This is a genomic window from Caballeronia sp. dw_19 (assembly GCF_018449515.1).
GTDB lineage: Bacteria > Pseudomonadota > Gammaproteobacteria > Burkholderiales > Burkholderiaceae > Caballeronia.
On record NZ_JAAVUQ010000024.1, the window covers coordinates 1 to 114,089 of the forward strand.

Annotated in this window: 115 protein-coding genes and 3 tRNA genes; 31 read left to right on the forward strand and 87 right to left on the reverse strand. The window is 59.9% G+C overall.

The annotated features are described in order from the left end of the window. The 9 genes from HB376_RS26575 to HB376_RS26615 all read right to left on the reverse strand — a co-directional run. Positions 1-672 (reverse strand): hypothetical protein (locus HB376_RS26575; protein ID WP_213766712.1); only part of this gene is annotated, 672 nt, incomplete at its 3' end. A 565-nt stretch (positions 673-1,237) separates the two neighbouring features. Next, positions 1,238-2,215, reverse strand: a complete 978-nt coding sequence (locus HB376_RS26580; RefSeq protein ID WP_213766713.1) for a DUF1177 domain-containing protein — start codon at positions 2,213-2,215, stop codon at positions 1,238-1,240. Between the two features lie 84 nt (positions 2,216-2,299). Next, positions 2,300-3,445 (reverse strand): porin, encoded by a 1,146-nt coding sequence (locus HB376_RS26585; protein ID WP_213766714.1) that lies wholly within the window; start codon positions 3,443-3,445, stop codon positions 2,300-2,302. 94 nt (positions 3,446-3,539) lie between these two features. Continuing rightward, entirely contained in the window at positions 3,540-4,295 is a 756-nt protein-coding gene (gene pepE, locus HB376_RS26590; protein WP_213766715.1) for a dipeptidase PepE, read from the reverse strand. A 35-nt stretch (positions 4,296-4,330) separates the two neighbouring features. Then, positions 4,331-5,515, reverse strand: a complete 1,185-nt coding sequence (locus tag HB376_RS26595; protein ID WP_213766716.1) for an aminotransferase class V-fold PLP-dependent enzyme — start codon at positions 5,513-5,515, stop codon at positions 4,331-4,333. Between the two features lie 52 nt (positions 5,516-5,567). Beyond that, positions 5,568-7,193, reverse strand: coding sequence for an OPT/YSL family transporter (locus HB376_RS26600; RefSeq protein ID WP_213766717.1), 1,626 nt, complete (start codon positions 7,191-7,193; stop codon positions 5,568-5,570). Positions 7,194-7,260: 67 nt separating this feature from the next. Continuing rightward, positions 7,261-7,989 (reverse strand): IclR family transcriptional regulator, encoded by a 729-nt coding sequence (locus tag HB376_RS26605; RefSeq protein ID WP_213766718.1) that lies wholly within the window; start codon positions 7,987-7,989, stop codon positions 7,261-7,263. Positions 7,990-8,400: 411 nt separating this feature from the next. After that, complete coding sequence (locus HB376_RS26610) at positions 8,401-9,246, reverse strand: hypothetical protein (protein WP_213766719.1); 846 nt, start codon at positions 9,244-9,246, stop codon at positions 8,401-8,403. 333 nt (positions 9,247-9,579) lie between these two features. Then, positions 9,580-10,644: a glycosyltransferase family 4 protein gene (locus HB376_RS26615; RefSeq protein ID WP_213766720.1), complete on the reverse strand. Its 1,065-nt coding sequence runs from the start codon at positions 10,642-10,644 to the stop codon at positions 9,580-9,582. A gap of 919 nt (positions 10,645-11,563) precedes the next feature. Between HB376_RS26615 and HB376_RS26620 the strand changes: the two genes are divergently transcribed. Next, positions 11,564-13,402, forward strand: coding sequence for an ABC transporter ATP-binding protein (locus tag HB376_RS26620; RefSeq protein ID WP_213766721.1), 1,839 nt, complete (start codon positions 11,564-11,566; stop codon positions 13,400-13,402). 81 nt (positions 13,403-13,483) lie between these two features. On the opposite strand, the gene otsA is transcribed toward HB376_RS26620, so the two are convergent. Continuing rightward, complete coding sequence (otsA, locus tag HB376_RS26625) at positions 13,484-14,863, reverse strand: alpha,alpha-trehalose-phosphate synthase (UDP-forming) (protein ID WP_213766722.1); 1,380 nt, start codon at positions 14,861-14,863, stop codon at positions 13,484-13,486. Next, positions 14,860-15,630 carry a trehalose-phosphatase gene (otsB, locus tag HB376_RS26630; protein ID WP_213766723.1) on the reverse strand — a complete coding sequence of 257 codons (771 nt, stop codon included), beginning with the start codon at positions 15,628-15,630 and terminating at the stop codon, positions 14,860-14,862. Before otsB ends, otsA begins: the two co-directional genes overlap by 4 nt. A gap of 334 nt (positions 15,631-15,964) precedes the next feature. Between otsB and HB376_RS26635 the strand changes: the two genes are divergently transcribed. Beyond that, positions 15,965-16,606, forward strand: a complete 642-nt coding sequence (locus HB376_RS26635; RefSeq protein ID WP_213766724.1) for an SCO family protein — start codon at positions 15,965-15,967, stop codon at positions 16,604-16,606. Positions 16,607-16,638: 32 nt separating this feature from the next. Beyond that, the gene (locus tag HB376_RS26640) at positions 16,639-17,490 is read left to right on the forward strand and encodes a cytochrome c oxidase assembly protein (protein ID WP_213766725.1); all 852 of its coding nucleotides are present in this window, start codon (positions 16,639-16,641) and stop codon (positions 17,488-17,490) included. A gap of 13 nt (positions 17,491-17,503) precedes the next feature. Here the strand turns inward: HB376_RS26640 and HB376_RS26645 are convergent, their stop codons facing one another. Further along, a complete protein-coding gene (locus HB376_RS26645) occupies positions 17,504-18,001 on the reverse strand; it encodes a GNAT family N-acetyltransferase (protein ID WP_213766726.1) in 498 nt (165 codons plus the stop codon). 321 nt (positions 18,002-18,322) lie between these two features. On the opposite strand from HB376_RS26645, the gene HB376_RS26650 reads away from it, so the two are divergent. Next, the gene (locus HB376_RS26650; protein ID WP_213766727.1) at positions 18,323-19,342 is read left to right on the forward strand and encodes a hypothetical protein; all 1,020 of its coding nucleotides are present in this window, start codon (positions 18,323-18,325) and stop codon (positions 19,340-19,342) included. Positions 19,343-19,387: 45 nt separating this feature from the next. After that, positions 19,388-20,509, forward strand: a complete 1,122-nt coding sequence (locus HB376_RS26655) for a hypothetical protein (RefSeq protein WP_213766728.1) — start codon at positions 19,388-19,390, stop codon at positions 20,507-20,509. Positions 20,510-20,929: 420 nt separating this feature from the next. Here HB376_RS26655 and HB376_RS26660 read toward each other — a convergent pair whose 3' ends face one another. After that, positions 20,930-22,048, reverse strand: a complete 1,119-nt coding sequence (locus HB376_RS26660; protein WP_213766729.1) for a sensor histidine kinase — start codon at positions 22,046-22,048, stop codon at positions 20,930-20,932. Between the two features lie 131 nt (positions 22,049-22,179). On the opposite strand from HB376_RS26660, the gene HB376_RS26665 reads away from it, so the two are divergent. Both HB376_RS26665 and HB376_RS26670 read left to right on the forward strand, forming a co-directional pair. After that, entirely contained in the window at positions 22,180-22,578 is a 399-nt protein-coding gene (locus tag HB376_RS26665; protein WP_213766730.1) for a response regulator, read from the forward strand. A 1,117-nt stretch (positions 22,579-23,695) separates the two neighbouring features. After that, positions 23,696-24,832 (forward strand): HAMP domain-containing sensor histidine kinase, encoded by a 1,137-nt coding sequence (locus HB376_RS26670; RefSeq protein ID WP_213766731.1) that lies wholly within the window; start codon positions 23,696-23,698, stop codon positions 24,830-24,832. 1,160 nt (positions 24,833-25,992) lie between these two features. Here HB376_RS26670 and HB376_RS26675 read toward each other — a convergent pair. From HB376_RS26675 to HB376_RS26850, 36 genes are all read right to left on the reverse strand, one after another. Continuing rightward, on the reverse strand, positions 25,993-26,784 hold the full coding sequence (locus HB376_RS26675; protein WP_213766732.1) for a DNA adenine methylase: 792 nt from the start codon (positions 26,782-26,784) through the stop codon (positions 25,993-25,995). 145 nt (positions 26,785-26,929) lie between these two features. After that, positions 26,930-27,178: a hypothetical protein gene (locus HB376_RS26680; RefSeq protein ID WP_213766733.1), complete on the reverse strand. Its 249-nt coding sequence runs from the start codon at positions 27,176-27,178 to the stop codon at positions 26,930-26,932. A gap of 31 nt (positions 27,179-27,209) precedes the next feature. After that, entirely contained in the window at positions 27,210-27,632 is a 423-nt protein-coding gene (locus HB376_RS26685) for a hypothetical protein (RefSeq protein WP_213766734.1), read from the reverse strand. Then, positions 27,629-28,027 carry a phage holin family protein gene (locus tag HB376_RS26690; protein WP_213766735.1) on the reverse strand — a complete coding sequence of 133 codons (399 nt, stop codon included), beginning with the start codon at positions 28,025-28,027 and terminating at the stop codon, positions 27,629-27,631. Before HB376_RS26690 ends, HB376_RS26685 begins: the two co-directional genes overlap by 4 nt. Further along, on the reverse strand, positions 28,024-28,428 hold the full coding sequence (locus HB376_RS26695; RefSeq protein ID WP_213766736.1) for a hypothetical protein: 405 nt from the start codon (positions 28,426-28,428) through the stop codon (positions 28,024-28,026). The genes HB376_RS26690 and HB376_RS26695 overlap by 4 nt, the downstream gene beginning before the upstream one ends. Continuing rightward, the gene (locus HB376_RS26700; RefSeq protein WP_213766737.1) at positions 28,425-28,985 is read right to left on the reverse strand and encodes a lysozyme; all 561 of its coding nucleotides are present in this window, start codon (positions 28,983-28,985) and stop codon (positions 28,425-28,427) included. Before HB376_RS26700 ends, HB376_RS26695 begins: the two co-directional genes overlap by 4 nt. Positions 28,986-29,344: 359 nt before the next feature. After that, complete coding sequence (locus tag HB376_RS26705) at positions 29,345-30,397, reverse strand: contractile injection system protein, VgrG/Pvc8 family (RefSeq protein WP_213766738.1); 1,053 nt, start codon at positions 30,395-30,397, stop codon at positions 29,345-29,347. A 4-nt stretch (positions 30,398-30,401) separates the two neighbouring features. Beyond that, complete coding sequence (locus HB376_RS26710; RefSeq protein ID WP_213766739.1) at positions 30,402-30,608, reverse strand: tail protein X; 207 nt, start codon at positions 30,606-30,608, stop codon at positions 30,402-30,404. Next, entirely contained in the window at positions 30,583-31,464 is an 882-nt protein-coding gene (locus HB376_RS26715) for a phage tail protein (protein ID WP_213766740.1), read from the reverse strand. Before HB376_RS26715 ends, HB376_RS26710 begins: the two co-directional genes overlap by 26 nt. A gap of 8 nt (positions 31,465-31,472) precedes the next feature. Then, a complete protein-coding gene (locus HB376_RS26720; protein ID WP_213766741.1) occupies positions 31,473-34,256 on the reverse strand; it encodes a phage tail tape measure protein in 2,784 nt (927 codons plus the stop codon). Positions 34,257-34,373: 117 nt separating this feature from the next. Further along, positions 34,374-34,694, reverse strand: a complete 321-nt coding sequence (locus tag HB376_RS26725; RefSeq protein ID WP_255631588.1) for a phage tail assembly protein — start codon at positions 34,692-34,694, stop codon at positions 34,374-34,376. 137 nt (positions 34,695-34,831) lie between these two features. Next, the gene (locus tag HB376_RS26730) at positions 34,832-35,335 is read right to left on the reverse strand and encodes a phage major tail tube protein (protein ID WP_213766743.1); all 504 of its coding nucleotides are present in this window, start codon (positions 35,333-35,335) and stop codon (positions 34,832-34,834) included. A gap of 10 nt (positions 35,336-35,345) precedes the next feature. After that, positions 35,346-36,515 carry a phage tail sheath family protein gene (locus tag HB376_RS26735; RefSeq protein WP_213766744.1) on the reverse strand — a complete coding sequence of 390 codons (1,170 nt, stop codon included), beginning with the start codon at positions 36,513-36,515 and terminating at the stop codon, positions 35,346-35,348. Positions 36,516-36,627: 112 nt separating this feature from the next. Further along, the gene (locus HB376_RS26740; RefSeq protein ID WP_213766745.1) at positions 36,628-36,960 is read right to left on the reverse strand and encodes a hypothetical protein; all 333 of its coding nucleotides are present in this window, start codon (positions 36,958-36,960) and stop codon (positions 36,628-36,630) included. Positions 36,961-36,986: 26 nt separating this feature from the next. After that, positions 36,987-37,439, reverse strand: a complete 453-nt coding sequence (locus HB376_RS26745; protein WP_213766746.1) for a tail fiber assembly protein — start codon at positions 37,437-37,439, stop codon at positions 36,987-36,989. A 12-nt stretch (positions 37,440-37,451) separates the two neighbouring features. Continuing rightward, complete coding sequence (locus HB376_RS26750) at positions 37,452-41,003, reverse strand: hypothetical protein (RefSeq protein WP_213766747.1); 3,552 nt, start codon at positions 41,001-41,003, stop codon at positions 37,452-37,454. Positions 41,004-41,005: 2 nt separating this feature from the next. After that, a complete protein-coding gene (locus HB376_RS26755; RefSeq protein ID WP_213766748.1) occupies positions 41,006-41,551 on the reverse strand; it encodes a phage tail protein I in 546 nt (181 codons plus the stop codon). Continuing rightward, a complete protein-coding gene (locus tag HB376_RS26760; RefSeq protein ID WP_213766749.1) occupies positions 41,541-42,425 on the reverse strand; it encodes a baseplate J/gp47 family protein in 885 nt (294 codons plus the stop codon). Before HB376_RS26760 ends, HB376_RS26755 begins: the two co-directional genes overlap by 11 nt. Next, positions 42,422-42,766 carry a GPW/gp25 family protein gene (locus tag HB376_RS26765; protein WP_213766750.1) on the reverse strand — a complete coding sequence of 115 codons (345 nt, stop codon included), beginning with the start codon at positions 42,764-42,766 and terminating at the stop codon, positions 42,422-42,424. The genes HB376_RS26760 and HB376_RS26765 overlap by 4 nt, the downstream gene beginning before the upstream one ends. A gap of 2 nt (positions 42,767-42,768) precedes the next feature. Continuing rightward, complete coding sequence (locus HB376_RS26770) at positions 42,769-42,981, reverse strand: hypothetical protein (RefSeq protein WP_213766751.1); 213 nt, start codon at positions 42,979-42,981, stop codon at positions 42,769-42,771. Between the two features lie 74 nt (positions 42,982-43,055). Then, complete coding sequence (locus HB376_RS26775; protein ID WP_213766752.1) at positions 43,056-43,736, reverse strand: phage baseplate assembly protein V; 681 nt, start codon at positions 43,734-43,736, stop codon at positions 43,056-43,058. Then, positions 43,733-44,206 carry a hypothetical protein gene (locus tag HB376_RS26780; RefSeq protein WP_255631590.1) on the reverse strand — a complete coding sequence of 158 codons (474 nt, stop codon included), beginning with the start codon at positions 44,204-44,206 and terminating at the stop codon, positions 43,733-43,735. The genes HB376_RS26775 and HB376_RS26780 overlap by 4 nt, the downstream gene beginning before the upstream one ends. A gap of 109 nt (positions 44,207-44,315) precedes the next feature. Further along, positions 44,316-44,846, reverse strand: coding sequence for a phage tail protein (locus tag HB376_RS26785; RefSeq protein WP_213766753.1), 531 nt, complete (start codon positions 44,844-44,846; stop codon positions 44,316-44,318). A 3-nt stretch (positions 44,847-44,849) separates the two neighbouring features. After that, on the reverse strand, positions 44,850-45,149 hold the full coding sequence (locus tag HB376_RS26790; RefSeq protein WP_213766754.1) for a hypothetical protein: 300 nt from the start codon (positions 45,147-45,149) through the stop codon (positions 44,850-44,852). A 1-nt stretch (position 45,150) separates the two neighbouring features. Continuing rightward, the gene (locus HB376_RS26795) at positions 45,151-46,146 is read right to left on the reverse strand and encodes a major capsid protein (protein WP_213766755.1); all 996 of its coding nucleotides are present in this window, start codon (positions 46,144-46,146) and stop codon (positions 45,151-45,153) included. Positions 46,147-46,230: 84 nt separating this feature from the next. After that, a complete protein-coding gene (locus HB376_RS26800; RefSeq protein WP_213766756.1) occupies positions 46,231-46,581 on the reverse strand; it encodes a head decoration protein in 351 nt (116 codons plus the stop codon). Between the two features lie 62 nt (positions 46,582-46,643). After that, the gene (locus tag HB376_RS26805; protein ID WP_213766757.1) at positions 46,644-47,741 is read right to left on the reverse strand and encodes a head maturation protease, ClpP-related; all 1,098 of its coding nucleotides are present in this window, start codon (positions 47,739-47,741) and stop codon (positions 46,644-46,646) included. A 15-nt stretch (positions 47,742-47,756) separates the two neighbouring features. Next, positions 47,757-49,253, reverse strand: coding sequence for a phage portal protein (locus HB376_RS26810; RefSeq protein WP_213766758.1), 1,497 nt, complete (start codon positions 49,251-49,253; stop codon positions 47,757-47,759). Continuing rightward, a complete protein-coding gene (locus HB376_RS26815) occupies positions 49,250-49,456 on the reverse strand; it encodes a hypothetical protein (RefSeq protein ID WP_213766759.1) in 207 nt (68 codons plus the stop codon). The genes HB376_RS26810 and HB376_RS26815 overlap by 4 nt, the downstream gene beginning before the upstream one ends. A gap of 10 nt (positions 49,457-49,466) precedes the next feature. Beyond that, positions 49,467-51,605, reverse strand: coding sequence for a phage terminase large subunit family protein (locus HB376_RS26820; protein ID WP_213766760.1), 2,139 nt, complete (start codon positions 51,603-51,605; stop codon positions 49,467-49,469). Then, the gene (locus tag HB376_RS26825; RefSeq protein WP_213766761.1) at positions 51,551-52,051 is read right to left on the reverse strand and encodes a hypothetical protein; all 501 of its coding nucleotides are present in this window, start codon (positions 52,049-52,051) and stop codon (positions 51,551-51,553) included. The genes HB376_RS26820 and HB376_RS26825 overlap by 55 nt, the downstream gene beginning before the upstream one ends. A 548-nt stretch (positions 52,052-52,599) precedes the next feature. Continuing rightward, positions 52,600-53,337, reverse strand: coding sequence for a hypothetical protein (locus HB376_RS26830; protein WP_213766762.1), 738 nt, complete (start codon positions 53,335-53,337; stop codon positions 52,600-52,602). Between the two features lie 258 nt (positions 53,338-53,595). Continuing rightward, positions 53,596-56,289, reverse strand: a complete 2,694-nt coding sequence (locus HB376_RS26835) for a VapE domain-containing protein (RefSeq protein ID WP_213766763.1) — start codon at positions 56,287-56,289, stop codon at positions 53,596-53,598. A gap of 142 nt (positions 56,290-56,431) precedes the next feature. Beyond that, positions 56,432-56,734, reverse strand: coding sequence for a hypothetical protein (locus tag HB376_RS26840; protein WP_213766764.1), 303 nt, complete (start codon positions 56,732-56,734; stop codon positions 56,432-56,434). A 96-nt stretch (positions 56,735-56,830) separates the two neighbouring features. Beyond that, positions 56,831-57,361, reverse strand: a complete 531-nt coding sequence (locus HB376_RS26845) for a phage regulatory CII family protein (RefSeq protein WP_213766825.1) — start codon at positions 57,359-57,361, stop codon at positions 56,831-56,833. 209 nt (positions 57,362-57,570) lie between these two features. After that, a complete protein-coding gene (locus HB376_RS26850; protein WP_213766765.1) occupies positions 57,571-57,804 on the reverse strand; it encodes a hypothetical protein in 234 nt (77 codons plus the stop codon). Positions 57,805-57,919: 115 nt separating this feature from the next. Between HB376_RS26850 and HB376_RS26855 the strand changes: the two genes are divergently transcribed. The 12 genes from HB376_RS26855 (at position 57,920) to HB376_RS26910 (ending at position 64,459) form a co-directional block, all read left to right on the forward strand. After that, positions 57,920-58,432 (forward strand): helix-turn-helix transcriptional regulator, encoded by a 513-nt coding sequence (locus HB376_RS26855; RefSeq protein ID WP_213766766.1) that lies wholly within the window; start codon positions 57,920-57,922, stop codon positions 58,430-58,432. Next, positions 58,377-58,853, forward strand: coding sequence for a hypothetical protein (locus tag HB376_RS26860; protein ID WP_213766767.1), 477 nt, complete (start codon positions 58,377-58,379; stop codon positions 58,851-58,853). The genes HB376_RS26855 and HB376_RS26860 overlap by 56 nt, the downstream gene beginning before the upstream one ends. A gap of 151 nt (positions 58,854-59,004) precedes the next feature. After that, on the forward strand, positions 59,005-59,265 hold the full coding sequence (locus HB376_RS26865) for a hypothetical protein (RefSeq protein ID WP_213766768.1): 261 nt from the start codon (positions 59,005-59,007) through the stop codon (positions 59,263-59,265). A gap of 253 nt (positions 59,266-59,518) precedes the next feature. After that, entirely contained in the window at positions 59,519-59,839 is a 321-nt protein-coding gene (locus HB376_RS26870; protein WP_346730593.1) for a beta-hexosaminidase, read from the forward strand. Continuing rightward, complete coding sequence (locus HB376_RS26875) at positions 59,839-60,078, forward strand: hypothetical protein (RefSeq protein WP_213766770.1); 240 nt, start codon at positions 59,839-59,841, stop codon at positions 60,076-60,078. Before HB376_RS26870 ends, HB376_RS26875 begins: the two co-directional genes overlap by 1 nt. Next, complete coding sequence (locus HB376_RS26880) at positions 60,068-60,379, forward strand: hypothetical protein (RefSeq protein WP_213766771.1); 312 nt, start codon at positions 60,068-60,070, stop codon at positions 60,377-60,379. Before HB376_RS26875 ends, HB376_RS26880 begins: the two co-directional genes overlap by 11 nt. Further along, the gene (locus HB376_RS26885; RefSeq protein WP_213766772.1) at positions 60,372-61,655 is read left to right on the forward strand and encodes a transcriptional regulator; all 1,284 of its coding nucleotides are present in this window, start codon (positions 60,372-60,374) and stop codon (positions 61,653-61,655) included. Before HB376_RS26880 ends, HB376_RS26885 begins: the two co-directional genes overlap by 8 nt. After that, positions 61,655-62,173, forward strand: a complete 519-nt coding sequence (locus tag HB376_RS26890; protein WP_255631589.1) for a hypothetical protein — start codon at positions 61,655-61,657, stop codon at positions 62,171-62,173. The genes HB376_RS26885 and HB376_RS26890 overlap by 1 nt, the downstream gene beginning before the upstream one ends. A gap of 10 nt (positions 62,174-62,183) precedes the next feature. Further along, positions 62,184-63,329 carry a hypothetical protein gene (locus tag HB376_RS26895; protein WP_213766773.1) on the forward strand — a complete coding sequence of 382 codons (1,146 nt, stop codon included), beginning with the start codon at positions 62,184-62,186 and terminating at the stop codon, positions 63,327-63,329. After that, positions 63,322-63,609 (forward strand): hypothetical protein, encoded by a 288-nt coding sequence (locus tag HB376_RS26900; protein WP_213766774.1) that lies wholly within the window; start codon positions 63,322-63,324, stop codon positions 63,607-63,609. The genes HB376_RS26895 and HB376_RS26900 overlap by 8 nt, the downstream gene beginning before the upstream one ends. 146 nt (positions 63,610-63,755) lie before the next feature. Next, a complete protein-coding gene (locus HB376_RS26905) occupies positions 63,756-64,130 on the forward strand; it encodes a hypothetical protein (protein ID WP_213766775.1) in 375 nt (124 codons plus the stop codon). Beyond that, on the forward strand, positions 64,127-64,459 hold the full coding sequence (locus tag HB376_RS26910) for a helix-turn-helix domain-containing protein (protein ID WP_213766776.1): 333 nt from the start codon (positions 64,127-64,129) through the stop codon (positions 64,457-64,459). The genes HB376_RS26905 and HB376_RS26910 overlap by 4 nt, the downstream gene beginning before the upstream one ends. Here HB376_RS26910 and HB376_RS26915 read toward each other — a convergent pair. The 9 genes from HB376_RS26915 to uvrC form a co-directional block, all read right to left on the reverse strand. Beyond that, positions 64,443-65,090: a Fic family protein gene (locus tag HB376_RS26915; RefSeq protein ID WP_213766777.1), complete on the reverse strand. Its 648-nt coding sequence runs from the start codon at positions 65,088-65,090 to the stop codon at positions 64,443-64,445. The two genes, HB376_RS26910 and HB376_RS26915, sit on opposite strands and share 17 nt — an antisense overlap. A 95-nt stretch (positions 65,091-65,185) precedes the next feature. Then, positions 65,186-65,713: a hypothetical protein gene (locus HB376_RS26920; protein ID WP_213766778.1), complete on the reverse strand. Its 528-nt coding sequence runs from the start codon at positions 65,711-65,713 to the stop codon at positions 65,186-65,188. Continuing rightward, positions 65,710-66,378: a hypothetical protein gene (locus HB376_RS26925; RefSeq protein ID WP_213766779.1), complete on the reverse strand. Its 669-nt coding sequence runs from the start codon at positions 66,376-66,378 to the stop codon at positions 65,710-65,712. The genes HB376_RS26920 and HB376_RS26925 overlap by 4 nt, the downstream gene beginning before the upstream one ends. Positions 66,379-66,600: 222 nt before the next feature. Continuing rightward, positions 66,601-67,644 carry a site-specific integrase gene (locus tag HB376_RS26930; RefSeq protein ID WP_346730594.1) on the reverse strand — a complete coding sequence of 348 codons (1,044 nt, stop codon included), beginning with the start codon at positions 67,642-67,644 and terminating at the stop codon, positions 66,601-66,603. A 292-nt stretch (positions 67,645-67,936) separates the two neighbouring features. Then, a tRNA-Cys gene (locus HB376_RS26935) sits at positions 67,937-68,010 on the reverse strand. A 107-nt stretch (positions 68,011-68,117) separates the two neighbouring features. After that, positions 68,118-68,193: transfer RNA gene (locus HB376_RS26940), tRNA-Gly, on the reverse strand. A 58-nt stretch (positions 68,194-68,251) separates the two neighbouring features. Then, positions 68,252-68,327 (reverse strand) — tRNA-Gly (locus tag HB376_RS26945). Positions 68,328-68,501: 174 nt separating this feature from the next. Continuing rightward, positions 68,502-69,098, reverse strand: a complete 597-nt coding sequence (gene pgsA, locus HB376_RS26950) for a CDP-diacylglycerol--glycerol-3-phosphate 3-phosphatidyltransferase (RefSeq protein WP_062089334.1) — start codon at positions 69,096-69,098, stop codon at positions 68,502-68,504. Between the two features lie 85 nt (positions 69,099-69,183). Beyond that, on the reverse strand, positions 69,184-71,394 hold the full coding sequence (uvrC, locus tag HB376_RS26955; protein WP_213766781.1) for an excinuclease ABC subunit UvrC: 2,211 nt from the start codon (positions 71,392-71,394) through the stop codon (positions 69,184-69,186). A 237-nt stretch (positions 71,395-71,631) separates the two neighbouring features. Between uvrC and earP the strand changes: the two genes are divergently transcribed. The 4 genes from earP to HB376_RS26975 all read left to right on the forward strand — a co-directional run bounded on the left by earP (position 71,632) and on the right by HB376_RS26975 (position 75,926). Then, positions 71,632-72,834, forward strand: a complete 1,203-nt coding sequence (gene earP / locus HB376_RS26960) for an elongation factor P maturation arginine rhamnosyltransferase EarP (RefSeq protein WP_213766782.1) — start codon at positions 71,632-71,634, stop codon at positions 72,832-72,834. Between the two features lie 226 nt (positions 72,835-73,060). Beyond that, positions 73,061-73,618: an elongation factor P gene (gene efp, locus HB376_RS26965; protein WP_062089336.1), complete on the forward strand. Its 558-nt coding sequence runs from the start codon at positions 73,061-73,063 to the stop codon at positions 73,616-73,618. A 285-nt stretch (positions 73,619-73,903) separates the two neighbouring features. Continuing rightward, complete coding sequence (locus HB376_RS26970; RefSeq protein ID WP_213766783.1) at positions 73,904-74,239, forward strand: BON domain-containing protein; 336 nt, start codon at positions 73,904-73,906, stop codon at positions 74,237-74,239. Between the two features lie 304 nt (positions 74,240-74,543). Further along, entirely contained in the window at positions 74,544-75,926 is a 1,383-nt protein-coding gene (locus HB376_RS26975) for a sigma-54 dependent transcriptional regulator (RefSeq protein WP_213766784.1), read from the forward strand. Positions 75,927-76,032: 106 nt separating this feature from the next. On the opposite strand, the gene nagZ is transcribed toward HB376_RS26975, so the two are convergent. The 22 genes from nagZ to HB376_RS27085 all read right to left on the reverse strand — a co-directional run bounded on the left by nagZ (position 76,033) and on the right by HB376_RS27085 (position 96,559). Further along, positions 76,033-77,037, reverse strand: coding sequence for a beta-N-acetylhexosaminidase (gene nagZ, locus HB376_RS26980; protein ID WP_213766785.1), 1,005 nt, complete (start codon positions 77,035-77,037; stop codon positions 76,033-76,035). Between the two features lie 49 nt (positions 77,038-77,086). Then, complete coding sequence (gene acpS, locus HB376_RS26985; protein WP_213766786.1) at positions 77,087-77,518, reverse strand: holo-ACP synthase; 432 nt, start codon at positions 77,516-77,518, stop codon at positions 77,087-77,089. A gap of 40 nt (positions 77,519-77,558) precedes the next feature. Next, positions 77,559-78,332, reverse strand: coding sequence for a pyridoxine 5'-phosphate synthase (gene pdxJ / locus HB376_RS26990; protein ID WP_213766787.1), 774 nt, complete (start codon positions 78,330-78,332; stop codon positions 77,559-77,561). Next, a complete protein-coding gene (gene recO / locus HB376_RS26995; RefSeq protein ID WP_213766788.1) occupies positions 78,329-79,252 on the reverse strand; it encodes a DNA repair protein RecO in 924 nt (307 codons plus the stop codon). Before recO ends, pdxJ begins: the two co-directional genes overlap by 4 nt. Next, positions 79,239-80,138, reverse strand: a complete 900-nt coding sequence (gene era / locus HB376_RS27000) for a GTPase Era (protein ID WP_089159199.1) — start codon at positions 80,136-80,138, stop codon at positions 79,239-79,241. The genes recO and era overlap by 14 nt, the downstream gene beginning before the upstream one ends. Before the next feature lie 107 nt (positions 80,139-80,245). Next, positions 80,246-81,607 (reverse strand): ribonuclease III, encoded by a 1,362-nt coding sequence (gene rnc / locus HB376_RS27005; RefSeq protein WP_213766789.1) that lies wholly within the window; start codon positions 81,605-81,607, stop codon positions 80,246-80,248. Positions 81,608-81,819: 212 nt separating this feature from the next. Next, a complete protein-coding gene (gene lepB / locus HB376_RS27010; protein WP_213766790.1) occupies positions 81,820-82,713 on the reverse strand; it encodes a signal peptidase I in 894 nt (297 codons plus the stop codon). Between the two features lie 21 nt (positions 82,714-82,734). Next, positions 82,735-84,525: a translation elongation factor 4 gene (gene lepA, locus HB376_RS27015; RefSeq protein ID WP_213766791.1), complete on the reverse strand. Its 1,791-nt coding sequence runs from the start codon at positions 84,523-84,525 to the stop codon at positions 82,735-82,737. A 131-nt stretch (positions 84,526-84,656) separates the two neighbouring features. Further along, complete coding sequence (locus HB376_RS27020) at positions 84,657-84,950, reverse strand: glutaredoxin family protein (RefSeq protein ID WP_213766827.1); 294 nt, start codon at positions 84,948-84,950, stop codon at positions 84,657-84,659. Then, positions 84,947-86,554: a DegQ family serine endoprotease gene (locus HB376_RS27025; protein WP_213766792.1), complete on the reverse strand. Its 1,608-nt coding sequence runs from the start codon at positions 86,552-86,554 to the stop codon at positions 84,947-84,949. Before HB376_RS27025 ends, HB376_RS27020 begins: the two co-directional genes overlap by 4 nt. A gap of 19 nt (positions 86,555-86,573) precedes the next feature. Then, complete coding sequence (locus HB376_RS27030) at positions 86,574-87,617, reverse strand: MucB/RseB C-terminal domain-containing protein (protein WP_213766793.1); 1,044 nt, start codon at positions 87,615-87,617, stop codon at positions 86,574-86,576. A gap of 3 nt (positions 87,618-87,620) precedes the next feature. Next, a complete protein-coding gene (locus tag HB376_RS27035; RefSeq protein WP_213766794.1) occupies positions 87,621-88,250 on the reverse strand; it encodes an RseA family anti-sigma factor in 630 nt (209 codons plus the stop codon). An 80-nt stretch (positions 88,251-88,330) separates the two neighbouring features. Then, positions 88,331-88,930 carry an RNA polymerase sigma factor RpoE gene (gene rpoE / locus HB376_RS27040; RefSeq protein ID WP_031363443.1) on the reverse strand — a complete coding sequence of 200 codons (600 nt, stop codon included), beginning with the start codon at positions 88,928-88,930 and terminating at the stop codon, positions 88,331-88,333. A 95-nt stretch (positions 88,931-89,025) separates the two neighbouring features. Continuing rightward, a complete protein-coding gene (locus HB376_RS27045) occupies positions 89,026-89,505 on the reverse strand; it encodes a hypothetical protein (protein ID WP_213766795.1) in 480 nt (159 codons plus the stop codon). Between the two features lie 34 nt (positions 89,506-89,539). Beyond that, complete coding sequence (gene fabF, locus HB376_RS27050; protein ID WP_213766796.1) at positions 89,540-90,778, reverse strand: beta-ketoacyl-ACP synthase II; 1,239 nt, start codon at positions 90,776-90,778, stop codon at positions 89,540-89,542. A gap of 146 nt (positions 90,779-90,924) precedes the next feature. Further along, positions 90,925-91,164, reverse strand: a complete 240-nt coding sequence (acpP, locus tag HB376_RS27055) for an acyl carrier protein (protein ID WP_004197638.1) — start codon at positions 91,162-91,164, stop codon at positions 90,925-90,927. A gap of 248 nt (positions 91,165-91,412) precedes the next feature. Then, positions 91,413-92,153, reverse strand: coding sequence for a 3-oxoacyl-ACP reductase FabG (gene fabG / locus HB376_RS27060; RefSeq protein WP_213766797.1), 741 nt, complete (start codon positions 92,151-92,153; stop codon positions 91,413-91,415). Between the two features lie 68 nt (positions 92,154-92,221). Continuing rightward, entirely contained in the window at positions 92,222-93,154 is a 933-nt protein-coding gene (gene fabD / locus HB376_RS27065) for an ACP S-malonyltransferase (RefSeq protein ID WP_213766798.1), read from the reverse strand. Between the two features lie 76 nt (positions 93,155-93,230). Continuing rightward, the gene (locus HB376_RS27070) at positions 93,231-94,220 is read right to left on the reverse strand and encodes a beta-ketoacyl-ACP synthase III (RefSeq protein WP_213766799.1); all 990 of its coding nucleotides are present in this window, start codon (positions 94,218-94,220) and stop codon (positions 93,231-93,233) included. After that, positions 94,220-95,392: a phosphate acyltransferase PlsX gene (plsX, locus tag HB376_RS27075; RefSeq protein WP_213766800.1), complete on the reverse strand. Its 1,173-nt coding sequence runs from the start codon at positions 95,390-95,392 to the stop codon at positions 94,220-94,222. Before plsX ends, HB376_RS27070 begins: the two co-directional genes overlap by 1 nt. A 141-nt stretch (positions 95,393-95,533) precedes the next feature. Then, positions 95,534-95,713: a 50S ribosomal protein L32 gene (gene rpmF, locus HB376_RS27080; protein ID WP_056354381.1), complete on the reverse strand. Its 180-nt coding sequence runs from the start codon at positions 95,711-95,713 to the stop codon at positions 95,534-95,536. Between the two features lie 192 nt (positions 95,714-95,905). Continuing rightward, the gene (locus HB376_RS27085) at positions 95,906-96,559 is read right to left on the reverse strand and encodes a DUF177 domain-containing protein (RefSeq protein ID WP_213766801.1); all 654 of its coding nucleotides are present in this window, start codon (positions 96,557-96,559) and stop codon (positions 95,906-95,908) included. A gap of 322 nt (positions 96,560-96,881) precedes the next feature. Here HB376_RS27085 and HB376_RS27090 point away from each other — a divergent pair, with 322 nt between their 5' ends. Beyond that, positions 96,882-97,496: a Maf-like protein gene (locus tag HB376_RS27090; RefSeq protein WP_213766802.1), complete on the forward strand. Its 615-nt coding sequence runs from the start codon at positions 96,882-96,884 to the stop codon at positions 97,494-97,496. Continuing rightward, positions 97,493-98,212: an SAM-dependent methyltransferase gene (locus HB376_RS27095; RefSeq protein WP_213766803.1), complete on the forward strand. Its 720-nt coding sequence runs from the start codon at positions 97,493-97,495 to the stop codon at positions 98,210-98,212. Before HB376_RS27090 ends, HB376_RS27095 begins: the two co-directional genes overlap by 4 nt. A gap of 97 nt (positions 98,213-98,309) precedes the next feature. Here HB376_RS27095 and HB376_RS27100 read toward each other — a convergent pair whose 3' ends face one another. The 4 genes from HB376_RS27100 to HB376_RS27115 form a co-directional block, all read right to left on the reverse strand. Continuing rightward, entirely contained in the window at positions 98,310-99,308 is a 999-nt protein-coding gene (locus HB376_RS27100; protein ID WP_213766804.1) for a S49 family peptidase, read from the reverse strand. Positions 99,309-99,380: 72 nt separating this feature from the next. Further along, a complete protein-coding gene (locus HB376_RS27105; RefSeq protein ID WP_213766805.1) occupies positions 99,381-99,791 on the reverse strand; it encodes a Rieske 2Fe-2S domain-containing protein in 411 nt (136 codons plus the stop codon). Further along, positions 99,788-100,447 (reverse strand): HAD-IIIA family hydrolase, encoded by a 660-nt coding sequence (locus HB376_RS27110; RefSeq protein ID WP_213766806.1) that lies wholly within the window; start codon positions 100,445-100,447, stop codon positions 99,788-99,790. Before HB376_RS27110 ends, HB376_RS27105 begins: the two co-directional genes overlap by 4 nt. After that, entirely contained in the window at positions 100,448-101,452 is a 1,005-nt protein-coding gene (locus HB376_RS27115) for an RluA family pseudouridine synthase (RefSeq protein ID WP_213766807.1), read from the reverse strand. Between the two features lie 924 nt (positions 101,453-102,376). Between HB376_RS27115 and HB376_RS27120 the strand changes: the two genes are divergently transcribed. The 6 genes from HB376_RS27120 to HB376_RS27145 all read left to right on the forward strand — a co-directional run bounded on the left by HB376_RS27120 (position 102,377) and on the right by HB376_RS27145 (position 110,072). After that, positions 102,377-105,757 carry an Rne/Rng family ribonuclease gene (locus tag HB376_RS27120; protein ID WP_213766808.1) on the forward strand — a complete coding sequence of 1,127 codons (3,381 nt, stop codon included), beginning with the start codon at positions 102,377-102,379 and terminating at the stop codon, positions 105,755-105,757. A 185-nt stretch (positions 105,758-105,942) separates the two neighbouring features. Beyond that, positions 105,943-107,064, forward strand: a complete 1,122-nt coding sequence (gene moaA, locus HB376_RS27125) for a GTP 3',8-cyclase MoaA (RefSeq protein ID WP_213766809.1) — start codon at positions 105,943-105,945, stop codon at positions 107,062-107,064. A 1-nt stretch (position 107,065) separates the two neighbouring features. Then, positions 107,066-107,713 (forward strand): molybdenum cofactor guanylyltransferase MobA, encoded by a 648-nt coding sequence (gene mobA / locus HB376_RS27130; protein WP_213766810.1) that lies wholly within the window; start codon positions 107,066-107,068, stop codon positions 107,711-107,713. A 166-nt stretch (positions 107,714-107,879) separates the two neighbouring features. Next, positions 107,880-109,187: a gephyrin-like molybdotransferase Glp gene (glp, locus tag HB376_RS27135; RefSeq protein WP_213766811.1), complete on the forward strand. Its 1,308-nt coding sequence runs from the start codon at positions 107,880-107,882 to the stop codon at positions 109,185-109,187. Positions 109,188-109,308: 121 nt separating this feature from the next. Further along, complete coding sequence (locus HB376_RS27140) at positions 109,309-109,584, forward strand: hypothetical protein (RefSeq protein ID WP_031363462.1); 276 nt, start codon at positions 109,309-109,311, stop codon at positions 109,582-109,584. Continuing rightward, positions 109,584-110,072 carry a GNAT family N-acetyltransferase gene (locus tag HB376_RS27145; protein ID WP_213766828.1) on the forward strand — a complete coding sequence of 163 codons (489 nt, stop codon included), beginning with the start codon at positions 109,584-109,586 and terminating at the stop codon, positions 110,070-110,072. Before HB376_RS27140 ends, HB376_RS27145 begins: the two co-directional genes overlap by 1 nt. On the opposite strand, the gene rmuC is transcribed toward HB376_RS27145, so the two are convergent. From rmuC to HB376_RS27160, 3 genes are read right to left on the reverse strand one after another with little or no spacing between them, the layout of a single operon-like run. Beyond that, positions 110,069-111,568, reverse strand: coding sequence for a DNA recombination protein RmuC (gene rmuC, locus HB376_RS27150; RefSeq protein WP_213766812.1), 1,500 nt, complete (start codon positions 111,566-111,568; stop codon positions 110,069-110,071). The two genes, HB376_RS27145 and rmuC, sit on opposite strands and share 4 nt — an antisense overlap. Then, entirely contained in the window at positions 111,565-112,545 is a 981-nt protein-coding gene (locus tag HB376_RS27155) for a D-glycerate dehydrogenase (RefSeq protein WP_213766813.1), read from the reverse strand. Before HB376_RS27155 ends, rmuC begins: the two co-directional genes overlap by 4 nt. 10 nt (positions 112,546-112,555) lie before the next feature. Further along, entirely contained in the window at positions 112,556-113,947 is a 1,392-nt protein-coding gene (locus HB376_RS27160; RefSeq protein ID WP_213766829.1) for a sodium:proton antiporter, read from the reverse strand. Between the last annotated feature and the right edge of the window lie 142 nt (positions 113,948-114,089).

Consider the following 114,089-nt stretch of genomic DNA (forward strand, 5'->3'; position numbering starts at 1 on the left):
TGCATCGTCATCGACCGGATTGGAACTGTACTCACTCAACACACAACAGCGATTGGCGAGCAGGTAGGAAATACGCACCATCTCCAATACTTTCGCGTCGTAGTGGTGGACGTTCAGAACCAGCCGCGCACGACCGATCAGCGCGTCGCGCTCTTGCCCGTAGACGCCGAATACGGCTTCGACCTTGAGCCCCACTCTCCGCATCTGGTCGATCACCGCTTGTCGTCGCGGCCCCATTGAGCCGAAAAATAGAACGTCGATGTCCGGTTCGGCCGCGCGGACGATGCGGGTGAGTTCGCTGGCATAGCCGATAGGCACAAGCCGTGATACGTGTACGCCTAACTCGGCAAGTCTGGTTACGTTCTGCTCGCTGTAGTCCCAAACAACATGCCGGCGAAAGAGTTCAATAAGCGCAGGCGAAATCCAGGACGAGCCGTGTTGTACCTGTTCGAGGTTGTACAGGATCGCATCGGGGGCGAAAGGCTGGGGGAACGTGGGGAGAAGGTTCGAGCCCAGCACGATATGTTGCCGCCCGGCCAACTGGCTTTCAGCAGTCAAGACGCAGTCGTGGCCCAGCGACCGCAAACCATAATAAAACGTTTCCGCAATTTCGTGGAACGCTGCGGAGTGGATATACCCGGGGGGCGAGATCACCGTAACGGCGAATTTCATACGATCACTCCGGTTTGTGAACGTTGCGTATACCGCACCGAAGGTAATCGCCTCGTGCTAGCCGCAATAGGAAAGCGGCGCGGCTGCCTGGGTATTCTGATATTCATTCTTGCGCTCATGAAGTGCCCTGATCTGCTGCCACCGCTAACGTGTTCTGTCTCATCTCGGTTAAACGGCTTGCCAGCCTGAAACGTTGACCTTTTCGGCGTTGCCTTCGGCGAAGAACCGTGCCGCACTCGCGTAGCCAACGCCGCACAGAACGCTTTTCCTCCGGCGCATCGTTATCGACCTGCTGAAACGCCATACAACATACAAAGTATGACTGAAGAATCGATGTCTGAAAGTATGCTCTGACGATCGCGATCTCGCGCAACTCTCGGGCGGTCATGGCGCACAACAATTTAACCCTTTAGTGCAATCGCCCTCAGGGAGCGCCCACTCATTTCAGGACGAACCATCTTGTTGAAAATTCCCTTAAGCAATTGCTTGAGGGAATTTTCTTTCGTGGACGGCGGAAAACTTTGCCGCGCCTCGAATGTGTCGAGGCACGTCGAAACCCTTTCAATCAACGCGCGATCGGGTTCCCCGATGTCTGAAACACCGACAAATCCGGGTACATCCCACGAATCGTTGACCACTCCGCCACGTTGTAGAACTCGCACGGGTTATCCGTCGATGCAACCGTGAACCGCTTGGCCACTTCAACACAAAAGCGCACGACCTCCGCTATATCGGTTTCATGATTGGCGCTTGAGTCGCTACCGCCCACCACTGACTGCGCGGTCACCGCAACCCCGACAACCGGCGCTTCAGTCGCAATATGCGGTTGCATGATGCTGTTGAAGTGATAAAGCCCGTTGTCGTAAGGCGTGATGTCCTGCTGGCTGATCGGCAGCGTGACAGCCGCCCTGCCCGTCGTGGATTCCATGACCTTGACCAGATCCGGCGACATCCGCAGGATGTAGCCCTGCATGGCCGTCGGTGTGAGCGCGAAGCCGCGCTGCTTGATGATGCTGTTTCCCTTGGACGCATCGATTGAAAGGATCGCGTCCATCGCGCTCGACACCTCGTAGGTATTCATTGTCTCCGACGACACCGGCATGCCCATGAAGGCGACGCCATCGTTGAAGCTCATCGATACATCGGTTGCAATATGCGTGGTGATAATCACGTCGCCGGGAAGGTCGTCGCCCGCGCGTTTCATTTGCGCGAGCTTGAGCGCTGTCGCGATCGCACCGATCGGACCATCCGCGTCCGACACCATGCCGATCCGCACCGGCCTGGCGCCAATAGCGCCGTTACGGCCGATCACGCCCAACGTCCTCGAAGTCCCGCCGATGGATTTGCCATCCGTCCCCGGAATCAGGACCGACACGAAATCCACGGTTTTGGTGATGTCTTCCGGCGGCTCGTCATTGACGGTCGTCACCTTCACAGTGACATTAAACTCGGAAAACGGCGCAAACATCTTGACGATGCTCGCCCCATTGACGGTTGCGCTATCGAGCGCTTCATACGCAACAAGCGTGGTCTGCAATGACATTGCTGGAATGCTCCCTGATGCAAAAAACAACAATAAAATTTCGCTCTGCAGTGCCAAGCGAACATGAAAAGCGAAAATGAAAATTCAAAACGCGTGCCGCAGTCCCAGCATTGCCGTGGTCTGGTTGTTGCGGCCGTTCAGCGGCTTGTCGCTCCCACCCGTGTAACTGGTCGTGCTATTGCCAAAGAGACCTGACCAGTCGCCATGTACCCAGTCGTACGCGAGGGCGACGTACACATCGGTGCGTTTGCTGAAGGCGTAATCGGCTACGCCATAGGTGGTTGCGCGGGTGCCGTTGAACCCATCCGCACGCGTGCGGTCGAGCATCGCGCTGGCGGTGAGCGTAAATGCGGGCGTCGCGAGGTAACTGGCGCCGACGGTAAAGAAATCGTCGCGGCGAGTCGAGGAGAAAACCGAGCCGATCGCAGCGGAATTCAGCGGCGTGGCAGCCGTCGTCATGCTGGTGATCGACGCGGTATCGGTGCCGCCCTTCGAGGAATCGAAACCGGCATCGCGGCGACTGTAGATGTAGTTCGCGAACAGCTTGGCCGGACCCACGGACGCCTTCACGCCCGCGATATAAATACGCGCCGCGCGGACGGCGCTGTCGTGAGTGGTTTGCGCATCGCCGATCAACGTGATCGCGCCGCTCGAATATTTCAGGCCAAGCGAGGTGGAGGACATCGACTGAGTGCTGCCGGGCGTACCGCCAAGCGCGTATTGCGCAATCGCCATGACGGGTCCGAAGCTGCCGGTGTAGCTGACCGACTTGTCGTATCGCTGGCCGGTAAGGAACACCATCCAGGAGTTCGACGGCGCGGCGCCAACGCCGAGCGGATCGACGTAATACAACATCGTGTTCGCCGTCGTATATTGACGCCCCAACGCCAGGTCCCCGTACTGGTTGCCTATCGTCACAAACGCCTGGCGCCCGAACAACTGGCCTTGCTGGTCGAGACGGCCGCTGTTGGCCAGAAAGCCGTTTTCAAGCGTGAAGCCCGCTTTGGCCCCACCGCCCAGATCCTCGCTGCCTCGCAGGCCGAACCGGCTGCCGGAGATGAAACCCTCATTGCCTTGTTGAAGACCGACAACACTGTTCCCTGCGGAATTCGCGTGCGTCTGATAGGTCAGCGCGGCATCGATAATGCCGTACAGCGTGACGCTGGATTGCGCCCACGCGACGCATGGGAGAGTAAGTGCCAATGCTGGCAGCCAGCGATAAGACGTCATGATTCAGCGGGTCTCAGGAAACGTGGGACGAGCGCCGCCTCCGCCTGCACGCGAGCGCGCAGGCGTGATGAGGTGGCGGACGGAACTTAGCGGATTAGCGGATGAATTCGGGCCAATTGTTTATATCGGCGGGACCTGTGATGCGGGACAACGCGAAGGTCTCGTTTTCACGCAAGGTTTCAACGCGGCCATCGCCGAGAAAATGCAATGCGTGACGCTCGCCAAGGACGGTGCCGTGCGTACCGTCCGAATACAACGCGGAGCCTTCGGGCAACGCGAAGACCTGTTCCGGCGCATTGATTGCGAGAAACTCCGCAAGCCGCTCTTCCCGGCTTTCGCCGTTATGGCCAGCGGGTTTCCCGCTGATAAAGTGCGGATTGACCTGGAATGGAACGAGTCCGATCGCGCGCAGCGTCGGCGGCTGGACAACGGGCATGTCGTTAGTGGTACGGATCGTCGGGCACGCTACATTGCTGCCCGCGCTCCATCCCACATAGGGCGTACCGGCCAAAACTTTCGCGCGAATTGCTTCAACAATGCCGGCGTCGTACATTCGCTTGAGCAGCGCGAACGTATTGCCGCCGCCAATGGCTATGACGTCCGCCTGCTCGATGGCCGCAAGCGGATTGTCGCTTCGATGAATCGATTCGAGCGGATACCCAAGGCGATCGAACACCGGTTTGACCAGATCTTCGTAGCTATCGAAACTGAACGTGACGGCAGCGAATGGCACGAACAACACCTTGCGTGGTTCGTGTTTCAACAGCGCGTGAATCTGTTCGCCTGCGTGTTCAAGATAACCGAGCTGATCCTTGCGCGAACTGCTCATCAAAAGAATGCGTTGTGTCATGGCATAACCCTCTTGGTAGTCGAATAAGGCTGGAGTCAGACCACCGTCGTGCGAATGATGCGCGCGACGCGATCGATCTCTTCGTGAGTATTGAAATAATGCAGGGACACGCGCGCCATCGTGCTCACGCCGTATCGCGCGAGAATGGCATCCGCCATGAAACTGCCCGCCTCGATAATGCACTGTTGCGCCTCAAGCACCGAGACGAGCATGGCAGGATCGACGCCGCGCAGATTGAACGGCACGATACCGATACGCTGCGTGATGTCTCGTGGCCCATACAACTCGAACCCGGGCAGCGAAGAAAATTGCTCGACCGCGTACCGGGTTAGCTCGCGTACCCGTTCGGCAATCGCGTCGATTCCGATCTCTTCTGCATAACTAATCGCTGCGCCGAGAGCAAGAATGGCCGGAACAATAGGGCAACCTGCCTCGAAGCGGCGCGCGCCAGGAACGAACGACAGCGCGCCGGTAGCGCGATCGAACACACCGTTCCACCAACCGGCAAGCACGGGTTCGAGTGAATCGATATGCGTTTCGCGCACATACAAAAAGCCCGACCCTTCGGTCGCCCGCAGCGCCTTGCGGCCACATCCAGCCAGAAAATCGCAGTCGAGTTCCGCCACGTCCACCCGCAACATGCCGACACTCTGCGCCGCATTAACCAGGGACAAGACCCCGCGCTCGCGCGCCACCTTGCAGATCCGCGCGGCGGGCTGAACTGCGCCGGTTGAATTGGGCACGTGCGAAAACGTCGCGAGCCGCGTACGCGCGGTGATGGCGGCGGCGAACGCGTCGGGAGAAAGAACACCGGCTGAGTCCGCCGCGATCATTTTCACGACGACCTTATGGGTCTGCTCAAGCCTGCGCCACGGCAACAAATTGCTGAGCATTTCCGTATCGGCGACGAGGATTTCATCGCCGGGCTTCCAGTCGATACCGCGCGCAACCAGCGAGATCGCTTCCGTGCCGTTCTTCGTAAACGCAATCTCGTGCGTGTGGGCGCCGAGGAAGGCGGCGAGCTGTGCACGCACGCCTTCAACACGCGCGTACGTCTCCTTGCGGAACGACGGCAAATAGATGCCGATATGGCCGGTATCGAGAAGATAGCGCCGCGCTTCCTCCAATACGACATCAGGCGGAATCGACGCGGCGGCCGTGTCCATATAGACAGTTGTCGCGGTCAGCGGGGTGGCTGCGCGGATGGCTTGCATATCCATGGTTACGTCTCTAATCGGGTAAGCGGGTAATTGGGTAGGCGGCAAAAGTCAGTCACTTATGCAGACGCGTGATCGAGTGGGTGAAGCTGAACAGCGCGTCGCCGGCGATCACGCCGCCCGCGAAGGCGCTCATTTCGGCGGTGTGGCGATCCCCGCGCAACTTTGTCACGACAAAGCGGATAGCCAGTCCCGCAAGCACGGCCCACCCAGCGAGTGGCGACGCGATCAGCATGCCGGTTGAAAGCAGGATGCCGAGCTGGCGTTTCGACCCGCCGAACCATTGAAGCAGCGCGCCGGGAATGGCCCAGATCGCGAGGTTGCGGGTAATTTCCATCGATGACCCCGCCTTGATCGATGCGGCATAAACGCGGTCCACCGGCGGCAACATGCCGCGCGAGAAGAAGTGATCGTGGAAAATAATGACGACGATCGCCGCGACCACGAAACCGGCCATCCCCGCGAACAGTTGCTGTCGACGACCGGCCAGTTCGGCCTCCATGTCGCGGCCCTCGCCTCGCAGCAGATAACCGGTCTTCAGGTCGTAACCCATGTCCGCGAAGGCGGGCCCGGTGGCGGCTGAGAAACCCGCGAGCACCGCCAGCGCGGACGGCGGGAACCCGATCACGATACCGATCGTCAAGGTGATGAGCGCGACAGCAAACGCCGGGAACCAGCCTGAGTGCATGGCCGCGATACCGACGATCAACTCGTGGGCGTAGGCCGCGAACGCGGCATAGAGGACAAAACCGATCAGCATAGCCGGCGACAGTTCGGTGATATGGCCGGCCAGCACCGAGATCAGCAGCGCGACGAGCATGTAGGCGACGAAGCCGCCCGATAACACCCGCCTGGCCCGAGCGCTTGTCATCTCGAGATTGCGGGGATCGGTGGCGACGCTGGCTCGTGAGCGATGGATCTCGCGAGCAACCTGGAACAGCGCAACGATTCCGGCGCCGATCATCAACCCATGCGGGATATAAGCGGCGGCAATATCGACGTGCAATACCGGAATCGAATAACCGCGGACCAGCAAGCCGATGCCAAACATGGTCAACGCCGCCAGGTTGCCGAGAAAGGCCGCGCCGAACGCCGACATCGGCACGCCCATCAGCGCCCCGGCAATGCCCGCCGCCACGCCCAACCCGAGAAATGCCGCTTTACGGCCACCGCGATCACCTGCCCAAATGGCCTCCGCCGTGGCGACACCCGCCGGCCACGAGCCGGTAGCCGGGAATATCCGGCTACCGAAAAGGTTGTAGAGCATCGCGCCGTCGACCAGCATCGCGGCGATGGCGCCAATCAACATCGGCGTGACGAGCTCGGGCATGCCCATCGCGAAGGGCACGCCGAGCGGGATCATGAGCGAGTTGGCCGCCCCGAATGTTGCCGATGAAATCGCCGTCTGCATGAGATTCTGGCGCTCGAGAACGCGAAAACGCCGCGTCACGGCCAACGGAATCCGCGAGAACACGATCGCCATCAGCGCACCGATGATCGACGTATTGGCGGAGATGCCGAGCGTCACGATCAATTGCATGCCAATGATCGCGCCGAGCACCGACAGGCAAATGGATACCAGCAGGAGTACGGGCTCGAAAAAGGAGACACGCGGACGAGGGGTGGCTTCCTGAGCCAGAAGTACTGCCTGGGCGTCAGGCGCGTCGATCGATACTTTCATGAGGTCGGGTCTCTGCCGGCTTTGCGAGGCGCGGCTAGTTTTTGTGAGTGGACGGCGCTCGTGGCGTTCAGCGGAGGAGGCCGACAACGGGTTCGATCGTTTCGCGGGTTTTCTTCAATGCGTCGATGAGCCGTGGCACCGCTTCACCATCCAGTCGCTGGACCGGCCCTGCAATCGATAACGATCCGATCACGCGACGGCGATCACGCGACCACAGCGGAACGGCCAGGCCGGCAACCGTGGCGGCCGCTTCCTCGCGGGTGTGGCTCCAGCCGTCGGCGCGGATTTGATCGAGACGGGCATCGATCGCCGCACCGTCGGCGAGATGGGCTTCCTCGTAGACTCCCGCGCGGAATTCGTCTGGCTGGAATGCAAGGATGGCCTTTGCATGGGCGCCGGCGATGAGCCGGAAGCGCTGCCCCACTTCGATCGAAAAGCGCAATTGCTGCTGGCTCTGGGCTATATCCGTACACACGCCCTGCATGCCGTCGAGCAACGACAAAAAGACGGTTTCGCCGCTGTCATGCGCAAGGGCATCCAGAGCGGGCTGTACGATCTCCGATGGCGCGAACGTCCGGTGCGCGATCTGGCCGAGTTCAAAAAGCCGCAGGCCGAGCGAATAACGCCCGGCGCTGTCCTGAGTCAGAAAACCATTAGCCGCGAACGTCGCCAGCACGCGATGAACGATCGAGTGGTGAACGTTGGTTTCTTTCGCCAGTTCGCGCACGCCCCATGTCGGTTCTTCGAGCGTGAATCGAGTCAGCAGCGCCAACGCGCTATCCAGTGTCTTTAGCATGTCGTGTCTTTTGTTTGTGTCTCTATATGAGAGACAGTGTCTCTGCCTGAAAACCAGAATAAACGGAGGCCGGCCGTGTCAACGAAGGGTAAATACCCATTAGCCGTGCGGGAGCCGAATATAATCAGGAATACAAATTAAATAGAACGGGGACACGAACGGAAAATACTGGCGGCAGAATGCGCCGAACGCGAGATCGAAACGCATAAAAAAGCCCTCAGGCAACTACCTGAAGGCCTTTATTGCGCGTACCTACGTGTGCGGGCTGCCCTGCCCAAATCCCCGAACCACTCCCTTTGCGGCGATCGCAGTTATACAAGGAAAGTTCGACGATCCCGTCCGGTTGTCGCCCGAAGTGGGCATGACTACTTGGCCCAACTCGAACCCGACGCCCTTAACGCCAGTCCGGGTTCAAGTGCCGACATTTAAACTCTGACGCAACGACGCGTCCAGCGCTCGCGCCGTCTTACGGTCGCCCTCGCTTGCCAGCGCGGCGCGGAAGACAGTTTTGCGATTGTGTCCGGCGGCGGCGGGTGAATCCCACAGCAGTTCCATTTTGGCACGCGCATCCCGGCCGAACAAACCGCGCTTCTTCGGCACGACAGCGGTTACGGTGGCAGCGCTTTCCAAGCCAGCGGACCCATCATCGGGAGCCGTGGCTCCACCCATTCCTTCAGGCCATTTCACCGATAACTCCCGCGCATCGTACTGACCGAGTTTGCGGCTTTCGGCCCAGACGACGGCCGTGCGTGTGGTGGTATCGATGGAAATGGCATAACGCCCGATAGCAAACCGGCGCGCGGCAATATTCGTGCGCCACAGCGCACGCGGCCGGCAAATCCACAGCACCACGCCATAAAGCGCGGGCGCAACGAGCAGCCAACCATTGGTTTCGCCCAGTGCGTGCACGGCGTTTTTCCAGCCGGCGGTCCACGTAAAGAACCCGACCGACCAGACCGCAAACAGGAAACTCAGCAACGCAAGCAGCCGCAAGGCTTGCCGCAACCACTGCGGCAACGGATGCAACGGCCGTTCCGCACGCGCCCGGGCGCCGGGAAGAAAAAGCAGCAGGAACAAGAGCACAAGCGTGACGCAGGCCCACGGCGACGAAGTCATCGCGCGCATTGAAGAGAGGTAGCCCATCTGTGACATCGAGAGCAACCAGCGCGCGGCCAGCACGAGTCCGATCGCCCGCAGCGCGAACACGGTGCCAGCACCGGGTGCCGGGCTCGCGCTACTCTGCTTCGTTCTCGCCAAAACTTCGCTCCTGTTCACGACTGTCCTTATTAGCCCGGTAAGCGCGGTAAGTTCCTCCCATCGCGCGATGCGATTTTCAAGAGACTCCACACCCATCCACACGTTCACGCCGATGCTGCACTGCATTTCACGAAGCCCGCACATTATAGGGAGAATGTCGAAAACGGCATCGGCCCGGCATGCTCAACCCGACGATAACCCGTGAAGCTTGCCCCCGCAGTGTGTCAAAACAACAACGCCTCGCGCGCCTGACGGCGCACGAGGCGTTGTTTTCGCTCACTCGGCCAACCAACGATCATGCAGCGTCCGCAAGATCACTATCGACCGTAAAAATCAGCCCGCGTTGACTTCGCGCAGAATGGTACGGCGCTTGGTACGCAGCAGTTCTTCATACGTATGAACATAGCGCGCAGCCATGACTTTCGACGAAAACCGCGTTTCGAACGCCTGACGCACCTTGGCGCGCGGCAGCGTGTCGAGGCGCTTCACTGCGGCGATCGCGCTCAGTTCGTCTTCCACGACAAAACCCGACACGCCGTTTTCGATCACTTCCGGCACCGAACCGCGATTAAACGCGATCACCGGCGTACCGCAAGCCATGGCTTCGATCATCACCAGGCCGAACGGCTCCGGCCAGTCGATCGGGAACAGCAGCGCGTGCGCGTTGCCAAGGAATTCGGTCTTCTGCGACTCACTGATTTCACCGATGTATTCAACGTGCGGCAGCGCGAACAACGGCTTGATCTGCTCTTCGTAATATGCGCGATCGGCGTTATCGATTTTTGCAGCGATCTTGATCTTCATGCCCGCTGCACCGGCAATACGGATTGCCCGGTCGACACGCTTTTCCGGCGAAATACGGCCGAGGAACGCGAGGTAGCCCGGTTCGACGTTCGGGATCGGCGTAAGCAGGTTTTCCGGCAGGCCGTGATAAACGGTCGCGAGCCAGTTGGCTTGCGGCAACGGCTGACGCTGGTTGTCGGAGATCGACACGACCGGCGCTTCGTTGAACGTGCTGAAGATCGGCTGCAGTTCCGGCAGGTCGAGACGGCCGTGCATGGTCGTCAGGAACGGCACCGGCTGGCGCGAGAACAGCGAGAACGGGTAGTAGTCGATGTGAAAATGCAGCACGTCGAATTCATCAGCGCGGCGGCGGACTTCTTCCAGCAACAGCATGTGGGGCGCCATCGTGTCGCGGATGGTCGGGTCGAGGCGCAAGGCCTGCGGCCAGAAGGCTTCGAGCTTCGCCGACGTTTGCGAATCACCGCTCGCGAACAAAGTGACGTCATGACCGGCCTCAACCAGCGCTTCGGTCAGATAGGACACCACGCGCTCCGTGCCGCCGTAGAACTTGGGGGGGACGGCTTCGTGAAGAGGCGCGATTTGAGCGATTCGCATGTCGGAAACTCCTAATAATGTCAGGCAAAATTGATGCGCTTGGCATCGGTCGTTAAATCAAGCGAATCGCCCTACCCGGATTCGGCACGGTGCTGGTGTCTCCAGCGTAATGGCCGATAGCACGAGAAAAAATCGCGATGCTTCGCTGTTTGCTTGGGTGTTGCTGCTGCTATGGGTGTAGGGCGTCTGTTCAGAGCGTGATCGGAAACAGCAAGATCGATTCCATCTCGAAATGCAACGCACCCAGCCATAAACGCACAACCTGCGGAGCCGTTGACCGGAACCTACAATAACCTGTCAAAACGCCTAAGGGGAAACCCGGAGCCAAGTATCGCGGTTTTTGCAAGGTTTCCAATCTTACATTTCAACTTATTTAGGTTGTTACACCGTCGATACACTTTGCAAGCCCTTGTTTATCAAGGCTGTTCTACGCTGATCGACATGGACCGAACCGGTCGCAGCCACGCTCCAGAAGCCCCACGCGCTGCGACATCCTCCAAATCCGGCCACGGCATGATGTATCGGCCAGTGCAGGATTTGCCCATTAGCGCCGCCACGCGGGTAGCGGGACCGCGACGTGCTTTCACCCTGCCAAGGGCAGGGCGACCAGTTGACGCCAGTTCACGTCGAGGTACCGCGAACACAGCACCGGGCGGACCGTCGGAGGTGCGAGACACGTCCCCAGCGAGCATTGATTGCCCGGTTCAGACGACGCACTTTTGCTGAAAATCAGCCCTGGCTGATGAATATGCACCACGGAAAGCATTATGCGAGACGATTTGGCTCGCTACACTCGCTACAATTCAGCAATCGGTGCCGCACGCCATTGGCACGCCATTGCCTCGCTGGCCGGACACGCCGCGTTTGCGGCAACGGCGAAGCATCGCGCTCAACCGCTCTACTCGATCGAAAACGACCATTGGACCAACTCACCGTCTCTCAGCGTAACGTGCACAACGCGAAGCTAGCGAGCTATGCAAATCGCCCGCTGGCCTTCCTGTTCCGTTACATCCGCCGGCATCCTGTCGCGCACGCCATCGTGCTTTCCAGCGTGCTGGCCGCGGTCGGCTGCGCGCTCGCCTCGCAGTATGCAATCAAGCATCTGATCGACGTGCTTGGCCAAGGCCGCGGCCATCCCGGTCCGCTCTGGTCCGCCTTCATGATCCTGGTCGGCCTGATCGCCGCCGACAACATGCTGTGGCGAGTCGGCGGCTGGGTGGGCGCGCATGCGTTCGTCGTGGTGACGGGCGACCTGCGGCGCGACCTGTTCTCCTACCTCAGCGGCCATTCGCCCACGTACTTCTCCGAGAAACAGCCTGGCATGCTGGCGAGCCGGATCACGGCGACATCGAATGCGATCTATACCGCCGAGAACACCATGGCGTGGAACGTGTTGCCGCCGTGCATCGCCGTGGTCGGCGCAATCGTGATGATCGTCGCGGTCAATCCGCTGATGGCCGGCTGTCTGATGCTCGCGTCGGCCATTCTTGCGCTGGTGCTGTACCGGCTCGCCGGGCGTGGTTCCGCGCGGCATCACACGTTTGCCACGAAAGCTGCATCGGTTGACGGCGAGCTGGTCGACGTGATCGGCAACATGGCGCTCGTGCGTGCATTCGGTATGACGTTTCGCGAGCAAAAGCGCTTCGGCTCGACGGTCAAGGCCGAAATGGTCGCGCGCCAGCAAAGCTTGCTGTATCTCGAGAAGCTGCGGCTGTTCCATGCGGTCGTGACCGCGATCCTTTCGGCTGGGTTACTCGGCTGGGCGTTGTGGCTGTGGTCGAAGGGGCGGGCAACATCCGGCGATATCGTGCTGGTCAGCTCACTCGGCTTCACCATTCTCCACGGCACCCGCGATCTGGCTGTTGCCCTCGTGGATGTGACGCAGCACGTCGCGCGGCTGGCGGAAGCCGTGCAGACGCTGCTGGAGCCGCACGGCATGCCCGATCGGTCCGACGCAACGGAACTCGTACCGCAAGGCGGGCGGGTGGACTTCGAGGAAGTCACGTTCGCTTATCCGCGCCGCCGGCCGATTCTCGATAAATTCAACCTGCACATCGAGCCGGGTCAGCGTGTTGGGCTGATCGGCAAGTCGGGCGCCGGGAAATCCACGGTGCTCGCGCTGTTACAACGCTTCTACGAACCGCAGGGCGGCGCCATCAAGGTCGACGGGCAGGATATCTCGCTGATCACGCAGGACAGCCTGCGGATGTCGATTGCGCTCGTTCCCCAGGACATTTCGCTGTTCCACCGGACCGTGTACGAGAACATTGCGTATGGCCGCCCGGACGCATCGCGCGAAGAAGTGCTCGCGGCCGCCCGCGAGGCGCGCTGCTCGGACTTCATCGACGCAATGCCGGAAGGGTTCGACACAATCGTGGGCGACCGCGGCGTTAAGTTGTCGGGCGGACAGCGTCAGCGCATTGCCATCGCGCGCGCGATCCTCAAAAACGCGCCAATCCTGCTACTCGACGAAGCCACGTCAGCGCTGGATAGTTCGTCGGAAGAAGCGATCCAGCAGGCGCTCGACCGGCTGATGGTCGGCCGTACCGTGATTGCGATTGCGCACCGGTTGTCGACGCTGCAAGGCTTCGACCGGATTATCGTGATGAGCGCCGGCAAGGTGATCGACGACGGTTCGCCGGATCAGTTGCGCAACCGGCCGGGGTTGTATCGGGAACTGCTGTCCAAGCAGCATGGCAAGTTGCCACCGGCGACCATGCCCTCGCAACAACTTGCGGCAAAGGCTGAATCGACCTGATTTTTCTTCCGCCACAAGACCAGCAATAAAAAAGCCGCTTCGGATTCATCAGACCGAAGCGGCTTTTTTACGCCTGCAAATTTACGCCTGCAGATCGCGCATGAAGTTGTCTCGCCAGACGGAAACGTTGTTCTCGCGAAGCTGGGCGAACATGTCCGTATACCGGGCCTGCCGCTCTTTCAATGGCATCGCGAGAGCCGTGGCCAGGGCGTCCGCCATGCCGGCGATATCGAGCGGATTCACGATCAGCGCGCCGTTCAATTCCTGCGCCGCGCCCGCGAATTGCGACAGGACCAGCACGCCGGGATCGTCGGGATCTTGCGCCGCCACGTATTCCTTGGCGACGAGGTTCATACCGTCGCGCAACGGCGTGACGAACCCCACATGCGACGCGCGAAACAGCGCGGCAAGCACAGACCGCTCATATTGCCGATGGATATAGCGGATCGGCGTCCAGTCGAGTTCCGCGTAGCGCCCGTTGATGCGTCCCGACTCCGCTTCAAGCTGCAGCCGGATGTCGCGATACGTGTCCATATCGGCGCGTGTAGGCGGCGCGATCTGCACGAACGACACGTTGTTACGCTGCCCCGGCTGATGTTCCAGCAGCTTTTCGAACGCACGAAAACGCTCGACCAAGCCCTTCGAATAATCGAGCCGGTCGACGCTCATGATCAGCTTGCGCTCACGCAGCGTCGTCTTGACGGTCTGCACTTCGCGCCCGCTTTCGCCGTCTTTGGCGAGCGAAGCGATTTCATCGGGATAAACGCCGATCGGATACGCCGCCGCCCGCAAGGTCTTGCCGAAGGCGCTCACGGCATTCGGCTCGCCGGCGATGCGTACAACCGAGCCGTTCGCCTCCGTCTCGATGTAATCGCAAAACGCGCGCAAATCAGGCGCTGTCTGGAAACCGAGCAGATCATAGGAACACAGCGCCTCGACCAGCACGCGATGGCGCGGCACGCTGAGCAGAACCTGCGTCGCTGGAAAAGGAATGTGCAAGAAAAAGCCGATGCGATTCGTCACGCCCTCATCGCGCAACGCCTGCGCGAACGGGATCAGGTGATAGTCGTGGACCCAGATGACGTCGTCGGCTTTCAGCAGCGGCGCGAGTTGCTTCGCGAGCCAGCGGTTGACGCGGCAATAGCCATCGAATTCATCGCGATCAAACTGGATCAGATCCGGCCGATAGTGAAACGCCGGCCACAACGTAGCGTTCGAAAAGCCGCGGTAATACTGGTCATAGTCACGTTGCGCCAGGCCGATGGTCGCGAACGTCACCCGCCCGCGCTCCTCCAGCGTGATGCCCTCCGGTGGCTCCGCGACCACGTCGCCACTCCAGCCGAACCACATGCCGCCGGTTTCCTTGAGCGCGTCGTACACACCGACCGCCAGACCGCCCGCCGCCGGACCGCCCTCGGAGATCGGCGCGACCCGGTTCGAAACAATGATCAGCCTGCTCACGAACGCGTCCCTTTAGAACCTTCAATATCTTCAATTCCGGCAATGCGCTGCAGCCAGTCGAGCAGCGCGCCGACCGATTCCACGCGCGAATGCGCAAGCGTGTCGCCCGCGCCGACCTTGATCGACAGCCCGTTGCGCTCATTCACTACCGCGAAGCCTTTTTCGTCCGTCAGGTCGTCGCCGATAAACACCGGCCGGCGCCCCGCGAACGGCGGCTCATTCAGGAAAGCCACCACCGCGCGGCCTTTATCGACGTCCTTCGGCTTGATTTCATAGACCATCTTGCCGGGCTGCAGCACGTACGCATCGGCGTACTGGGCAACCAGCTTCTCGGTCGCCTCGCGCGCCGCCACGCCGCGCTCGGGCGCATTGCGGTAATGCAGCGCGAGCGCGGCGCCCTTGATCTCCAGCAGCATGCCGGGGTTGGCCGTCACCACGCCTTCAAGCACGTGTTCCATGCGCAGCAGGCGCTCGTCGTTGAAACCGACACGATGGACATCCGCATTCGAATCGCGCCGCTCGGCGCCGTGCAAGCCCGCGACGGGCAGATCGGGCATTGAAAGAAACGAGTCGATGCTGTCAATCCCTCGTCCCGACACGATCGCCACCGCGCCGTTGGTCGCGCGACGCAATGCACTGAGGATGGCGGGTACGACCGGCTGCACGCTCACGCCGTCCGGCGTGGGCGCGAGTTCAACGAGCGTGCCGTCGAAATCGAAGAAAAAAGCGGTCGTGGCGAGCGGAAATTGGTCTGGGAGGTTTTGCATCTATATCTGCCTTTCAGCCGGAGAAGGACCGGAAAAGTGTGCGCATGTTACCGCGCTTTGTAACCCCGTCTGGGAAAGCGGCGTTGGACACTCATGCGGCAAGCCAACACCCTGTGCCACATATCAAGCCGCTTTCAACCCTGCTTCGATTAACTTTCATCCTTATCTGGCGGTCCTGCGGCATAACGCCTCGGCCACGCGCCGGCGCGGCTGCACGCCCGGCGTAAGCTTCTATTCTGAGATAGAGTCGGCACCCGGATGGCTTCACGGACGGTTTTTTGATGATCCGTCCGCGTTGCTGCCTTGATGCACCCTACCCTCATCCGAGTTGCAAATGTCTTCCTGGTTCAGTTTTCAACCCAAGGGCTGGTTCGCCGCCGTACTCGCCCCGCTATTCGCCGCCCTGATCCTGAGCGCCGGCCTCGCTGCGTGCTCGCGTCCTGATACAACACCCTGGAAGCTGACCGATGTCAGCGGCCATCTGCCCGACCTGGACTTCAAGCTCACCGACGATACCGGCAAACCCGTCACCGGTCAGTCATTCCTGGGCCAGACAACGCTGGTGTACTTCGGCTACACCCACTGCCCGGACGTGTGTCCGGAGACCATGGCACGGCTGATGCAAGTCATGCAGCAACTTGGCCCCGATGCCAAGAACACGCGCATTGTGTTTATCACCGTCGATCCCGCTCGCGATACCGCGGCTGCGCTGCATGACTACGTGCGCGCGTTCGACGCCCAGCACGCGGTTGGACTGACCGGCACGGACGGGGCGATCGAAAGCATTGCCAAGCGGTATCGGGTGGCTTACCAGATGGAGAAACGCGATCCATCCGGCGCGTACGACGTCACGCATAGTTCGGCCGTCTATATCTTCGATACCCACGGCCACGCGCGCCTGCTCGCCACCGAGAGCGATTCCATCGACACGATCACGCACGATTTGCGCCGCGTGATCGACTCGACCGCTTCCTGAATTCACTACCAAGCTTGGGCGCTACGGTCAACATGTCCTCGATTCTTTACTGGCTCGATCCGTGGGAGCCTTCGCCCACCGTCGTGATCGCCGTGCTGACCGCGGCCGTGTTGTTCGCTCGCGGCGCGAAAAAAGCACACGTGTCGCTCGCGCGGCACGTGTCGTTCTGGTTCGGCCTGACTGCGCTCTACGTCGCGCTGCATACGCGGCTCGACTACTTCTTCGAGCATGAATTCTTCATGCATCGGCTGCAACATCTGGTGCTGCATCATCTCGGGCCGTTTTTCATCGCGCTCTCGTATCCTGGCGCGGCGCTGCGGGCCGGCATTCCGTTCACCTGGCGGCAGCGCTGGCTCAGGCCTGCGCTCAATACGGCCCCGGCGCGCATCCTGTTCAAGGTGATTTTCAATCCGGTCGTCGCGGTGGTGCTGTTTGTCGGGCTGATCTACTTCTGGCTGCTTTCGCCGATCCACTTCAAGGCGATGCTCGACTGGCGCCTATACCGCGTCATGAACTGGAGCATGGTGATCGACGGCCTGCTGTTCTGGTGGCTCGTGCTCGATTCGCGCCCGGCTCCCCCCGCGCGGCTCGCGCCCGGGCGCCGCATCCTGATCGTGATAGCCGCCATTCCGCCGCAGATCATGCTCGGCGCATACATTTTCTTCACGCCGCACGAGCTTTATCCCATCTACTCCATCTGCGGGCGCGCATTCACGTGGATCAGCCCGATGCGCGATCAGCAGATCGGCGGCTTGCTGCTGTGGATTCCCGGTTCGATGATGAGCGTGATCGGCGCGTTGATCGCAATGCGCCACTGGCTCCGGTTGTCGACTCGGCAACGGCTGGTCCAGCAGCGTGCGCAAGCGGAACCGGTGACGGTTTAGCCGCACGGTCCTTCTATAAGCGGCGCATCCAGATGTGCGGAATGTCGTCTTCCACGTGGACATCGGAGATTGGCTCGAAACCAAAGCCCGCATAAAAGCGCTGTAATCGCGCTTGTGCGTGGAGGCGTATCGGCTGGCCGGGCCATTGTTCGCGGATGAAACCCAGCGTGCGTTCGAGCATCGCCTGGCCTAATCCGATACCGCGAAAGCCCGCTGTGGTCAGCACGCGGCCGATACGGATATCGGTGTCTTCTGTTTCTTTCGTGCCGTCGGCCAGGTTCGGCAGCAGGACTCGCAAATAACCGGCGAGCGCAGGCCGACCATCCGCCGAACGCCGATACACGAGCAGATGCCAGGCATCGGCATCCTGTCCATCGACGTCCCCGTACACACACTGCTGCTCCACCACGAACACTTCGCTGCGCGCGGCGAGCATGGTGTAGACGTCGAGTGCGCTAAGGTCGTCGAATGGTTTCCAGCGCCAGTGGAATTCGGAAAATGGCTCGGTCATGGGATCTTTTTCGGTGGGATGCTTCTACGCCGCACGTCGTGGGAATCGTGCGAAATGACAACGCGGCAGGTCTGAACCTGCAATTATGCCGCGCGAGGCGAGCAGCGCGTGCGCTCACTGGCCGCGGCTACTGGAAGAGCGGTGGTATCCGCTCGCCCAATTATCCGAGCCTTATTAAGTTAAACGAATCTTAATGATCTGGTAACAAGGTGTAACTGTTGTGGGGCTGACTGTAACGCGGAGGGAGTAACGTTTAATTAGACTAGTCGTCACCCAGTCGGGCGCTTCATTTCCCGTCGCATTTCTGGAGTGATGCGCTCTATGATTTCGGTAGATCAGGTAAGGCCATCGCAATCCGTTGCAAGCGAGATGTCGATAGTGCACGAATATGCTTGGCCCAAGCCGGCGCAACGCCTGTCCAGCACGTTTTTCAAACTTGTTTATCGTTGGTCCCACTCCAGTGCGTTTCGGCATAACGAACGCTTGTGGCACGGCGTGTCCATTGAGCGGGATTCGCGCGGGTTTCTGAAACGGATGTCGATTGAAGGCCATGAATTGCTGGTCGAGAATCCGGACGACCTGCTTGCATCCCAGACGGGTGATTGCCATCTGATTGCCACGGGCCCCTCGGTCAATGACATTGATTACGGTGCGCTTGATCTCCATAACGTCATGGGAGTAAACGGCGCAATCGCTTTACAAGATAAACATCCGGTTCGGTTTGAATATTATTGCATCGTGGATGCCGGGTTTGTACGAAAGCGCCCTGATCTGGTCGCACGCGTGGTTCAGCAAAAGCTGACGTTATTCGCGACCCCATTAGTTTTATGGTACATCGCGCAATACTTCCCGTTATCGCAGTTCCGTTGCCGGGTATTTCTGATTGAAGATATCCAATACCCCGCTTGCCAGCGCGCATTGCTCAAACACGAACTCCTTTCTACGCATGCAAGCACGGATCTCACGCTGTTTGACGAAGACGCCGCCTTGGGTTTCAGCTTCAATATCAGGCGGGGCATATTCGATGGCCGTACCGTGGCCTACACGGGTTTGCAAGTGCTCACCTCCCTCGGGTTCAAAACAATCTTTATGCATGGGCTCGATTTGCTGAACGCGACGCAAACACCGCGCTTCTACGAAACCAAAGAGAATATGCAGCCGAGCGCGCTGGACGGAGATTTTAATTCCTTCATAGAACCGTCGTTTCGCCATGCTGCCCCGCTGTTAACCCGTCGCGGCATACGCGTGGTGAACCTCTCGGCGCAAAGTGCGCTTGGGAGCGACATTATCGAAAAGGACGACTGGCACTCGCTGGCTCATGCATCCCTTGAACAGGAATAGTCCGCGGCTGAAGCGGTATGCGCGTACCTGGCGCGGTATCGCGCAATGAAGGTCGTTCATATTTCCAATACGCCGGTGGCGGGTAGTCCCGGTAACATTGTTTCAGCACTCAATCGGCTCACCGATGTCCAGGCGCGGCATATCGTCTTCAATAGCAGTGCGTATCGCAGCCGAACTTTCGCTGTCGATATCGACTGGAAGACTCAGCAGCAGCAGGCGCTCGACGTCATAGTGGACGCGGACGTCATTCACGTCCATCAGTTCTTCTCGCTCGATGAGACTTTCGGTCCGAATTTCCATCAGCGATTCGGCGATAAAAAAATCATCAAGCAATACCATTCGGCCCCGGATCTCTGGGCCAAGGGCGACGCCGGAGTGGTCCAGCGGATTGTGTACGAGGACGTGCCGCAACTCGTTATTGCGCAGGGTCCCGAGCGCTATTACCCGTTCGCCAGGGTGGTTCCCAATGTGATCCCGTTGAACGATCCTCGCTACTTGCCCGGTCCGGAGAGCAATACCGATGCGCACGGCATACCGCTCGTCACGTTTTCGCCGAGCGGCCGGTCATCTGCGTGGAAAACGCGCTGGGAAACCAAGGGCGTTCCGCAAACCCTCAAGCTGCTGCGCAAACTGGAGCGCAAGGGCTTATGCACGCTTCAATTGATTGTCGATACGCCGCATGACGCGTGTTTGCGGGCCAAGCAACAAGCGGCGATTGCCATCGACGAATGCGTGACCGGGAATTATCACTTGAGCGGGCTGGAGGCGTTGTCGCAAGGGAAACCCACTTTGGGTCATCTCGACAATCGCGTTCAGTCACAGTTGAGGGCCATGACGGGCGCCCTTGAACTGCCCTGGATCGATGTACGGCTGGAGGAGGCCGAAGGTCCGCTTCGTGAACTGCTTTGGGATCGGGCGCTACGCACGGAGCTGGGTGCGGCCTCGCGGCAGTGGATGGAGACCTACTATCAGGAAGCGGCGATGGTTGAGCATTATCGACGCGCGTATCTTGATCTCTTTGAGGCGCCGTATCGATTCCAAGTTCGGCGCTTCGTCGGGCATAGTGAGCCCTGGCTTGCCGTGGCATTGCCAAATCACCGCTGGGCCGCGCGCAAGCGAGCCAACAGCCCGTGGAGAACACTCGTTGAGACGGTACGCGGACGCTGAGGCACGGACTGAGCCGGAGTGGTTTCTCGATACGCCGCACACAAAGAAAAAGCCCTGAATAATCAGGGCTTTTTCTTTGAATCTCTGGAGGCGCGAGCCGGAGTCGAACCGGCCTAAACGGCTTTGCAGGCCGTCACCATTCCTCTTAATTCAATTACTTACCGAGATTAACCACTCATATTAACCACTCCACATACGTGGCCAACGCCGCTCGTTGCCTTCGAAAGACCGTAGACCCGAAGCAGCCAAATGCGTTTAGCGAAAGCGAACATCCCGGAACTTGTCTAGCCACGCGATTGCTGTCAGTGAAGCAAAAGGCGGGGATCCGCAAAGACTTCGCTGCGTAGTCCCGAACCCTAGTTCCATCTGTGCGCGTATTCAAAGCACGCCGACCGGCGATCGATGCGTATCTCGCGAACGCTATTGACGATGGGGTAGACGTACAACGAACACGGTTTCCGTCTCGTCGGAGCGCGCTTCGATGCCGCCCCCATGGGCCTTGGCAATCTCTCGCGCGATATACAGCCCCAGCCCCAGACTGCTGTCGTTATTTCTGTCCTGATAGTTCGGGCCACGTTGCAGCGGATCAAAGATCCGGTCGAGGGTTGAACGTTCAATGGCGGTTCCGCTGTTTTTCACCTCCAGAAGGACTTCCGCTCCCTCCCCCGTCAGTGTCACACGCACCGGCGCGTCGGGCGATCCGTATTTGATCGCATTCAGAACGAGATTACCAAGTAACTGCTGCAGGCGCCGGCCGTCCCAAACGCCTTGGCAGTCGCCAACGATGTCAAGCTCAAGCTTCCGGTCCGGGTGTACTGCCCGCAACAGGTCCAATTCATCGGCAAATTGTTTTGCCAGGTCTCCCTCGGTTGGCGCGATATTGACGCCCAAACCCAGCCTGGTTCGGTTGAAATCAAGCATGTCGTCCAGCAGCGCCTGCATACGCCCGCCACTTCTGATTAGTCGGGAAGCAGCTACCGACACTTTCTCACCGGCATTCAACGCTGCGAGGTACGAAGCCGTCGTCTGGATAGTCTGGAGCGGACTGCGCATGTCGTGGCCCAGCATTCCAAGCAACAGGTTACGAGCCTGGTCTACCTGCGCACTGAAAAGGGCAATCGATTCGGCGATTGCCTGGTCGATGGCCTCATTGAAGCGGATGATGTCCTCCGGATGGGCGGCGTCGGGCCGATATTCATCCATCCATAGGCGGAGCACGCTGGCGCGCAGAGCTCGGTACTCGGCAGCCAGTTGGTTAATGTCAAACCCACCTCGCGCGCGCAGGAGGGCATGCGATTGAGCGGCGGTTTCCTGTGCCCCGGCCGGCTTGAGCGCCTGCCCGATCGATTTTTCGAACTGGGCCTCGCTTGTCTGGGAGGTCGACAAGTCTTTTGCCACGGCCTCCAGAATCTGTTGCGCATGGTCGCGCAAGGCCAGTGACTGCATATTGGCTGCTGCCGGCAATAACGTACTGGCGAACGCCTCCCACTGCACCAGAATGGTTTCCATGTCGCGCAGGATGAAGTCAGCCAGTCGCATACGTGCCCCGAAGTCCGAAACGAGTCAATCTAATTCATTTTTGCGGAATCCGTCGCCACACGCAAACTAATTGCGCCGTCCCAATCGGGCCTGGCAATTGCTGTTCGAAGAGTTCGCGATTGGAGGATCCGATGCCTGCTGAAAACGCAATGCGCATGCTTATCGCGGACGACGACCCGAACCTGCTAGACGCATATGCATTATTCTTCAATGCGCAAGGCTACGACATTCAAACGGCCGGAGACGGCGTCGAAGCGCTCGACGCATATCGCGCGTGGCAGCCCGGTGTCGTTGTTCTTGATATCCAGATGCCTCGCATGGATGGACGCGCGGTGGCACGGGAGATCCGGCGCTTGCAATTCACACCTTTCCCGCTACTGGTAGCTGCCACCGCGCTGGCATCTTCCTTTGAGCGGGCTGAATCAATCAGGTCGGGGTTCGATCACCACCTCGTAAAACCTATCAAACTGCCCCTCCTTTTGAGCACTATAGCGACGGGCCTTCAGTCCGGTACAGACTCATCCCCCTAGGCTGGTGGCGTGCAGCCAATGCCCATTGCGTCTGGTCGTTACGGCACAGCGCAAAATCTGCACGGCGATAACGGCGGTCCCCACATATTTCGGATGGCATTGCGGTGGCTATGGTTGCAAATTGTTGACGATTGAACTGCCGTCGTCGACCGGCGGCTCATGGCCGCTATGCGCCGGCCCGGTAAGAACCAGCCTCCAGCGCATCGCTGCACCTTTGCCAGATGTGCCCAACCAGTGGGCTTTGATAGTTCAGCGTCAACTCGTTCGTGAACAGCGTAAGCGCATCCGATTGACGTACTGTGTGGGAAGCGGTCAGGTACTCGCGGGACAACTTTAGCGCCATTTGCCCTAGCATCAATCGGTCAAGCCAACTCGCCCACATCATGTTTCTAGCCAGCCAGATGCGTGCCGATTCAACCACGTGCTCGACACGCCATGTTTTCGTCAAAGCGTGCGATGCGAGCGCACTCGCCACTAAATAGCAAAGTAGGTGGATTCGTGCTGCTGGGCTAATCAACTGTTTTGAGTGTGGCATGTTTGTTGGTCCAGACTCCAGCGAAGGTGACCCGATACGGCAGATACATGTTGATCGGTACTCCCGCGCGCGATCCACGAGGACATACGCAAGAATGACGACCAATCACTGAATTTACCAGCGCTTCCCGACATTTTCCGTTCCTGGGCTTTCTCACAAAAATGCTGAGACTGCAGTCGCTCCAGAGATGAAGGGTACAGACAAGACTATAAGCGACTGCTCGTGCGCCACCTCCTGCCATTGGCCGACGCACGCTATCGCGCACAGACCAAAGCGACTTTGCGGGCTGCTCACTTTCTTTTAAATTCATGAATTAAAAGCATTAGCCGCCCAGATTAACCGCTCATCAAGCTAGTGCCGTGCGCCACCTGCTAACTTCGAAGGACCGCTCCGCGGCTCTGCAGATCTTCGATTTTCCCTACTGCAGACGTCCAGACTGCCGCACGACCGCGGCAAACTTCGAGGCTTCTCAGGAAGGGTATACAGTAAACTATGAGCTAAGTTCACATCGCTCAAACGAACCGCTCATCGGGACCCGCAGGCGGTCTGCCCATTGCAGTCGACCAAAGGAGGTAATGCGCCATGATGCATGAATTCCTTTCAAATAATCGTGATGATCTTATCGAGCGGTGTCGAATAAAAGTTGCGCACAGGCCCGCCAGAGGGGCAACCGCGCAGCAACTGCAGAACGGCGTGCCGCTTTTTCTTGATCAACTTATTCTGACGCTTCGTGTTGAACAGACGGCGGAGCCCATGGATAGTCGTAAAATCTCGGGGCCGGCAGGCGGCGAGTCCTCATTTTCGGCGATTGGAAACTCCGCTTCTCAACACGGACGACAACTCCTGGAACTCGGATTTTCGGTTGACCAGGTTGTCCACGACTATGGAGACCTTTGTCAGGCAATTACCGATCTTGCGTATGAACGTGACGCGCCCTTCCAAATAGACGAGTTTCGAACACTCAACCGCTGCCTGGACAATGCAATAGCGGACGCAGTGACGGAGTTCAGTTATCAGCGCGATTCAGTTGCGGCGGACAACTACGCCACGCAGATGAATGAACGATTAGGATTTTTCGCTCACGAATTACGCAACTTTCTCCAAACCGCAACGCTCGCTTTTGGTGCGGCGAAGGCTGGGAATCTAAACTTGTCCGGAGCGACGGGATCAGTGTTGGAGCGCAGTATGGATGGCATGCGTGATCTGATAGACGATTCACTAACAGACGTGCGGTTGACAGCCGGGAGCGCAACACCGCCGCAGACGTTCTCGCTGGCTGACTTCATCCAAGAGATCAAACAGGCTGCGGGCCTCGGGGCTCAGGCTCGCGGGTGTGCGTTCGCGGTTTCAGACGTCGACGCACGATTGGCCGTATGTGCGAACCGGGATCTGCTGTTCTCGGCGCTTGGAAACCTGCTGCAAAACGCGTTCAAGTTCACTCATCCCGACACCGAAGTAACCCTTGACGCGTACGCAGTTGCCGACCGCATCCTGATCGACGTGAAAGACCATTGCGGCGGTTTGTCCACCGGCGATGTAGAAAGCATGTTCGAGCCGTTCAGGCAAAACGGCGTTGATAGAACCGGCCTCGGATTGGGGCTTTCGATCGCCCGCCGAAGCGTTGAAGCAAGCGACGGCGTTCTCAGCGTTCGCGATATCCCCGACACGGGGTGCGTTTTTACTATCAGCCTTCCGCGACACACGATGGTCGAACACTGACACGACCACTGCCGCCCCTCCGCTCGCGGCCGATCAGTGACGATCGCGATTGGCTGCACTTGGCCGCTTCTCAAAGGCAACAGGATGCCGACAGGTGCACGTAACCCACGAGCGACATCACTCTGTAGCCAAACCTTTCCAGCTAAACTTGTTGCGAGACGTTCTCAAAGTACTTTCAAATGCGGCTCGAATAACCAACTGTGCAACACGGTATACCGCTGATCGAACGGGTCGAACTGAGACGGTCAAAGTTAGTTTGACCAATGCGTGAACAACCGTGCTGCGAAATGCTGTGTTTCAGTCGCAGGGCTATGCCGCGAATTCAACAATGGATAGTATGCATTGTCCTTTGCAGCGGCTCACCTCTCGCCCAATGCAGCTCCCGCCTCGCGGGAGTTTTTCGCGGGAATAGCGGTCGCTGATCCCGAGTACTCGGTCAAGCTCCCCTCAGAATAAGGATCGCTCGGATCTTCACAAGTGCTAGCTCGGGATGCCCCATTGAAAGAAGTATCTGCGCGATCGCCAACGAACTAAGCACCTCGCTATCGTTTTCGCATACTTGCCTAAGGTCTGCGAGCATTGCCCCTACGTCCGCGCACAAGCTTGCAAAATCTTCGGGAACAAACGCTTTCGCGCGCTCCTGTAACGGCCACAGCGTCACGAAAAAACTCTGAATCGCAAGCTTATTGGCGCTGGACGTCACGCTTCCTCCGTCGTTCCGGATGGCCCTAGCAATTCTAATGCCCCAAAACCTCTAGCGCCCCTCGCAGCACGAGAAGGCTCTTCACCTCCTGTAATGCAGTAGCTCGACGACCCATGCGCAAAAGAGACCTTGCAGCATCAAGTGTGCTAATTGAGAAGAAATCCTCGCCGTATAGCTGCGCTGCGAACCATATGACTGTCTCTATCTCCGCACTCAACTTAATAGGATCATTAAAAGAATCGTGCTGGGCTTGATTGAGCAACGTCTCAACGAGCACGTAAAGATCACGACTTTCAATAGCGGACGGACCGTTTCTCATGTTTCCTCCCATGGGCACCGCAATTCTACCCAAACCGACGCCGACACCTCCCGTCGCGCTTCCGCTACGGTCTCCGTGAAATGCATCCGTGTAACGCACAAAACGAGCCCGGCAAAGCAGGCTCTCCATGCTGATCGACTAGAAAAGTCCGGCCGGTTCCGCTGCGTCATTCCAACTAAAAATAATCACCTCCTTCCGAGCCGCCTCCCGACCCCCTCCGCCCACGGTGTACTTGATATCGACCGTTTCGATGTGGAAACCATCAAATGCCCGCCGGATGTCCGGATGATCATTGAGACTGACGATCGCTCTGCCCTTCAGCGTCCGGAGCCGGGCCGCCATGGCAACATATTCGGCGTGCTCAAATGGCACGCCGTACCCTTCTGTCTCCCAATACGGCGGATCCAGATAGAACAGCGTATGTGGGCGGTCGTACCGATCGATACATGCCTTCCAGTCGAGTCGCTCGATGAACGTGGCAGCAAGTCGCAGGTGCGCGGCCGAGAGCGTTTCTTCGAGGCGCAGCAGATTCAGGCCAGGCGGTGTTGTCGTCGCTGTACCGAATGACTGACTCTCCAACTTCGCGCCAAAGCAATTTTGCTGCAGGTAATAGAAGCGAGCGGCGCGCTGAATGTCAGTCAGCGTCTCCGGCCGCGTGTCCTGCAACCACTTGAACACCTGCCGGCTAGTGAGTGCCCACTTGAACTGGCGCACAAACTCCTCGAGGTGATGCTGCACGACGCGATACAAATTGATCAACTCGCCGTTGATATCGTTGATCACTTCGACGGCCGCCGGCGGACGCAGAAAGTAAAGCGCAGCGCCGCCCGCGAACACCTCAACGTAGCACTCGTGCTTCGGAAAACGCGGAATAAGATGGTCCGCAAGACGGCGCTTGCCGCCGATCCAGGGAATGATGGGAGTTGCCATTGTGATTGCCTTATCTGGAAATACGCTAGAATTCGGCCCGCCCACCGGTGGGTGGCAGGGCCTTGGCTAATTCACTGGCCTATACAGTGGAAAGGCGACGACGGGAATGCTCCAACATTCCCGCCGTCGCCCTGTCTTTTCTTCTCTACTTCGTCACACCGCCCGTCGCGCATGCGATCAGTTGTGCGGTCAAGACCCCCTCCCATTGCTTGCGCTGCAAGTGGTCCCGCCAGATCCGGTCGACGGTCGAGCCGTTCGGGCCGGCCAACAGATCCGCGTCGGACAAAAACGGAGGCGACGCCGGTACTGCATCGATGCACGGCACCGGCACGGCTACATGTGTCTCGACCACCTTCGTGTGCGTGACCGCCGAGACAGGGTGCTCGACTGGCACGGACCCGCATCCGGGCACAAAAAGAAGGACGTTACAAAGTGTTGCGCAAACCATCAAGTGCCGCATCGCATGTCTCCGGTTGATTGGTCGGATGATCGATACGCTCGGTGAGCACATCGATTTGTTTCTGATAGCCGGCCGACTGCTGAACAGCCCTCGCTTTCGCCTCTCCCGCGGCCGCCTGCGCAGCACTGACCTGCGACGCGAAGAGGACGACCGACGCAGACGATTTGCCAGCCGCGTCGGTCATCACAGCCAGGTCCGCTTGCGAGGCGGCCAGCTGCGACTTGAGCACGCCGTTGCTCTCCGTTTTGGTGGCGAGCTGCCGCTCGGTATCGGTGTGCTCCGTTTGCAGCGCACGCAACTCGACGTAGAACCACACACTAAGCGCGGCAAATGCGATCGCGGCAATGCCGGCCGCGATCGCCGCGAGGCGACCCGTTATTTCCGTCATGCCCCCTCTCCTTGGATTTTTCGCACCCACGCGTCGAGCGCCTGGTCGAGCACGCGCTTACCGCCCCAGCTCGACAACGTAATCACGAGCGCGGTGAGCGGCGCTGGCCACTCGCGCCACATGCAAAAGAAAAACGCAGCCAGCCCCGCCACAACCGAAGCCGTGATGACGCTACCGACCTCGACCGCGATCGAGCGCACCAGCGGGTCGCTGGATGCGAGACGCTGAAACGTGCTCGCGGTCCCGCCGATCAAGGCCAGCATCACCGCAAGTCCCAACGAGGCCACCGGAATGCTCTCCAGCTCGACCACGACCGCGTCGCTTGCCGACCGGCTCATCGCATACGCGGCGGCCGCCCAGAGCAGCGCCGTTACTCCCCACACCCAGACGATCATTCGGCGCACGTAACCCCCCGTTTTGCTCGCGCCTCTCGATAGCCCAGAACAAGCCCGAAAGACGCCATGCCGATGTAAAAAATGAGCTGTGCAGCATTGACGAAATACGCACTCGCCGCGAAGAGCGGCGTGATGTATGCGCCGGCCGTGATCGCATACAGCCGGTGCCGTTGAGCTTTCGCCCAATGAAAGCCATACTTCTGCGGCAACCAGTCGTTGATCGCGACGTCGACCGCAATGACAGCCGCCAGCGCACCCGTACCACACGTCACGGCGTATCCCCAGAAACCATCGCGCACGAGCATCAGCGACGTTGCCGAGCACGGCGCAGCGAAGGATGACACCGCGATATAGACGGCCATGTACGCGTAGATCAGTCGGACAAGAGCATCGTTTTTCATGCGGCCCTCCGCAGGTGATTCGCGCCGAGCAGGAACAACACGCGCTCGGCTTCACGGCGCTTCACGAGCCCCGCCAGTACCACACCGCCGGCCTTGTTCCACCGCGCGAATTCGGCGATCGCGCCTTCCGTGTCACCGGCGTTGAGCTTGCGCAATAGCGTCGACGTGTCGAAGTTGCCGCTGCCGATGTTGAACACCAGGTCGACGAGTGCGTCGTACTCTTCCTGAGTGAGCTCGACACGCACCAGACGCTTGACCGTTGCCTCCGCGCTCGCAACGTCCTGATGCAGCCACGCCACCGCCTGCTCGCGCGAGAGGGTCATGCCGTAGCGCATCTCGGGACCTGTATGGCCCCATCCACCCGTCCACGGCGCACCGGTCAGTGCGAGCAAGTTGGCCGCGATCGGCTGCCCGCGTAACGTCATCTGCCATAAACCACGGCGCTGCAATTCCTTCCCTAAAGGCGAGGCGGGATCCGGGTAGGAGAAGAGGTAAAGCGTCTCGGAGTCCTGCGTGAGCGAGAAGCCTTGCTCGGAATACTTGAGGTTTTCGTTCAAAAGCAGCCTCCATAAAAAATGGCCGCGCCGATGAACGATCGGAGTGGCCATAAAAAAGCCACCTCTCAGGGCGGCCAGTGATCTAGGGAATACCCTCACTACGTGAGGACACTGTTCTTGCTTATGTCATTTAAGGAAGCCGACAAACGCTTCCTTTGATCACTCCGGGGTGCGAAATGATTATCAAAGTGATCTTCATAATTGCCGTTATTCTCGGAATTTCTTTCTTGCTTGCGTTATATCGGCCAAGGAATAACGGTAATACCGAGGAAGATGATTGGGACGACGCTGAGTTTGTGCGGACATGGCGAGACTTGAACCATCGGCATGAGCGCGACTGACCGTCCGGCACAACGTCTCTAATTACCGGCCGATGGAACAATTAGATTGATTTTCTTGGCCGGCTTTTTGCCGTGACCGACCTTCGCCTTGCCCTTGTTGCCCGCGTTGAGCTCGACCTCTGTTTCCCAACTGCGGCCCGAGTAGGTGTGCGTGACCGAATCGATCAGGAAATCGCCATCTGCCTCCTTTTTGAAGCCCTGAAGAGCGACCGTTTTTTCCGCCGAGAAGTCAGCACGCCCCTGCATCACCATCGTGCTCTTCGCGGTATGTTGATTGAGCTTCTGCAGGCGGGCATTACCCGCTGCTTTGGCAGCTTCGGGGCTGGCGAATGCGTGCCGCTCGGTGTGGACCGCTGAGGCCCCGGCCGGCGCGTCCGGGTTCGGAATAACCAAGTCAATCTTCTTGCCGGTCTTGACGTCGTGCACCTTCGTCCGAACCGCAACGAAGTTCGCGCGATCTGGGAAGGTGATCGTGTAGTCGAGCAACTGGCTTGGCGTGAGCGTGATCGTTGCAAGCGGCAAGCCGCTCGCGCTCTTGCCTGCGCCACGCGCGGCGACGATCAACTTTCCCGCCTTGATCGTGGCCGTCGCCCCGTACTGCCGAGAAAGGCGCGTAATGAAATGCAGGTCACTCTCGCCAAACTGGTCGGCACGTGGCACCACTACGTCGATGCCACACGCCGGTGTCCACTTATTGCGCCGGGCTACGTCTCCGACGATGTCCGCCAGCTTGGCGTTCTCCCAACTGCCGTAGCGATGGGTTTTGGAAGTCGCGCGCAGGTTGGCGGGCCTACCTCGGATGATCACCGATGCGGGCGGTCCCTTGAGCGCGATTTCGTCAATGGCATATTCGCCGAGGAAGGCCAAGCCCTCACCCTGCCAACCAAGCGATATCCGCAGCGTTGCGCCCTTCGGAGGAAACTGGATCTTCCCATCCCGGTCATCGAGTTCAATCTCGCAGGAGTCGGATTCAAGGCCCGGTTTGTCAACCGTGCGAATCCGCAAGATACGGTCTTGAATCGTCTTGGTGATGTCGTCGCCATTGGCGATCACTTGAAAAATTGCTTGCATCGACCTAACTCCAAAGCTGCACGGATTCGTCGCGCGGTGCGGCGACGTCGGGCAGCGTAATAGCGATGCCCGACGCAAACGGCTGATCGTGCGCCGCGAGCCCCGGATTCGCCGAATAAACCGCCTCGACCATGCCGGGCAACGTCCCGTAATAGGCGTAACAGATCTCGTCCAGAATATCGCCGTCAGAGGTTCTTATAGTCTTCGCCATAGCGGCCGAACTCCAGGCTGAAGGTTTGTTTGCGTGGTGCGCCATCCGACATCAGCGCCTCCTGTTCTTCATCGACGCCCTGCAGATACCAGCGGCCGAGCACCTCGCCGTATCCGGTCGTGAGCTGCAGCGGCACCATCTTGCCGCCGATTGATCGCAGCGCGTCGAGCTGTTTAGCGCCCGGCCCAAGGGCCGCAAAGACAACGCCCGACAGCGTGATGGTTTCGCCGCCCTGACTCACCGCCTGCAGCGCTTCCTGACGATTCAACCGCTCTTGCGAGGCGACCTTGTATTTCGTCGTGCGCCGCAATTTGTCGAATGCAGCGGTCGAGAGGTTGAAGTGGAACGTATCGCCACTGTCCGAGCTCAGCGTCATCAGGTGCGGCGTCGAGGACGACGCGCCGCTAACCAATCCAGAGAACATCTGGCCCGAGCTCGTCGACTTCGCCAGCGCGGCCGGAGCCGGCGTATCTTTGATACCGGCCAGCGCATTGAACTTGGATTTAACATCTCCGAGTGCCGTGTTCACCGAATCAGCCATCGACTTGACCAACGGATGGGTCGATGAGTTTGCCATCGACAAGACGCTGTTCATCGACGACTGCACGGCATTGAAGCTGCGGGTGGCCGCACCGATCTTAGGACTCAGATCACCCGCGACCAACAATGCACTACTCGCACCCGAGAGTAACTCGCCGGCGTTTTGCAGATTCCCTGTCGCAAGTTTCTGCAGGACATCGACAGTGTTTTTACTCGCAGGTCGATTGCGCTCCTCGACCCGCACCATCTGCCGCACACGCTCCGTTCCGATACTCGACTGCGTGGCCGCCTGCGTGAGTTGTGTCATGAAATCCACGCTTCCCCCTAGTTGTGCGCCGAGTCAAACATCGACGAGCGGTTATTTTTCGCGGCCTGATCGGCCATCATCCGTTGAAGCCGTGGCGAGACCTGATCAAGAAATCGGTCGGCAGCTTCGCGGCTTGGCTCGCCGTTCACCTGGACGTGGAACACCGGCGCGAAAGTGTTTGTCTGATCGATCTTCATGACCGGCTTGTCGGCACCAAGCGGCTTGACCGGTGCCGCCGATTTCGCCAGCGCACTAACCAACGCTGCCTGCGAAACCTCGCTGGTCTGCGTTACTGACGCGGCCGGATCTTTCAGCGCAGGCTTTTCTGCAAACACCCATTTCGACACGGCACCAAGCGCTTTCTCACCCGCGTACGCTCCCACAACGCCACCGGCGAGGCCACCGATCGCCACACCGATCGGGCCACCCAACGCACCGATTGCGGCTCCCACCTTGGCACCCAACACGCCACCAGCCAGACTGCCAGCTATCCCGCCAAAGCCTTTCGCCTTCTCCGCACGACCCTCATCGCTGGTAGCGACGCCATATGCGTTCGTCGCCACCATACCGAGCTTAAGCACAGTGCCCGCCATCGCCAGCTTGCCGGCGTACGGCATAACCCGGCCGACCAGTCCACGAGCGGCCGTGCTTAGCCGCGCAAACCGTCCACCCTGCGTCGCTGCGTTCGCTGCACCATTTGCCGCGCTGTCGACAGCGCCGGCACCGGCTGTGCCCACTGCGGTCCGGGCCGCTAACCGTGCATTATTTGCTGCCCGCCCCGCAGCGGCCGCCCCACCAGCCGAACCGTTCGCTGCGCGTCCCGCTCCGGTCGTACTGCCTTGTGCAGCCCCACCCACCTCAGGCCTCGCCGGTATCCGTGCGTTGTTCGCGGCACGCCGCGCTGCGGCTAAACCGCCACCGGCAGCAGTTGCACCCGCAGTACCCGCCGCATTAGCTGCTGACCTTGCCGCCGTCCCTGCGCCGCTCGCTGCACGGCCCGCTGCCCTTGCGCCACCGCCACGAACACCACGAGCGCCCCGATCAGCGGCGGTCGCGCCAACAGCGCTGTCCAAGCCCCCGCTGCCGAAGTTCACAACGAACACCCGCTGAACGCCGCCGGCGACGGCACCACCCATCGCTTGCGCTACTCGGCTGACCACACCGCCGCCACCCGCGCCTGCAGTACCGCGCCGACCGACAAGGGCAACACCCCGCGCAACGTCGATCGCACCTCGGCCGATCTGGAAAAGTGACTTTGCACCGCGATAAGCGATAAAGGATGCCGCGACGCCTGCAACAGCGAGTGTCGCTTGCGGTGCTGAATCGGTGATCTTGGCAAGACCCTCGCCCGTCGCTTTTGCGGCCTGCCCCGCAAGATCGGTTACAGGGCGCAACGCGTCGCCGATGCTACGCATGGCGTCGTTCCACTGCTGCGTCACTTCGCTCCAGACCTGCTTCGACGCATCGCGACGATCCGCCAAGTCCTTCGCGATCTCGCCACTGGCCTGCGCCGAGTCCTTCTTAAGCTGCTGATACATATCCGCGTTCTGCAAATAAGCGGTCAAGGCCGCTTTAACCTGCATATCGTTGAAGAGATCACCCGTTTTCATGGTGTCCTCGAACGCCGCGATTTGCGTTTTACGCTTCGCCGGATCCGCCTCGCCGTTTATGCTCTGCGCGGCGTTAGCGAGCTGCTTTGCTTTCGCTGGATCGGTGCGCTCAATATACGCACGGGCCAGAACAAAGGAAGCCTCAAGGGTCGACCAACCCTTGTTGATGGCTTCCTGCATTTTTGCGTCATAGTCGACGCCGGCTTTCTTATAGTTCGCGGCTGTTTCATTGGATCCGATCTTCGAAAACCAGTTTTTGAGGTTGTTCGCCGCTTCGTCTGCGTTGCCGGCCGTCTTCATTTGAACCTGCAGCATCGCGCCGAGCTGCGTGACCGAGTCCTCACCGGTGATCCCGATCTTCTGCATTTCCGCAAGCAGTACCGGAAACCATCGCGCCATGTCCGCCGACTCGAAAGAACCCGCCTTGCCGAGGAACGCAATCGCTTCGAGCGCCTTGCTCATCGTGGCCAGATCCACAATCTTCGCGTTCTGCTGCAACGACTGAATCATCTTCGCCGTCTCGACGCTGGTCGCACCCTGACCCACTGAGAACTTCGCCACGAGTGGCGCGAAGTCGAGCGCTCGATCCACGTCCATGCCACCCGCGACCATTTGATTGACGGCCTCGGCAAGCTCGTTACGGTTGATGCCGTTCGCCGTCGCATCGCGCCGGATTCGAATGCCCATCGAAGCCTCCTGCTCAGTACGAGCGATGCCCGCCTTGAGCGCGATGTCGCGGATGATCGCCTGATAGTTCGCCGAGATCGTCGCCGGCACCGCCACGGCTGCGCCGAATTTCACGGTATCGCCAACAGCGCCACGAAGCCCTTCACGGCCCGACGCGATGCGCTCTCGCCCGGCTGCCTGCAGATCCAACCCTCGCGCCGTACGCCCGAGCCGCTGGTAAGAACGATCAAGCCTGTCTACTTCGACACCTGCCTCGCGTAGTGAGCGCAGGTTGGTGTCGATCTTCCGGCGAATCCCCTCTGCCGCATTGTCGCCCGCTGCGTGTAACCGGCGAAACTCATCCTGAAGCTTGACCGTGTCGCCGATGGTGCGTTGCCATAGGCGCGTGGTGTCAGCGGTCTTGCGTAGCCCGACAATGCGCGAGCTGGTCTCGGTGACCGCCTTGCCGAACGTCGCTGAAACAGCGCCGCCGATGACGATCCCGAGTGCAATGTCATTTGCCATCTCTTGCCCCAATAGTCCGACCGCGTTCGCGGCCGGTGCTTCGATCCTCAGCATTGCAGCTGAGCGCATTAGTCCGTCAGCCAGTAAATGACGTCCTCCATCGTCAGCTCGTCGATGTCAGTCGGCGACATCCGCAGTTCCATCAGCAGCCGCCGAAGGAGCTTTTTGAGCGTTGCTGGATGCGTTTTTGATAGTGGGTCGAAAGCGAAAGTAGGCGTCTTGCAGACGGTTATAGTCGGCGAGATCCATGTCCTCCAGGTCGTTCGGCGCGACCTCCGCCAGCGCCGCGAAAAGCGCGAGCTCCTGACCATCGTCATCACCCGGCGAGACCTTCGCCGCCGCGCGCATATCGCGGACCTTCGGCCGACGCAACGTCAGGCTATCGCGCGCAATCCCGTCAAACTTCGTGGGAAAGTCGAGCGGCACAGTGACGGTCATGACCGGCCTTCCGGCCGCGGTATCTTTTTGAAGCGGGGTATCCATACAGCACCTCAACGAAAAACGGCGAGCCCTCGGCCCACCGTCGTGTTTAGAAAGTTACTTTGCGACCGACGCTGCGCCGGATCGCACGCGAGCTACATGCCGATCGCCTTGCGAATATCGGCGAGCTGGTCGACGCCACTGATGATCCGGATCATCCCGAGAGGATCGATCTCATGAATCACCGCGCCGTCGATTTCGAACTTGTAATAGGTGAGCGAAACGGTAAATTTCGCATCGACCTTCTCGCCCGACTTCCAGTCGCCCGGATCCATCTCGGACAACATGCCGCGAAAGGTTGCGGCGGCCGACTTAACCTTGCCTTGCACATCGCGAAATGCACCGCGAAAAACGCCGTTAAATGCTGTGGCGTCGGCTAGGCCGAAGAACTTCAGCACATCGACGGACATCGTCGACATCTGGAATGCCGCTTCCATGGCCTCCATGCCGAGGTCGACCTTGACCGGCGCGTCCATGCCGCCCGCGCGGTGATCGTCGGTTTTGATTTTCAGCTTGGGCAGCGTGCACTGCGTCGCCTGTCCGGCAAAGCCCTTGCCGTCCGTGTACACGTTGAAGTTATTAAGTGTTTCGGGGATCACGCATCACCTCTCAGGAGTTGGTATCGAGCACTTCGGTCAGCCACTGATTCGTGACCTCGAAGCGGAAGATGGGGTTTTCGGCTGGGATTACGTCAGAGAAGCGGATGTTCCAATACACCTTTCCCTCCTCTATCTGCGAGGCCGTGTTGAGGTCCGGATCGGCATAGACCTCAAAGTTGATAAGCGCACCCTGTCGCTTGAGGTCACGCATGAACCCGCGAACACTCTCAGTCACATCCTCAACGAAGGTTGCCGCAATACCGCGATCGACCGCCCATTTGGTGCCCATGAGCACCGCATCCATGACCATGTCGAGCGTGCGCACGCGTGTGACGAAAGACCATTTCGGATCAGCCGACAAAGTGCGGTTGCCCCACAAGCGGTATCCGCCATCGCGAATGATGGTCGAGATGAACGCGTTATTGAGCAGGTTCGCGCGGCACGTTTCATCCCCGTCAAGAAACTCGATCGGACGCTTCGTGCCGGTGATGTCCACTATCTCTTTGTTCGACGGCGACGCCCAGAACCCGATAGCAGAGTCGGTCTGCGCAAAGAGTCCTGCCGCGAATGGCGAGGCCGGCACCGCCACGTCGGAATTCGCGGTTGTGTCGTACTGCAGCGCACCGGGATCGACCATATACAGGCGCTTGCTTCCGAAGTTGGCGGCATAGCTGACCACAGCCTCATCGTCCGTGTCCGGACCGTCAATGATTCCGATGCCACGAAGCTTGGCCGCAAGAGCATCCATTGCGGTCGCCACTGCCTGCGTGCCGGAAAAGCCAGGAGCGAGGATCAAGCGCGGTTGCACATTGAACTTCGACTTCGCGTCGAGCAGCGCCTGAAGACCCGTGCGCTGCCCACCAGCGCTCACGCCACCGATGATGGAGGATGTCAGCGCCGCCGGCTCAGCCACGGCCGACACTCCCACCCCGACGATCACAGCCTTGCTCTGCGCGTAAATGGCGCGCGCGGCCTTCGCAACCGCGCTACCTTCTCCAAACGCAGCCACCGCCTCACGGTAGCTCGTGAGCTGGACCGGGACATTGGGCGCTGCACGATCTGCGCCCGGCGTGTACGTGTTCGCCATGCCGATAATCGACGACGACGGCACGGCAATCGAACGAGGCCCGGAGTCGACAAGCGACACGGTCACGCCGTGAAAAAACGATGTTGCAGCCATATACCTTTCCCCTACAAAAAATGAAAGCCGCTCCAGACGTTGTCCGGGCGGCCAGCAAGGCTGTTTATATGGTCGAGCGAGCCAATCAGCTCGACCAGAAAAGCGCGAAGGTCTATGCGACGATCTCGGCACCGGCGAACGCGTAGCGCGACAAACCGCCCTGGTAATAAGCGGGCGCGTTGTCGGTGCTTTCGTCGACCGGCTTTTCTTTCACCAGCTCCAATTCGGCAAACTCGAACGCGTCAACGCCCTTTCCGGGAAGGCCCTTAATGGTGATGGTCGAAACGGCGATGTATTGCAGCTTGTCGTCCAACGCTTTCTTGTCGAAATAGCTCTGCACGCTCACGGTCGTTTGTGCTGCGGACTTGTTCAGTTGAACGCCGTCGATGACGTGGATTTCAGCCGGCACGCCGTTCGATGCGATCGTTACGATTTTCTTCAGCATGGTTGTTGCTCCTGGTAAAGGACGGCTTACGCCTTGGGTTGAGTCGGCCACTCGATCGAGCGAGGAAAGCCGGGTTGATCGGAAATTTCGCGAAGTGCCTGGCGATATGGCGCCCATGCCTCGCTCAAAGCCGGCGGTACGTCGCGGCCTTGCGTCCAGTCGGATTCGCGCAAGAGCTGGTCGCGCTCTGTTCGCGCTTGCTCGGCGATCGCTGCATCGTCGGGCGCAACGTAAGCCGCGACCGGCCCGAATTCGCCCGACCGCAAGCGATAGAAAAGCGCGCGGCTATGGATTTCGGAGTCTTGCGCATCGGCCGTGAAGGGCATCGGTTGTGTTAGGCCCATTGGATGATTGGGAAACGTGACCGTGCATGAAATCATGGTCGATTCGGCATTAGCCCAACGTGGGCCGGTTACGTCGCCCACTTGAAACGCAGCATTGCCGGCTTGCGAATCATGGAGAACTGGAATCGTTGACATAGGTTCGTTTCCTTATGCAATGCGCACGTACAAAATATCTTTTCCGTTTGCGCCGAACGCGCCGCTCATAACGCGCCACGTGCCGCCCATACCCGGCAGGTTCACAAGCGTGTTGACGCCGGGGTTGCCGCCGGTATTCATGTACGTGTACGAGCCAACGCCGCCGTATTCCATGACAGAGCGTGGCGCTATCCAGTTGCCGAAGTTGTTGGTTGTAACCAGCGCGCCTTGATATTGATTGTCAACGTAGGCGTCGAGATTAGTTCCCCAATTGATGGAAATCGAGTTGCCCGTGTCGCTGGCAACGTAGCCATAGTTAGCCCCACCGTTGCGTCTCGGTGCCTGCTGGTTGATGTTGTTTTGTAAGCTGTTGACCGTGCCGTTGAGCCAATTGCTCAGATAGCCGCCCCACACACCGCCGTAAATGTTGCCATCCGCTGCCAACCGACCGCCACCATTTCCCGCCCACACCTCGCCGCTTGCCTGGACAACGTTGCGCGCATACAGATTCGCCATCCAGAAAGAGCCAGCATCGTCCGTATTGGCGATCACAGCGGTGTAGGCACTGTTGATCCACTCCATACCACCGCCGCCAGTCCGACCGCGCATGAATTGGAAGCTGCCATCGTTCGAGCGCAAGCCGAGTTCGCCAGCGGCCCCATTGTTGATGAGTTGCAGGCGGCCCGTGATCGTCGGGGTAATCGTGTTCAGCTTCGAATTCGGGTCGAAGTTGCCCGTGTCCCAAGGAATCACCCCGGCCCAATTTGGCCGCGCACGAGGAAAGCTCACTACCCCGTCTTCGCCCACGGACGCGTTGACAGCGCTATTAGCAGCGTTGATGAACTCAATGGTTCGCGCTGCGCTGTTGGAGCGGATATAAGGCTCATACCCATTCGCATTGAGCATCAACTGACCGCTATATTGGTTTCCTTGTCCGCCATAAATCCGCACGTTGCCCGTGACCAACCCGCCCGACAACGGTAGATAGCTTGCCGGGTTGAAGTTCCACGAACCCCAGACAGTGCCACCGGCGCCCCGCGTTATATCGGCGCCCCTAAATGACCATGCGTTGCTCTGCCCGCCCAAGTGCATGACGATCGACGGATCGGACGTAGTTGTGCCGCCCTCATACGCGTCGATCGCGGCGAAGTGCCGACCACCCCAACGCGTCCAACGCATACCCATATATGCAGCCGTGGCGTTGGGCGCATCGATCTGCAATGCTGGCCCGCGACCCGCAGTGATGTTCCAGTTGGCGAACGTGCCACCGATGTCTGCCAACGCGCGAAATACGCCGTAGTTGTCGGTCGCGTTCGCATTGGATTGGACCGGCTTCTGGAACGTCGTGGTGGCGCCGAACCGCACCGTTTCTATGCCGTTGTTCGTGATACCGAATACACCATCGGCAATGTGCCAAAGGCCGGTATCAGGGGTTCCGTCATTGTCGAATGTCAGGCTGGGACGCAATTGCGTTCCCTCGGCCAATGCGAATTGACCGGCCATCGTGCCGCCGCCTTTGTCGATCGGATTCAGGTTTCCGGTGTGCCATGCAACCTTACCGTCGATCTTGAATTCCTTCGTCGTACCGAAATACTGGAACGAGCCGATTGTGGGCGAATACCATCCGGCGCTGTTTTGGTTCGCATAGAAGTAGCCATCATTCTGTCCGAGCATGATGTGGCCTTCACCCCCAAACCGATTAATGGCAAAGTCCCCGCCCAACTGAAATCGACTCGAACCGTCGTCCGCAGTGTTGATCAACCAGCGGCCCGCGCTGGTGATTTGTCCACGCTGCGAGCCTGACGTTTCGTCGCCGAAGATCAGCGAACCCAGGTTGTTCGAATAGACGCTGTATTTGCGTCCCGTCGATGCCGTCGAGTTATTGAGGATGACGCCAGCGGCGAAGCCCTGCGGCCCGGTCAGCATCAATCCGGCATTGCCATTCGCGAGGTTTGAAACGGTGATCGGACCGCCGAACGTGGTGCCTGCGCCATTCTGGTCGATGGTCACAGCACCGGTTGACAGGTTCCACGCGAACGGGCGATAGCTGTTAAACGTTCCGTACTGGTCGCCGCTGGCGGTCTGCATCAGGTAGACGTTGCTGCCGTCGTTGCGGATAAACATGCCATAGTTGCCCGCGACAGCGCGGAACTGGCCGCCCGCGTCCACTGCGGAACTTTGCACACTTCCTGAAAAGCGCCCATTGCCTGCTACATACAACAGGCTCGAACCGTCGTCGTTGACCGTCCCGATGAGAACGCGACCAGACGGCAAAATCCTCAGTTTCGGCGAATTGCCCGCCAGCAGATCGAGGAAGCCGGTCGCGCTCTCTGACCCAACCGAGGCGTTCCCTGCGGTGCGGAAATAGCCGTTGTTCGTGTCGGCAGTCATCCATGCCCTGACGGTTCCTGAATCGCCTGCAACCTGCGTGCCGTAGGTCCGTGCGTTGCCATTGACTTGCTGTGCGTTTGAGCCGTCGTCGTATGTGGTGCCGACCAGGACGCGGCCGCCATAAGGTGCCAGCGCGACAGGCTTTTTTGCGGTGTTCTGGCTGTTCATGGCTTCGATCGTGAGGCCGTCGAAATTGCCCGTCGAAAGCGATCCGGTTCGGTCGCCCTTGATCGTGATGCCGTACAGGACGGACGCGGCACCGTTGACTTGTAGCGACGTTGTATCGTCGTCGGCCGCACCATTGAGCACCAGGCGCGGAATGTATCTAAGCGACGCGGTACCGCCTACCAAGTCATATTCGCCGCCGGTGCGAGCCAAGAAAATGGCGTATTCGCCGCGCGTCAGCTCGATCGACGCGCGCGAGGCCATCGTCCAAATGAAATCGCCGGTGCCGACCAGGCCGACCGTCAGGCGGCCAGCGCCCTGGTTGTAAATGTAGAAAGCACTACCGGCTTTGAGCGAAACACTCGGCGGCAAGCGAAGCAAGCCACCGTCCGCGCCATACCATTGAATCGCCTTGCCAACGTGTTTTTTGGTCAAGTCGGTGTTGGTGTTGCTCATGAAGCTCGTGCCGAACTGAAACCCGAATTGACGTACGCCGGAAGGCGTAACAGCCCTAACGGCGTCCTCACCGTCTTGTGATTCGTCGTCGGTGGCCAATTCAACGACGCCTTGCCGCTCAGTAGTTGCCGGCGGATTGGTGAACGTCGCGTCGCCAAAGTAGAGTTGTGCTGCGTCGATCGTGGTGAATTGCATGTCGGCGGCAAGCAGAAGCATTGCCGCGGGCGACTTCTCCATGATCGGCGTGGTCTGACTGTAGACCGCGAACAGAATGCCGTTCTCCAGATACAGACCGAAGCCATACAGTGAGTATTGATCGGCCGTGTCGTCCTTGAGCGTCACGTGAATGGTGTCCGCCGCGACGTTCTCGCCGGAAATGGTCGAGATCCGCTTGCGCTCACCGGGTAGTATGGTCAGCGTCTCGTCGGTGTCATCAAACGCACCCGTACTCACGCCGATGGTGGTGACCTTGTGAGCAGCCGTGCCGGCATTGCCTAGGGCAACCAGCGCTGCCCGACCGGCCTTGGTGACATGAATGAGGGTTCCGGTCATAACTAGGTATCCGTAAATGTGAGGCGGCGAAAGAGGGCCGGCCGCACGGCAGCCGCAATGGATTGCGCCCCCTGCATCGAAAAGCCCTGCGTAAATGTGTAGTGCGCGCTCGCGCGCTTGGTGCGATCGATCTCCGCGATGATGTCGGCCACGAACGCGGCGGTGGGTGGCTGGCCTTCCCGGCCGCTGACCGTCATCACGATATCGAACGTGCCCGGCTTGCCTGGCGGGTCAATCTCAAACCACTCGCGCAGAGCAACGTTGCCGCCGAACGAGGCGACAACTTCACGCACGGCGGCCGCCGTACCTCGCTTGCGTGCAATGGGAATCGCAGCCTTTACGCGCGCACGCTTGACCTGCTCCGGCCAATACTCTTTCCATGTGTCAACACCGAGGTGCCACGCAAGCCACGGAAGCAGCGCGAGCGGTATCGCATCGGGGTTCATGAGGGTTGCCAGCGGAACCGGCACCTCATGCGTGCGCGCATTTGTTGCCGCGAGCGCACGTTCGAGCGACGTCGCGTTCGCGGGAAGCAAACTATTCGTCATACACGCCCCCATCGATCAGCTCGATATGCGTGCAATACGTCGCTTGCTGTTTGGTGACCGGGATCCCACCAAGCGGCGTTTCGAGGATCACCTTCTGCACGCCAGCGACACGTATCGCGGCATACAGTCCATCGTCCGTAACCTCCATGCCAAGCGCATGCATGTCGTCCGCGTATTGCTGCGCACGCTTATTCGCCTCTGAAAGTGCGACCACGCGATCGGGACCCGAGAAAAACCTGAGCGTGGCGCGAATGGCATAGCGCAGAATCTGCGCTCCCTGCACAGTCACTTTGTCGGTAAGCGGCCGCACGTCGTCGGAGCTCAGCGCCGTGGTAACGATCTTGATCAGATCTTCATCAGCACTGCCGTCGTCAATGCGCGACAGGATCGTGACAACGATCTCGCACGGCGCGGGGCTCACCACCGAAGCCGAGAGCACGCGGCCATCGGCATTGCGCGACTTCGATACGTACGCGACCTCGGGACCTGCAACGGAATAGCCTTGAGGAGCCAACTGCGTGCGTGCCCGCAAATCATCGTCGCGCTCCTTCACGGCATCAATACCGTTGTCCGGATCGGCCGGGGAAATAGTCAGCCGCTGAACGTCAAAAAGAGCTGCGAGATGCTCCAGGTCTGCGCCCGTCGCAAAGGCGAGCATCACCGCGCGTGCAGCATCGTTCACCCGAGCACGGAAGCGCACCTCGCGGTACGCCGAGAGCTCCAGCAGTTTGACCACCGGGTCCGATTCGAGCGCTGCGCTCCAATCCCTATAGGTGCCCTTGAAGTCCGTGATCAGATCCTGATAGATGTCCTCGAAGTCCAGCGTATCGACCAGATCCGGCGGGTCGATCGCGGTCAAATCAATGGTTGTCACGTCGTCACCTCGAACACAATGTCATCACCCTCGTAGGTGCCTTGAATGCGAAATGTCACCGCCCCGGCTAGGATCGATTCGACCGATACACGAGACAGCTTGATACGCGGCTCCCACCTCCCGATGGCACGAGCGGCTTCCGCCTGCACGGTGGAAATCCATCCGCGCGTGACGGGCAAATCGACCATCTTCGGGATATCAGAGCCGTACTCTGGCCGCTGCCGACGCGTGCCCTTTCGCGTGGACAGGATGTCGCCGATGCTCTGGCGTAGATGGTCCAGGCCGGTTATCGGTGCGCCTGTCGTGCGGCTCATTCCAACCAACACCGTGCCGGCCGCCATGCTCAGGCTCCGGAACCGGTGCGTTCGAAGTCACCGAGCTGGGTTAGGTGCTCGACACGTTCAGACGTCGAGACGGTGATCAGGCTGCCGACGACGGTTGCGGTGCTCCCATCAGCGAAGACAATCGTGCGCGATTTGAACGCTTTGTCTCGGAACGTCACGGTTTGCTGCAACCCGGCCTTGGCAGGGGCAGCGGTCTTGATTTCTTGTGGCATATCGCCTTCCCAATAAAAAAGGCCCCGACGAATGCGGGGCCAAAGTCACTTTGCGATCGGCGTATCGACCGCGTCTATTTGATCGGCGGGCTTACCGGCTTGCCATCGCCTTCTTCCATGTGGATGTGATCCGGGAGCGAGACACCTTCCGAGGTCACCTTGCCGGTAAAGCTCGCGTCGCCATCGATTTCCGAGGCAGGACCGCCGTTGCTGTTGCTGCCGGTCATGCCGCCCATGAATGCAAGCCGCTTCTCAGTGGTGCTGTTGCCGGTGAAAATCGAGTCAGGCGCATCCACCAGCAGCTTGGGTGTCGTCTGCGTGATGCCAGCCGCCGTCATCTCAAACTGCGTATTGCCGACGCGAAATAGGATTCGGCCGTTCGCTGGCACCGAAAACACGTACTCGCTGGCATCGTGGTCGTAGTGCTCATGTCCGCCATCTGGGTAGTCGGTGGCGGTCATGTTTTCGGTATTGCCATTCGCTCCGCCGTGCGTGTCCGTGTAGAAGCCGGCCAACACGAATCCCGACGCGAGCGTGCCGGACGGCGCAAACACGAGCGCTTGCTCACCGACCGATGGAGGGCACCACTTGCGCACCCTGCCCGCCGCAGCGGTACGCCACGGCAGCAAGGCGCTCACCCATTCTCCGTTTCGCACACGGCATCGAGGCGGGTCGTATTGCACCAAGTCGACGACGCCGGCCTGCACGATGCTGGATAGAAGGCGATCGAATTCGCCGATGTCGTAATCGCTCATCTGGATGCTCCAAAGCCATCTGGCGGGTCAGAAGCCGGATCCCAATAGTCCGATTCGTGACCGGGGCCGGTATCCGGCACGATGCCCCAAACGAGCGTTCCACCCGGCGGCAAAGGTGGCACTGCGTCACCCAGGTCAAACTCATGCGTCCACTCGACGAGCCACACTAGATAGGTATCAAGGTGCGGCTTGAACGGGTCTTCCGCGACCATCACCAGCTTGGCCGGCGTCACCGGCAACTGCCACGTTTGAAAATGGATGGCCTTGGCAACACGCGCGGCCAACTCGCGCACGGCAAGTTCTGCAGCGGCAATAAGCGGATCCACGATCACTCGAGCCTGAAAGCGGCCGATCAACGGGGTGCGCCCGGTACCGGGCGCATGCCCCGGCTCCATCTCGGACATTTCGATCACGATACACGGTGTTGCGATCTTTCGACCGATACGGGGGTACGTCTCGACTGACACCATGTCAGGAAATTTCGTGCGCAGCCCGGCCTCGATGGCCGCATGCAACGTACCGAGGTTTTCGAGTCCAATCGACGCTGCGAATTCTTCCAGCACCCATGGCGCATCAAGGTTATTTTGCACGGCCTATCGCCTTTTGAATTTCGTAGTTCACTTCCTGTTTCAGGATCACCAGCAGCCGCGCTTCGCAAAGCTTCGCCGCGCGGCGAAAGGCCGGATCGCCGGAATCAGACCAGTCGACGGTGACCTTTTCGAACGGGCTGTGAGCTTTGCCCGTGCGCCGGTAGAGCGGTCCCTCCGGATTGCGTTTCGACTGGCGCCACGCCCCTTCAAACGTGAGACGACCAGCGCGCATGCCCTTGCTGGTTTTGCTGACGGTGCCGATGCGGTGAGCTTCTACGGGATTCAAACCGAGCCAGACTTTTCCGGTGTCTGCCGAGCGCAGAAAAAAATACAAACGGTTCTTGATGACCTTCTGCGGGATTCTGGTGGCACGCGACACTTCCTTGGCCGTTTGGCTCTTGATCCATGCTGCGGTCTTGCGAAGGGTGCGCCGCCATGCTGCTTGCATGACGGCGGCTGGAAGACCTTGCAAGGTCGCAGTCACTTGACCAACATCGATCTCGACCTTGAGTCTGTCCATCTCTTACCCCTGTAATAGCAATACCGTCCAGCCCGTGCCGTCCGGTTGCAGTTCAAGCACGCGGTAACGATCGTCGCCAACTTCAACGACGCTGCCGGCGCGAATTTCGAGAGCGACGACGGCGGCATCGAGCACACTTACTTGCGGATGGTCGAGCTGCGTTCGCTGCGTCCCGAGATCCGGACCCAGCCATGGAGCGGCGAACATACCGGGCACTGACCGACCGTCGACCTTGATGTCGTCGTCGGCCAGGTCCCTGACCACTGCAGCATCGAGATCCACGATCAAGTCGCGGAACGCCATCTCACGCCGTCAGCTTGATGACGGCCTTGGGACGCGTGCAGAGGTGGATTGGATTGGACTGCGCCTCAATATCGACGCCCTTATCGAAATCCATCAATTGCTGCTTGGCGTAATACGGCAAGCCGGTCGTATTGACCGCTTCCAGATAGTCGGCGGGAGCAAAGCGCGAGATGAACAACTCGGGCACCCCTTCCGGCACCGCATACGCTTCGTTGTCGGCGATGTAGCCAACTCCCGAGACTCGCCCGCGATACCGTTCGAAGGTGCAACCGCCGAAATCGAACGCATCGCGCGCATCGCCGCGCAATTGCGCCGCCAACGTGGAATTGAGGTAAGTCTCTTTCACCGTTTTCAGAACGATGAGCAGATTCCAAAAATTTCGGCCGCAGAGCACGCGCACACCCGTGAACGCAATGTTTCCGAGCGCGTCCTCGATCGCATCCAGGACCGCAGCGCATTTGACACGAATCTCGGTGTTTGCGACGTCGAGCTCGAAATCGATGACGGTCTGTTCGATGTCGAAGACGCGGAGCAAGTCGGCGATTACCGACTTGCCATCCGCGTCCAGAATTTGCCCCTTGATGGCACCGATTCGATGAAATTCATGGGTCGCGTCGAGTTGGCGGCGCATTTTGGTCAGACGGCGATTGACAACCGTTTGTATGGCTTCCAACTCCGTTTCTGAGCCGAACGCGCGAAGATTCTGAATCTCGTCGGCACCGATCGACGCGCGCTGCGGGAGATGCACCGTATTGAATGGGATAAGGCTACGGCGATCACCGACCACAACCTTGCCCGATGTACCACGCACGCCTGCCGGCACGAGGGATAGCGAATCGCCTTCGCGTTCGATCTGAACGGTCGTGGTCGTAATGCCCTGCTCTTCGAACAGGCCAAGTGCCGCCAGTCGGCCCGGCACGAATAGCGCTTCATTGATAGCTGCACTGAGGGACGACAGCGAAAACGCGTCGTCGTTAAAGAGGGCGATATCCGCCATAAAAACTCTCCTGAGAATGTGACACGGAATGTGGTACTAGCTCGCCAGACGGCGAGCAGCGTTGAACTATGTGTGGGAGCAGGGTTACTGGCGGACGATGACGAACTTGGATGCAAGATCGGTACGGGCGTCCGTATCGAGGCCAGTGATCAGCGCTTCCGCTACCTCGGCAAGCCGAACGATCGCGACACCTTGGCGGTCATCGGTCGACGCTGGCAACGCGGCATAGAGCACTGCGCTTGCGATCTGAGCGCCGGTGTCCGCAGCGTTGTCGTACGGTACGTATTTGCCGGTGGCATTCAACGCACCAAGAAGCTGACCGGCGGACAACGCATCGCCAGACGTGACAACAATCTTTTCGCGTGAGATTCGACCTTCGCCTTCAGACAGGAGAAACTCGCCGGTCAGCGCGCCTTGCGTTTTGATAGTGGACATACGGGTGTTCCTCTAAGGGTTGAGCAAACTAGGGGACTAGCGAACTTGTGGCTCGGCCAAAGTTACTTTCCGCCGCCCTTTCGAGCGGCGTAGATTGAAGTGGCCTTCGGACCCTCAGCGCGCACGTTGGCTGCATGCGGGGCTGGTTGCTGCCGGCTGTTGACGGGTTGCTGCGAAGCGGTCACAGTTTCGAACAAACGGGCACGGACCTGATCGACCGTAAGCCCATCTCGAACAAACCCCTCGGCACGCTCGGGCAAATGCGCGGCAACACACACGCCTGCGATATCCCTCGCGCTCTGGATCGCAGCGTCCACCGTCGCACGATCCCGCAGACCGGACGCGGTCACGATGCTTTCCGCCAAACTCGAAAGATTTGCATCACGGCACGCGTTGAACACCAGCGTCGCCAGCTCTCCCGCGCTGTTCTGAGGAGCCGGTGGCACCGCGACGGGCGGCGGATCATTTGATGGCAGTGGATCGATCGGAAGCGTCGGATCATTGGTTGGCGGCGAATCATCCGACGCAGCGACCAACGCCTTGACGGGCTCGGGCGGGTTCTTGAAACGGGCAAGCAACTCGATCGCTTTCGTCGACGCCGCGAGCTTTACCGGGTTTTCGATTACGTCACAGAAACCGAGCGCCTGCGCTTCGAGCGCTGTGAGCCACGTCTCGGTGTCCATCATTGCGGTAATGTCTTCGTCACTCTGTCCGCTCTTGCGACGGTATGCGGCGAGGATGCCGTCGCGGGCCTTGTCCATCATGTCCGCCGTGGACCGAAGATCAGCTGCCGAGCCAAGCGCGATCGTCCACGGGTTGTGAATCATGAGCATGGCGTTCTCAGGCATCACCACCTGGTCGCCGGCCATCACCACCAGTCCGGCCGCCGATGCGGCGACACCGTCCACTCGCGCGGTCACCTTACCGGCATAGCGCCGCAGCGCGTTGTAGATGGCGAACGCATCGAACACATCACCGCCCGGCGAATTCACCGCGACGATCACCTCCGCAGCGTTCGCGGCAGCTTCGTCGAGCTGCGCGATGAATGTCTTGGCGTCGGTGCCCCAAAATCCGATCTCGTCATAGATCCGGATCTCGGCAACCGTCGCGCCCTGTGCGTTAGTCAACGCCTTGATGTCCCACCATTTGCGATTTTTCATCGAGGTTTCCTGCCCTTATGTTGGTATGTCGCCCACTACATCGCGTGCGCGCGGGTCCGAGTCGTATTGCAGACCAAGCGCATCGGCACGAACGTTGTCAGCGGCGTTCTCCTGATCGACCTGCTCCGGATCCTCGCCCTGCTTGAGAACCGATGCAGAGCGACTGGTGAGGCCCGCACGAATCGCGAGCTTCTGCGCGTTCACGTCCTGCACCGGATTGATATACGGCCAACCCTGCGGCACCCAGCGAACACGTAGATACTCACGACGCGTACGGTGAAAGTCAGGCATCGGGATAGCGCCAGACAACGCACACGCATCAATCCACCACGCCCAGATACGGTTGCAGTACTGGTGAATAAAGATGTTCCACTGCAACTGCTCGATCGCCCGCCGGAATTCGTTGAGCAGCACCCGCAGCACACGGTCACCGACCTCACGCAGATCACCCGTCAACACCTCGTATGGCATCCCGACCGAGGCGGCGGCCGCCATCAACTGCTGACGCATGAATGGCGCATAGTCATTACCGGCACCCGGTGGCGTTGCGAATTCGACCTCCTCGCCGGGCGCAAGCTCTTGCATGGATCCCGGCTCCAGAGAAACGATTGGCGAGAAGCCGTCGGCATCAAAAACCACCGGTTGCCCGGTCATTGGATCTATGTCAGCGCCAGGACCACTTGGCACTGTCGAGGGCTTCGTAACAAAGCCTGCAAACAGGTTGCTGACCTCCTGACGGAACAGCACTGCGTCGTCGAAGTTATCGAGCGAGTGAAGCCGGAGCAACACGGTCGCCAGCTCGGGCACGCCCCGGATCTGCCCCGGCCTCAATGGTTGAAAGACGTGCGCAACGTCTTCCGCCGGCACGGGCACCGTCGACATGCCGCCCACCATGTTCGAGCGTGTGTATTCGCCGGGGTGACGTCGGTACAGGTGGTATGCCACCCGCTTGCCGTTCGCATCGAACTCGACGCCGTGCAGAATTTCACCCCCGCCCGGTCGCAACTCATTCTTTTCAACAGGCAACAGATCGGCTTCGAGCACTTGCACCTGCATGGGCACTGATAAGCCCTCCGCCGGACTCACATAGCGGCGACGCAGGATCGTTTCGCCGTCACTGAAAAACGCGCGCGCGGCCAATGTCTGCTGCCCGTATACGTCTAGCAGGCCATCGTGGTCGGCCTCCTTCACCCAATCGTCCCAAAGTTGCTTTAAAAGCCTTTGAGTGCCCTTGTCAGGGTGTTGCGGATGCGGCTGGATGCCCGTGCCGATGGTGTTGGACACGAGCCGTGCGATCGCCGTCTTCGCCCACGGATCGTTGCGAATGGCGTCGCGTGCGCGGCTTCGCATGAGCGGCAGGTTTTCCACCGCCGCCGCACTTGGCCCCGCGCCAGAGGTCCGCCACGTGCGCCCTCGCGCTCCAGCTGAGCTCGCGGACTCGTATGCGGCGGCTTTGATTCGACCCGGCACGACAAAGCCGCGCTGCGCGAGTGCCGGGAAAGAGCCCTTCATCGAACCCCCTTGCCGACATTGCGCATGCGATAGATCCGCGAGCGCGGGCGCTGCTGATCCAACGACCGCACAATCTCCGTCTGCGCCTCGCGCAACTCGGAGATTGACCGATACTTGACCTTGCGATCGTGGTATTGAACTTCGAGCTCGCCCTTGGCAATCGCTTTTTGAATGCCATCGAGGTCCGCTTGTGTATAGGCCATAAGGTCACTCCTACCGCCGGCGTTTCAGATAAGACGAACTTCCCATTCGCCGCGCTGGTGGGCGAGCGACGGGGTGCTGCGTCGGTGTGGTCACATGTGCGACAGGCTGCGGCGCTGGTGTTGAGACCGCCTCTACGGCTGCCTGCGAGACCGGGCTGGTGGCCGCTACCGGTACCTCGATCTGCTCGACTGGCGGCGTCTCGCGCCCCTCAACAGCTGCCGGAACAACGACCTCGACTGGCCGGAACAGATCGTCTCGCTCCAGGTTCTTTTGCAGGGTCTCCCACTGGAACGACCGATACCTCGGCAAGCCGATGAACCACGCGGCGGCCATGTTGTAGACCATGATGTCGAGCACCTCATTGCGCGCGGCCTTCGGTTTCCACCACTCCCGCTTGGCCTTGCCGCCGATCCACTTCGTCACCAACCGCTCGACGGTGAGCTGCCCGAAAAAATCGGCAGTCAGATCAGGTGAAAAGTGCACACGGTGCGAGCCCTTCCCTTCCAGCTTGAGCCAACCCGTGAGTTGCTCCTTCGCAGCGAAGGTGCCGAACGGATAGATGTGCGCACCGTTGTCGACCTTGACGCCCATCCAGTTGAAGTCTTGCGCGCTGCGCTTGCCGAGCACCGGCCGCTTCTCCTCGCCAAAGCCCTTCACGCCGAAGAATCCCTCGTGCTCGTGATTGCGCAGCCACGCATAGCAGCGCTGCGCGTTGTAGCCGGTATCGATCGCACAGGCCCGCACGTATAGATCACGGCCCCAAGCGTTCCGTATTGGCATGCGCATGATGTCGCGCATCTCGTTCCACGGCTCCTCCTCGTTCGTGTCGCCGTACACGACCCGGTAGTCCACGATCCAAGCCTCCTCGCCCACGCCCCACGCGACGATCAGCCCTTCGAGACGATCCGGCTGCACATCGACCGCACCCGTGAGAACGAGGCCGCCGGGGGGCACCGTGCCAAGACGGTAGGTCTCGGCCTTCGCCCGCTCCAGCAATGCATGCGACTTCACGCGGTCCCCAGGTTGCTCCCACGTCAGGGCAAGCCGCGTGTTCCAGAATTTTTTCAGCTTGGCAAAGTCCCCGGCGTCCGCGGCCTTCTGCGCCTCGATGAATTCCCGCACAAGCGCCGGCCAGCGCACCCAAGGCGAATAGAGCGAGTTGATCCAGAAGCCAGCTGCCTTATTCGGTCCCGGTGCCTCCGCAACCCACCGACCGTCAGCCAACAGATCAGGCTTGTGGCGTTCCTCGATCAAGCCCGAACACTCCGCATCCGCGCAGATGTACATGGCCGTATCTGGATCGTCATCGGTCCAGCGCAGCCGGCGACGACCATCGGCATCCGCCCATACAAGCGGTTGCTCAGTGCCGCAGTGTGGGCACTTGACGTAGTAGCGTCGGCGGTCGCTATTGAGATAGCGAAACTCAATCTCCGAGGCTTCTTTCTCGGTCGGCGTCGACGTGTAAAGTCGCTTTGCTCGCGCACCAAACGTGTCCTGGCGGTTCGAAGCCAGCCCGATCGGATCGCCTTCACCATCGACGTCATTGGGATAGCCGTCCACTTCGTCGAAGTGGATATTGCGCGCCGGCATCGAGCGCAGCCCGACCGCGCTATTCGCACCGGTCACGACCACCATCGAGCCGCCCTCGAATTCCTTTTCGAGGATCGTGTTCGCACTGTCGCGCGAGCGCTTGTCCGATGACTTCGCCTTGATGGCTGGCGTGTTTTCAACCATCTCCGACAGACGCTGACGGCTCCAGCGCTTGGCGAGATTGAGCGTCGGCAACACGACGAGAAACGGACTCGGCACGCGGTCGATCGAGTACCCGAGCCAGTTCATCCCGGTCTCGCTCTTACCGACCTGCGTGCCCGCCACGAACACAACGTCCTGAACGGGGCTGGTCACCGACAAGCAGTCCATCACCTCGCGCAGATAAGGCGTGCGCGCGGTGCGCCACTCCCCGGCCTCAGCGGCCACCTTGCGGGACAGTTGCCGATTGTCGTCCGCCCACTCCGACACCTGTACGATCGGGTCAAGCGCAAGCCCCGCTCGCCACGCGTCTGCAGCGAGCGTCCAAGCGTCTACGGCACCCATTAGTGGATTGACCGTGCCGGCACGATGACCGTGGTCGAGATCTGTTTCAGGCAATCACGCATTTCGTTCTCCAGCATCTGCAGCACCTTCAACGGATCGGACTCGAAAGCGACCTGCAGATGAACCCGTTCGGGCAGCGCCAGCAGTCGATCGCGCACCTGCCGTGCCAGTTGCTCAGTCGCAAGACGCATGTCGTTAGCGTCGACCAGTTCGTTATCGAGTTTCCTGCGTTCACGCTCCGCCACGAGCGCCAGCTCCATCTCACGTTTTTCACGCCAGTAGTGATAGCGACCTCCCGATATGCCGGGAGACGAGTCAGCAAGCTCGTCGCGGGGCTCATTGGCCCTCGCTTTGGCGGGATCCAGTTCGACGCCGACATCGCGGTCGCGGCGGTGGTCCGCCCACCGATCCTGCACGCCCTTTTTGCTCGGGTCGGACGTGACGCCAAGCAACGCGTCGGTCGCAGCCCAATCCACAAGGGTGCCGTCCGGTGAGAGCACGAGACGCTCCTCTTTCAACAACTTCGCGACATACGATCGGTTCCACCCCCGCATGCGGGCGTACTCAGCCTTTCGCACAAATTGATCGGGGGCTTTGTCCATAAAGGGCAGTCGGTAAACGCGGTAAACAGCGGTAAACGCAAAAAGGTGAACAAACTTCGTTCACCTGTTCACTAACTTCAAAGTACCTTGGCTAGCGCAAATGCGCGGGTCCCTAGCCCCGCTTGCCTAAAGGATGGGCAGGGGCCCCCGGACCTTTCTGACCGTGCATTTATTTCAAAATCGCTCGCGTCTCACGAAAACCGCGCACTTTCTACAAGGGGTGGCTGGGTTTCGTCTGTGTTCGGGCTCAGAATGCCGAAAGCCCCGAGGCTTGACGCACTCGGGGCTTTCGGGAAATTCAGGACGCACGACTCCAACGTGCTCAACAGGCTCCATTTATCTTTCTTCTGTCCCGTTGAGGTTGCACGACTAACGCGCGGTGCCAGCGAAGTGTTTGTTCACCAAACGCCGCCGAGTTTATTCGTGCGTTCACCGAAATGCAAGCGTCACCGTGCACGCAACCCTCGCTCGAACTCCTGCTCGGTCGCCGCATCGATCTGTAGGAGAACTGACGCGAGCCAATCGAACCGGTCAGCCCATCGCCGATGGTACTGATCGAGCGGCACGCCAATCGCTAACGCACGCTTGGACGGACTGACCGGTTCTTTGCCAGATCCATTGCAATGCCCGCACAAGTGCGGCACCTCTGGAAACGGATGCTCCTCGTAAAACCCCTTGCCGTAACACACCGGGCATGGCGATCCATCGGCGATAGGCCAGCGGCTAAAGCGCAGTCGATCATTGATCGCGCCGCGAACAGGCAAACACGCCTTGCAATCAACGCGCTTTGTGATTCGCCCGCCACCGCCGAGCATTCCCCGCCCGCCGCACACCTGACACTGGTCGGCGATCCACTCAACGATCGCCCTTTCGGCAAAGCGCACAAGCAAAGACGCTCGGTCTGCGCCCGAATCGCCTTGCTTTTTTTCATCAGCAGCTTTTGCAACGGCTGACTTACCGCGACGATAACGACCACCGAGTGTGATCCGAGACGCGAGCAACAACGATGCTCGATGCAACGCCCGCTGCTTCAGATCCTGCCCGTACTTCATGTGCCACAGCATGTTACCCAATTCATCGACCAGCGCCAGTGCACCCAAAGTTACTTGGCGGTCCGGAGCAACATCCGCGAGCTGCACCCGCACGTTCATTGCAATTCCGGCCCTTTCCTTTAGGACGCTCATCGACTCACTCCTTTATGTCCCAATGTCTTAATGTCCCAAGGGATAAGGGTCGTAGGTGTGCGCACACGCGCGCGACATGCGCCATCCGTGCACGTCGCGCACGTCGCAGGCACTCGCGCATCACGCGAGGCAACGCCTGGGACGTCGGGACACGGGACCACATGCAGCGCGCCAAGGCTGGCGCTAAAGCGCGCCGAAACAGCAACGCTGGCGCGCTGTGACGGGGTATCGAGGTGTGCATCGGCGATCATGGGGCGATCAAAGTGGACTGTCATCGTCGCCGCCATCGGCCAACGCTGGCGCTTCGACAGCGCTCATGACGGGATCCGGGGCCTTGGTGTAGTACCAATCGCGTGTCCCGGTCGTATGCCGCTTGCGAACCCATCCGAGTGACTTCATAGCCTTGCCGATGCGTCGCTGCTCGGGCAACGTCCATTTCGACGTGTCCAGCTTCAGGACGTCCGCGAGGATCTCTTCCATCGTGACGGTGGCGACGAGGTCCAGATGGCGCGCGATCTTGCTCTCGTAGACGTCCCCTTCGTATCGCTCAGCCTGCTCCACTTCGAATAGATGCTTCTCAGCGTCACTCACATGCCACCGCGTGCCCTGCTTGTACAGGCGTACGGCCTCCGCCCACAACTGATCACGATCGCGCGCAAGGGCCGCCTGATCGACCGGTCCCTGCACGCGGATCGGCCAGTAACGGCGGTTGCCGGATTCGTCTTTCAGGTACGTGTCAAAGTTGACCGAACCAGCGAACACGCACTGCCGGTGAACGTCCGTCGCACGCTTGCCGTAGAAGTTACGAAAGCGGTCTGTCTCCGTAGCGAAGAAGCCCTTGGCCGTTGACGAGTCCGCCTTGTTGAACGAGTCTAGCTCGCTCAGTTCAATGATCCATTTGCCGGACATGATGGCGTAGGTATCTTTCTCGCCGAGCCGGATCTGCGCGTCGGTGAACCACTGCTTACCGGCGAGTATCTGCAGCGCCGAGGACTTGCCCCAACCCTGCCCGCCTTCGAGGATCACCACGTTGTCGACCTTGCAGCCGGGCTTCATGACACGCGCCACGGCCGCCACCAGCCACTTCATGCCGGCCAACCGCACGTACTCGCTATCGGTGGCATGCAGGTAGGTGACAGGCCAAAGCTGGACGCGCGGTACGCCGTCGTGCACCAGCCCTTCGAGGTACTCGCGTACATCGTGATAGTGGTGCTTATCGGCCTCAAGCAAAACTGCGCGCATGACGATGTCCGGACGGACAGATAAGCCGAATTTTTGCGACATCCAGAGCTCGCACCGGAGGTCGTCCATGTCCGTCCATTCGCCGACCTCGCCATCCGGAAACGGGGGTGCCCGGCGCTTCATAACGCGGCCAGCAAAGTCGTCCTGCGCGATCACACCCTTCCATTGGTGATGGTTCGAAAGGATCGTGAATACGTTCCCGAGCGTGGGCAGCAGCTTGCCCTTATCGGAGCGAGCCAACTCATCAAACCAACTTTGCTGTTCGTCCGGCTCTTGGGCCTCGCGGCCCTCTTTCGCAGCGGCAGCGGACATCGCGTCAATCGAGACACCGGTATCGAGCAACGAGCGCACGCCATTCGGCGACTCGGCCGAGACGATGCCAGCCTTCTCCATCGCGTCAACGAGGCGGGCAGCCCGATTGAACCCAATCCGAAACTTTCGCTGGACGGATGAAACCGACACGCGGCCTTCCTTGCGCACCAGCTCGACGGCGCGGTCATAGAGAGGATCGTCGCCCATATCAGCAGCATGCAGATGCGGAAACGGCAGAACGTCAGCAGAGGCCGGCGCAAGAGCGGCCAAGAGGCCGGCCTCTATCTGAGTCTTGACCGCTGGCAAGCCCTCTGCGCAATGAAGGTCGTTGAAGTCGGTGAGCTTACGGTCTTCGCGGTTCGCGAACGTGGGATAGACAATGCTGGCATTACCCACCTCCGCTGCCGCCTCGTAGGCACGCTTCAGACCAGCGTTTTCGAAAAGACGCTTGCGCTCGGGCATCACGTCATTGCCAATCGACAACTCCAGGTATGCGATGCCTTGCTCATCCTGTCTCGCCTGCACGCGAACCATGTACCACGTGTTCTTAGCGTCAATGCGCACGGCGTCGCCGTCGATTATCAGTTCGCCTTCGAAGCCGTAGTTCTCGGAAAGATGCTCGCGAAGGCGCTGCTCGATCTTCCAATCGTCGTCGGCGCAGATAAGGAGATGGAGATCCGGATGCGCCGCGCGCAGGTAACGCGCTGTCGGCATAATCCCGCCCGCATCGAAGCACACGGCCAGCGGAATCCTGTCGCCCGTCGCCATGCGAATCGAACGCCCGGTCGCATAGCCTTCGGCGAGCATGGCTACCTTGTCATCCTCGCCTATATCACCGAACTGAAGCGACGTGCCCTTCTTCTCCATGCCCTTATTGAACCGCTTCGCACCTGCAGGAGTGATCTTCTGCAGGCCAGCGAGACGAATGCCGCCGTCATACATAAACATGGGCACGAGCAGATCGCCAGTGTCGTCAAACCGAACTGCTTCTGGCGTGATCTGCTTGCGATCGAGGTAATCCGATGTGCCCCGATCACTCGCCTTCTGCCATTGATCCGCAGCGCGGTTCGCCGCCATCTTGGCAGCGCGCGCCGACTTCTCAGCCTCCTCTCGATCGATGGCCTCCTGCCGCTTGCGGGTCTCCGCGAGATCCTCAGCGGTGAGAGTTGCCCCGTCCCACTGGAACCGCTCAGTGCCGGCGTCATCGCCTGAGAAATGCCCGAAGGTGCCCGTGTATCCGATCAGCTTGCCGGCCTTGAAGACTTCGCGCAGTTGATACCACCATTTCTTCTGACGACCATACCGATGATGCTTGCCATCGGCGACCGGGTGGCCCGGCGGTAACTCGGGGTGGCCCGCCGCTTTCAGTTGATTGATGACCTGGTCTAACGAAGACATGCGGCGATTCTCCTTGTGATTTGAGCTTTGGAAAGGCGACCGCGCCAAGTAGCGCGACCAGCAACGAAGGTATGTACGCCGACCGGGAACCGGTCAGGCTGAGGATGGCGGCGCCGCAGCGCCGTGCAGGTTGTCTTCAAAGTCACTTTGGTCCCGGGGCGCGACGACCGCGCATTAGGTGCCACTCGGCGTCATGGCGTGCGAAAAGAGCGTCGTATTCCTCGACGCTGAGATACCAACTGATGTATTCGAAAAAAGTACGCCGCTCGTCTTTGGTCGGACGAGCGGCGCAGAATCGGGCGGCTCCAACAGTCCACTCACTCACGACGCCGAGAGAGCGACAGGCGGCCAGGAGCACGTCCGCGGGGAAGGGACCGAAGAGCGGCGCGAGGAATCGCTCCACCTCGTGCGGCGCTTCGGTCTTGACGATCAACAGCTTGTGCATGGCGCATGCAAACCGAGCATCGGCATCGCAGGCAACGCCGATACGCACACGATTCGGGTTACAGCAGATTCGTTCTATTGGAAACGCCTGCATGACTTACTTGCGGCGCAGCTTCGAAAGTCGCAGCGTCGTGCGGATCAGCCGCTCGAATAAGCGCTGACCCTTGCGGCTTACGACCGTCAGAGCCTCCGCTTCCTGCAGGTCAATGCGCTTGTCCTGCACGGCGCGAATCACCTCCGTGGCAACTTCGCCCACATGCGCTTGCAGATCCAGCGTCGCGGTCGTGAGAGTCGTGATGTCGTGCGGATACTCATCGTCAGCCGCTTGATCGACATGCATGGGCGCGGCAATCAGACCGAAGCGCTCATTCAATGCATGCAACGCATCAAGGGCGAACGGCTCGCTCTCGCGCTTCTCCTGCATCCATTCAAGGAGAAGCTCGAACATTTCCATCGAAAGCCGGTTTTCGCCCTCACCTCGCAACCGGAGGCGCAGCGTCTCGGACGTGATGCTCTTACCGCGACGGAGCGCAAGGAAGTTGGCGGCATCAGCCACGCCACCTGGTGAGTTACGGACAGACGTGTAAAGGACATCAAGCCACTCTGTTCCGCTGTATCTGCAAGTCATACGGCCCCGGTTCTTTGGAAAACGTTTTTTCATACTTTTTGCCGTTGGTTGCCGTCTGTACGATTCGGACATGAACGCACCAATGACAAATCCATCACGCGAAGAAGAGAGCAAGCGCTGCGATGCTGGAGAGACGCACCGGTCTGGTCGATGGAGCGTCACAGCACGTCGCTCCATCGGCGGAGGCCCGCGCGATGCTTAAGAAATCCCTAGTGCGAAACGTGAGCGCGATTGGTCAACGTCGGCTGCTCAGGCAAACCCGCGAAGTAATCGTGCAGCGCTTGAACCGTGGAGACGCGAGGGTCACCCACAGCTCCGCTCGTGAGCTTGGTGAGCGTTGGGTATGGCACGCCGGATTGTTTTGCAACGGTGCGCAGATTGCCCTTTTCAAGCCCGAGTCGAGCCAAGGTCGAGGCGAGAAACGTTGCATATTGGTTGTCCATCCAAACTCCCTTGAGCAATGAGTACCAACATAATAGCCATTAGTGGTTATTTAGGCAACCAACCGAGTCCTTCAAGCGACCGCAACTGGCTAGCCATCAATGGCACGCTTTAGCCATGACACGTCTAAACACCAAACAGATCCTCGCGGCCAACATGCGCCGACTAATGGACACCTCCGCATCCCTAAACACGCAGGTGAAACTGGCTGCTCGTGCCGGAATTGCGCAAAGCACAGTGGGGCGACTGCTTCGTGGCGAGGTTTACGCTCAGCTAGCCCAGGTCGAAGCCATCGCCGACGCCTTCCACATCACCGTGGGCGAGCTGCTTACCGACCACTCCCTCACGAGCGAGTCAGCGCCGACCTACGATAAGATTGCGTTCGCAAAATTACCCGCCACCGAAAAGGCACAGATATCTGCATTCATTGATTTCGTCATCCAACGTCAGGACGAGTCAAAAATGAGCGACCCACTTTCGCTCAGCAAAAAGACGGACCTCCCACCGGACCTCAAAGACCGCCTCATGGAAGCAATTCAGCGTGAACTTAACGACGATACGCTGACACTAGGCCATGAAAGCAAAACTGAGCGCAGAACAAAAGGACGCCGAAAACGTTCTTCATCTTAATGATTACCGGGACATTGAGAGCCAGCCGCTAGCAGCTGCTCTGCAAGCAAAGCAGGACCGCATCCAATCAATCCACGACCACATCAACCACCATTTGAATGACCCTGATGCGCCAGTAGTCGCGGCCGCAATGGTGTACCTCGATGCCCACGGACGCATTGGCGTTGCCGCAGCGGGCATAGACCCGGAATTGGCACCACGCATCGCGCAGGAATTACGTGATGTCGCGCGCATCGTGGATCTGCACCAATTTGTCCGGCGCAAGAAACCCAATACCCAAGGCAGCGCGTCGCTCTTGCTGCTAAGCGCGATTGGTTTCATTGCAGCCACATATGTGAACGAGATCGCTTGGCTCGACTCGGTCCTCAACTGCGCCGCACAGATTACGGCCCTTGTGCTCGCGCGCCGGGCTCGAAATTAGCCACAGGGCCACCGAAAGCCCCCTCTAATAACCGAGAAAAAACCATTCTCAGCATATTGATCTTCCAAATTAACCATTAATGGCTTGTATAAATGACCATCAATGGCTATTCTTGCTCCCAATGCGCAATCCCGCGCAACCGGAGATTCACATGAAAAACCTCTTCGACCACCATACGGCGCACCGAATCGCCGCCCTGCGCAAGATGCAGGGCCTGCCGTTCGATATCCCGCCCGGCCACACCGTTTATCGCCAAAGTGACTTTGAGAAATCCAAGGTCTGGCGGTATGTAATCCGCTGTGGACTTGTTGTCATCATCGCCGTGCTCTTCGAACCCGCTCCGGGTTCCCCGCAGAACGCTTCGCCAGCGGCCGGCCACGCCGCACGGCTTCCCGTTCACGCCAGCGTTTAGGTACCGCGATGGCAGATCGGGTCCCCGTCACCAACGCCGAAATTGCGAAGGAATCCCGTGACCGACACGTACGCGGATCTGCCGTCGACGCCATCACTAATCCAGCAATTCGAATTTGCCTGATCGTGTGCGCCGAGTTGCGCAAGAAACATCCAGAACCAACGCCGTCCGAGCCGGACCTTAAGCGCCTTGCGGCCGGCGATACCGACTGAAGAGACCCATGCCACGAATTAACGAACTACCGCACCGCGACGTGCAGCGCACCGACACGCTCGGTCTTTGCACCTTTGTGAAATATGACCCTATGGCACCGCGTGCCAAGACCCCGGTAATGGTCGGCCGATATGTTGTGCATCGAAAGCCGCTCCATGGCAGCGTGCACACGCTCTACATGATCATGGATGGTGCCGACATCGCCCGAACGCAGATCTCATATCCGAGTGAAGGCGACTGCGCGAGTGCTCTGAGCGCCCGTCAGAACGTTCGCCGCATTGCAGGTGCCGCAATTGGCAAGGCAAAGCGCGCAAAGAAAGGATGGCAAGCCAATCCGATGAGCATCAAGGAGGCAGCGTAATGTTCTCCGCCATCGTTGCCATCACCCTTTGCGCCGCCGTCTGGCTGCTGCTCCAAAGCGGACGCCGCAAGGTCTACGGCGCTGTTCTCGGCTTGTTCAATTCGATGCTTTGGATCTTCGCAGGTCTGACTGCCGGGACTCACTTCGTCGCACTCATTGCCGCCGTTTGCGGTCTGAACTTCCTGGTCTTTCTTGCAGCAGCAGCCAGCACCTCGACGCGGAGGTCGCATGCGCACTGACCTGTCGGACATCGCGAAGCATCTGATCGGGATGCTCAGTCAGTCCGTCTACCTCACCACGACCAACATCACAGAAGCCCTGCCACATGCCGACGCTGAATCGGTCGGCGTGGAAATGGACATGCTGATACGCAGCGGTGTAGTGACGCGAGGGTTTGTTCGCCATTCGGAACCTCTCGATGTCGCCTATTGGCTCGAACATAAGCCTCGCCCTCCCGGCGTTGTAGGACCGGGAATCGTCACGATGGAAGACTTCACGAGCGTAGCTCGATCAAGTGCGTTGGAGGTTAGCAATGGTTAAGTCAAAGACCCTGCAGCTCAACCAGCCGATCGTTACTGGCAACACCAAGGCCGCTGTGAAAGCGGCCGGCGGCGGATCATCCGACCTCTGGACGGTACCCCCGGCCGCGCTTCACTTTGACCCGCGCGACAACGTACGGCCGCTTGACCCAGCCCGCGTGCGCCACATCGCGGATCTGATCAAGGCGAACAGTTACGACCGAAAGAAACCGCTTGGTTGCATCGTTAAGAAGATCAACGGTGAGGATCGTATTTACGTATACGAAGGCCAGCATCGCTATCACGGAGCCCTCCTCGCAATATCGGAGGGATTCGAGATCGATCGCCTGCCCATCGTGATCGATGAGGCAAAGTCAGTCAGTCGCGTGAACATGATCTATGCCGGCGTAACGAACAACGACGCCGAGAAGTTGACGCCGCTGCAACTCGCGGAGCAGGTCATCGAGCTACAGACTCTCGGCGAGTTTAATGCAACGATCTGCCGCCGCTTGAACATCACCGATCAGACGATGCGCGACGTGCTGCTTCTCGCGCACGCGCCAGCAGCGATTCACGAGCTCGTACGTGCAAAGGTCGTTTCATCGACGCTCGCAATCGACGAGATCCGCACGCATGGCGGTGACAAGGCCATGTTCCGACTGACGGAGGCCGCCGCGAGAACAAAGGCGAGCGGCAAAACCAAGATCACCAAAAAGGTGCTACCCAAGGCTGCGGCAAAAAACATCACTGGCGAGCAGGCAAAGCAACTTTTGCAAGCGCTGCAAGCTGTGCTGCATGACCCCCTCTTTGGCAAGCTGTCACCGGGCACCATCGCGGGGGTCGACACGGCGCTAAGCCCGCTGTCGGATCTGCTTGATGACGCCCCGAAGAAGCTGAAGCATCCGGTTCACGTCGCGAACAGTATCGGCGTGTACGACGACTGCGAAAAACTGCACGCGCCAAGGTCGAAACGTACCGGCCAAGTCCCAGCCAGCATCTTCATCGCGCAACCTGAAGAAGGCGCATGGGTCTTCACGTTCAGGATGGATATCGCCCCGACTTATGGATTCGCTCATGCTTATCCATCCATTGAAGAGGTGTCGATTATTCATCGGACGCGCGTTCAAGCGATCCGCGCGGCAGTGTCGGAGCTGACTCGCCTCATGAACCATAGCGATCGCGCCAAGGCGAAGGAAGCACCGATCGTTAATGCATGGCTCGACAAGCTGTACACCATGCCCGATCCGGATTGGACCGATGACATGGTCCCGGAGTCCACCGACGAGGAGGATTCCTGATGCGCTCGGCTATTTCTACCCCACATCCGCTGGCGCAGGAGCGACAACACGCGAGCAAACGCGGGACGCTCGGAAAACTCCGCTCCGTCCCGTCGCACACCTCGAACCGTGACGGCAACAGCAACGGGCTGTCGCCCGCCCAAGCGATCCAGGCGATGGAAGTCGAACCGCTGGCGCGGCCCGACCAAAGCAACGGGCTGACGCCCGCCAAGGCCATCCAGAAAGACGATGCGCCGCTCGCGCGGCGAACAGCTATCCAGAAGAACGAGGGCGAGTCAGAAACCCGACTCGCCATGTTTGCGCGGATCGAAGCCCTTCGCATCGAAATCCGCAAGCTGACTGAGGACGTCGCACTCGCGGCCGACATCGAGCTGCTCGACCTCATGCGCGATGAAGTCGGCAGCTATAGCCGGCATAAAGCCGCACAGGAAGCGCGCACTTGGGCCGGCACCGCTGGCATTCAACTTGAGACCGGATTGATGATGCTCGACCGCGCGTTGCGGCCGGCATCGCTGTGAGGAGCCGACCATGAATATCCAAACCGAGAAGTTCGTCCAGACCGCCATGCATCTTTATTCCGACAAGACCGGGAAGCCGCTGGTTAGCGTGCACGGTGACGGATCCGTTGAGGTCAATTCGGAAGTGACGCTCGACGAGGCCGCGACTGCTTTCTGGAATGCGGTCCGCACAGTCTTTGATCAGCACCGTACGCCGCCGGCTGAGATGGAGCTGCGCGCTATTCACGCAACCGCGGTTACCGCCGTGCTCACGACCGACAAGATGCTCACGCCCGACGTCGACGCGTGGTGGCCGCCCTACCTGCGATCAGTGCTCACGCAATCGTCGCGCCCTTGGTTCACGTCGACGTCCAAGGACGACGCAACGACTGACGATCAGCCGGCGCACTGGCAATACCTGTTCACCTATCCTTTTGACGGCTCACCCGTATGGCGTGACGACTCGCGCGAGTGGAACGGCCAGCGCCCGAAGGCCGCTCGCGGACTCTTCACCAGGCCGACGCCCAAAGAGCTGCAAGAGAAGCTCCGCGACGCACAGTTCGCGCTCGGTGCCTTGGACGTCGTCCGCAACGCGCTCGGTCTACCTTCTGGCGCCAACCTCACAACCGACGTTGTGCAGGCAGCTTTAGACCTGCAAATTGAGCAGGCCGGGAAAGCCAACATGGTGATCAACGACCTGGTCGACCAGGTGCGCGCAGTTGCCGGCCGCCATCGAATCACGGCGAGCGCCGAGCCCGAGCTGCACGCCGTGATCGACGCGGCCGATGCGTTCGTATTTTCACGCGAACCGGCGATGACGCCGCCGGCAATGTCACAGGCCGCGCGAGACGTGGTGGCCGAGCGCAAACGCCAGATCGACGTCGAAGGTATGTCGACAGACAAAGACGATCAGAACAACGGCGGCGATCTCGCGGCCGCTGCTTCAGCATTCGCACTGAACGCCGCTTGCCAGCTCAATCCCTACTCGCGGCAACCGCTCCAAGAATTTCCGATCATGTGGCCGTCCGATTGGGCAGCGAAGTGGTGGAAGCCCAAGACGCCGCGCGAGGATCTAGTTCGTGCCGGCGCGTTGATCATCGCCGAGATCGAGCGCATCGACCGGGATCCGGGCGATGAGTCCGGTCATCACCATTCACAAGGGGGCGACCATGCATAGCCTCACTGTGATTCCCGCAATGACGGACCCGCTTGGTCGCTACTGGACCCCGCCAAGTCGCAATGAGCTTGCCGTCGACGATACGCATGCAGTCATGAGCCGCCGATCATTCGATCTCCTCCTTGAATACTCGCGATCGAAGCCGACCGGCGTCTACCCCGGAAAGATGTGGAAAGCGATCATGCGCGACGGTACGCCTCACCTGTGTTGGTACGGGATCGTTGAAGGACGCGATGACTTGTGCTCGAACAACAACCGACAGATTCTTGTCTGCGATTGACGGAGAAACGAAATGATCCTAGCCCTCGAAATACTGTCGATCTGGTCTTGTGTCGGCATGGCCATCGCGCTCAAGCTCGGTCAGTTCATTCAAAAAAACCGCCCCGCTGATTGGCACGCAGAGTGGGCTCGTTCGGGAGACTCAGCATGAGATGGGCAATTGACAATCCGACGCGCCTGACGCGCATCGTCGACGCGCGCGGTCACACACAGGTCGCGCGCGACAAAACAACTTTGCGGGACGAGATCATCGCGATCTTAGAAGTCGGACACCAACCGAAGACCGTGCTGGTGCGCGCCCTGCACACCAGCATGACGCTAGTAGACACAGCGCTTTCGGAGCTTGAACGACAAGGTCGGGTTGAAAAGTTTCGGATGATGAGTGAGCGGAAAAGGCTGGATATCTTCTGGTGTGTTTCTGGCGCTGTGCCGACCCCTATCGCGGCGAACAGTGGTTTCAGTGCAGCAGAGACGTTGGCTGCGTTTCAGGAAATCGCTATGCAACGAGCACGTAAACAATGAAAACATACGACTTACTTGAATGCGCCGACCTGCTAAAGGTTGATCGCAACACCGTTTTGAAGATCGCCGGAACCGGCGAACTGGCCGGCGCAAAGATTGGCCGCGCTTGGGTATTTTTAGAGGATGACGTATTGGCGTTTCTGCGTAAGAAGGTGCAGGAACAGTCGAACGCGCGACTGCAGGGAGCGCACGAGCCAGAGACGGACGAAAAGCTTGCGAAGGCTGTCGCACGTCAATTCACTACACCCGACCGCCGGCGACCGGGCCGACCTGCGCGCCCGCTACCGGCACTCCCCGATTCAGACAGACAGTCTATTCATCACCAATGATTTGCTCGATTACAAACTGCCTCAGTTCGTTAGGGAAGCCTTCCCGGAACCGGGCAATGAAGAAGTCGTAAGGTTCCGGTGGTCTCTCGTCAAGAGGCCAGTCCTCAACAGCCAAGCCCATCAGTGAGAGAAAACAAAACAAGAGGAAGCGGCCCACATGGCCGTTTCCGTTTGCATATGGATGGATGATCATTAGATTGACCATGTGCTCCAACGCAATGTCTAAATTCTTGATGAACGTGTCCTCGTCCACGTCACCATCCGCAATGCCACCGCCTGCCTCAACGTCACCCTCAGCTGGTTTGCTTACGTCAGCTTCGACGGCGGCCACCTCCTCGGAGGACTGTTCGCTAAAGTAACTTTTAATATCTGCTGAAATTTCGGCGTGCAGTGCATCCATCTCAACTGCAACGTTGGATGCAGCGGTGGTTCCGATTACTTCCCCTCTCCGATCAAACCCGATAGTGACGTCGTAATCAATAAGACAATCACGCGAGCCTCGGTAATTCCCAGCAAAGTATCCGCAGCCTTTTGCTGTCATCCCTTCAAATAAAGCTTTGTGTACCGGACGAGTATCCTTGAGGTAAATTCGTTCGGGAACTTCTCCGCTGCGCAAACGGGCCAGCAGCATCTTCGACCGGAACTTCGCCTTCGTGTGCTTCTTGTCGTCGAACTTCCTATAGTCCCAATCTCGGCATGCGCACCGCGCAGAATGTTCAGGGCACATCATTCACCATAAATGCGATTAGTGATCCTCTCAGCCCACTGACCCGGATCTTCAGCCCGCTTTGCGCGGCTGGCTTTCAATGCCAGCGCCCGTCGAGCAAGACTTCGTACCGCATCACTCATCTGCGCTGGAGCGTCGCTCTCTCTACGAGCGCGCGCTGTTCCAAAGACGTGTGTCGGCGTTTCGGTTTCGGCAGCGACTAACTCCAACACAGCTTGGTCTAAGGTAACGCTCACGTTCTCTTCGACCAACGAAACGACCTTAACCTCGGAAAAAAGATACGCATAGAACGCACGCCATTTGGTCCTCTTGTTGGCCTTCCAAACTCGCACGTTATAGTCAGGATTCCCGATCAAACAATTGGAGGTGAACTCAACGGATGAGTCGTCAATTACGATGTCGACCAAGGCAGACGTGTGTTTGTCATATGCACGCTTAGCGAACATTTCAGCGACACTTGACGCGGTACCAGCGACGTCATAGGCCGGCATGTTCCGGTCAGTGTACGTAACGGCTGCAGGAATCATGATGCCCTCGCCAGAGTTGTCTCAAATTTTGTAATTAGTTGGGCCGATCGCTCTATCAACTGCGGGACTCGATCCAACATACTTTTTAATTCTTCTAATTTGTTGGTGGGAGCCTCTTGGCTAGTATTGAACACCAAGAGTTCTTGGTTATCACATAGCACCTTGCCCCCGCGTGAAGCTCGGCCCGAACGAATTTCTACCTGAAGGTGACCGCCAAATTCGTCCGGCGTACGAAGCATAACTCCTGCTGTCGCACCCCGTCCGTTAAAGTCTTCCAACAAGGGATTGCCGTTGAGGAAAATTTCCCTTGAACGCTCCAAGTAGGGACCCGGAACATTGCCATCGTGGAGAGCGTAGAGAACGTTGACGCCACCGAGCTTGAAGGACAACCGCGCGGCATCTAGAAAACGATTGATCCTCACTTGAACATCATCGACCAAGGCATGGTCGGCACTGTCGAACGAGAACTGCACCCTATCGGGCAGAATCACTACGCGAAGCGGGGACGCCTGAAGGTTAACCATGACTGGCAAAAACATTGACCCCGGCAAGAACTCATCTTTGCCGACAACGCCTGCCTCTAGGAACCATAACTGACTGTAAACGGACACATCGATCTGCTGCGTACTCAGCAGAACAATGTTTACCGCAAGTAATGTTGACATATAGTTGTATTCGTTTTGATGCGGGTTTGCTGGACCAAGCTTTTTGTTCCTGCACGGCGCGCCATGCACGGATCATAACACCACTATTAATCCACACAATTTTGCCACCGCATGCCGGCCAGCGCTCACTTGCAGAAGCTTTTCGTCGTGAAACGCCCTTCATTGGTTATCGGCTAGACAGCGCTTTTCTGAAGCCGGCCTGCTTCTCAATCGTTCCCCCGGCTACCATAGCTGCAGCGCAAGTTCGCTGCCACGTAGGTTGGCGTAGCGCATCAAGAGCTTCGTACTGGAATGTCCGGTGATTTTTGCAATCTGGACATCAGACAGAGAAGTTTTCTCATAGAGGCGTGACGTTGCCTCATGACGCAGATCATGAAACGTCACCTCTCCACACCCCGCCGCATCAAATATCCGACCAAACTGCGCGGACAACCGAACGGTGACCGTCGCCAGTGCCTTTGGCTCCCGATCTCCGTCCCACCATGGGAACAAGCGGTCGGTGTCGAATGTGAATCCTTCCATCTCAGCGTCGCCGGCCTCGACCAGCCCGACATACCTTTTGTACGCCGCGATCGCCACTGTCGTGAGCGGTACCTGGCGCTTGCTCCCGTTTTTCGTTTTGTCTAGAAAGATAGTCCGCTGCTCGATATCAACTTGCGCCGGCGAGAGCGTGTACATCTCTCGCAACCGCATTGCCGACTCGATAGCTAGCTCGAACAGGAACACAAGTGCCGGACGGTACTGGAGCTCAAACGGTCGCTGGCGGTTCTCCGGTTTGACCTTATCGAGCACTGCACGAACGGCCTTCTCGGGGTCGCCATGCAGCCGCTGGTCGCGCTCGATGTCTTCCTTGGGATCCTTGCCTTGCGTTCGAACGGCGGCCGAATCCTCGTCGGTGTATGTGGCATAGCGCTTGGGAAGAAGTCGCAAGGGATTGATCGGCAGCGAAGGATTACCGCTCTTGACCGTCCAATCGAAACACCGCGCGAGCGCACCGACATAGTGACGAATAGTCGACGGAGCCATCACGTCCCGGCGCTTCATTGCTGTTACCCATCGCTCGGTCCATTCATAGCTCACAGAGGTAAGCGCCTGCCCCTTCCAACGGTCGAGCAACGTATTGAGCAGCGAAATGTCCGAGGCCGGCATCGACACCTTTCCGAGGTAGGCGCGGATCGCATCGTCGACCGTGACCACGCTGCCCCGTCGAGCGACCAGCTCCTCTGGAAGAATGCCGGCATCGAGCAGCTGCTCGATGCGACGCACGTAGGCGTCCCCTTCGTCCTCACTTTCGAATGTGAGCGAAAGTGGCTTTGGGAGTAGGCCCTTGCGCCGGACGGTGTATTCCCACGTCCCTGAAGGACGCATTCTCTTTGTCGACATAGCCCCGCTGCAAAACTCGCATCAACGGCCAATGAGCCGATCTACGCGTGGTTTTGCGTGTTTTTGGAGTGGTTAGAGAGGGCTTTGTACCACTTTAGAGGGCGCATTTCCATATATGGAAATGTATTAGATAAAGACAAAGCCCTGAATAATCAGGGCTTTGTCTTTGATTCTTTGGAGGCGCGAGCCGGAGTCGAACCGGCCTAAACGGCTTTGCAGGCCGCTGCATAACCGCTTTGCTATCGCGCCGGAAGCGGGGACTACATGAAGCATTCCGTATCTGGCAAAACCAACCCAACGTCACCGTATTGAACTGGTCCACCAAACAAAAAGGGAAGCTTGGCTTCCCCTTTTTTTGGAGCGGGAGACGAGGCTCGAACTCGCGACCTCAACCTTGGCAAGGTTGCGCTCTACCAGCTGAGCTACTCCCGCATGGTCCTGCACTTTACTGCCAGCCACTGGCTTACCATTGCCAATGACCTTCTTAATTTGGAGCGGGAGACGAGGCTCGAACTCGCGACCTCAACCTTGGCAAGGTTGCGCTCTACCAACTGAGCTACTCCCGCATCTTGCTGACTTCTTCTGCCAATTTGCTGCTTTCGACCTTCATCAGGCTTCGCGGTTTTTTGCGTTCACCCGACAGAAACGAGATTATGGAGAAGGCCAACTTTAGTGTCAAGCGCTTTGTATGTACCCCATCACTTTTAAACGCTCTCCAACTTGAATCACAGCATGCCGAATCACAACATGCCACCGCGCTCGCGAATCTGCGGCCATGCGAGCTTCATGTAATAGAGCATGGACCACACCGTGAGGAACGCAGCAACGTAGATCAGCCAGAGTCCCCACACGCGGGTATCGATAACGAGCGGCGTACCGGCAATCCTCAACGGCCCGTAGAACAGCAGCATGGGGATAGCAACCATCTGGCAGACGGTCTTGAATTTGCCGAGCGAATTCACCGCCACGCTCTTCGATGCCCCGATCTGCGCCATCCATTCCCGCAATGCCGAAATCGTGATCTCACGCCCCACGATAACCAGCGCAATCACTGCGTTCAGCCGCATCAGTTGCACGAGCACGAGCAGCGCCGCAGTGACCATGAGTTTGTCTGCAACGGGATCGAGAAATGCGCCGAATGCCGATGTCTGATTGAGCTTGCGTGCGAGGTAGCCGTCGAACCAGTCGGTCAGCGCAGCCAGCACGAAGATGACCATTGCAAGCAGGTTGCGATGGTCCGGGCTCATCATCACGTCCGGCAAATAGAAGACGCCCACGACGAGCGGAATCAGCACGATTCGAAGCCACGTCAGGAAAATCGGAAAATTAAACGGCATGGGCGTGACTCTTATAGAGAGGTGCCATTGTGCCGCGTCGCCCTATATGTCACAAGACGACGGGCTGAACGGCCGGACGTTGCGCTCAATGCAACTGCCGGTAGATCTGCTCGGCGAGCGCCTGCGAAATGCCTTCGACGCTCGCCAGATCCTCCACGCTCGCCGCCTGCACCCCGCGCAAACCACCGAAGCGCGACAGCAACCGCTGGCGCCGTTTCGCACCGATACCCTCCAGTTCCTCTAGCCGCGATGTCTGCCGCGTCTTCGCCCGTTTCGCGCGCATGCCGGTAATTGCAAAGCGGTGCGCCTCGTCGCGAATTTGCGCGACCAGCATCAGCGCCGCGCTCTCTTTTCCGAGTTCGAGCGCTGCGCGGCCATCGGCGAAAATCAGGGTTTCGAGACCCACCTTGCGCCCTTCCCCCTTCGCCACGCCGACCAGCATGCTGCGATCGAGGCCCAGTTCAGCGAACACTTGCCGCGCGATCTCGACCTGCCCCTTGCCGCCATCGATCAACACGATATTCGGCAAGCGCCCGCCCGACGGCACGGGTTCGGCGACATCGGCTTCGGCTGGGCTGGTTGGCTCCACTTGCGCGGCGGCCTCCAACACCACCTCTTCCACCCGCTCCACCGCTTCCTGCGCCGGCTCATCAACGGCTCGCGCGGCGGCCTGCGCCAGCATCTTCTCGTAGCGGCGCGTGAGGACCTGGCGCATGGCGGCGTAATCGTCACCCGGCGTGATGCCGGTGATGTTGTAGCGCCGATACTCGGCCGACTGCATCTTGTGATGGTGATACACCACGCACGATGCCTGGGTCGCCTCGCCCATCGTATGGCTGATGTCGAAACATTCGATCCGCAACTGCGCGAGATCGTCCATTTCAAAGCTCAGCGTGTCGGCAAGAGAACGCGTGCGAGCCTGCTGCGAACCCTGTTCGGACAACAGCCGCGCGAGCGCGAGCTTCGCATTCGATTCTGCCATCGACAGCCACGCGCGCTTTTGTCCCTGCGGCTGACGCAGCACCACGACCTTGTGCCCGGCCTGTTCGATCAGCAGATCGACCAGTTCGCGGTTCGTCGGCGCGTGGCTCACCACCAGCACCGGCGGCACGCGATTGCCAATGTAATGCTGCGCGATAAACGCCTCCAGCACCTCGGCCTCAAGCGCGCCCTGACGTTCCGATTCCGTCGCGTCATCCAGCGGCGCGTCGCCGGTTTCGGCAATCTCCTCCTGCATTTCACCCGTCGTGGCGTGCGCCTCGAACGCCTGTTCGCGCGCCGCGAGCGTGCCCGCGGGAAGTGCGATTTCGTCGGTAAGCGCATCGACATCCGCATCGACCTGTTCGATGACGATATTCGCCACGCCGTCCACGAAGTCGTCGCCGGCAAGCTCTTCCGGCATCGCGTCTTCTATCGCCAACGCCGCCTCTACGTGCGTCGGGAAATAGGCTTTATCGCCGAGATGCCGGCCGCCGCGCACCATCGCGAGATTCACGCACACCTTGCCGCCCAGCGCGACGACCGCGAGAATATCGACGTCGTTATCGCCGCCTACCTCGATGGCCTGCTGATGCAGCACGGTAGACAGCGAGCTCATCTGGTTACGCACGGCCGCGGCCTGTTCGAACTTGAGTTCGGCGGCGAATGCGTGCATCTTCTGCTCGAGTTCCTTCATCACTTCGCCCTGGCGTCCGAGCAGGAAACGCGATGCGTTCGACACATCGCGTGCGTAATCCTCCTCGTTGATCAGGCCGACGCACGGACCGGTACAGCGTCCGATCTGATGCAGCAGGCATGGCCGCGTGCGGTTGGTGAAGACGGAATCCTCGCAGGTGCGCAACTGGAAAACGCGTTGCAGGATCTGGATGCTTTCGCGCACGGCCCAGGCGCTCGGGAACGGGCCGAAGTACTGGTTCTTCTTGTCAACGCCGCCACGGTAATACGCCATGCGCGGAAATTTGTGGCCAGTGAGCTTCAGATACGGGTACGACTTGTCGTCGCGAAACAGGATGTTGTAGCGCGGCGCGAGCGCCTTGATCAGATTATTTTCGAGCAGCAGCGCTTCGGCTTCGGACCGTGTGACCGTGGTTTCAATTTTGCGGATGCGCGTGACCATCATCGCGATGCGCGGAGAAAGCAGCGTCTTCGTAAAATAGCTCGACACGCGTTTTCTCAGGTCGCGCGCCTTGCCGACGTACAGCACATTGCCCTGCTCGTCGTAATAGCGGTACACGCCCGGCAAATGCGGTAACTGAGTCAGGCTTTTTTTGGGGTCGAAAACGTCGGAGTCTGTCATGCAGGGATGATGGCGGGAAACGCGCAGCTTGAGGTCGGCAAAATGATTTATTGGTTTCGAGCGGAGCATGGGCGAAGTACGAAGGACGCTCGCCCAACCAAACCCCTAACTCGATCGTAACGCAACCGTAACGCAGCGCGCCGCGCGAATCGTTATCCTTAAAAGCGCCAGTTTAGTTCAAACCGCTGTCCACCATTCTTCACCATTCATTAGCGGTTCATCGCCGCTCTATTGCCCATGCCGTCTTCATCGGAACAATTGCCGGTTGTTACCGGCCACGTCGGCGTCGACACCAGCGCGCAAGCCAGCAGCATCGCGTGCGATATCTTCTGCGCGGTCATCGACAATTTCGGCGATATCGGCGTCTGCTGGCGGCTCGCGCGCCAACTGGCCAGCGAACACGGCTGGCAAGTGCGGCTGTTCGTCGATGACCTCAAGGCCTTTCATGCGCTCTGCCCCGCCGTCAATCCCGCGCTCGACCGCCAAAGTGCGTCAGGCGTGATGATCGAGCACTGGCATGCGCCGTCGCATGCCGGCGACACGCTGCAGATCGCCGATGTCGTGATCGAGGCGTTCGGCTGCGAATTGCCGGCGGTGTACGTGAGCGCAATGGCACGCCGCGAGAAGAAGCCCGTGTGGATGAATCTCGAATATCTGAGCGCGGAGGACTGGGTCGCGGATTTTCATCTGCGGCCGTCGCCGCATCCGCGCTACGCGCTCGACAAGACGTTTTTTTTCCCCGGCCTGGGCCCGGGCACGGGTGGCGTGCTGAAAGAGCGTGCGCTGGATGCCGAGCGCGAGGCGTTTGATCGCGATGCCTGGTGGCACGCCCGTGTTGGCATCGCGCCGCCGCCGTCCGGCACGACCGTCATTTCAATGTTCGCGTACGAGAATCCAGCCATCGATACGCTGCTTGAACAATGGCGCGATTGCGCCACGCCAATCGCGTTGCTCGTGCCGGAAGGACGCATTTCCGGCGCGGTTGCCCGGTTTTTTGGCCTGCCGGCCTTTCCGGCGGGGGCGAAGGCGACAAGCGGATCGCTCTCGGCCTACGCGCTGGGTTTTGTCGAACAGCCGCTTTTCGACGCCCTGCTCTGGGCTTCCGATCTGAATTTCGTGCGCGGCGAGGATTCCTTCGTACGGGCGCAATGGGCGCAGAAGCCGTTTGTCTGGCACATCTACCCGCAAGGCGACGACGCCCATCTGCCGAAACTCGACGCGGCGCTTGCCCACTACGCGAACGGCTTGCCGGACGGGGCGCGGGCCTCGCTCGAACGCTTCTGGCACGCGTGGAACGGCGCGGGCACGCCGGATTGGGACGATTTCTGGCAAAACCGCGCGCTGCTGGAACGGCGCGCAGCCGATTGGGCGACGGAACTGGCGAGCGTCGGCGATCTGGCTGGAAATCTGGCGGAATTCGCGAAAACTCAGTTAAAATAAGCGGTTATCCAACGGCTTACAGTTCGGAACACTATCCGTTCCGAACGAATTCCACAGGGGAATGAGCACGCTGGGGGAATAGTCAAAGTCAATGAATAGTCAGTGAGGCGGCTACAGCGCCCGGGTTTGCGATTTAATTTCGGTTAAAGCAAGCGACCCTGCCACGAGCCGGCCGTCGACATTGCAGCGATCAGGCTCACATTTTCGTACAGGACAGTTTTTTAATATGAAGACCGCACAAGAACTCCGCGTCGGCAACGTCGTGATGATCGGCAGCGATGCCATGGTCGTGCTGAAGGCCGAGTACAACAAATCCGGCCGCAATTCCGCGGTCGTGAAGATGAAGTTCCGTAACCTGCTGTCCACCGGCAACATGGAATCGGTGTACAAGGCGGACGACAAGTTCGACGTCGTCCAGCTCGACCGCAAGGAAGTGACGTACTCGTACTTCGCCGACCCCATGTATGTGTTCATGGACGCCGACTACAACCAGTTTGAAGTCGAAGCCGACATGATGGGCGACGCCCTGCACTACCTCGCAGACGGCATGCCGTGCGAAGTGGTGTTCTACAACGAGAAAGCCATCTCGGTGGAACTGCCGACCACGCTGGTTCGCGAGATCATCTACACGGAACCGGCGGTGAAGGGTGACACGTCGTCGGGCAAGGTCCTGAAGACGGCGAAGCTCGCGACCGGTTTCGAACTGCAAGTGCCGCTGTTCTGCGGTATTGGCGACAAGATCGAAATCGATACCCGTACCAACGAGTACCGCAGCCGCGCTTGAGGCTTCGGCCGGCCGGCTGCCAAAGCCGGCTGCGCGCTCCAGGTAAAAAGAGAATTAAGAAAAGCGCCCTTCGGGGCGCTTTTTCTTTTTGCTGAACATTATTTCCAATTCAGGCAAACTTTACCGGACTGTTTCCCGAAATTTCCGGGTATTCCCGGCCATAGGATGCGATGTTAAGTGCTAAAAGCCTTGATTTTTCTTAAAGGTGAGGATGGCATGAAACCTGCTGTGCTAGTTGTGACTGCGCTATGACGGCGTCGAATTTTCCAACAACAACACATGACCATGCCAATTACAAAAACCGCTCTCGCCCGTCTTGTTCTTGCTGTTTCATGTGCCGTACCGGTAATCGCGATCACGGCCGCATGTTCGTCGACGCCATCGCATGAATCGGCTGGCGAATACACCGCCGACTCCGCACTCACCGCGAAGGTGAAAGCAGCTCTACTCGCCGATCCGGGCCTGAAGTCGCTGGCGGTGAGTGTGACGACGTATCGGAGTGAAGTGCTGTTGTCGGGCTTTGTGAATTCGCCGGACCAGATTCAAAAAGCGGTAGCGGTCGCGCGTGGCGTGGAAGGCGTGCAGTCGGTCAAGAACGAACTGAACGTGAAGCCGCAATAGCAGGCCACTAGCATGCCGACGGGCTGAGCGATTGCGTCGGGAGCAAGTCGTGCTTGGACATCGTGTTCAGACATAACCGGCGTTTCAGGAACACGCTTCAGGAATACATCAGGAAGCGCAGGACAAAGACCCCGCCGCGTCGGGAGAGGGCTGGAACCTTGGGCGGAAACTTGACACCGTGACGTCATCGCGCCAACAGCTCACACCGACGTAGCTCGGCATCGAGGCGTCCGCCGCTGGATCTCGCCATTGGAGGCGACCGGCGCGGAACGAATTTCAGACCATTTAATACGTTGTGTCCGCCATGCCACACGCTTTGATTGTCGAAGACGATCCCAATAGCCTTTCCGGCCTGTCCGCCATCCTTGCGGCCGACGGTTTTTCCGTCGATACCGCGACCACGCTCGCCGAAGCGCGCTCGGCGCTGACGCGCTTCATCCCGGACGTCGTGCTGGTCGACCTGAACCTGCCCGACGGCAGCGGTCTCGACCTGCTCCACAACCTGCCGGCGCAACCGCCCGGCGGCGCATTGCCTGTGATTGTGATGACGGGAAACGCGACGGTGGAAAGCGCGATCGAAGGCTTGCGGCAAGGGATCTGGGATTACCTGCTGAAGCCGGTCAACATTCCGCGCCTGCGCAGCCTGCTCGCCCGTATTCCGCGCCCTTACGAGCTGACGGAAGAAGTACGGGCGTTACGCTCGACGCTGCGCGAACTCGGCTATTTCGGGGGATTGCTCGGGCGCAGCGGTGCGATCCAGCATGTCTACGATCTGATTGAACACACCGCGCCTACGGAAGCCGCCGTGTTGATCTGCGGCGAAAGCGGCACGGGCAAGAAAGTCGCCGCTCGCACGCTGCACGAGATGAGCCGGCGCCGCAAAGGTCCGTTCGTTTCGTTCAATTGCGCTGCGGCCAACGAGACCAGCAATCGTTCGATGGAAAGCCTGATGTTCGGCCACGAACGCGGTGCGTTTGCCGGCGCGGAGAACCGCGAACCCGGCTTGCTTGAGCAAGCTGGAGGCGGAACGCTGTTCCTCGACCAGATCGATGCATTGCCGATCCCGCAGCAGGAAGCGCTTCTGCGCGCGCTCGATTCGCAGACCTTCATGCGGGTCGGCGGCAGCAACAAGATCGTGACGGACTTCCGCCTGCTCGCCGCGACGCGTACGCCGGTAAAAGACGCCGTCGCCGATGGGAAATTGCGCGAGGATCTGTTCCTGCGCCTGAATGCGTCGTCGATTGCGTTGCCGCCCTTGCGCGACCGGGGCGACGACATCGCCTTGCTGGCCGAGCATTTCGTCGATGAACTAAATCGCGAGAACCATGTGAGCGGCATTACGAGCGGCGCGCCCAAACGCGTGAGCCCGGATTTCATTCGCGAGTGCCTGACAACCGAATGGCCCGGCAATGTGCGCGAACTACGCGAACGGGTACGCCGCGCGTATCACGCATCCGGCGATGTCATCGAAACCTTGCGCGCCGATGAGCAAGGCGGTGCGGGCGGGCGTGGACTGAACGGCAGCAGCGTGCAGGTGACGGTGGGCACGGCACTCGCCGATGTCGAGGACATGCTGATTCGTGCGACGCTTGAGGCGGTGGGCGGCACGCGGCATCGCGCGGCGACGCTGCTTGGGATCAGCCCGAAGACGCTTTACAACAAGCTCCAGCGCATGAAGCTGGAGTGATTGGGTCCTTGATTGAAAAAGCCGCTCGTTCTTTCGAACCAGCGGCTTTTTTGTGCGGTTGTGCTCGTCCGCACTCGCCTACGTTCAACCTGCGTTAGCAGGCGCTTCAGCCTAACGCGCTCGCCACCAGCGCTCGCGCCTGCTGATATTCCACTTGCTCCACCAGCTTGCCCCAGCTCCACGCGCGGCCTCGTGGCCGCATCCGCCGCAAGCGGGTCTGCGATGCCTTCGTCTGCACGAACGTAAGCCGCTCCAGCACCTTCTCCGCTTCGTCCGGCTGATTGCAGATCAGCACCATGTCGCAGCCTGCGGTCAACGCCGCCGTGGCCGCTTCGGTCAGCGTTCCACCGGCGCGGGCGGCTTCCATCGACAGGTCGTCGCTGAAAATCGCGCCGTTGAAACCGAGCTTGCCGCGCAAGATGTCTTGCAGCCAGACTCGCGAAAAGCCTGCGGGTTTTTCATCGACCTGGGGGTAAATCACGTGCGCCGGGATCACCGATGCCAAGGACATGCCCAACCAGTCGTACGGTTTGATATCGGCGGCGAGAATGTCCTCGAGCGAACGGTCGTCCACAGGCATGGCCACATGCGAATCCGCCGATGCAAACCCGTGCCCCGGAAAATGCTTGCCGCAATTGGCCATGCCAGCGAGCGCGAGACCGTGGTTCAGGCTCTTGGCGAGCAAGGTCACCACGCGCGGGTCGCTGTGCAACGCACGATCGCCGATCACCTTCGATTGCCCGTAATCGAGGTCGAGCACGGGCGTAAAACTCATGTCGATGCCACACGCCCGCAATTCCGCCGCGAGCACATAACCGAACGCGGTCGCGGTTTTTGCTGCCAGCAACACGTCGCGGTCCCACAGCTCGCCGAGCTTGCCCGGCGCGGGCAGGACGGTGAAGCCATCGGTACGGAAACGCTGCACGCGGCCGCCTTCGTGATCGACGGCAATCAGGATGTCGTCACGAACCGCGCGAATCGCGTCAGTCAGCGCGACGAGCTGCGCGCGATCCTGGAAATGCCGCGCGAAGAGGATGATGCCGCCGGTCATCGGATGGTCGATACGGCGAATGTCGGCGTCGGAGAGGGTTGTACCGGCCACGTCGAGCATGACTGGCCCGGGAGTGCGTTTTAACGAGTTCAAATTGGGAGCGAGAAAGTCAGGGGGTTTTTGTTGCTGTGTGTGCTTCCGGGCTCGCGCCGGTTTCCGCGATCACGAACGACACCGCGTAATCGCGTTCATCGGTGATCGTGACCTGGGCGGTAATGCCGCGCACCGCCATCCAGTCGGCGAGTTCTCCCGACGCGACAATCTTCGGCTTACCGCTCGGCTCGTTGAGCGTTTGCAGCGCGCGCCATGTCATCGGCCAGTGCATGCCCAGTCCGATCGCTTTCGAAAACGCTTCTTTCGCGGAGAAACGCGTCGCGAGGAAGGCAAGACCGCGGAGTTCGGAGCGCGCGTTACGCGCGTGGTAAATGCGAAGTTCGTCGGCCCCGAGCACCTTCTCGGCGAAACGCCCTTTCGTGCGCTCCATCACGCCCGCTACACGGCTTACCTGAACGAGATCCGTCCCTATTCCGTAGATCGCCATCGTTGGGCCTGAGTTGGGGTTGTCAGTGTTTATCTCGCGTTTATCGCGATGCGGTCGCAGCGAGGCGCGACGCCACCATGATCGCCTTCATCTCGCGCACCGCATTGTCCCAGCCGGCGAAGATGGCGTGCGCAACGATCGCATGGCCGATATTCAATTCCACGATGCCTTCCAACGCCGCGATCGGCTGGACATTGGTGTAATGCAGACCGTGCCCGGCGTTCACCTTGAGCCCAAGCGAATTGCCGAAATCTACGCTACGCGCGACGCGCTCAAACTCTTTCTGACGGGTCGCTTCGTCGTGGGCTTCGGCATAACACCCGGTATGCAATTCGATCACCGGTGCACCGGCTTCATGCGCGGCGCGGATCTGCGTTTCATCGGCATCGATAAACAGCGACACCCGCGCACCCGCCTGACGTAACTGCTCGCACGCGGCCTTCACGGCGTTGAACTGGCCCGCGACATCGAGCCCGCCTTCGGTCGTCAGTTCCTGGCGCTTTTCCGGCACGAGACACACGTCGTGCGGACGAACGCCACACGCGATGTCCAGCATTTCCTGCGTCACCGCGCACTCAAGGTTCATGCGCGTTTTGAGCAACGGACGCAACGCGTGAACGTCGGCATCGACAATATGCCGGCGATCTTCCCGCAAGTGCAGCGTGATGGCGTCGGCGCCCGCTTCTTCGGCTTGCAGCGCGGCGCGGATGGGGTCGGGGTACTGCGTGCCGCGCGCGTTGCGCAGCGTGGCGACGTGATCGATGTTGACACCCAGATCGATCACGTTCGCGGGCGACGAGAGAAAGAAGCTCATAGATTTTGCAGGTCGATCAGGATTTGACGGGTGGCGAGCGGCGTGCCGCCAAGATACACGTTCAGCAGAAAGCGCATCAGCGTCTTGCTTTGCGCGGCCGTCTGCGGGCGGCTGTAGTCGTCCTTCTCGATGTCGAGAAGGGTTTGCCCGGCGATCACCGGCCATTGCGACGGTACATCATCCGATGCGTCGCGCACACCGCGTTCGGGATCGAAGACGTATTTCTGATCGGCGAGAACCGGTTGGCGTGTGATGGTTTTATTCAACGCCATCGCGTAGCCGGTTTCGCGCAACAGCACGCGCTCGAAAGAGCGCAGCGCATGCAACGCGGGCTCACCGTGCGCGAGACGCGACAACGTCAGCACATAGTGATTGAACAACGCCGGATGCGCGTCTTCACGGGCGCAAAACTTGACGAGCAATTCGTTGACGTAAAAGCCGCATAACAACGCGTCGCCGGCAAGAGGCAACATGCCGCCGACCCATTCGGCTTGCGTCAAGGTGCGGACTTCGCCCTTCCCCGTCCACGATAACCCCAGCGGCTGGAACGTTTGCAACACGCCGCGCAATGCGGAATGCGGCCGCTTGGCGCCCTTGGCGACCAGCGCGACGCGGCCGTGATCGCGGGAAAATACGTCGAGCACGAGACTGGTCTCGCGATACGGATAGCTGTGCAGCACGAACGACGGCTGCTCCGCGATACGAAAGTCCGAGCGTGGCGCGGCGCGCGGCGGTCTTGGCGCTTTGGGTTCTTTGGGTTCTTTGGGTTCTTTCGGTGCAGCGGCTTTTGCAGACGCAGACGCCGTCCGGCGCCTTTTCGGCGCGGGCGTTGAAGGCTCGTCGGCGCTGAAGTTATCGTCGGCGAGCGGATCGGATTCTGCGTCGGAGGACTGGGTCATCCACGCGTCATTCGTACCCATAGGCGCGCAGTCCCGCTTCGTTGTCAGCCCACCCGCTCTTCACCTTGATGAAGGTTTCAAGGTACACGGGGCCATCGAACAGCCGTTCCATGTCTTGGCGCGCTTCGGTGCTGATCTGCTTCAGCTTTGCACCCTTCTGGCCGATGATCATCGCCTTATGCGTGTCGCGTTCCACCAGAATGGTCGCGAAAATGCGGCGCAAACGGCCTTCGGTTTCCCATTTATCGATCATCACCGTGCTCGTGTACGGCAATTCGTCGCCGGTCCAGCGGAACACTTTCTCGCGCAGGATCTCGGCGGCGAGAAAACGCTCGCTGCGATCGGTGAGATCGTCTTCACCGTAGATAGGCGAGCCTTCCGGCAAATACGGCTTCACGACCGTCATCAAGCGCGTGATGTCATCAGCATGCTTCGCGGTCATCGGCACGATTTCCTTGAAGTCGTGCAGCGCGCTCATCTTCTGCATGAACGGGAATAACGTCGCTTTGTCGTTGACGTGATCCAGCTTGTTCGCGATCAACAGGCACGGCGTGTCGTTCGGAATCAGGTCGAGCACCTTCTGGTCGTCGGGACCGAAACGGCCCGCTTCAATCACGAACAGAATGGCATCGACGGACGTCAGCGTCGACGTCACCGCGCGGTTCAGCGAGCGGTTCAGCGCACCGCTATGCTTGGTCTGGAAACCGGGGGTATCGACGAAAATGTACTGCGCGTCGTCCAGCGTATGAATGCCGGTGATACGGTGACGCGTGGTCTGTGCCTTGCGCGACGTGATGCTGACTTTCTGCCCGACGAGCGCGTTCATCAAGGTCGATTTGCCGACGTTCGGCCGACCGACGATCGCGACCATGCCGCAGCGGAAACCAGAGGGAGTGGGTGCGTTCATAATGTGTGCGACTGCAGATTCGGTGAATTCGTGGGGACGCGTGGCGTCGGGATTATGCTTTTGATCGGTAGCGTGCGAGCTTTAGCGGCAGGCCTTCAAGGCTTACGTCAATGGCCGGTATCGGCGGCGCGTACGACGGTTTCATCGACGCTTTCTTCAAGGTGCGCTTCTACCTTCGCTTCAACGTTCTCTGCGCCCTTTGAGGTCGTAGCAGAATGCGCGGCGGGCACGTCTTCACGCTGACGCGCGGGGGCTGCGGGCTTCTCTACCGGGGACGCGTCGGCACTTTTTGCAGCAGGCTTGTCGGCCTGTTTGTCGGCTTGCTTCGTGACCGCCTTTTCACCTGCACTATCTGCCTTCGCGACGCTTTTTTCCACCGGGTTATGCACAGCTTTATCCACTGCTGGCTCGACGTGCGCAACCGATGGCTTGTCCGTCCCCTCGCTTCCGACCGCCGGCACCTCGGCCGCTACTTTCTCGGCCTTCTCCGACTTCTCCGCCCGATGAATCGTCGCCCGCTCGGTTTTCTCGGCGCCGGCAAATGCACCCGCCGACGGTTCCACATGCGATGCGCGAATCACCGCGAAGGGCGCAGTGGCCGGACGCTCGGGATCGTTATGCGTATTGCTGCCATGGCCAGCGCCATTGCTATTACTAGCGGCACGCGCACGCTCACGACGGTCCGGTGCACGCAAGTCGAGCGCCGCCTGCACGCCCGTCACGCCCGGCACGATTTCCAGTTCCGCCAGCTTGGCCGCGCGCGATCCCTTGCGCTTCGGCTTCGCCGTCATGGCCGGCGCGGCGGAAGCCAACTCATCGAGCGCCTTCTTCGCCGCTGCCTGTTCGGCCGCGCGCCGGCTCGCACCGGAACCCGATACCTTCACATCGAGCTTCGGCACCGTGCATTCCACTTCGAATTGCTGGTTATGCGCCGCGCCGTGCGTGGCCACGACCGTATAGGTCGGCAATGCAATCTTGTGGCCCTGCAGATATTCCTGCAGCAGCGTCTTCGCGTCTTTACCGATCGTGCGTGGATCGATGTGATCGAGGATTGGCGTGTAGAGCCGCTTGATGACCTGAAGCGCGGCATCAAAACCACCGTCCAGAAACACCGCCCCGAAGATCGCTTCGAGCGTGTCAGCCAATATGGACGGGCGCCGGAAGCCGCCGCTGCGCAACTCGCCCTCGCCCAGCCGCAACGCCTCCGAGACGTCGAGTGCCTGTGCAATCTCATAAAGCGACTGCTGCTTGACGAGATTTGCCCGGACGCGAGACAGGTCGCCCTCGTCGAGTTTTGCGAATCGTTGGAACAAAAGCGCAGCCACCACGCAATTTAGAACGGAATCTCCGAGAAATTCGAGTCGTTCATTGTGCGTGGCACTGTGACTGCGGTGGGTCATCGCCTGGCGCAGCAATTCCGCATTGCGAAATTCGTACTGGAGCCGGCTTTCCAACGGGGTTGAGGGCATGGGCAGAGTATAACGCGGGCGCCGGGAGGGGCGAATCCGGCTGAAAGGCCGGAAAACCGCAAGGAAAATGACACGACAAGCACACGTTAGCCGCGATTCTTCGTGCTGTTTCTAGGCGGCTCAACGATGACTTGCAATAACAACTACGCCGCGATGACGCGGCGTAGTGGTCGAACGAAATTACTGCTGGTGATGCTGATCAAAACCGCGCTTCAATGGAACACCCCAACGCGCTTCAAACTGCTGAAGTTCATCCAGATAAAGAATGCGCGCCCGACAATATTCGCATCAGGCACGAAGCCCCAATAACGGCTGTCTGCGCTGTTATCGCGATTGTCGCCCATCATGAAATAGTTGCCCGCCGGCACTTTGCAAATGACACCTTGAGCGTTGTAATTGCAGTTGTCGCGGAACGGGAAGTCGTCGGCGCCAATCACGAACGGCGGCACTTGCGCGTTATTCAGGATCGCATTCTTGCGGCCGTCGAGATCTTCTTCGAACTGCTTTGCATAACCAATGCGTTCGTCGTCGAAGAAATCAGGCAATGACGTTTCCGGAACCGGCTTGCCATTGATGGTCAGCTTCTTGTCCTGGTACGCAACGGTGTCGCCGGGAAGGCCGATCACGCGCTTGATGTAATCCACCGACTCGTCTTTCGGATAACGGAACACAACCACGTCACCGCGCTTGAGCGGCGTGCCGCTGGTCAGCTTGGTATTGCTGATCGGCAAACGCAGGCCATATTCGAATTTATTGACGAGGATGAAATCGCCGACCAGCAACGTAGGCACCATGGATCCCGACGGAATCTTGAATGGTTCGACTACGAACGAGCGCACCACGAACACCACCAGGATCACCGGAAAGAAGCTCGCGGAATATTCGAGGTACCACGGCTGGCGGAGCTTTTCATCGCGCAGGCGAGCGCGTGTTTGCGGCGCGTTTTCGTCGGCGAAACGGGGTTCAAGGCGTGCCTGCTGCTGATCGAATTCCACTACCGCTGCGTCTGCTGCGCGACGCCGTTTCGGCTCGAACACCAGTTTGTCGAACACCCACGCAATCCCCGTCACGATGACGAGCACCAAAAGAATCAACGCAAAATTCATCAATCGTTTCCGGTTGTTTTATTAATCTTCGACGCGAAGAATCGCAAGGAAAGCTTCTTGCGGAATCTCGACCGAACCGACTTGCTTCATGCGCTTCTTGCCGGCCTTCTGCTTTTCCAGAAGCTTTTTCTTTCGCGAGATATCGCCGCCGTAGCACTTTGCCAGAACGTTCTTACGCAATGCTTTAATGTTTTCGCGCGCGATAATGTTCGCGCCAATAGTTGCCTGGATTGCCACGTCGTACATTTGCCGCGGAATCAGTTCGCGCATCTTCGACGCCACTTCACGCCCACGATGCTGGCTTTGCGACCGGTGCACGATCACCGACAACGCGTCGACTTTATCGCCGTTGATCAGCATGTCGACCTTCACCACATCCGACGCGCGATATTCCTTGAACTCATAGTCCATGGACGCATAACCACGCGACGTGGACTTCAGCCGGTCGAAGAAATCCAGCACGATTTCCGCCATCGGGATTTCGTAGGTGAGTTGAACCTGACGCCCGTGATACAGCATGTTGATCTGCGAACCGCGCTTGTTCGTGCAAAGCGTGATCACCGCGCCCACGTATTCCTGCGGCATGTACAGGTTCACGGTCACGATCGGCTCGCGCACTTCTTCAATGTACGAAGGCTCCGGCATCTTGGCCGGGTTCTCGACCTGAATCAGCGTGCCATCGCGCTTCACGACTTCGTACACCACGGTCGGGGCCGTGGTGATGAGGTCCATGTCGAACTCGCGTTCCAGCCGTTCCTGCACGATCTCCATGTGCAGTAGACCGAGAAAGCCGCATCGGAAACCGAAACCCAGTGCTTGCGACACTTCGGGCTCGTATTGCAGCGAGGAGTCGTTCAGCTTCAGTTTTTCCAGCGATTCACGCAGTGCGTCGTACTGATTCGCTTCGATCGGATACAAACCCGCGAACACTTGCGGCTTCACTTCCTTGAAACCTGGCAGCGGCGTTTCGGCCGGGCGCGCGACGGTAGTCACCGTGTCGCCGACTTTCGCCGCCTGCAATTCCTTGATGCCCGCGATGATGAAGCCCACCTGCCCCGCCGACAGCGACGCGAGATTCGTGGCTTTCGGCGCGAACACGCCGAGACTTTCGACCGGATAAACCGCGCCGGACGCCATCATCTTGATCTTTTCCTTCGGGCGCAGCGTGCCGTTCTTGATGCGCACGAGCATGACCACGCCGACGTAATTATCGAACCATGAATCAATAATCAGCGCCTGCAACGGTGCGTCCGGATCGCCCTTCGGCGGCGGCACTTTGGCAATCAGCGCCTCGAGCACGTCGGTCACGCCGAGGCCGGTCTTCGCGCTGCAACGCGCGGCATCGGTTGCATCAATGCCGATCACATCTTCGATTTCTGAAATTGCGTTCTCGGGGTCTGCCGCGGGCAGGTCGATCTTGTTCAGGACCGGCACGACTTCCACGCCCAGTTCGATCGCCATGTAGCAATTGGCGACCGTCTGCGCTTCCACGCCCTGGCTGGCGTCGACCACGAGCAGCGCGCCTTCGCAAGCGGACAGCGAGCGGCTGACCTCGTACGAGAAGTCGACGTGGCCCGGGGTGTCGATGAGATTCAGGTTGTAGACCTGACCGTCGAGCGCTTTGTAGCTCAGTGCCGCAGTTTGCGCCTTGATGGTGATGCCGCGTTCACGCTCGAGATCCATGGAGTCGAGCACCTGCGCGTCCATCTCGCGGTCGGACAAGCCGCCGCACAACTGGATGATGCGATCGGCCAGCGTCGACTTGCCGTGGTCGATGTGCGCAATGATCGAGAAGTTACGAATATGATTCATTCAGTGCCGATCAAGCAAAAAGGCGCGCCCAGACAAACGCGGAGCACGCCTTGAAAATGGGGGTGAAAAACTTGTCTATTTTAGCCGAAAAGGCGGGCCGACGGCGGATTTTACGGGAAAGGTCCGATTGCTCAGGGACTTAGGCGCGTGCCAGGCGCGGTTGAAAGCGTGCTTTGGTGCGTGCTTTGAAGGGCATCCCGCACTCGGGTTTCGTCCAGCCGGTAATGGCATAACTCCACGCCATCCAGCACCAGCACGGGAACGAGTTCGTCGTATAACGCTTCGAGCTCAGGATCGGCGTCGATATCGATCCACTCGATAGCGACGCCGAACTCAGCCGCAATCGGCTCAAGCCCGGCGCGCAAGTCTTCGCACAAGTGGCACCACGCGCGCCCATAAAGCTTAAGCGCGCTCATCGTGCTTATTTCTGCGCCGGCGCACGCGGGCGCAACGGCACGAACTGCGTGTTGTCCCCACGACGCACCAGCACCGCGACCATCTTGCTCGGGTCGACGTTTTGCGCGACAGCGTCGAATTGCTTCGCGCTCGTGATATCCGTATCGCCGATCCGCAGGATGATGTCGCCCTTCTGGAAGCCGGCACGCGCCGCCGGACCCTCCACCGCGTCCACCGTCACACCGTTCGTGAGTTTCAGCGCCTTCTTCTGGTCAGCCGGAATGTCGCTCACTGCAATGCCGAGCGTGTTGCTCGCGCTCGCCTTCGGCGGCGGCGTCTTCTTGGTCTCGGCCTTCGCGACCTTGTCCGGCTGCATTTCCGCAATGGTGATCGGCAGATCGCGCGACTCGCCCTTGCGCCATACGGTGATCGTCGCCTTCGTGCCCGGCTTCGTGTCACCGACCATGCGCGGCAGATCCGTCGCCGTGGCCACGTCGTGGCCGTTGTACTTCAGGATAATGTCGCCTGGCTGGATACCCGCCTTGTCGGCCGGGCCGCCCGCTTCCACACTGCTCACCAGCGCGCCCTGCGCCTTCGGAAGCCCAAGCGAATCCGCCACTTCCTTCGTGACCTCGCCGATCGCCACGGCAATGCGGCCGCGCGTGACCTTGCCCGTCGTCTTCAGTTGATCGGCGACGCGCATGGCTTCATCAATAGGAATCGCGAACGAAATTCCCATGAAGCCGCCCGTACGGCTGTAGATCTGCGAGTTGATGCCGATCACCTCGCCCGCCATGTTGATCAGCGGACCACCCGAATTGCCCGGATTCACCGCGACATCGGTCTGGATAAACGGCAGATAGTCACCCGTGTCACGCCCCTTCGCGCTGACGATACCCGCCGTCACCGTGTTGTCGAGCCCGAACGGCGAACCGATTGCCAACACCCATTCGCCGACACGTACCTTGTTCGAATCGCCGATGGTAATGGCCGGCAGGCTCGTCGCCTGGATCTTGACGACCGCCACGTCCGTGCGCTCATCGACACCGATCAGCTTCGCCTTGAATTCACGCTTGTCCGTGAGCGTGACGTAGATGGTGTCCGCGTCGTCGACCACGTGGGCATTGGTCATCACGTAACCATCGGCCGACATGATGAAACCCGAGCCCACGCCGCTGCTCTGCTCCGAATTGTCCTGATTGTCAGGGCTGTCCTGCGGTGCACTGCGATTACCCTGGCTGCCGCCGCTGTCGCCACCCTGGTCGCCGCCGCTACCACCACCGTTGCCGCCACCGCTTCCACCGCCGCCGCGCGGCGTGCCGGGCATCGGAATGCCGAAGAAACGGCGAAAGAACTCCGACATGTCGCCGTCGTCCATGCCGGGCGGCAAGCCATGCAGATCGCTGCTACTGCTGCTGACGCGGGTTGTCGTACGAATATTGACGACCGACGGACCCACTTTATCGACGAGTGTGGTGAAGTCGGGCAAATTCACTCCCGGCACCGCGACCGGTGTGGCGGCCGGCGCCGGCGTCGACGCGGGCGCCGCTGCTGTGGCCGCGAAAGTCGCGAGCGGCAGGCATGCGGCAAGCGCCGCGGCCGCGAAATAGGTGCGCAGCGAGAGATTGCTCATATCGTGGTGGACCGAGGAATTACTTGGAAGGCTTGTATTCTATGGCAGAAGCAAATTGCTGCAACGTGGCCTGGGGCACTTCGCCAAGCAAGGTAATCCAGAAATCCCCGCGGCGCTTGACCAACACGTGTGTAGCACCGCTGTCTCCAGCCCCTTCCTTGCGCGAATTTTTTTCCACGGGCTCGACAAAAATCGAGATTGCCGCGAGTCCGTCAGAGAAAACAGCCTGATCGACGGGAATGGGCGGCTGGCCCTGTTCACGCGACGCCATCGGCCGGCGCAACTCCCGAATCTCGCGGAAACCCGCCACGGCAGGCGTTATTTTCCAGCCCTGCGCTTCCATATCGACAGGCTCAACCGGCGGACGCACGACCGTCCATCCGGCTATGTTCTTGATCCCGTTCGCAATGGCAGCGCGGTCCACGGAACCGCCAATCTGCACTTGCGAGAATGAAAGCTGTTCAAGCACCTGGCCGTCGGGCCCAAGCGTCTGCGCGCGCAGCAGAAGACCGGTTTTCGAATCGGCCCAGAGCTTGTAGGCAAAGCGCAAGGCATCTTTCGGATCGAGCTCGATCACCTGGCTGTCGATCCCGGCTACACGGTCCGGACCCAGCATTTTGGGCTCATACACCGTCAGGACCTGCTCGCTGCTGGTCGTCAGCAACGACGGAAACGCGTCCTTGTTCAGACGTTTTTCGACGATTACCAAATGCCGTTCGGGTACGAACGTGTACATGTCGTCGTCGTGGCGAAGCATCTTGCGAGGCGCGCCGTCCAGACTTTCCAGCGACTCGAACTCACCGTCGCTGCGCGCCGCCGAATGGGTAATCCGCGACGATTGCACCGTTGTCCCACGCTGGTAGACGAAGGTGCCCTCGTAGTTCTGCTGCTGTGCGGCGTCGTGAATCCGGTTGAGCAGTTCCGCAGCGGACTTGCGCGCGGCGGCAGAATCGTCGCCTTGCGCAAAAGCACTCGATGCCGCGGATAACAACGCGGCTGCGCAGAACATCAACGCCGGCAACCGCCCCCAATGAGTCGTTTTCTTCAACCGCACACGTTGCATCAGTTATTGGCCTTGGCTGGTAGCCGCAGTGCGAATCAAAGGCATCGAGCCCGGCATGACGGGCTGTTGGGAGAATTGCTGATGCGCTTCGAGATACTGGTCCAGGCTCGCGTCGCGAATGATATTCGCTTCGACAACCGGTGAACGCATGCTGGCAGCAGGCATGGAAGCCATGGCCACGCGCTGCACATGATCCGACGACAAGGACGCCGTCTGCGCGCCGTTGTGGCCGTCCACGCCCTGCAATTGCGGCACGACGATCCACGTCAGCGTGGCTGCAGCAGCCGCGACGGCGAAAGCCGGTACTACGCGGCGGCGGAACAGCCGCGAACGCAGGCGTTCCGTAGAGACCGCCGGAATGGCCGCGGGCGCGAATACATGCGCTTCCGCCTCGAAGCGCGCCGAGAACGCGTTCATGAACGCGCTGCTGGCTGCAGGACTCGCCGCGAGATCGTCGGAACGCAGGGCGTCGCCGATCAAGTGGAAATCCGACCACGACGCGCGATCCTTCTGCGTAAACCCGGAAAGAAACTGACTGATGTCGCCCGAACCGTCGAACGATTCTCCGTCGACAAAAGCGGACAGACGCTCGCCTCGCGAGCTAGCTTGCGATTGCACCGAAACCGACCCCATGATGCTCCCCATCTTGACTGCACCCCGTAGTGACACTACCTGACTCAGATACCGCGTCCCTGCCCCGCGCAACCTCGCTGTTACCAGCGCTTGCCTTCGGGAGTGTCCAGCAACGGACGCAATTTTGCCGCAATGGCTTCGCGAGCACGAAAAATTCTTGATCTGACGGTCCCAATTGGACAATTCATCATCTCGGCAATTTCCTCGTAGCTCAGACCTTCAATCTCACGAAGAGTAATGGCGGTGCGCAACTCTTCCGGTAAAACCGCCATTGCAGCATTGACCGTCTGTGCGATCTGCTTGCTCATCAACATCGACTCAGGCGTGTTGATATCCCTTAGTTGGTCTGCATCGGAGAAAGTTTCCGCTTCTTCTGCATCAGCTTCGGTAGAAGTTGGAGCACGACGGCTCTGAGTGGCAAGGTAGTTCTTCGCGGTGTTGACCGCAATCCGGTAAAGCCAAGTATAAAACGCCGATTCTCCGCGAAATTGCGGCAACGCGCGATAAGCCTTGATAAAGGCGTCCTGCGCGACGTCCTCAACCTCGGCGGGATCCCGCACGAGACGGGAGATAAGCCGGATGATTTTGCGCTGATATTTGGCGACCAGTAGCTCGAACGCTGCTTTATCGCCCTTTTGCACGCGTTCGACCAGTACCTGATCGATTTCTTTTTCGCTCACCTGGGAAATCCGTTAACTTTGGGGGTGCTACGCGGAGGGCTATTGTAGCGTTACGCCGCCGGAACACGCCGGATGCTGACCGGCGGTTACACGCGTTACAGATGTTCCTGGGCGCAACGCCGGGCGCGCACGGCCAGTTCGCGGAACGCGGAGGCATTGGCGAGCGCGTCGGCGGCCACCAGAAACGATGCTGGGTGGCCTTTCGCCGGGACCAGGATGAGGGCAAGCAAGCGGTCGCTCCACTGGGCGCAACCTGTAATACGCCGGTATTGCGCGTTCCCCGCGCGATCCCATGTGGTCAAACCATCTTGTCCGATTTCGAACGCGACGGGGCGGCGCCGCTCGCCGCCCAAGGCCGCAGTGGCCAGCGCGGCAATCACGGTCAACGCCGCTACGCACCCGCTGAACAGTCCGGCGTAAGCCGCCATGCAATGGAATACCGATGCCGCCCCTACCGCCACGAACGCCGCGGTAGCGCCCCACAGGAACAGTGAGGGACGGAGTGTGTGCCGGCGCGGGGAATCGGCGAGCAAGTCCGCGGACGTCTCCGGCAAAAGAATCTGCGCGCTTGTCATTCGCCCATTTCCCCGACGATCAGGCGCGCGCCGCTCAATGCCGCTTGAAAACGAGCGTGCCGTTCGTACCGCCGAAACCGAACGAGTTCTTCAGCGCCACGTCAATCTTCATGTTCCGCGCTTCGTTCGCGCAGTAGTCCAGGTCGCATTGCGGATCCTGGTTGAAGATGTTCATGGTGGGCGGCGAGAGCTGGTGATGCAGCGCCAGCACGGTGAAGACCGATTCCAGTCCACCGGCGCCGCCGAGCAGATGGCCCGTCATCGATTTGGTGGAATTCACCACGATCTTCTTCGCGTGGTCGCCGAAGGCATTCTTGATACCGATGGTCTCGGCCAGATCACCGAGCTGCGTGGATGTGCCATGAGCGTTCAGGTAGTGCACCTCGTCCGCATTGACCTGGGCGTTTTTCAACGCATTGCGCATGCTGCGGCGGGCGCCGTCGCCGTCTTCCGGCGGTGCGGTCATGTGATACGCGTCGCCGCTCATGCCGTAGCCGCTGACTTCCGCGTAAATCTTCGCGCCGCGCGCCTTCGCGTGCTCATACTCTTCGAGCACCATCACGCCGGCGCCTTCGCCCAGTACAAAACCGTCCCGATCCTTGTCCCACGGACGGCTGGCGGTAGCCGGGTCGTCGTTGCGCTGCGACAACGCGCGCGCAGCCGCGAAGCCGCCGACACCCAATGGCGATACGGTCGCTTCCGAACCGCCGCAAATCATCACGTCGGCGTCGCCGTATTCGATCAGCCGCGAGCCTTCGCCGATGCAATGCAGCCCCGTCGTACAGGCAGTCACGATGGCAAGATTCGGTCCTTTCAAACCGAAGCGGATGGAGAGATGGCCGGAGATCATGTTGATGATCGACGCCGGTACAAAAAACGGCGAAATCCGGCGCGGGCCGCGATTCAGCAATTCCGTTTGCGTGATTTCGATCATCGGCAAGCCGCCGATGCCCGAACCGACCACGACACCCACGCGCTCCGAGTTTTCCTCGGTAATTTCCAGTCCGCTGTCCTGCATGGCTTGCACACCGGCAGCAATGCCGTAATGGATAAAGGTATCCATGTGGCGCGCTTCCTTGGCCGGCATATAGTCTTCGACATTGAAGCCTTTGACTTCGCCGGCAAAGCGCGTGGAGAAGTTCGTGGCATCGAACTTCGTGATCTCGGCAATGCCCGACTTGCCAGCGACCAGATTGGCCCAGCCGTCGGCAACGGTATTGCCGACAGGCGAAATCAGCCCAAGGCCTGTAACAACAACACGACGACGGCTCACAGTAACCCCTTATCCATAAATGACAAAAAGCAAAAGCCACAAGATCCACAGGAAATTGCCCTGTGAGCCCTGTGGCTGTTAAATCGGTTCGAATCGCGACAGAGCGTCAACCCCGAATAGTGTAGAAGCAGCTTGCGCGTCGGGCTTTAGGCCTTGACGTTGGCGCGAGCGTAGTCGATCGCTTGCTGAACCGTCGTGATCTTCTCGGCTTCTTCGTCAGGGATTTCCATGCCGAATTCGTCTTCGAGAGCCATCACGAGTTCGACGGTGTCGAGCGAGTCAGCGCCCAGATCGTTGACGAACGAAGCTTCGTTCTTGATTTCAGCTTCGGCGACGCCCAGTTGTTCGGCGACGATCTTCTTCACGCGCTGTTCGATATTGTCCATGCAGCCCTCCGAGGGAAATGTAGTTCAAAAACACAAGTGCGCGCATTTTATCAGGTTTGTACCCGTAAATACCCACGCACGAAATCAGCTTTGTTTGGCGCGTGACATGCCTTTGATGCCTGTCACGTCCTTTCCTGCGCCCTTTCCTGCTTAACACTTCTGACAGCAAATTTCGCATCCCGCGCACCGTGCTTTAAATCAGCACTTTGCGCACCCGCCACAAGGCGCGGATATTAACGAAATGCCTGTCACATGTACATGCCGCCGTTCACGTGGAGCGTCGTACCCGTGATGTACCCCGCGTACGGCGAAGCAAGGAAAGCCACAGCATGAGCGATATCTTCCGGACTGCCCAGTCGGCCGAGTGGTATCTGTGCTGTGAGCGCCGCACGCTGCGCTTCCGGCAGGACCTTGGTCATGTCGGTGTCGATAAAACCCGGCGCAATGCAATTCACCGTGATCCCGCGGCTGCCGATTTCACGGGCCAGCGCCCGCGTCATGCCTGCCACGCCGGCCTTCGCGGCCGCGTAGTTGGCCTGCCCCGGGTTGCCCGACGACGCCACCACCGACGTGATGTTGATGATCCGGCCGCCGCGCGCTTTCATCATCGGCCGCAGCACGGCGCGCGAGAGGCGGAAAACGGCACGCAGGTTGGTGTCGATGACGGCGTCGAATTCGTCGTCCTTCATGCGCATCGCGAGTTGATCTTTCGTGATCCCGGCATTGTTCACCAGCACGTTGAGGCCGCCGAATTCCTTGACCACGCCGTCGATAAACGCCTCGCTCGCGGCCGCGTCCGTGACGTTCAGCACAGCGCCACGGCTTTGTCCGCCAAACTCTTTCAATGCTTCGGTAATGCCCTCGGCGCCGCTTTCGCTGGTCGCCGTGCCAATCACGGTCGCGCCCTGGCGCGCGAGTTCGACCGCGATCGACCGGCCGATACCTCGCGACGCGCCCGTCACGACCACTATGTGCTTGTCCAGAATCATCTTTCGTCCGTTCCTTGGTTTTGCCTGACCGCTTTGCGTCACTACCTTGACCTATCTGGCCGACGAATTCAGCCGGCGAGCAGTTTGCGGGTTTCTTCGAGCGAAACCGGATCGAAGATCGACGCGCCGATCAGCGTACCGTCGATCCGCTTCGTCAACCCGTTCAGCACCTTGCCCGGACCGCATTCGATCACGTGCGTGATCCCTTCGTGCGCCATCTTCCGCACGGTTTCGACCCAGCGGACGGGACCCGCGGCCTGACGCACGAGCGCGTCCTTGATGGCAGCCGGTTCGGCAACGCTCGCGACATCGATATTATTGATCAGCGGAATCTGCGGCACGGTGATACTGACGCTAGCCAGATACTCGCGCAACTGGTCCGACGCCGGCTTGAGCAGCGACGAATGGAACGGGGCAGACACCGGCAACGGCAAAGCGCGTTTCGCACCCTTGGCCTTGGCGATTTCGCAGGCTTTTTCAACGCCCGCTTTCGCACCAGCAATCACCACTTGGGACGGCGCGTTGAAGTTCACCGCCTCCACAATCCCCGCTGCCGATGCTTCGGCGCAGACGGCGCGCACAGCGTCGTCGTCGAGACCAAGAATTGCGGCCATGCCGCCTTCGCCTACCGGCACCGCGCTCTGCATGGCTTGCGCGCGAAACCGCACAAGCGGCACAGCGGCAGAGAACGGCAGCGCACCGGCAACAACCAGCGCCGTATATTCGCCCAGGCTATGACCCGCGACGATCGCCGGCTTGAGCCCGGTTTCCTTTTCCCACACGCGATAAATCGCGTACGCGGCCGTCAGCATGACGGGTTGCGTGTTCGTGGTGAGACCCAGTTCTTCCGCCGGGCCTTCGGCAATCAGCTTGCCCAGATCCTGGCCGAGGGCATCGGATGCCTGTTGCACGGTTTCGCGCACCACGGCGTGGTCGGCAAATGCATTGAGCATGCCGACCGACTGGGAACCTTGTCCCGGAAAAACGAACGCGAATTTCATGAGGTCCTTGCTCGATTGGATTGTCGAATGACTGAGGTGGCTTGAAGACGGGGAGTCGTGTCGGCTTAATACCCGCTTAATAGCGGATAACCGACGCGCCCCACGTGAAGCCGCCGCCCACCCCTTCGATCAGCACATGCTGGCCGCGCTTGATACGACCGTCGCGCACGGCGACGTCGAATGCGAGAGGAATGGATGCCGCCGACGTATTGCCATGCTCCCCAACGGTCACGACCATGCGCTCCAGCGGCACATGCAGCTTGCGCGCGGTGCTTTCCATGATGCGGATATTGGCCTGATGCGGAATGAGCCAGTCGATATCGCTCGCGGTCAGTTGCGCCTTCTCGAGCGCCTCGACGGCCACTTTTTCCAGCACCTTCACCGCCAGCTTGAACACGGCCTGACCATCCATGTGCAGGAACGCGCTGCCTTCGATCACGCCCTTGTTCACATTGCCCGGCGTGCACAGGATGTTCGCGTGGCTGCCGTCGGCGTGAAGCGCGCTGGACAGTACGCCGGGTTCATCGGAGGCTTGCAGGATCACCGCGCCCGCGCCATCGCCGAACAACACGCAGGTGGTGCGGTCGTTGAAATCGAGAATGCGCGAGAAGGTTTCGGCGCCGACGATCAGCGCCGTGTGATTGGCGCCGCCGCGGATAAGGCTGTCGGCCATTGCAACGGCATAAGCGAAGCCCGAGCAGACAGCTTGGATATCAAACGCAGCGCCGCCATTCTTGATGCCAAGCTTGTTCTGCAACAGGCAAGCGGTGCTGGGGAAAACGAAGTCAGGCGTGGACGTGGCGACAATGATCAGATCGATCGATTGCGGATCAATACCCGCAGCCTCTATCGCATGATGCGACGCCTGCAAGGCGAGTTCGCTGGTCGTCTGATCGGGTGCGGCGAAATGACGCGCATGGATACCCGTGCGGGCGACGATCCACTCATCGCTCGTTTCCACACCCTGTTTTGCCAGACGCTCGGCCAGTTCCTGATTCGAGACACGGTCCGCCGGCAGGTAACTGCCCGTTCCGATCACACGGGAATAGAGATTCGATTGAGCCATTATGCCTTCGAGGATAGCGCGGCACCCGGTTCGCCCGGCTGCACGAGCGGGCGGGCAGCGACCGTATTGTCGCCTGAGGCGACGGGGTCGGCCGCGGGGTCGGTCTGATTCGGGACCACGGTGCCAGCAGTGTCAGCAGAAGCGCCGAGCGCCGCTTGTTGCACGGGAGCGGCGTTTTCTTCCATGGCGCGCACGAGGCGTTCAAGCACGCCATTTTTGACGGCATCATACCCGCGTTTGATAGCCCACTCAAACCCGTAGGCTTGTGCCGATCCATGACTTTTGATGACCAGCCCGCGCAGGCCGAGCAGAGCGGCGCCGTTGTACTGGGCCGGGTCGACCCGCCGTTTGAAGCGCTTGAGAACGGGCAATGCGACGAGCGCCATCAGCTTGGTCAAGAGCGATCGGCTGAATTCCTCGCGGATCATGTCGGTCAGCATCTGCGCCAGACCTTCCGAGGTCTTCAGCGCCACGTTGCCGACAAAACCGTCGCACACGACCACGTCGGTCGTGCCTTTATAGATGTCGTTGCCTTCCACGTTGCCGTAGAAATTGAGCGTGCTTGCGCGCAGCAATTCGCCGGCGCGTTTGATGATGTCGTTGCCCTTGATGACTTCTTCGCCGATGTTGAGCAGACCAATGGTCGGCCGCTCCTTGTCCCCGATAGCGGCGACAAGCGCGTGGCCCATTTCGGCGAATTGCAGCAAATGTTGCGGCTCGCAGTCCACGTTCGCGCCCAAGTCGAGCACCGTGGTGAAGCCTTTCTGGCTTGGCATCGCGAATGCGATAGCCGGGCGCTCAATGCCGGGCAGCGTCTTGAGCACGTAGCGGGACACGGCCATCAATGCACCGGTGTTGCCCGCCGAGATGCACGTCTGCGCCTGGCCGTCCTTGACGAGATTGAGCGCCACCCGCATGGACGAATCTTTCTTCCGGCGCAGCGCTACCTCTACCGAATCGTCCATCTCGACCACTTCTGTGGCCGGGACGACCGTCAGCCGGGTTTCGCCGGTGGCTTTGCACTTCTTCAGCTGCGCGCGGATGGCCGACTCGATGCCGACAAGCAGCAGCTGCGCATCAGGATGCGAGCGCACGAAACTGACCGCGGCGGGAACGGTCACGGACGGGCCGTGGTCGCCTCCCATGCAGTCGATAGTGATCTTTACGGTCATGGAGTGCGACGAATTTCAGGCACAAAAAAGCGGCAGTGAAATGCCGCCTTCTTGTTGTACCGGGAACATGTCAAGCGCAAACAACCGCGACTCAGACCACGAGTCAAGACGGTGACGCCAGACGCAACAAGCGTCGTACGCTTAGTCGTTCTTCGTCTTGATGACTTTCTTGCCACGATAGTAGCCGTTCGGGCTCACGTGGTGACGCAGATGGACTTCACCCGTGCCCGGCTCAACAGCCAGCGCCGGCGCGGTCAGGAAGTCGTGCGAACGATGCATGCCGCGCTTGGACGGCGATTTCTTGTTTTGCTGAACTGCCATGATGACTCCAGAAAAATTTTGCGAATTCTAACACAGCTCGACACGCCCGAGACCCTGACCTTAGGCCAGTGAGTCTTTCCGGACGCATCGCGCCGCCTGATGATTCGACATCCGGCCTGATGCCGGATGTCAATACTCTTTTATTGCGAGCGCTTAAAACACGCGCCTGATTGCCCGCGCTTCAATCCACACTTAGTGCTTATTGTCGTCGGAACCGCCCTGCTTGAGCTTACCGAGCGCGGCGAACGGATTGGGTCTGCCTGAGCCGCCATCCTGCTGCGTGCCTGCATCGCCATTCAGACCACCACTGTCCAGCTCGCCCTCGGCACCCGCGAGGCCCGTTACCAGGCTCTCGTGCACTTCAGGACACACTTCGTGCTTCGGCACGAGCGGCAAGGACAACAACAATTCCTCTTCGATCAAGTCGATGAGATCGAACTGGCGTGAGCCAACGATCACTTCCACTTCATCGTTGTCTAGCGGAAACTCGTCTGCTTCGTCTTCCGTCGCGACAATGCGATACGTTGCATCGACATTCAGATGTTGCGAATACGGCGAAAGACAACGCTGGCATTCGATCCAGACCGATCCGTGCACCGCGAGCCGCAAATAAGGCTGCGGCGCTTCGGTACCGTCGTCCTGCAACTCGGGCTGCATGGAGCCTTCGGCCTGCCATGAAAACACCGTGTCGCGGTCCGGAGCATCTGCCGGCACTTCGCTCAACATACGCGGCAATTGCGAGACCCGTACACCGCCTGCTGCCTGCCGACGGCTTTGGGCGAATTCGAACAGGTCGAGCGCGCGCAAGTCGGCGGGACATGCAGGTTTGCCAGGATTTTGTGTCATGTGCGCTCCTGCAGTGGTCGTTGCCGCGACGGCTGGATAGCAAGTCCGCGGAGGACGACCGGGGGTGAAACTGCAGTATGCACCGCACTGGACCCGTCCGGCTGGTGTGGTTTATCCCGATTTTCCGGTTTTAGCAGCCATCCACCGTCGCCATCACGGTATGCGTAAAAAGGCCTTCGCATACCGATGAAAAGCCCAAAATCATAGCGGCTTTGTCTTTTCGAGTCAAACACTTATGCTTCGGCGTGCGGCACCGCCATTTTAGTTCGGTCCCAGCCCGATTTCAGTCCCTAACCCCATTTGTTCATAGCCAATCCTTTTCATGCCCGACGTCTCAACCAAGCCGCGCCTCATCCTTGCATCGAGTTCGCGTTACCGGCGCGAACTGCTCGAACGCCTGCGCATTCCCTTCGATGTAATCACGCCCGATATCGACGAAACACCGCTCGACGACGAAACGCCGGAAGCCACGGCTGTCCGGCTATCGATCGCCAAGGCGCGTGCGGCCGCGGCCCGCGTGACCGATGTTTCCGGCGCACTCGTGATCGGCTCCGATCAGGTCGCGACCTGCGACGGCCGTCAGATCGGCAAGCCCGGCACGCACGAGAACGCGCGCGCCCAGCTTCAGTCGATGCGCGGCAAAAGTGTCGAATTCCACAGCGCGCTTTGTCTTTTCGACAGCCGCTCGAACCATATCCAATCCGCCGATATCGTCACCCGCGTGCAATTCCGCGCGCTGTCGGATGCGGAAATCGAAGCGTATTTGCTTGCCGAAACGCCTTATGACGTGGCGGGCAGCGCGAAATCGGAGGGGTTGGGCATCACGCTGGTCGATGCAATTCACGCCGACGATCCCACCGCGCTGGTCGGTTTGCCGCTGATCGCGTTGTCGCGGATGTTGCGCGCGGCCGGGTTTCCGTTAATGGGGGCAGCATGAGCGGCGTTTTGTACCTGATTCCGAACACACTCGGCGACGGCGACAGCGCCGCGCTAGCCGACGTTCTTCCCGAACCCGTGCGCGCTCGCGCCGCGGCGCTGCAGTACTACATTGGCGAGAACGCGAAAACCACGCGCGCCTTCCTGAAAAAGGTCGGAACCGAGCGGCCGATCCAGGAAATCGAGATCCGCGAACTCAACGTCAACACGCCGCCGGGTGAAGTCGACAAGCTGCTCAAGCCGATTCTGGCCGGTACTGACGCCGGCCTTGTCTCGGAAGCGGGCTGCCCGGCGGTCGCCGATCCAGGCGCCCTGCTCGTGCGCCGCGCCCACGAGCGCGGCGTCAAGGTGGTGCCGTTCGTCGGACCCAGTTCGATTTTGCTGGCGCTGATGGCGTCGGGAATGAACGGCCAGAGTTTTGCGTTCAACGGCTATCTTCCCGTCGATGCCGCCGAACGGGGCAAACGCCTGCGCGAACTGGAAGCGCTGTCTCGCAAGGCGAACCAGACGCAGATATTTATCGAGACGCCGTACAGGAATCGTGCGCTGCTGGACACGCTGCTCGCGACGTGCGCGCCGTCCACGCTGGTGTGCGTCGCGGTCGACCTGACGTTACCGGCCGAGACGATCGTCACGCGAACCGTGTCGGAATGGAAAAAGAAAGCGGCGCCGGAGTTGCATAAACGACCGGCGATTTTCTTGTTGTTGGGGGCGTGAGGCTCATCCCTTAGCCGAGATTGCGCACCACTCAATAAAAAGCCGCTCGCCCGAAAACTCAAGGCGAGCGGCTTTTATCTGAAGAACGCGGCAAAACTCACTTCAACTGCATTTTCCCGCCCATCATCAACGCGTGCATCGATGCGTTGCCGACCGCCGCGCCAAACTTGCGCGCCACCCGCTCGCCAATGCTCTCCTTCTGCGTGTAATCGACAATATCCGGCTGCTTGACGATCTCGCGTGCGACGTAATCGGCGTCGCCGAAACCATCGGCGAGACCCAGTTCCACGCTCTTCTGACCCGTCCAGAACATGCCCGAGAACACATCGGGCGAGTCTTTCAGGCGGCTGCCACGGCCTTGTTTGACGGCATCGATGAATTGCTGGTGAATCTGGTCAAGCATCTCCTGCGCGTGGGCATTCATGGCCGGCGTTTCGGGCGAAAATGGATCGAACGCGCCTTTATTTGCCCCCGACGTGTGCAGCCGGCGTTCCACGCCAAGCTTGTCCATCAGGCCCGTAAAGCCAAAACCGTCCATCAGCACACCAATCGATCCGACGATGCTCGCCTTGTCGACGTAGATCTTATTGGCGGCGGCCGCGGCGTAATAACCGCCCGACGCGCACATGTCTCCCACCACCACATACAGCGGCTTCGACGGATATTTCGCCCGCAAGCGCGTGATCTCGCGATTGATGATGCCCGCCTGCACCGGACTGCCGCCCGGGCTATTGCAGCGAAGGATCACCGCCGCAGTGCCGTCGTCTTCAAAAGCGCTGTCGAGCGCGGCATTCACGTTGTCCGCGCTGGCGTCGCTATTAGCGGAAATTTCTCCTTCCAGTTCGACCAGCGCCGTATGGCGTTCGGTTTTCGCGACTTTGTCGCTGGTGAAATCGAACGCGCTCCAGACCGCGATCGCCAGGATCGCGAGGAACACGAAGCGGAAAAATATCCGCCAGCGGCGCGCGGCGCGCTGTTCATTGATTGCCGCGAGCGCGATACGTTCGAGCGCGGCGCGCTCCCAGTTGCCGCCGGTGTCGCCGATGGATTTGGGACGCGCCTTATCCGCGGAATCGGTGGGAATTTGATCGGACATGCGTCGCCTGGTTGACTGATTAGAAATGAAAAGCGGGTTTGTTTCGAATCGCGAGAACACCCGCGAAAACGCTCAAGCCGGACGGAGATCGTCGTCGGGAAGCCAGAAGACAGCGCGGCCTTCGGGTGTGTCGCGTTCTTCCGCTGCCACCCGCCGCAAACGCGCGCCACGGCAAGGGCCGCCGACGCATTTCCCCGTGTCCGGCTCGTAAATCGCGCCGTGAGTCGCGCACATCAAGTATAAGCCGGAGGTCTCGAAGAACTTGCCTTCGGACCAGTCCATCTCCATGGGCACGTGGGCGCAGCGGTTGAGGTAGCCGAAGGGTTTGCCGTCGTATCGGATAAAAAACACCGTGGCTTCGCCGCCTTTGTCGACCGCTTTGTGTCGAACGCCGTCGCCGCCGTCGACCAAATCCTCCGACGCGCAGATTCGCACCGGCTGAAGTGGCCGTTCAAATGGCGTCTCGGGCGGCGTTCCTGTCATGCATTCTCCCGCAGCCAGTCCCCCAGCGACGTCACGTTGTCGGCCACGAACAGCGGCTCGAGCGCGTGCAGCGACTTCGCCGGATGCGCCCCGTACGTCACGCCGACCGCCGCCGCACCGGCGTTCTTCGCCATCTGCAGGTCGTGCGTGGTGTCCCCAATCATCACCGTGCGGCTAACGTCCTGCCCCAGTTCGCGCGTGAGTTCGTGCAGCATGGCCGGATGCGGCTTGGAGAAGGTTTCGTCGGCGCAGCGCGTGCCGTCGAAGAGACTCGTCAGGCGCGACTGATCAAGCGCGCGGTTCAGGCCCACACGGCTTTTACCCGTTGCAACCGCGAGCAGATAACCCTCGTCGCGCAGATTCTGCAGCATGCCGCGCACACCGTCGAAGAGCTCGGTCTGCTCGCCCTTGATCAAATAGTGAAAGCGATACCGCTCGGCAAGCTTCGGGTAATCGACGGGATCGAGCGTGGGCGCGGCAATCTGCAACGCGTCGCGCAATCCCAGCCCGATCACGTAACTTGCCGCTTCGTCGGCGGGAACAGGCAGGCCCAGGTCGCGGCACGCCGCCTGAATGCTGCGCGTAATGTGGGCCGTGGAATCCATCAAGGTGCCGTCCCAGTCGAAGACAATCAGATCGAATTGCTGACGGGCCATTTATTGGGTCTCTCTAGAATTTTGTTTGAGTTGTTCGATGAAGCGCCGGCATTCGGCAGGCAGCGGCGCTTCGACCTGAAGCGTCTCGCCGGTGGCCGGATGCACGAGTTTCAGCCGGAAAGCGTGCAGAAACATGCGTTTGAGCGACGGATCGGCGTTGGGACGTACCAGATTCTTGTTTAGCGCGAAGTCGCCGTATTTGGTGTCTCCGGCGATCGGCAGGCCGATATGCGCCATATGCACACGAATCTGATGCGTACGACCGGTCTTCAGTTCCGCCTCAACCCACGCGTACTCGCTGAAACGCTCGATCAGGTTAAATACCGTATGCGACGCGAGGCCGTCGTCCTGAACCCGCACGCGGCGCTCGCCCTCGGGCGTCAGGTACTTGTGCAGCGGCTCCTTCACGATCCGCCGGCGCCCCCAACCCGCCAGCCAGTCGCCGTGACCGACGGCCTGATAGCGTTTATCGATACGGTTTTCGCGCATTTGCTCATGCACGTTGATCAGCGCCGAGCGTTTTTTCGCGAGCATCAGCACGCCGGAGGTCTCGCGATCCAGCCGATGCACCAATTCGAGGAATTTCGCCTGCGGGCGCGCGTTGCGCAATTGTTCGATAACACCGAACGCGACGCCACTGCCGCCATGAACGGCGACCCCGGCGGGTTTATCGATAACGATTAAGTGATCGTCTTCAAATAGTATGGGGAATTCAGCTGCGGGCGCATTCGACGAAACCGGTGTTTCGTCCAGTTGCGCGGTGCGAATAGGCGGAACGCGGACGAGATCGCCCATTTCAAGCCTGTAAGCGGCGTCGATGCGGCCCTTGTTTACGCGCACTTCTCCACTGCGCAAAATCCGGTAAATGTGACTTTTTGGCACGCCTTTACAGACGCGAAGTAAAAAATTGTCGATGCGCTGACCCGCCGCATTTTCGTCGATCTCGATCATTGAGACCTGTTCGCTTGCGACCTTTTTATGGGATGTTTTGCCTAACTCATTCATTCTGAATATAATTTGCGGACAGTCTGGAAAAAGCCACTAAGCTGGCCGGATGTTGTCAGACTGTACAGGTGCAAGCAGTAAACCGTTATTTTACTTGCGCCCAGGGCCAGTTGCTCACCCGGAAAACGGAGTAACAAGTTGCACGCACGACGATATCGCACGGCAGGGACGGTGCCCACAGGCGCGTTCGGTCGAGTCGATCGTCGACACGGTAACGGATTTTTGGCGATCAAGAATTTTATCGGCGAGAGACGATGAGGTCCGGACTTAAACCCGGCTTCTTCCGGATGTGACCCGGGTATCAGGCAGGTATCTAAAAGATATCGAGCGGTTATCAGGTTAGGGTGAACGGAACATCGTCGCTTGGCGGTTGCGAAGAAAACGGCTTCTGCTGCAAGCTGCGCTGAAACGGGCGAAGCGTGGCAGAGGTCGCAACAAGACGAGACACCCAACGCGGTTATCGGGCGCTTTGAGCACCCGGCAAACCGCAACGGCAACCTGCTGCAGGTTTGGAAAACGTCGGTCGGTTTGCTTGTCGCTCTGGTTTTGCGCGAAAACCCTCCACCCGTTTGACACTGTGTCAGGCCGCATCCGGCTGCTGCTGGCTGCGCTGCCGGCTCTTCACGTAGTTTGAAGGACGTCGAGCCGCAGTGCTGTGCCGCTTAAGCCGCCAGCCGTTGCTTTACGGCGTGTCGAAGTCTGTTCGCATGTGCCCCAAGGCTGGCTGCCCGCCGCGACGCGTTTCGTCGCTGGCCGGTGGCTTGACCCGTCCCAGGCAATTCTCTCCGCCAGAACTCCCGCTCCAGCGTGCTTTGTGACAACACACACAAAAAAGCGCGGCGCGCCCGCCCTCCTGCTTCACGCGACTGACAACCGCGCGAATTCGCTCGATGGGGGCCGGTAGAGCCGCTCTGGAGCCGTCCAATGAAACGCATGCTGTTTAACGCGACGCAGCAAGAAGAATTGCGCGTCGCCATCGTCGATGGGCAAAAACTCATCGATATCGACATCGAAACCGCCGGGCGCGAACAGCGCAAAGGCAATATCTACAAGGGAGTTATTACCCGCATCGAGCCCTCGCTCGAAGCCTGTTTCGTGAACTATGGCGAAGACCGCCACGGTTTTCTGCCGTTCAAGGAAGTCGCTCGCCAGTATTTCAAGGACGGCGTCGACATGCGCTCCGCGCGCATTCAGGATGCGTTGCGCGAAGGCCAGGAACTGATCATTCAGGTCGAAAAGGAAGAACGCGGCAACAAGGGCGCGGCCCTGACCACGTTTATCTCGCTCGCCGGACGTTACCTCGTCCTGATGCCGAACAACCCGCGTGGCGGGGGTGTATCGCGTCGGATTGAAGGTGACGAGCGCCAGGAACTGCGCGAAACAATGGGTCAGCTCGATTTGCCGGAAGGCATGAGCATCATCGCGCGTACGGCCGGGATCGGCCGCTCGGCTGAAGAACTGCAGTGGGACCTGAACTACCTGATGCAACTGTGGCGCGCGGTGGAAGCGGCGTCGCAAAGCGGTGTCGCTGGAAAACCGATGCTGATTTATCTCGAATCCAGCCTCGTGATCCGGGCGATTCGCGATTACTTCCAGCCGGATATCGGCGAAATTCTGATCGATACCACCGAGATCCATGACCAGGCCAGCGCCTTCATGGACATCGTGATGCCGGATAACCTGAGCAAGGTTAAGCGCTATCACGACGACGTTCCCCTCTTCTCCCGTTTCCAGATCGAACATCAGATCGAAACCGCGTATTCGCGCACGGTGCCGTTGCCCTCGGGCGGCGCGATCGTGATCGATCACACGGAAGCACTGGTGGCCATCGACGTGAACTCGGCCCGCTCGACCAAGGGCGCGGACATTGAGGAAACGGCGACCCGCACGAACCTCGAAGCCGCCGACGAAGTCGCGCGCCAGCTGCGCCTGCGCGATCTGGGCGGCTTGATCGTGATCGATTTTATCGACATGGAGTCGGCCAAGAGCCAGCGCGAAGTCGAGCAACGTCTCAAAGACGCGCTCAAGCACGATCGTGCGCGCGTACAAATGGGCAAGATTTCGCGCTTCGGTTTGATGGAACTGTCGCGTCAGCGGCTGCGTCCGGCGCTCTCCGAAGGCAGCCATGTGACGTGCCCGCGTTGTAACGGCACGGGTCACATTCGCGATACCGAATCGTCCGCGCTGCAAGTGCTGCGGATCATTCAGGAAGAAGCGATGAAGGAAAACACCGCGGCAATTCATTGCCAGGTGCCGGTTGAAGTGACCGCCTTCCTGCTGAACGAAAAGCGTTCGGAAATCAACAAGATCGAGTCGCGCTTCAAGGTCAACGTCGTGTTGATCCCGAACAAGCATCTCGAAACGCCGCATTACAAGCTGGAACGCCTGCGTCACGACGATACCCGTCTCGACGAACCGCGTGCCTCCTGGAAGATGGCCGAAGAAGCGGCGCACGAACTGGAATCCGAAACGGGTTACAGCAAGCGCACCGAAGAAATCAAGCCGAAGCAGGAAGCAATGGTCAAGGGCATCACGCCGGCATCGCCTGCGCCTAGCGCACCGGTGAAGGTCGTTGCGGCTCCGGTCGCGGCACCTGCTGCGGTGGTGACTGCTTCAACAGGCGGGTTTATCGGCTGGCTGAAGAACCTGTTCGGCGTCCAGCCCGAAGTAAAACCGGCTCCTGCGCCAGTCGCAGCGCCCGCGCCGGCACGTCCGGCTCGTGGCGAACGGCCAGAGCGTTCGGGCCAAGGTGGTGACCGGAACCGCAATCGTCGTGGTGGTGCTGGTTCGCGCGATAGCGCTGCAGCCACTACTGGCGCTACGCCGAGCGCGCCGGGCACGGCTGGCGGGCGTCAAAACCCGCGCCGCGAGGAACGGGAACCGAAGGAACCGCGTGAAGCACGTGAAACCCGCGAACCGCGTGGTGGACGTGAAGGCCGTGAGCCGCGTGAAGCGCGGGAAGGCCGCGAACCGCGTGAGGCGCGTGAAGGACGTGAACCGCGCGAAGTACGCGAGCCCCGGGAACCGCGTGAACCACGCGAGAACCGTGGTGAACGCGCACCGGAAAGTGCTGAAGCCGCCGATCGCGGTCAACGCCGTGAACGTGGGGAACGTCCAGAACGGGGCGAACGCCGCAAGCCACAGCCGGAAGCGGCCGTCGAAGCATTGACGCAAGGCGAAACGGTGGTGTCGGAATTGACGGACAACACCCTTTCGGGCCAGGAATCGCAGCAGAACGGTAACGCTGACGCATTGCAGGCCGATCAGGCCAGTGCAGCGCGTGAAGGCGAAGAGCGTCGTCGTCGTCGTCGTGGTCGTCGTGGTGGACGCCGTGATCGTGAAGAAGAAGGCGTAACGGCCAATCAGGCCGGTGACGCTGCTGAAAACGAAGGCAATGCTGACAGCGAACGCGCTCAAGCCGGTGTGTTCGACACGGATTCGTCGAATGATGTCGATGACAGCCGCGATTTCGCACCCGTTGTGGCTAAGCTCGTTGAGACGGCATCGGCTGTGTTGGCGCCGGTAGAAACACCCGCACATGCAGTCACGGTCGAGCCGGTTTCGGCCGCCGCGATCAGCGTGACGGAGTTGCCGGAACCGGTTCGCATCGCACAAGTTGCGCCGGTTGAAGCAGTGCCCGTGGAAGCAAAGCGCGCCGAAGCCGAAGGTTTTGTCGTGTCGCATGGCGCGCAGGAAGCGCAAGGAGCGCATGCCGCCCAGGAAACCAGCGCAACGGTTGCCGAAGCCCCTGCGACGGATATCTTCGAAAAGCCGGTGTCACGGCCAATCGAAAACCCGTTCGGACCGACGCCGAAGGTAGCGGAAGAAAAGGTCGAAAGTCCTTTCGCCGATACCCCGAAGGCAGCGGAACCCGAGCCCGTCATTGCTCACGCAGTGCCGGAAGCTCAAGTCGCTGAACCGGTTGAAACGGCGCCTGTTGCCGCGACGCCAGTATCGGAGACGGTTGCACCGGTCGCATCGCCCGCGCCGGTTGTGGCAGAAGCGTTCGCGCCGGTCGAATCCGAGCCGGTAAAGACGTTTGAACCGGTGGAAACTGTGGCTCCCGTAGCGGCCGCTCCGGTTGCGCCAGTCGCGGCTGTCACCCTGAAAGAAGAAGTGCTCAAGCCGATGCTGGATACGGCGGGCCTCGTCTGGGTGAATACCGACGCCGACAAGCTCCGCGCAGCGCGCGAAGCCACAGCCCAGGCGGAAGCGCCAAAGCGTGTCGTGCGCGAACGCAAGCGCCTGCCGCCGCTGGACGCTGCGCCGATGCAGCAAGTGGAAACCGGTAAAGACGCACAGTAAACGCGTCTGACGTTTCGAAAAGCGCCACCTGACTTCGGTCGGTGGCGCTTTTTTTATTGGACGGGGGGCAAATGCCCGTGAAAAGGCAAGGGCGAGCCGCCTTCAGACCGCCCTTCCGCTAAAATGAATTATTCGAAGTTCGAAGTGGGCCGCCCCGCTGCCACTGCACGAGAAATAAAACGATCATGTCCCGACGCATCATTCCCGTCACCGATGTCAGCGCGATCCCGGATTTTTCCGCGGGTTCGTCCGCTATGCCCGTGACGCCGCGCGGACTGCTCACCGACCGGCTGTCGCGTGAGTTGCGCGATCTGCGCATATCGGTGACTGATCGTTGCAATTTTCGCTGCGTGTACTGCATGCCGCGCGAAGTCTTCGATAAAAACCATGAATTTCTTCCACATAGCGCCCTGCTGTCGTTCGAGGAAATCGAGCGGCTGGCTCGATTGTTCGTCGCGCACGGCGTTGAAAAAATCCGGCTGACCGGCGGCGAACCGCTCCTGCGCAAGAACATCGAATTCCTGATCGAGCGGCTGGCGTTGCTGCGCACGCCGGAAGGCCGTCCGCTCGACATCACGCTCACCACCAACGGGTCGATCCTCGCCCGCAAGGCGCGCTCGCTGAAAGACGCCGGGTTGTCGCGGGTAACGGTGAGCCTGGACGCGCTCGACGATGCGTTGTTTCGCCGCATGAACGACGCCGATTTCGCCGTCGCCGACGTGCTCGAAGGCATTGAGGCCGCGCACGCCGTCGGCCTGGCGCCGCTGAAGGTCAACATGGTGGTCAAGCGCGGCACGAACGACGCCGAAATCGTGCCGATGGCGCGCCATTTCAAAGGCAGCGGCACGGTGCTGCGCTTTATCGAATATATGGACGTGGGGGCATCGAACGGCTGGAACATGAGCGAAGTGTTGCCCTCGGCGGACGTGGTCGCGCGCATTGCCGAGCATTTTCCGCTGCGGCCGCTCGAAGCCCACAACCACGCCGAGACCGCGCAACGCTGGGGTTATCAGGACGGCAGCGGTGAGATCGGTGTCATTTCGAGCGTGACGCGCGCGTTCTGCGGGTCCTGCACGCGCGCCCGCCTCTCTACGGAAGGCAAGCTCTACCTGTGTCTGTTCGCGACGTCCGGCCACGACTTGCGCGCGCTGATCCGCAGCGGCGCCAGCGAGGCTACGATCGCGACAGCCATCGCCCGGATCTGGGAAGGACGCGCTGACCGTTACTCGGAACTTCGCGGCAGCAACGCGTTGCCCGCTGCCGACCCGGACGCTCCGCGCGTCGAAATGTCCTACATCGGCGGCTGAGATGGCCGATGTCAACGTGGCGCACCCGACTGGCGGTCCTGTGCACAAGCGCGAGATCACCGGCGTGGTGCTGGCGGGCGGACGCGGATCGCGCATGGGCGGTGTCGATAAAGGCCTGCAGCCGCTCGACCTTGAACCGCTTGCGCTCCATGCGCTGCGGCGGCTGAGGCCGCAATGCGGCGCGATGCTGATCAGCGCAAATCGCAGCCTCGAGATCTACGCTCAGCTTGGCATGCCGTTCGATGCAAAGGTGATTGTCGATGCGTTTCCCGATTTTCCAGGCCCGCTTGCCGGGATATCGGCGGCGTTGCATGCAGCGCAAACCGAATTCGTGCTGTTCGTGCCGTGCGACGCGCCTTTCGTCGATCCTCATTTGGCCGAACGGCTATTCGATGGCTTGAGCGCAGGACAAGCGGATATCGCGATGGCAGCAGTCGTCGATGCCGCGGGCGAACGCCAGGTGCACCCGGTTTTCGCGTTGCTGCGGGCGTCGCTGGCGGATGATCTCGACGCATTCATCCGTGCCGGCGAGCGCAAGGTCCGCGCGTGGTACGCGCGCCACAAGGCGGTAGAAGTGACCTTCGCCAACGAGCGTGCGTTTTACAATGTCAACGATTTGCAGCAGCTAGCCGATCTCAACCGCAACTAAGCACCGGTTCGTTTCGTTCCATGCTCAGGTTTGCGGCCAGGCCCCGGCTTGGTCAGCGTCGCTTTGCAGTGACTAAGGCAGCGGCCGCGCCAGCATCCTCGACATGCCAGCCCTTTTCACCGGTCCGCCCGCGGGCTTTGCATCGCGACTTCCGCTCCACTCATCGATGAACACACCCAGGCACTTTTCGAGCTGCGTCGCCGAGTACGATCCGAACGCGCTGCCCGTCAGCGCGGCGCAGGAGATCGTGCGCCAGTGGGCGTTGCCGCGCGGTCGCACCGAGGCGGAACGCGTGCGTCTCTTCGAGGCGCTTGATCGAGTGCTGGCAGAAGATGTCATTTCGCCGATCAACGTCCCCTCCCACGACAACTCGGCCATGGACGGTTATGCGTTCAATGGCGCGGCGTTGCTGAATGGATCCGACGATGAACTGCTTCGCCTGCCAGTCGCGGGTACCGCGCTCGCGGGACAGCCGTTCGAAGGCCGTCCGCTCGCGGCGCAATGCGTGCGCATCATGACCGGTGCGCTCATTCCGCCGGGGTGCGACACCGTGGTGCCGCAAGAACTCGTGCAGCGCGCGGGCGATACCGTCACCTTCGCCTCGGCGCGTATCGTGCGCGGCGCGAATCGGCGGCTCGCGGGGGAAGACCTCGCGCAGGGCCAGCCGGCATTGCGCAAGGGCCGGATTGTGCGCGCGTCGGATTTAGGTTTGCTTGCGTCGCTGGGTATTGGCGACGTGGCGGTGCAACGGCGCTTGCGTGTCGCGTTTTTTTCAACCGGCGACGAATTGCGGTCGGTCGGCGAGGCGCTGGCGCCGGGTTGCGTCTACGACAGCAACCGCTATACCCTCTTCGCGATGCTGCGCCGGATGAACGTGGAACCGGTGGATCTGGGGATCGTGCGTGACGATCGCGCATCGCTTGAACGGGCGTTGCGACAGGCTACGCAGGACGCCGACGTGGTGATCAGTTCGGGTGGCGTGTCTGTAGGCGATGCCGACTTCACGCGCGACCTGATGAACGCGCTCGGCGACGTGGCGTTCTGGAAGATCGCGATGCGTCCCGGCCGGCCGCTCGCGTTCGGCCGCCTGTGGTCGGGCAAGCGTCCGGGTGAAGGCGAATCTGCCTTGTTCTTTGGCTTGCCGGGCAATCCGGTTGCGGTGATGGCAACGTTTTATTTCATCGTGCGCGAGGCGCTGCTCGCCATGTCGGGCGCAACGCCGCATGCGCTGCCGTTGATATCGGCGACGAGTTCGCAACCGATCAACAAACGCGCCGGGCGTACGGAGTTTCAACGCGGCATTGCACGCCGGGACACCGCCGGGCACTGGCATGTGGTGACGACCGGGCCGCAAGGTTCGGGCGTGCTGAGTTCAATGAGCGAAGCCAATTGCTTCATTGTCCTGAAGCACGACGCAGGAAATATCGATGCAGGAGACAGCGTGGATATCCTGCCATTCGATGGCCTGATCTAATTTCAAAGGCTCTTCGAGAACCTGAACCTTCAAGAACCTGGACCGCCGCGCCGTCATGACTTGAGCGGCTAAAACGGATGGTTCGAATGCATTGCACTATGACTGACGGGGCTTTTCCTTCATGAAAAAACAGATTTCGTTCATCGCGCCGGGACAAACGGCCAAAGCGCTGATTCTCGTGTACCTGACCTTCAGCGTACCGATCGTGTTGCTCGGCGTACTGGTTGCGTTCTTCCGATACGGCTCGGTCGAGCTGAGCACCGTGACAAGCGCGTTGCTGCTCAATGCAATCCTCGGCTTCATCTTGCTGTGGATTGCGTGCCACGCATACAACTGGGTGGCGTCACGGTTCGGCGGCATTGAGATCGTCTTGTCCGACGCACCGGAAGAGGCATGATGAGCGCTCAGATCCGACCCGCCGCACCCGCCGACGTCAGCGCGATCTTTGGCTTGATGATCGAGCTGGCTGAGTTTGAAAAACTCATGCATATGTTCATTGCGACCGAGGGCGGCGTGCACGACGCGCTATTCGGGGCGCGGCCGTCCGCCGAGGCACTGGTAGCCGAAGAGAACGGGCACATAGTGAGCTATGCGCTGTTCTTCCACAATTACTCGACCTTTCTCGGCAAGCGCGGCTTGTTTCTCGAAGACCTGTACGTGAAGCCGGCCACGCGTAGCAGTGGTCTCGGCACAAAGATGCTGCGTGCTTTGGCGGCCCTTGCAGTGGAACGTCAATGCGGCCGCTTCGAATGGACCGTGCTCGACTGGAATCAGAACGCCATCGGCTTCTACGAGAAAATGGGCGCAACCGTGCTGCCCGACTGGCGCATCGTGCGCATCACCGGCGACGCACTGGCTACGCTGGCTTCGCCTGCCGCGGTCTAAGGCAGACTCGCACCGGGCTCGTCGCGTTCTGCGGGTTCTTCACGTTCCTCACGTTCGTCCCCGAGCAGGTTGGCCGCCTGCTCGCCCGGCAACGCTTCCACGTCACGCAGTTTCTTGCTCATCTGGCGCGTACGCGTTTCCGCCGATTCAATGGACCGCGTCACCGCTTCAAGCTGCGACCGCGTCTTCGACAGCACTTCTCCAAACTTCCTGAACTCCGTTTTCACCGCGCCGAGCACTTGCCAGACTTCACTGGAACGCTGCTCGATTGCCAGCGTCCTGAAACCCATCTGCAAACTGTTCAGCAGCGCGGTCAACGTGGTCGGACCTGTCACGCTCACCCGGTATTCCCGCTGCAGAAAATCGGTCAGCCCCGGACGGCGCAAGATTTCCGCATACAAACCCTCAGTCGGCAGGAACAACAACGCGAAGTCCGTGGTGTGCGGAGGCGCAACGTACTTCTGCGCGATGGCCTTCGCTTCCGCACGAATGCGGCCTTCCAGCGCACGTGACGCCTCTTCGACCGCGACTACGTCGGCGCGATCTTGCGCATCGATCAACCGCTCGTAGTCCTCGCGCGGAAACTTGGCGTCGATAGGCAGCCACACCGGCGTAGCCACCGCATTCGCGCCGCTCTGGCCGGGCGCGTCGTGACGGCCGGGCAGCTTGATCGCGAACTCCACGCGGTCGTTGCTCTTCGGGATGGTTGCAACATTCTTCGCGTACTGGTCCGGCGTCAACAACTGCTCGAGCAACGATTCGAGCTGCACTTCGCCCCAGGTCCCACGCGTCTTGACGTTGGTCAGCACCTTCTTCAAGTCGCCGACACCCGCCGCCAGCGTCTGCATTTCCCCCAATCCACGATGCACCTGCTCCAGCCGGTCCGACACCAGCTTGAACGATTCGCCAAGCCGTTGCTCCAGCGTGGCGTGCAGCTTTTCGTCGACAGTACGGCGCATTTCTTCGAGCTTCGCCGCATTGTTCGCTTCGATATCCTTCAGCCGCGCTTCGAGCGTTGCGCGCACTTCGCTCAGACGACGGTCATTCGACTCCGACATCTGCGCGAGCTGCAGCGTGAGTGCATCGCCGAAACGCTTCAGGGCCTGGCTTTGTTCGTCGCGTGCGTGTTGGCTTTGCAGAGCGTTGCTTTCCGTCAGCGTGACAAGTTGCCGGGAGAACGCTTCAAGCTGCGTGTTCTGGACGTTCGCCATGCTCGCAAGTTGCGTCGCGAGCGTCTGCTGGAATTGAGCGAACGCCGAGCCCGCCTCGGTACGCGACGCGCGGGATGTTTCTGTCACTTCGCCACGCACGTTGCGTTCGAGCCGCTCCTGGTCGCGCGCATGCGCTTCGCCCATATCGATAATCCGATCGGCCAGCGCCTCGAACTGCTCCTCGACATCTGTTTCGCGCTTCGGCCGCAACAACAGGATCAACGTGATCACCAGAGCGATCGCGAGGGCCGCGACACCCACGCTCAACAGCAACAACAGGGTCATTTCTTCAGGACGTCCGGATTGATCGGGTTCGGCGGATTGCCTGCGCGCGGACCTTCACCCAGCGCGGCGATCAGGTTGTCCGCAGCGAGATTGGCCATGGCCCGGCGCGTGGATTCGGTCGCGCTTGCAATATGCGGCGTCAGCACGACGTTCGACACCGTCAGGAAATCGCGATTGAAATTCGGCTCGCCTTCGAACACGTCGAGCCCCGCCGCCGCGATGGTCTTGTTGCGCAGCGCCTGGATCAGCGCGGCGTCGTCCACAATCCCGCCGCGCGCGATATTGGTCAGCGTAGCGGTAGGTTTCATGCTTGCCAGTTCAGCCGCGCCGATAGTGTGGTGATTCTCGGCGGTGTACGGCAACACCAGCACGACGTGGTCGGCGCGCTTCAGCAAGTCAGCCTTCGATACGTACTCCGCGTTCAGTTCCGCCTCGATCTCCGGCGCGACGCGCGAACGGTTGTGATAGATCACGCGCATGTTGAATCCGCGCGCGCGCCGGGCGAGCGCCTGGCCGATGCGCCCCATGCCGAGCACGCCGAGCGTGGAGCCGAATACGTCCGTACCGAGGAACGCGTCGTAGGACCATGTGCCCCACTTGCCCGCGCGCAAGAAGTGCTCCGATTCCGCGATGCGCCGTGCAGCGGCCATCATCAGTGCCCAGCCGAAGTCCGCCGTGCTTTCGTTCAATACGTCAGGCGTGTTGGTGCCGAGCACGCCGTGCGCGTTCAACGCCTGCATGTCGAAGTTGTTGTAACCCACGGCCATGTTCGACACGACCTTCAGATTCGGCGCGCCTTCAAGGACTTTCGCCGTGACGGGATCGCCTGCAAGCAAAGCACCATCGCGATCGGCCATGCGGCGCGCGAATTCGTCGGCGGCAAGCGGTGCGCCCGGATTGGCATCGACTTCAAAATACTGCCGGAGACGTTCGATCACGTCCGGGAAAATGGGGCGGGCAACCAGCACTTTCTTCATCGACTTTCTCCTAAAAGAACAACCATCCAGTAAGCAGGAACAAGGGCAGCAAAATGACTGCCGACCAGCCGAGATACGCGAAGAATCCCGGCATGACAATGCCGCGCGATTCGGCGATCGCCTTGACCATGAAGTTGGGCGCGTTGCCGATGTAACTGTTCGCGCCCATGAACACAGCACCGGCCGAGATGGCGGCGAGCGTGGTGGCGCCGGTCGTCATCAACGTCGGGGCATCGCCGCCGGCGAGGTTGAAGAACACGAGATAAGTCGGCGCGTTGTCGAGGAACGATGACAGCAGGCCCGTCGCCCAGAAGTACGCAATGTCGACTGGCTTGCCGCTTGCATCGGTCACCATGTGCACGATGCCGGCGAACGCACCGTCCGCACCCGCGCGCAGGATCATGATCACGGGCGCGATGGTGATGAAGATGGCGGCGAACAACTTCGCGACTTCTTCAATAGGCGCCCAGTTGAACGCGTTGCCCGCGCGCGCGCTTTTCGGCGTGAGCATGAGCGACAAGAGCGTCACCACGACAAGCAGCGCATCGCGCACGACGTTCTGCAACGCGACGTGCGTACCGAATACATCGAACTCGATGCCGGGTTTCCACAAGCCGCTCATCAGCACGAGCACGACCACCGCCGCGAGCAACACAAAATTGATCTTGCCGTCCACGCTCAATGGTGTTTTCACCTCACTCCGATGCACCACCTCTTCCTTCGCGAAGTAATAGCGGTCGAGCGCGTAGAAAAGCGCCAGCAGAACCACGCAGATGAAAAGCGTTGGCGCGGCGAGGTGCACCGTGGTCCAGAAAAAACTCACGCCATTCAGGAAGCCGAGGAATAGCGGCGGATCCCCGAGCGGCGAGAGCGAACCGCCGGCATTGGCCACGAGAAAAATGAAGAACACCACGCGATGCACAACGTGCCTGCAACGTTCATTGGCGCGCAACAGCGGGCGAATCAGCAGCATGGCCGCGCCCGTCGTTCCCATGATGCTGGCGAGCACCGTGCCAAGCGCGAGCAACCCGGTATTCAGGCGCGGGGACCCGTGCAGGTCACCATGCAGGCAGATGCCGCCCGCGACGGTAAAGAGCGCCGTAAGCAGGATGATGAACGGCACATACTCTTCCAGCATCGCATGCACGAAGGTCGTGAACGCAACCTGCGTACCAAAGCCAAGCGCAAAAGGCACCAGGAACACGAGCGCCCAGCCCGCCGATATCTTGCCGAAATGACGATGCCAGGCGTGCGGCGCGATCAGCGGAACGATAGCGATGGACAACAGGATGCCGGCAAACGGAAGTGCCCACAGCGCAGACAGCGTGGTGCCATCAAGCGATGCCGCGTGGGCAGTCAACGGCAACAAGAGGAGCACCAGGCCTTGCCATAAGCGTCGCATGGTCACGGACGTGCTCATGCGGGAGCACCGGTGTTTGCGATTGCGGTCCGAGGGCGCAGCCGTAAGCCCTGGTCTCTTGAGTTCCAATGTGCGGCCGATGTATTCATGATGCTGCCCTCGTTGGCCTGTGTGTCGATCAAGG

Coding starts and splice junctions, on each gene's coding strand:
- HB376_RS26900 (WP_213766774.1), top strand. CDS start 63,322: ATGCATAGCCTCACTGTGATTCCCGCAATGACGGACCCGCTTGGTCGC.
- pdxJ (WP_213766787.1), bottom strand. CDS start 78,332: ATGAGCTTCTTTCTCTCGTCGCCCGCGAACGTGATCGATCTGGGTGTC.
- HB376_RS26785 (WP_213766753.1), bottom strand. CDS start 44,846: ATGGACAGACTCAAGGTCGAGATCGATGTTGGTCAAGTGACTGCGACC.
- HB376_RS26690 (WP_213766735.1), bottom strand. CDS start 28,027: ATGATCGTCTGGGTGTGGGGAGTAACGGCGCTGCTCTGGGCGGCCGCC.
- HB376_RS26745 (WP_213766746.1), bottom strand. CDS start 37,439: ATGTCAACGATTCCAGTTCTCCATGATTCGCAAGCCGGCAATGCTGCG.
- HB376_RS26585 (WP_213766714.1), bottom strand. CDS start 3,445: ATGACGTCTTATCGCTGGCTGCCAGCATTGGCACTTACTCTCCCATGC.
- otsB (WP_213766723.1), bottom strand. CDS start 15,630: ATGCAAAACCTCCCAGACCAATTTCCGCTCGCCACGACCGCTTTTTTC.
- HB376_RS26795 (WP_213766755.1), bottom strand. CDS start 46,146: ATGGCGGATATCGCCCTCTTTAACGACGACGCGTTTTCGCTGTCGTCC.
- acpS (WP_213766786.1), bottom strand. CDS start 77,518: ATGGCGATCTACGGAATAGGGACGGATCTCGTTCAGGTAAGCCGTGTA.
- HB376_RS26770 (WP_213766751.1), bottom strand. CDS start 42,981: ATGCCACAAGAAATCAAGACCGCTGCCCCTGCCAAGGCCGGGTTGCAG.
- HB376_RS27115 (WP_213766807.1), bottom strand. CDS start 101,452: ATGAATGAGTTAGGCAAAACATCCCATAAAAAGGTCGCAAGCGAACAG.
- HB376_RS26695 (WP_213766736.1), bottom strand. CDS start 28,428: ATGAAAAACGATGCTCTTGTCCGACTGATCTACGCGTACATGGCCGTC.
- era (WP_089159199.1), bottom strand. CDS start 80,138: ATGAACGCACCCACTCCCTCTGGTTTCCGCTGCGGCATGGTCGCGATC.
- mobA (WP_213766810.1), top strand. CDS start 107,066: ATGGCCGATGTCAACGTGGCGCACCCGACTGGCGGTCCTGTGCACAAG.
- HB376_RS27110 (WP_213766806.1), bottom strand. CDS start 100,447: ATGGCCCGTCAGCAATTCGATCTGATTGTCTTCGACTGGGACGGCACC.
- HB376_RS26855 (WP_213766766.1), top strand. CDS start 57,920: ATGACACGTCTAAACACCAAACAGATCCTCGCGGCCAACATGCGCCGA.
- HB376_RS26740 (WP_213766745.1), bottom strand. CDS start 36,960: ATGCTGAAGAAAATCGTAACGATCGCATCGAACGGCGTGCCGGCTGAA.
- HB376_RS26665 (WP_213766730.1), top strand. CDS start 22,180: ATGCCTGCTGAAAACGCAATGCGCATGCTTATCGCGGACGACGACCCG.
- HB376_RS26580 (WP_213766713.1), bottom strand. CDS start 2,215: ATGTCATTGCAGACCACGCTTGTTGCGTATGAAGCGCTCGATAGCGCA.
- HB376_RS26845 (WP_213766825.1), bottom strand. CDS start 57,361: ATGACTTGCAGATACAGCGGAACAGAGTGGCTTGATGTCCTTTACACG.
- HB376_RS27145 (WP_213766828.1), top strand. CDS start 109,584: ATGAGCGCTCAGATCCGACCCGCCGCACCCGCCGACGTCAGCGCGATC.
- HB376_RS26710 (WP_213766739.1), bottom strand. CDS start 30,608: ATGGCGAAGACTATAAGAACCTCTGACGGCGATATTCTGGACGAGATC.
- HB376_RS26705 (WP_213766738.1), bottom strand. CDS start 30,397: ATGCAAGCAATTTTTCAAGTGATCGCCAATGGCGACGACATCACCAAG.
- HB376_RS26595 (WP_213766716.1), bottom strand. CDS start 5,515: ATGGATATGCAAGCCATCCGCGCAGCCACCCCGCTGACCGCGACAACT.
- HB376_RS26885 (WP_213766772.1), top strand. CDS start 60,372: ATGGTTAAGTCAAAGACCCTGCAGCTCAACCAGCCGATCGTTACTGGC.
- HB376_RS27155 (WP_213766813.1), bottom strand. CDS start 112,545: ATGAAGAAAGTGCTGGTTGCCCGCCCCATTTTCCCGGACGTGATCGAA.
- pgsA (WP_062089334.1), bottom strand. CDS start 69,098: ATGCCGTTTAATTTTCCGATTTTCCTGACGTGGCTTCGAATCGTGCTG.
- nagZ (WP_213766785.1), bottom strand. CDS start 77,037: ATGCTCGACGTGGCCGGTACAACCCTCTCCGACGCCGACATTCGCCGT.
- HB376_RS26835 (WP_213766763.1), bottom strand. CDS start 56,289: ATGTCTTCGTTAGACCAGGTCATCAATCAACTGAAAGCGGCGGGCCAC.
- lepB (WP_213766790.1), bottom strand. CDS start 82,713: ATGAATTTTGCGTTGATTCTTTTGGTGCTCGTCATCGTGACGGGGATT.
- fabD (WP_213766798.1), bottom strand. CDS start 93,154: ATGAAATTCGCGTTCGTTTTTCCGGGACAAGGTTCCCAGTCGGTCGGC.
- HB376_RS26880 (WP_213766771.1), top strand. CDS start 60,068: ATGCGCACTGACCTGTCGGACATCGCGAAGCATCTGATCGGGATGCTC.
- HB376_RS26860 (WP_213766767.1), top strand. CDS start 58,377: ATGAAAGCAAAACTGAGCGCAGAACAAAAGGACGCCGAAAACGTTCTT.
- HB376_RS26600 (WP_213766717.1), bottom strand. CDS start 7,193: ATGAAAGTATCGATCGACGCGCCTGACGCCCAGGCAGTACTTCTGGCT.
- HB376_RS26905 (WP_213766775.1), top strand. CDS start 63,756: ATGAGATGGGCAATTGACAATCCGACGCGCCTGACGCGCATCGTCGAC.
- HB376_RS26895 (WP_213766773.1), top strand. CDS start 62,184: ATGAATATCCAAACCGAGAAGTTCGTCCAGACCGCCATGCATCTTTAT.
- HB376_RS26645 (WP_213766726.1), bottom strand. CDS start 18,001: ATGACCGAGCCATTTTCCGAATTCCACTGGCGCTGGAAACCATTCGAC.
- HB376_RS27025 (WP_213766792.1), bottom strand. CDS start 86,554: ATGAGCAATCTCTCGCTGCGCACCTATTTCGCGGCCGCGGCGCTTGCC.
- HB376_RS26815 (WP_213766759.1), bottom strand. CDS start 49,456: ATGGCCTATACACAAGCGGACCTCGATGGCATTCAAAAAGCGATTGCC.
- moaA (WP_213766809.1), top strand. CDS start 105,943: ATGTCCCGACGCATCATTCCCGTCACCGATGTCAGCGCGATCCCGGAT.
- HB376_RS26890 (WP_255631589.1), top strand. CDS start 61,655: ATGCGCTCGGCTATTTCTACCCCACATCCGCTGGCGCAGGAGCGACAA.
- HB376_RS26830 (WP_213766762.1), bottom strand. CDS start 53,337: ATGAGCGTCCTAAAGGAAAGGGCCGGAATTGCAATGAACGTGCGGGTG.
- acpP (WP_004197638.1), bottom strand. CDS start 91,164: ATGGACAATATCGAACAGCGCGTGAAGAAGATCGTCGCCGAACAACTG.
- HB376_RS26915 (WP_213766777.1), bottom strand. CDS start 65,090: ATGCTGCTGGCCCGTTTGCGCAGCGGAGAAGTTCCCGAACGAATTTAC.
- HB376_RS26675 (WP_213766732.1), bottom strand. CDS start 26,784: ATGGCAACTCCCATCATTCCCTGGATCGGCGGCAAGCGCCGTCTTGCG.
- glp (WP_213766811.1), top strand. CDS start 107,880: ATGAACACACCCAGGCACTTTTCGAGCTGCGTCGCCGAGTACGATCCG.
- HB376_RS26650 (WP_213766727.1), top strand. CDS start 18,323: ATGATTTCGGTAGATCAGGTAAGGCCATCGCAATCCGTTGCAAGCGAG.
- HB376_RS27090 (WP_213766802.1), top strand. CDS start 96,882: ATGCCCGACGTCTCAACCAAGCCGCGCCTCATCCTTGCATCGAGTTCG.
- HB376_RS26875 (WP_213766770.1), top strand. CDS start 59,839: ATGTTCTCCGCCATCGTTGCCATCACCCTTTGCGCCGCCGTCTGGCTG.
- HB376_RS26685 (WP_213766734.1), bottom strand. CDS start 27,632: ATGACGGAAATAACGGGTCGCCTCGCGGCGATCGCGGCCGGCATTGCC.
- HB376_RS26615 (WP_213766720.1), bottom strand. CDS start 10,644: ATGCGAATCGCTCAAATCGCGCCTCTTCACGAAGCCGTCCCCCCCAAG.
- pepE (WP_213766715.1), bottom strand. CDS start 4,295: ATGACACAACGCATTCTTTTGATGAGCAGTTCGCGCAAGGATCAGCTC.
- HB376_RS26670 (WP_213766731.1), top strand. CDS start 23,696: ATGATGCATGAATTCCTTTCAAATAATCGTGATGATCTTATCGAGCGG.
- HB376_RS26660 (WP_213766729.1), bottom strand. CDS start 22,048: ATGCGACTGGCTGACTTCATCCTGCGCGACATGGAAACCATTCTGGTG.
- HB376_RS26735 (WP_213766744.1), bottom strand. CDS start 36,515: ATGGCTGCAACATCGTTTTTTCACGGCGTGACCGTGTCGCTTGTCGAC.
- HB376_RS27085 (WP_213766801.1), bottom strand. CDS start 96,559: ATGACACAAAATCCTGGCAAACCTGCATGTCCCGCCGACTTGCGCGCG.
- HB376_RS26925 (WP_213766779.1), bottom strand. CDS start 66,378: ATGTCAACATTACTTGCGGTAAACATTGTTCTGCTGAGTACGCAGCAG.
- HB376_RS27030 (WP_213766793.1), bottom strand. CDS start 87,617: ATGCAACGTGTGCGGTTGAAGAAAACGACTCATTGGGGGCGGTTGCCG.
- HB376_RS26640 (WP_213766725.1), top strand. CDS start 16,639: ATGTCCTCGATTCTTTACTGGCTCGATCCGTGGGAGCCTTCGCCCACC.
- HB376_RS26750 (WP_213766747.1), bottom strand. CDS start 41,003: ATGACCGGAACCCTCATTCATGTCACCAAGGCCGGTCGGGCAGCGCTG.
- HB376_RS26635 (WP_213766724.1), top strand. CDS start 15,965: ATGTCTTCCTGGTTCAGTTTTCAACCCAAGGGCTGGTTCGCCGCCGTA.
- fabG (WP_213766797.1), bottom strand. CDS start 92,153: ATGATTCTGGACAAGCACATAGTGGTCGTGACGGGCGCGTCGCGAGGT.
- HB376_RS26850 (WP_213766765.1), bottom strand. CDS start 57,804: ATGGACAACCAATATGCAACGTTTCTCGCCTCGACCTTGGCTCGACTC.
- rpmF (WP_056354381.1), bottom strand. CDS start 95,713: ATGGCAGTTCAGCAAAACAAGAAATCGCCGTCCAAGCGCGGCATGCAT.
- HB376_RS27100 (WP_213766804.1), bottom strand. CDS start 99,308: ATGTCCGATCAAATTCCCACCGATTCCGCGGATAAGGCGCGTCCCAAA.
- HB376_RS26910 (WP_213766776.1), top strand. CDS start 64,127: ATGAAAACATACGACTTACTTGAATGCGCCGACCTGCTAAAGGTTGAT.
- rnc (WP_213766789.1), bottom strand. CDS start 81,607: ATGCCCTCAACCCCGTTGGAAAGCCGGCTCCAGTACGAATTTCGCAAT.
- efp (WP_062089336.1), top strand. CDS start 73,061: ATGAAGACCGCACAAGAACTCCGCGTCGGCAACGTCGTGATGATCGGC.
- HB376_RS26800 (WP_213766756.1), bottom strand. CDS start 46,581: ATGTCCACTATCAAAACGCAAGGCGCGCTGACCGGCGAGTTTCTCCTG.
- HB376_RS27160 (WP_213766829.1), bottom strand. CDS start 113,947: ATGCGACGCTTATGGCAAGGCCTGGTGCTCCTCTTGTTGCCGTTGACT.
- HB376_RS26775 (WP_213766752.1), bottom strand. CDS start 43,736: ATGAGCGATTACGACATCGGCGAATTCGATCGCCTTCTATCCAGCATC.
- plsX (WP_213766800.1), bottom strand. CDS start 95,392: ATGACCGTAAAGATCACTATCGACTGCATGGGAGGCGACCACGGCCCG.
- HB376_RS26725 (WP_255631588.1), bottom strand. CDS start 34,694: ATGACCGTCACTGTGCCGCTCGACTTTCCCACGAAGTTTGACGGGATT.
- HB376_RS27070 (WP_213766799.1), bottom strand. CDS start 94,220: ATGGCTCAATCGAATCTCTATTCCCGTGTGATCGGAACGGGCAGTTAC.
- HB376_RS26810 (WP_213766758.1), bottom strand. CDS start 49,253: ATGAAGGGCTCTTTCCCGGCACTCGCGCAGCGCGGCTTTGTCGTGCCG.
- HB376_RS26605 (WP_213766718.1), bottom strand. CDS start 7,989: ATGCTAAAGACACTGGATAGCGCGTTGGCGCTGCTGACTCGATTCACG.
- HB376_RS26805 (WP_213766757.1), bottom strand. CDS start 47,741: ATGAAAAATCGCAAATGGTGGGACATCAAGGCGTTGACTAACGCACAG.
- lepA (WP_213766791.1), bottom strand. CDS start 84,525: ATGAATCATATTCGTAACTTCTCGATCATTGCGCACATCGACCACGGC.
- HB376_RS27095 (WP_213766803.1), top strand. CDS start 97,493: ATGAGCGGCGTTTTGTACCTGATTCCGAACACACTCGGCGACGGCGAC.
- HB376_RS27045 (WP_213766795.1), bottom strand. CDS start 89,505: ATGACAAGCGCGCAGATTCTTTTGCCGGAGACGTCCGCGGACTTGCTC.
- earP (WP_213766782.1), top strand. CDS start 71,632: ATGCCGTCTTCATCGGAACAATTGCCGGTTGTTACCGGCCACGTCGGC.
- HB376_RS26865 (WP_213766768.1), top strand. CDS start 59,005: ATGAAAAACCTCTTCGACCACCATACGGCGCACCGAATCGCCGCCCTG.
- HB376_RS27140 (WP_031363462.1), top strand. CDS start 109,309: ATGAAAAAACAGATTTCGTTCATCGCGCCGGGACAAACGGCCAAAGCG.
- HB376_RS26720 (WP_213766741.1), bottom strand. CDS start 34,256: ATGGCAAATGACATTGCACTCGGGATCGTCATCGGCGGCGCTGTTTCA.
- recO (WP_213766788.1), bottom strand. CDS start 79,252: ATGGGTACGAATGACGCGTGGATGACCCAGTCCTCCGACGCAGAATCC.
- HB376_RS26765 (WP_213766750.1), bottom strand. CDS start 42,766: ATGGCGGCCGGCACGGTGTTGGTTGGAATGAGCCGCACGACAGGCGCA.
- HB376_RS26840 (WP_213766764.1), bottom strand. CDS start 56,734: ATGCACAAGCTGTTGATCGTCAAGACCGAAGCGCCGCACGAGGTGGAG.
- rmuC (WP_213766812.1), bottom strand. CDS start 111,568: ATGACCCTGTTGTTGCTGTTGAGCGTGGGTGTCGCGGCCCTCGCGATC.
- HB376_RS26970 (WP_213766783.1), top strand. CDS start 73,904: ATGCCAATTACAAAAACCGCTCTCGCCCGTCTTGTTCTTGCTGTTTCA.
- HB376_RS26655 (WP_213766728.1), top strand. CDS start 19,388: ATGAAGGTCGTTCATATTTCCAATACGCCGGTGGCGGGTAGTCCCGGT.
- HB376_RS27105 (WP_213766805.1), bottom strand. CDS start 99,791: ATGACAGGAACGCCGCCCGAGACGCCATTTGAACGGCCACTTCAGCCG.
- HB376_RS26790 (WP_213766754.1), bottom strand. CDS start 45,149: ATGGCGTTCCGCGACTTGATCGTGGATCTCGATGCTGCAGTGGTCAGG.
- HB376_RS26755 (WP_213766748.1), bottom strand. CDS start 41,551: ATGACGAATAGTTTGCTTCCCGCGAACGCGACGTCGCTCGAACGTGCG.
- HB376_RS26780 (WP_255631590.1), bottom strand. CDS start 44,206: ATGGTGTCAGTCGAGACGTACCCCCGTATCGGTCGAAAGATCGCAACA.
- HB376_RS26975 (WP_213766784.1), top strand. CDS start 74,544: ATGCCACACGCTTTGATTGTCGAAGACGATCCCAATAGCCTTTCCGGC.
- HB376_RS27120 (WP_213766808.1), top strand. CDS start 102,377: ATGAAACGCATGCTGTTTAACGCGACGCAGCAAGAAGAATTGCGCGTC.
- HB376_RS27035 (WP_213766794.1), bottom strand. CDS start 88,250: ATGGGGTCGGTTTCGGTGCAATCGCAAGCTAGCTCGCGAGGCGAGCGT.
- HB376_RS26920 (WP_213766778.1), bottom strand. CDS start 65,713: ATGATTCCTGCAGCCGTTACGTACACTGACCGGAACATGCCGGCCTAT.
- uvrC (WP_213766781.1), bottom strand. CDS start 71,394: ATGACAGACTCCGACGTTTTCGACCCCAAAAAAAGCCTGACTCAGTTA.